The following is a 115,343-nucleotide window of genomic DNA, read 5'->3' as shown; positions in this document are numbered from 1 at the left end:
TTTTCCAATTTCCCATATTCCTGAAAAATACCACACGAATCGGTTTTTTTAACAAGGGATTGTTCTTTTTTTCTTTTGGCCAAAGCTTCAATCTGCGGTGATAAAAATGCCATAACTAACTTTTTTTGTGATATAAAATTACTTTTTTTTAAGAACGCAATTGGAATCAAATTGTTGTTTTATTGTTAATTTTTTATTTGATATATGCTGAAATAACACTTCCCCGTAGGTCCAAACATGGTTTACAGGCGATTTATAATTGGTATTAAATACTTGGCCCATGTGGTTTGTAAGCATAAACACGGGCCCGAACCCCTTCCGTATTTCCCACCTCAGTTCCGCGGAAAACACGGGACAGGCCTGCTAAGGGGAAGGAGTTTTTTTTGTTTGGTGCTGATAACGGGATTTTAAGCACAACAACAGTGGTCTATACAAAATACCTAGCGGCATTCCACTTGAACTGACTTTCTATTTTCAATATTAGGTTTAGCCAAATCTAGTTTCCCACTGCATTCAGACGGACTGAACGGTCACTTCCACATGAGCCTATTTCAGGCGATTGAGAAGTTGCACATACTTGGCCAAAGCGGCTTATGTTCATAAACACGGGCCCGCACCCCTTCCGTATTCCCCACCTTAAGGTGGAGAATCCACCTTCCCCTAAGCAGGGGAAGGAGCTCTTTTTGTTTGGTGTCGATAACGGGATTTTAATCACAACAACAGTGGTCTATACAAAATACCTAGCGGCATTCCACTTGAACTGACTTTCAACATTGAACCACAGTCGGGAGCTACTTGTGCGATTTCTCATATCCATTCGAAATGACTTTCTATTTTCAATATTTATGTAAATCTAGATTCGTTAGAACTTTCTACACTTTTAAACTTCTATCTTCTAGGCTCTTGGTTCTTTTAAAATCAATTTCCAACAATACCCATCTCTCCATAAAAGAATAAAAAGAATGTTTCACGATATTTTAACAGTAAAACCGCTATGATTTTATATTTTCGGCGAAAATGAAACCCATCGCATAAATATTCTGTAGCTAAGGCATAAAAAGGTATTGGTGACCTGGAAAAATGAAAAAGGCTTGAAGCCGTGGTTGTTTAAAAGTGTAGCAGTGCTTATTGGTATCTGCTATTTATTGGCGCCTTTACGGCAGGAGCTAACGGAACTGATGCACTTTTTATCGCATTCGTTTGATCAAGGAATAGGGCATCATACCATGGCCGCCCATTCCCATAATTTTAAGGACTACGATTGGCATGATGTAGCCCCGTCCGGGGCGTTGAGCCATACATCAGAAATCCAAAAACATATGGACTCCAACGAAATAGGTTTCCTCAGTCACTCTCATCCACCCAATTCCAAACCCCACACGCATGAGGTTATAGATTTCATGAGCATGGCATTCAGTGCTTCAACCCCAAGCCATCAAGACAACGACGGAATGAAGGTGCAAACCGATTTGGACAAACATCTAGTGGTGATCCATTTTGGAACGTACCAAGCTATTGCAACATTTAAAAAATCCCATTTTTCCCACATACAGGAAAACACTTCAAAAGGAATTCAATTACTTATAGTACCTCCTCCCGAGCCCCTTTGTTAATTTTTGGAACATAATAATTTTTAAAAGCAACCCATATCCATTTCTGGATGTAAGTGGTCAGCTTCTACATTGTTATTGTCCAATCCCGTGATACTTTAAAGAAAAGGCATGCAACTTTATCGCATTCAAAGCCATTGGTTTTATATGGATAGATATGCCCAAAATATATCAAAAATAGCTACTAGCTATATGAACAAAAATTAAAAATATGATTAAAAATACCTTTGGATTGTTGATTCTTTTACTTTGTGGAGCCTTAAATGCCCATACCATAAGTGGAACAATAACCAACCAGGATAATGTGCCCCTAAGTGGAGTAGGGGTGTACAATAAGAATACGGGCAATTATGCCTACAGTAATAATTCGGGAGCCTTTAGACTGGCAAACGTTAGCGTAAATGATCGTATCTATTTTTACAGTCTTGGATTTCAGAACAAAGAATTGCTCATTTCGGAAAGTCAGTTGGATTCCCCCCTTCGGATTGTCCTGGAGGAGGCCGCAGTGTCCTTGGACCAGGTGGTATTGGTATCCAATATCAATGCCATGAGCAATTTTGTAAACGTGGATGTTAAATCCGATCCCGTTAAATCCTCCCAGGAAATCCTCAGGAAGGTTCCTGGTCTCATCATTGGCCAGCATGCCGGTGGCGGTAAGGCCGAGCAAATTTTCCTAAGGGGATTTGATATTGACCACGGAACCGATATCGCTATAAATGTGGATGGCTTACCCGTAAACATGGTATCCCATGCCCATGGCCAAGGTTATGCCGATATGCACTTTATAATTCCGGAAACCATAGATAATATCGATTTTGGCAAGGGACCTTACTATGCCGATAAAGGCAATTTTAATACGGCCGGATATGTGGATCTGACCACCAAAAAGACCTTGGATAAAAACATGGTCAGTATGGAAGTCGGTAAATACAATACCTTAAGGGGCTTGGGGATGATAAAGCTACTGGAAAGCGATAATGACAATGCCTATATCGCTTCAGAATATTTAATTTCCGATGGCGTTTTTGAATCTCCCCAGAATTTCAATAGAATCAATATTATGGGACGCTACCACCATAAGGACGATGCCGGTAACGAAGTTAATTTGACCGCTTCACACTTTCAGAGCAAATGGGATGCCTCCGGACAAATTCCCCAACGGGCCGTAGACAATGGAAGCATTGGAAGGTTTGGCGCCATAGACGATACCGAAGGGGGCAATACCAGCCGTACCAATCTGTTGGTGAATCATAACAGGCAATTGGACCATCACAGTAGCCTTACATCCAAGTTCTTTATTTCCAAATATGATTTTGAACTGTATTCCAATTTCACATTCTTCTTGGAGGATCCCATTAACGGAGATCAAATAAAGCAAAAGGAAAATAGAACCCTTCTTGGGGGTGAGACCAGTTATGACAAAACCCTACACTTGGACAATAATTCACAGTTCAGTTTCAATACGGGCCTAGGGTTTAGGTATGACGATATCAACGAGGTGGAACTTTCCCATACCTTGAACAGAAAGACTAGCCTGGAGCAACTTGCTTTTGGCAATATTGATGAATTGAACGCCTATGGCTTTTTCAGTATGAATTATAGAATAAATAAGTGGAACATCAATCCCGCGGTCCGTCTGGACTATTTAAAATTTGATTATGAAAATTTATTGACTTCGGCCTATGACCAAAAGAGTGAAAACAAAACGGTTTTAAGTCCCAAGCTGAATGCCATTTACCAAGCCTCCCAGGAGATACAGGTGTATGCCAAGACCGGAATTGGCTTTCATTCCAATGATACCAGGGTGGTTACTGCCAATAATGGGGAAAGAATATTGCCTTTGGCCTTTGGAGCCGATATAGGGACCATCTACAAGCCAAAAAACCGATTGGTATTAAATATGGCCCTTTGGCATCTTTTTATGGAGCAGGAATTTGTGTATGTGGGAGATGCCGGCATTGTGGAACCTAGTGGCAAGACCAAACGTTTTGGGGTGGACCTAGGGGCGAGGTACCAGCTAACGGATTGGTTGTACGCCTATGGCGATCTTAATTATACCTATGCCAGAAGCGCGGAAGACCCTAGTGGGGAGGATTATATCCCCTTGGCTCCCGACCTGACCTCTTCGGGCGGACTTAGCTTTAAGGGGCTTAAAAACTTTTCGGGGGGAGTGAACTATCGTTTTATACAGGACCGACCTGCCAATGAAGACAATTCCATTGTTGCCAAGGGATATTTTGTAACCGATTTCAATCTAAATTATTCCTGGAAGAATTGGAATTTTGGACTTATCGTGGACAATCTTTTTGACACGGAATGGAACGAGACCCAATTTGCTACCAACAGTAGATTGTTCAACGAGGCGCAGGCGGTAGAGGAAATCCATTTTACCCCTGGAACACCTTTTTTTGCCAGGGGCAAGGTATCTGTTAGTTTTTAACGGAGGTTGTAACCAAATCATAGCTCCTTCCCTAAAGTTTTCTGGGGGGAAGGAGCTTTTTTGTGTCGTTCTTATCAAAAACTTTCTACCCTATAAAGAGTTTTCGATACAAAATGTCAAACGTCCCGTCACTTCGAGTGATTTTGCATAACTTTCCAAATCCTTAACCTACTTCGATTTCGACTACGCTCAATCTCCGATTTAGCCAAATCAACTTCTGCACACAGTACTCTACATTTGGCAATTTGGAACTTGAAACTAAGAAACCTTAAACTTTTAACATTCGACTTTACAACTTTGAACTGCATGCAGGAGTTACCAGTGGGATTTCTCCTCACTTCGGCTCGATCGAAATGACTTTTAGATTTAAACTTGAAACTTTGAAACCTTGAACTTTTAACATCCGAACATTCAACTTTTAACATTCAACTTTACAACTCATTACCCTACTTCGATTTCGACTACGCTCAATCTCCGATTTACCTTGAAACAATTTCTGCCCATTGTAATCTACCTTTTGGAATTTTGAACTTGAAACTAAGAAACTTTTAACATTCGACTTTACAACTTTAAACTGCATGCAGGAGCTACTTGTGCGATTTCTCATATCCATTCGAAATGACTTTCTATTTTTAATATTTATATAAATCTAAATTCGTTAGAACTTTCGGCTTTCAACTTTCAACTCAATTCATAAAATCTTCTCCCTTTCAATAATGCTGAGCGCCAAGCGAATGGAAGCGTATTCCATTTTTTCTTCAAAATGCTCAAAGTAGGGTTTTAAGCCTTCCGGCTGTTGTAGTTCTTTCCTGGCCTCTGCTACTTTTACTACATCCTCCTTGGATATGAGTTGGTATATATCAATATCCTTCCCTTCATGGTACAATTTTTCCAAATGTGCCAAGATGGTATTGGGCTTTAGGCCCCTGATCTCTGCAATTTCTTCTACGGTTACGCCCGTCTTGAACAGCTCATAGGTTTCCAAAGCCGTATCCGATTTCCTGGTCTTCTTTTTCTTCTTCTTGGTCTTTGCCTCTACAAAGGCTTTGATTTCATTGATGAACATCTCCCCATAAACCTCCAATTTACGTTGCCCAACTCCGTTGATCTCCTTGAACGCTTCATTGGTCATCGGCTTTTTGGATTCCATTTCCTTAAGGGTGGCATCGTTAAAGACCAGATAGGCTGGAATATTCTCTTCCAAAGAAATTTGAAACCGCAATTGCCGTAATTTTTCAAATAGTGAATTTGCACTAGCTGGTTTGGACTTGCTTTCCTTGCGAACTGCCATTTGTTCCTCTTTGGACAGGGGCTGACTCAATTGTACCTTGGTGTTGTTGAACAATACGGCCTTGGCCAAATCGGTCAGACGAAGAACGTTGTTCTTATGAAAGGCAATCTCACAGAGACCCTGGTTGATAAGCTGTATGGCATAATGCTGCCAATGGTTCCATGAAATATCCTTACCAATACCATAGGTCTTTATTTCCTGATAGTTTTTATCCAAGATGTTGGCATTTTGGGCTCCCCTCAACACATCTATAACGGTTCCCGTAGCCTCGGACTCCTTTAATCTGGCAATGGTGGACAATATCTTTTGTGCTATTACGGTGCCATCAAAAAACTGTGGTGGATTTTTACAAACGTCGCAATTGCCACAATCGGACTGTAAATACTCTCCAAAATAACTCAGTAAAATCTTTCTTCTACAGCTGGAGGCCTCCGAAAACTGCTTCATTCGCTCCAACTTGGCCAACTGTACCTCCTCATTGGCGGCACCAGAGGCAAATCTTTGCAACTGGATTACATCGGCATAACTGTGGAACAATAGGGCGTGTGCCGCTAATCCGTCCCTTCCGGACCTACCTATTTCCTGATAATAGCCCTCGATATTTTTGGGCATATTGTAGTGTATCACCCAACGTACGTTAGACTTGTCTATCCCCATCCCAAAGGCAATGGTGGCGCACACGATCTGGGTCTTGTCAAAAATAAAATCCTCCTGTACCTGGTTGCGACTTTCAAAATCCAACCCCGCATGGTAGGCGGCCGCCTTAACACCGCTATTTCGAATTTTTTCGACCAGGGTTTCGGTGGACTTCCGACTAAGACAATATATAATTCCCGATTCGTTGGGCCTTTGCTCTATAAATTGAAGTATTTGGGAGACTCGGTCATGGGCCGCCCGTACTTCCAGAAAGATATTCTTTCTATCAAAGGAAGCCAAAAACTGCTTGGCCTTGGGAATCTTCAATTGCGCCAATATATCCTGCCGGGTAGCCTTATCCGCGGTAGCCGTTAAAGCAATAATGGGGGTTTGGGGCAGGGAGGCCTTTAAAAATCCCAATTGTTGGTAAGACGGTCTAAAATCGTGCCCCCAGGAGGAGATACAATGGGCTTCGTCCACCGCTACACAACCAACAAACTCCTCTTTTAAGATAGGGGATAGGCCCTGTAGACTTTCCGGTGCCACATATAGCAACTTTAACTCCCCCTTATGGGTGCTGTCCAATATGGCCTGCTGTTCTTCGGCAGACTGACTACTATTAAAAAAAGCTGCGGGGATACCGTTGGCGTTAAGTCCATCTACCTGATCCTTCATCAAGGCAATTAAGGGCGAAATTACCAAGGTAGTGCCCTTGAACAAAAGGGCGGGTAATTGGAAACAAATGGATTTACCGCCTCCTGTGGGCATGATCACCAAACAATCCTCCTTGTTCAACACCGCCGTGATAATGGCCTCTTGTTGTTTTCTAAAGCGGTCAAAACCAAAGTACTTTTTTAAATAGGGGATCAATTCGTTCTGGAAATCGGGCATGGGTATCGGTAAAGCTTTTGTAAGGGACGAAAATAATCATATTTGGTATCCCAATACAACTATCCCGATCTTAAAATCCCAAGAAATAAATAGAAATTAGGGCAAGGGTCTTATTTGGGCTTACTCTAAAAAGGTTAAATTTATCCCATACAACCATCAAAATCTACCAAAATGAAGCTTAGACACTATTATTACCTTTTAATTTGCTCCCTTTTTATACATTCCTCTGCTCTAAGGGCACAAGAAGCCTATACGGCTCCCAAATTATCCAATCCGGATTCCTGGTCCATTATTCTGGTTCCGGATACCCAGAGCTATGTGAAATTTGAAAGAAATCAGGGCATCCTGGAAACCATGACAGCTTGGATCAGTGAAAATATCGATGCCCTAAATATAAAAATGGTGCTGTGTACTGGCGATTTGGTAGAGCAGAACGAACTTTTGGTGCCGGACAAGGTAAATGGAAATATGCCCAGTAGGGACCAGTGGAGGGCCGTTTCCCATGCTTTTGGGCGACTGGACGGAAAGGTTCCCTATATCCTGGCGGCAGGTAACCACGACTTTGGCTATAAAAGTGTTGAAAACCGAAAATCCAATTACAGCCAGTATTTTCCCGTGCACAAAAACCTATTGAATGCAAAGGCTTTGAGGGCAGCCGGTAAGAACATAGACGGCCTGCCATCGGTGGAAAATGCCACTTATGAACTGATATCCCCCCAAGAAAGAAAGTTCTTGTTCCTGAACCTTGAATTTGCACCGCGGGATACTATTTTACAATGGGCCAACAGTGAGATCTCCAAAGAAATCTATAAAGATCATACGGTGGTATTGCTTACCCATTCCTATCTAAATGCCCAAAACAAGCATATGGAAAAAGAAAACTATCCCATAGCGGATGCCAACTATGGTAAATCGATTTGGGAAAAGCTAGTGGCCCCTTCCAAGAACGTACAATTGGTATTTTCGGGTCATATTGGTTCCCCTGATAATTTTAGGGGACATACCGCCTTTAGGGTAGACAGGAACGCTGCCGGTAAAAAAGTGAACCAGATTACCTTTAATGCACAGGCCATGGGCGGTGGATGGCATGGCAATGGGGGAGACGGTTGGCTACGGATTATGGAGTTTTTACCAGATGGAAAGACCGTCATTACCACTACGTTTTCGCCCTATTTCGCCATATCGCCCACTACGCAAAAAATGGCTTATCAGCGGGACGACTACAACAATTTTAGGTTTCAATTGGATTGATACCACTATTAAAAGGGGGGGCAATTACAGTGATTTTTGGATTAAGGTGCTGATAACCAAGGGTATTATCGGCCTAAAGTGGTTATATACGTAGGATAATTCTTAATAATGTATACTTTGCGTCGAAAATTTGCGTTTTTTTTAACATAATATTATATAAGCGCTTATTTTAGCCCAAGTTAAATATGTTTTAAACCCTACAAACAATGAAAACATTTAATTATTTAGTTTTAAGTTTCGGACTTGTTTTGATCGCCGCTTGTAGCAATGATGCTATGAATGGCCTAAATGATGAAAGTCTGACCCCTGAACAAGTGAAAGCCCAAATGCAGGTCAATGCCGTTTCGGACGGACTGGACGAGTTGGTTTCTGAATTACTGATCAACGACAAGGCGGGAAAGTCTAACAAGACCAGCACAGAGTGTGCAACACTGGCTTTTACCGATGAAAGTATTACGGTTGCTTACGATCAATGTATCATTCATGGTAAGTCGATAAGCGGTACCATTGTATTAACAGGCAACAATGGAAACACCGATGGCAACAAGGGGAGTTATGAGATTAGTTTTACCGACTTCACCTACAACGATTATATATTGAACGGAACCAAGACTTTGTCTTTCGATTTCTCCGATGCCAATAGTCCAACCTTTACCATAGCAACCGATGCCACTTTTGAGGATGACAACGGAAACATTATAGCCTGGGAGGGCAACAAGGTATTGAGCTGGCATTTGGATCAGATCAATGCTGAAGGAGACGATGTTACCTGTACAGGAGAGTGGGACATTACCGTAGATGGTATAACCTATGAATTTACCGTGACCGAAGCTTTATCCGCCAACCTGGGATGTGCCTATATCACTTCCGGTGTTATGCAGTTGGAAGTGGATGGTTTAACGGCTTCCCTGGACTTTGGCGATGGGAGTTGTGACCAAAAGGGAACAGTTACCTATCCCAATGGGGAATCTGAGGAGATCAGCTGGTAGATAGAATAGTAAGTATATTACGAACTTTTGAAACCCCGATGCAATGCATCGGGGTTTCTTTTTTGTCATTCATTTTTCCCAGTAGGTTTTCATTAATTTTTATGTTTGCCTGTATCATCAATTTCTTTGATTGTGCAATATCTTCCGACTTAAATCTAAACCTGTAATCAAATAAAGTACCCATAACCAAATCTACTTTTCATTTTCTTTGCTTGTCCAAAGAAAACGAAACAAAAGAAAAGACACCTCCTCCAAGGAATTTTTAAGACTATGTCTAAAAATCGGATTCAAAACTCCGCGCTTTTTTCAAAACAAAAAGCTGAATCCCGGAGCTTTTGAATCCTATTCTGTGGATAAGGATTCCCATTCATAAACTAGATGAAATCATACAGGAGAGGCTTATGTTAGCAGCAAAGTTGATGGGGTTGGTGTTAAACTAATGATTTGGGGCAGGAGGGGAGTGGAGGGAGAGAAATTGTTAGGCGTAGGAGTAGGGGCCCAATAAAAAGCAGGGATTTCATGGAAAATGTGCCGTTGGTCGAAGAAATAGTCCGGTACGTCGATGCGGGGAGGGGTGTTAATATTGCTTTAAACTAATGTTAATGAGGGATTTGCTTATATAAAAATGGGATTTTTGTCGTATCTTTTAGCTACAAACCAATAAAATCAATTTATATAAGAGTGTACCAAAAAAAATCCGTTAACCCTAAAACAAGCTTACACTATGGAAACAACCATAAAGATTAGTAGAAATTTGATTAGCAGGCCTTCCAACAGTGGATGTATTTTAAAATTGGAGCGTACCAATAATGACTTATGCCAATTGGAAAAAAAATTGACCTCTTATGTATGTGAACCCAACACATACTCATTGTTTATTAAATCTGAAACTCTCCGACACACATTAAAGAGCTTGAAAAATACGAATGTGGAATTGATCAAGGCTTTAAAAAGGGAAAAGGATTTAAAGATTGAACTCTTTGAAAAAACGATGGCCCAGATCCGTTCGTATCTGGAAGTACAAAAGTCGGTGGAGGAATACAGCAACATGTTGCGGTAGTAAAGCGTTTCCTATACTTTTCCTGTGGGTGTTTTACTAGAGCATGTAGCCAAGGACAATAACACCAAAGGAAAAATAGGGAAAAAGGCTCCGGATATTGATATTCGGAGCTTTTTTTATGGAATATGGTTTACCATCGGATTCTATACTGTTATAAATTTAATCTTACATCCAGAATCCTACACAAATGATTTTAAAGGCTGTATGTTTAATAGGGCCGATGTAAATGATGTTTATAGTATTCTTGGCCAGCGCACCATCTCACATAAAATATAGGAGATACTCAATCTTACACCTAGAATCCTACATAAATGATTTTATAGGCTGTATGTTTAATAGGGCCGACGTAAATGATGTTTATAGTATTCTTGGCCAGCGCGCCATCTCGCATAAAATATAGGAGATACTTAATCTCCTATATTTTATCGTATTTTACATACGCGATGCTTTAAGATTATCCAGTGGATGATTTTAAAGATCGGCGGGACGATGTAGAGGGAATGAGTGGAAGAGGGTTTAACGTAATTCCCTGCCACGGCAACCCACTCGTTAAAATTGGAGTATACGAGGACTTCGCAGGAGTACTTCAAATATTCTATTTTACATAATGTAAATTATAGGGCAGAATATAACGTTTTAGTTTTATAGCATTTGTGCAGTTTCCGTATAGCTTGTGCTATTTTATATAATTGCAGATATGATTGCCTTTAGGCTCATATCGTCAACAATTATGTAAAAGGAAACCAACACGCCATACTTAAATAATTGTTCCTCATTGGTTAGCTATAATTGCATTAAGTAAAATATCCCAGAACATTTTATTATTTAAGCGAATTATGAGCAGGGTCATAAACTTCTTTTAAGCGGTATATGCGACTTTGCCAACGCTTCATCTCGCCGCCAAAATAAAAGCTAACATGACAGCATAGAAATTGCAATCAGGAATAAACTAAATATTTTCATATTATTTTATAACAATTTTGAAACAACACTTATTAGTGAAACTCAATATTGAGAAGTCAGTAAGACGCACTTAAAATTGCAAGTTGAACTAAACCCGCCTTTTTCGGCGGGATCTAGGTTCAATACCTCGACCCTAGGGTCGATTCCTATTATTAGGTTCAGGGCCTGCCTTTGTCGGCAGACAGGCCTGCCTTTGTCGGCAGACAGGCCTGCCCTGAGGTTTAATACCTTTTATTTAAAGACTTGATGACATTTTAATGGTCTTTCGATGTATAGGTATGAAACCTCTAAAATTAATCAAAATGAGAAAAATTATTTACCTTACTGTATGCATTTGCACATTATTTGTTGGCTGTTCAAAAAGCGATGATGCCGATGAGGAAACCGACAAGCCCAAGGAGACTGGAGATATTTCCATTCGGGTGAATGGCGAAGGCTTTTCCGATACAACATTTGAAATGTTTCGAGAAACCGTTGGAGCTTCCGATGGTAAAATTCGTTTCTCTGCCAAAGATGACGACAACAACACCATTGATTTTTATTTGCCTGATCCAGTTGAGAAATTGCAATATTCCATTGCTCCTTATGTATTTGGGAATGTACAAACCTCCAGTGTTATACTAAATAAAAAAGGCATCTATCTTTCTAAAGATGGGAATGCATATGTTACCGACATCACCGTGAATGGCCAATGTAAAACCTATAAAGGATCTATCAATATCAATTACCGTAGGCAAGACAATGCTCCTGGTGCGCTAAACATTCAGGGTAAATTTGATATTTCCATCGATGGGTGCGATTAAAAATTAAAGAAAAAAACGTCATAAACAGAAAAACCAGCAAGACGAAACTTTTGTCTTAACAAATATAAGTTTCTTCTTGCTGGTTTTTATTATTTTATAAAACGAATCAAAAAAAACATCTACCTAAAATTATTTTCGTAATCCATAATTTGATTTAGCACACGAACAATTAAAATATGAATATCTGTAGCCAAATAAAAAATAGTGTGAGATTTATAAGAAAACCTTTTTAATGAGAATACAAATTCTGAGGCATCATGTCCAAGATTGATGTTATCTGATAAAACCTGAAAAATATCGTGTATTCCAAATAAATGGACAATTTCCAGTCTAATACCTTAAACGGTTCGATGTGTAATCAAGTCTCCATTTTTAATTCTAAAAGCATCAGGAATAAATACGCAATCAGGCCACCGAGTAAAATGGAAAGAACGTCAAACCAATCAAAATAACCATAATTCAATAATTCGTCTATCCTCGAATTTTCGATTAAACTTGGGTTTTTAAGAATCGAATTAATCTGGCTTCCTTTTTGGCAAAATTCAAATATCAGATTGATAACCGTCCACATCACTGATATAGATAATGGTCTATTTAAGATGTCTGAACGTATGGAATAAGTAATAAGAATAAACCCGATACAATGAATCAAGGAAGGTAGACTAAAAAACACCTGTGAATTTAAATCCATGATATTCAATGGGCCATCATATAAAAATAATAGCACGTTATTTCCTCTAACAAAAAGATAAAAAACAAGGCCAAAAACTAATATCGAGCCGCCAACAATTCCGGAAAACCAAAACCTATCAACTGATTTCAAAATTTTTATTCGCTTGGAAAATTACCGCCCTCGCCACAACCTTCCCTTCCAGCATAGAAATTTATTGATTTTGGTGACTCCAATTGAACTTCACATTCACTAGACCAACCCGACCTGATAAAACGAAACTTCCAAGTACCTTTTTTGAGATTCACCTTTTGAAAATTTACCTGATAGATAGCTTGTTGAGCTCCTGACGCATCAGTATTAAAGCCAATCGGATTGCTTGATCCGTAATCCTCATTATCTTGGAATTCCTCAATACCAACCGTACCTGTATCACTAATAAGTTCACCTTCCCATCTTACTCTTCCCAATTCACTAAAAGTTTGGGAAGCCGGATATTCCATCCTCAAAACTAGCGTAGCACTTGTTGATTCGTCTGTAGGTGAAGTAGGATTAGAAGAATTGCCATCATTTCCACCACCGTTACCACCGGAAGAAATAATTGAAAGTATCCCAAAAATTATCACTCCAAATAATATTAAATTTTTAAGTTTTAAAAGCTTAGTTTTCATATGTAAAAAGTTTAATTTATAAATTAATATCAAAAGGTATAAGAATGATAGATAATTCCCAATTGCCATTTCCCTGTTCAGCTACATTTATGTACAAATGATCATTATTCCCAAAGACAATTCTGGATTGAAGATCACTGTCTGGTGTTTTTAATATTTTTGGAAGGGTGTGTATTATCCCTTCATAATTAGAATTCATGATTGTACGACCTATGCCTGTATTTTGTAAGATGAGATCGGGTGTCATTCGTCTAACACCTTGGAGTGCCTTGCGAGCATAATCTCGCTGTTTATGATAGACATAAATATTAGAATTAGTTAAAATCCACGGATTGGGAATAGGCACATCGTTGTTCCAATTAAATATGCCAAATGGCCCTATTACAAATTGTGTTTCGCTGTCATGTGTATATTCAATCTCCGTTCTTCCACCAGGAATTAAACCTATGTTTTGATTAGGACTGAAAGCTACACCCCATTTAAATGCGTCGTTCAGCCTTTTTGTATTATATGGAACATCAATTTTTAATTGATTAAATGCATTAATAAAAAGGAAATTCAATTCATGATTATATGATGATATTTCATCTATAAAAATGCTTGCTATGAAAAAATTATTATCCTCAATAGATTTAGAGATAATATCTTCAACCTCTTCTTTCATAGCTTTTTTAATTTTCGATTCAAACAAACCCATAATATTATCCGCTAAACTGAGACTAATAATATCACACCATAATGGGGCGTCGAAATCTACCGAAGTGTCGGTTTCAATTTCAAATCCTACGGGCAGGGGTAACAATTTCATATCCATGTTTATTAAAATAACTGGGTCACAGGTGGGCAAATCTACTTTCGCCTTTAACCGAAACTGAATAATCCCATTGTCAATATTGAAATAGATGTTTTTGTAATCGGGATTGTATACAGTCTTTCCGCTAGCAGTTGTCATTCTTCCATCATCTCCAAACATGCCGTAAATACCTGTAATTATCTTATTTTTAAGATACAATTCACTAAGACTAAGTATGGGTTTTGCAAAAGGAGAATTTTGAAGTACAACATCTTTAACGCATGAAATGGTAAATTCATAAATTTTCTTAAAGGATGATGTATTATTCGAAATCTCAATCTCAACATCAAATGAACGCCCATCTTTATAATTCGGCAAAATTATTTTAGCTGAGATTTCATGTTGTTCTTCGTTAATTGTAGTATAGGAATCTTCATAGCGAAAAGGATCGACAATCCACTGTTGTTCAATCTCATCATAAAACCCGGTATTATTGGAAAGCTCTTTTTTATTACCTTGAAAATAGGTGGAGATAAGAGTAACCGATTTAATTTTTAAACATTTCTCTGTTTGTAATTTGAGCTCTACTTGCCCCCCTGTGACATATAATATTGAAGACTGTTGGAGTAATTCACCGTTTGGGTTATCATATCCCAAATCTACAATCTCCAACTGGCTATCTTCAGTACAATTTGGCCAAGCGAAAGTGTTATCCCGGGATAAAATATCGTGTATCTCCGCAATTTCTGATAATGAAAAATCTATGTAGTGAGAAACATTACTTGCATTTAAAGGTTTGTCAGAAACGTATTTATTCAGCTGTTTGATACGACTTTGAATTATTTCTAGAGTTAAATCGTTTAGACTGTCTCTTCGTCTATAAATTTCACCTTCAACCTCTCCTAAATATTTTTTTTTAAGATTACTTCTTACTTTGGAATAGAAATCTTGCACTTCATTTTTTAACTCTGTCTTAACTCGCGTCGAGTCCTTTAATACTGCTTTTGGACTCACATGTTTATAGTTTATGCTAGTGGTATCGATTTTCAATTGCCTAATAAAACTATTAGTCTTACTTAAATACTTAATAGTATTAAACTCGGCCTTTAATTCGTTGTAATTGGACTCTTGACCCAAAAAAATTTGAAAACTGAAAAAAAATAATTTCACGAAACATTGTAATCTACCCATAAGACTTTTTTAAAGTAAGAACTGTATATATTTAAAATAATCCACAACTAAGCAGAAAAATATATGTTCTTAAATTTTTACTCTGTAACAAAACTTTCAATTAGTATACCAGGGAGTCATTTAATACAAAAGCTAACATGCCCTGTAATAATTCTGATGTTCAAGAATAATGGTTATCGTTTTAGGGGAAGAACTAGTGAAACACTAGTGATGAGCACACAATTTGAATATTCAATGTAGTATTAATCTTAATATACTAGCAGAAATGTTGTATAAATTGTAAAATATTCTGTGTAATTGGTAAATTTAATTAATTGTTATCAACTTGCTGGTATTAAATTCTCCACGCTGGCGCGAGCGCCAGCAGGGGAAGATTCTCGCTAGCTTGCCGCAACAGCACAAATTTTTGAAATCGAATTTTTAGGAGATTCACGAACACCTTTACATTCAACAATTAAATAGGATTGTGAATAAAATAAAACTTCTGTGCACTTGTTAACTTTAGAACTTCAATTAATCCTTTTTTTTAATGTTTCATTATTGGGTATTTTAAAAATTGATACTTAATCAATTCTTTAAAATAGTGTCTTGAAACACTATTTAGCGAAAGCTAAATACCTAAAACAAAAATTCAAGGCTGAATATAATTTTGGAACAGGGCCGAGCGTAAAGAAAATGTACCTAAAGTACATTTTTAGCGAAGGAGCCAGCAGGCGCGTTGGCGCTCAGTCGCTATATTCTAGAAAGCATTCTAACTATTAAGACCGCTTTGAACTGCTTGTAACATAATATTGTTCAACAAATTGTATAACTAAAAGTCTAGAATATGGCCGCTCATTTAGCCTATTGTTTTACCAAAGTTCTCTGAGGCCGTTTTGCCAGCACATCATCTGGGTAGAAATCCGGTTAATTCTATTTTATATAATATTATTGACGATGTTTGAACTCATCTATTACATGGTCAGATGAATACCTCGCTAATTTTGGAATTGTATAAGAGGAAACTTTAATTTCCCAATTTGATAACCTGGGCATTAAATTTACATTATTATCAATAAAAATATCTCCATTTGACTGTTCTAACTCTGTCGATGGAATTAAATAAAAACCCCTTGGTTCTTTATCGATTACCAATACTAAAACGACAAATAAATCACTTCTTAATTTTCCTAAATCTTCTTTTAATATTTTGATACTTCGCTGAGTTTCATCTAAATTCATAGGTTGAAGATATAATTGACAATCTCCAACTAAAAAATCAACCCCTGCCCTCCCATTTGGATTATTTAATAATTCTAGGTCAGATTTTTTAAATTTAGATTTCAGAAAATTTATTACATCCATTCATTTAGGAATTAAAAAATTAAAAAGAAACTAGTGGCTTAACGCACCTTGGTGTGTACCCAAAAAATGAGCTCAATTCACTACAGGATTAAAAAATGCATTAATTAATCAATTAAGCGAACCGTATTATACGATGCACCACTAGTTTCAAACAATCAACCTGAATAAGGCGGATTGTATTCTTTTTTTGCTAAAATGTACTCAAGATTTATGTCATCTGTTCTCCAGTCCATAAACCAAAAATTCTTTGAAATATAGTTTCTTATTGTTCCTCGCCTTGTAACACTGGGGTTTGTTTTATAAACTGATTTATAAACAATATCTAACATCTGATTTTTATCAGATACTTCTATATAAGGACAAGCAATAAAATCAAAAAATAAGTAAACAAATTCTGCTTTCGACATTGGTTCATTCATATTCGAAAACTTATTTATAGTTGATTTAATTAAAACATTTTTTTGACTAACACACTCATTTGAGTTTTCAAAAAAATAGAACAAAACAATGATTTGAAAATAATCTAAATTCACTAAATCCTCCTCATCTTTAAAAATTTCTTCAATGAACTTAACCTTATTTATTGGATGAACCTTATTTAGGTTTACAAGCGATACAAATAAGTTTAATGATTCTAAGTGTGTTTTAGAATCTCTACTTAATATATCCAAAGTATCTCTTAAACCATCAAAAATTTTCTTAGAGATTAATCTGCTCTGTTCAGCATCTATTTTACTATACTTTAGAAAGCGAGTAATTACTACGTTAATTTGAGTTAGTAAAACCGTTGCTCTGGGTCGACTATCCATCGAAATAAGAAAAAATAATACGTCAAGAATTATCAGAATTGGATTTCCAATATCTTTTAAATAATCTGCTTCTTGCTCAAGTAGATATTCGTTTTCAAGAATTTTAACCAGCTTATTTCGAATTATCGAAACTGTCATTCCCGTTACATCTTCATAATCTACATTGTTCTTCTTGATAATACTTTTTAAATCTCTTATTAGATTATTTGATATTCCGAATGGTCTATTTAAGGTTTTTAAAACTACTTCTTTTCTACTATTCCCATCTTCATCTTTGGTTTCTACTTCATCCATAAATGAATTTAAGAACTCATTTAAGCGTCTTTCTAATTCAATTCTTGCAATTGTTATTCCTGTAATAAACGGAACCTTTATCTTTTCCGTTTTAGAATCATTAATTGATAATTTATAATATTCTAACTCTTTGACAAAAGCTGCTTTAATTTTATTGGCTAACTTAAAATCATTCGAGAAAACAAAATAGTCATCGACATATCTACAAATAGCATAATCTCTATCTATTCTAATTTTGACATCATTTAATTTGGTTATTACATTTTGCTCGATTCTTTGCAGAATTATTTCGGCAAAAATTCTTGAGGTTTCTGGGCCAATAATAATTCCATTAGTCTCATTATAATTTGACCATTGCATAAGCTTATCAAATTTATTTTCAAATGAACTAGTTGCAACATTTTTTTTTGCAAATTCTTTACCTTTAACGGCCCAAGCTATCGAATGTGAATAAATGCTAGGAAAACACTTGGCTACATCAAATCGCAAAAGCTTTTTAAATTTTTTTTCAAAACGATGAAATTTATAAGAATCATAGAATTTGTAAAGAAAATCATAACTTTTATATGTAAAATATGAACTTGAGTGAGCCACATCTAATTCATAGGATTGCTTTTCTACCTCTACACCCGAATCTCTTAACTTTCTCTTTATTATTTGTGGGTTCTTTACATAAAAATGACTTGCCACTTTTGATGGATATCTAATGGATACTCTGCTTTTAGAGCATAGACTTATTATCAAAGAATCATACTTCGAATAAAAGTCAACAAATTTTAATTGAACTTGTGGGTGCATTATGGTCAGAGTTCTGTAACTATCCAATTTTTTGATTATTTGATAATTATAAGGCAATAAACTCATTGGACTTCTGTTGCCAAGTATTTCGGTTACTAAGCCTGGCACTCTTTCAGATTTTGGTCTTTTCGAGAATCTATACAGACCAACGTTTGTAAAAGGAATAGGTACTTCGTATGGAAGCACTTCGGTTAAAAGTATTCTGCTTTTATCAAATTTTTTAATGCGAATTCTAGTCATTATGCCAACATTGCTTTATTAATTTTACTCTTTCTGGGTTAAAATCAGCATTAATTTTCCTATTATTCCATCCTGACAAAAAACTATATTTTGACAGTAATCCTTTTTGACTATTACTCAAAGATGAATTTATCTTGGTTCCAAAGCTTTTATTTTTTGAATTGATAATTTTTCGCAGAAAAATGGTTAGCTCTTCTAATGTTTTTTTATCATTAATAAAGGGATAATTATAGTATAACCCTGCATATAAAATAGTTCCCTCACTTGTATTTCTTTTTATAGGGTAATTACCCGTTAAGAATTTCATTCTGTCTTCTAAAAGAGAAAAATCACCATTTTTTAAATAATCTAAGAATGAACGAACAATTCTAGTTTTATATTTATTAACCTTAGATTGAGCAATAGATACTTCTATTTTTTTATCCGTAAACTCATTTTTTGCTTTCTTGCAACAGTCAGTAAATAAAAATTTATAACCTAAATATTCAAAATTCAATTCCTTTTCAGAAGCCTTATCGTAATTATTTACTTCATATTTTTTTGTTTTCTTATCATTAAACAGCAATGGTTCTCGTAATAATTTCTTTTCCTTTATTTCTTTTAAAATTTCTTCCGGAGCTTTTGTTGTGAACAATATAATATCATCAACATACCTTGCATAATAATATACACTATCAAGTCGATTAACCTTTCTGTCAAAATCTCTTAGATAAAGCTCCGATAAAGTAGCACTTATTCCTATTCCTCTAGGTAAACCTGTAAAAGAAGTAAACTCACTTAATTCAAAAAAGTCTTCAAGAACATTAATTGCCCTGGCGGAAAGTAAAGCATCATCTCTAAGTTTATCAATAATCCATTTTCTATCAATACTTTCATAGAATTTTTTTAAGTCTAATTTTATAATAGACATTGGAACTGCCTCTTGCAATAAGATTATAATTTGATTTACTATCAGGTTTCTATCAGCTTGTTTAACCTTATAAAATCTTTTTAGTGAATCATTAATCTTTCTTAGGGCGAAATCGTCTTCCACTTTGGAAAGACTGAAAATCTCATTAGAATCATTCAGTATTTTAATTACAGATGAGACTATAAAATCGGCAGAGTTTATTTTATTAGAAATCTTGTTAAGAGTTTCTAATGTTTTTCTACGACTTTCTCCAAATCCCTCATACTTTTTATAATCATCAAAAGTGATTAATCTTATAAGTTCAGATTCATTAAATGATTGGTTTAGCATAAAATTTCACGATACAGAACTACTATAAAATCAACTTTATAGTATTCAAAAAGAGTATTTTCTTGGTTGTCAATTATGACAAGCAATATACAGAATTTTAACAAGAAACTATTTACGGATTTCCGTAACTAAATAGAAATTAGAAAGAATAATCCCATTCCATACACATTTACAAATTACTTGTCTATTGTTTTATTTCGGTATTTGTGAATCTAGATTAAGATTTGGCCTCCGCCTAATCTCTTTCGGCGATTTATTCATGGCTAGTTATTTTCTATTTATAGGAATTCATGCACCTCGTTCCTCGGTGTCACTTCCCTCCTATCGTTGGGTCACTTAATAAGTGTTTACTCAGGTTATTTCTATTTTATTAAATAGGACCTCGTGAACCTCCAATGAAGTTTGGCTGGGCCTAACCTCCTTTGAGGTTTCATTACATTTTGAGAAGAAAATTTTAAAAAGGAAAAAATCAATAAAGAAGAATACTATCCAATTGCTTTCTAACCTCTATAGGGTCTTTTAATCTCTCTTCCAAAGATCTTACAGCGTCTACACTTAGGTAACGACCCAATGGTATAAGTGGTCTAAACAAAGGGTCGCACATTTGAGTAATTATCTCTGGCCGTTTATTTTGGTCTATTGGGATTAAGGTACGTTTAGATTCAATTCGATAAGAATCCATGGTCGCATTTACAAATTCATCTGCATGTGCAAATAGGGCATTTAAGGCCATTTGTCCGGGCGTAACCAATTGCGTATAATAATTTACTTCATCTTTCTTCTTTTGATTGGATGTTGGACAATCTGCAAAATCAGCGGTAGTATTATTGGTTATAATTAGATGCTTTATCTTGTATTTGCCGTTTAATAAGCTATCCTTTTTTAACCCTTTTATCAAAGCTGCTTCAAGAAACCTTGTAACCGTGCCTCCGATATTGTCATAGTAGCCACCATCACCAAATTGTCCCACACCGGACACTCTTCCATTTGGACTTAAATAGGGAAATCTTGCCGTGAGCAGCATTGCACTGCTTCGTTTTATCATTTGAGAACTCTTATTTTTCTTGGCGTATTCCGATAAGAAATCATTAAATCCCGATTCGCGTTCATTATTATTGTTGAACTTAACTGGACTTATCACGTAGAGTTGCCCAGTTTGCACATGTGTTGTCGTTGTCACCATAATTGGAGGTGTAAAGGTGTCACCTTTTTTTGGCATAATATCTAGATAAGGCCTTTGTAACAAGCCCCTGTCAAATAATGAATCGAATTTCTTCTCCCACTCGCTCTCCGTAATCCCACCACGATCTCTATAAAAATTCAGATGAAATATACTTGCTATGATGTCCCTTCCTAAGAGTCCGGCTATCGACGAAGAGATATAATCGCTTTGATAAAATTCACTCGCTATGTATCTAAACCTTTTTTTAGCTTTTTCCTGTAATTCACTTGATGTTTCCTTACTGTTTTTAGTTAAAAACAATTCACGATCGTATTTGTCTTTATTAGCATAAGCTTGAACGTAGAACATATTACTACCAACGCTACCACCGGAGGCCCCGGTTATAGAAAACAGGTGTTTTTTAAAATAGTCTTCATTTGAGCCATATAAATAGCTATGTACCAAAAATGCCCAGTGCCCCGCTCTTGATCCACCTCCCTCGGCTGAAACCAATATTATCGGAAACTGTTGGTTTTTCTTGACTGCTAATATCGCTTCCCTTCGCTGCCCAATAAATTGATCTACATAGTCTTCCAAGGTTAAACGTTCGTCAGGATCAATATTTTCTGCATGCACATTACTTACCTCATAGTGCTTGAAACAGTCACTTTTAGCAACTAAAACAGTTGCTAAGATAGCTGCGCTAAATACTATTGTCAAAATAGGCCAATTTGTGTATTTGCCTAAATAATTCAGCCCAAGAAACATAGTGTAGAGGCCAATAATACAGATCATTATTATAACCATAGGAGTTAAGTACTTGAGATCATTGAGTTCTGGATCAAATAACATCACTATATAAATGACTACCAGTGCTATGGTATATATATAGGCAAATGGCATGGCTATTTTTTCCTTAAACCAAAGGACTCTCTTATTGTAGGAAATACTTAAGAAAAAGAATATAATACTTAAACACATCATAGACCAAAATAGACCGGCAATATCCGATTTAGTGCCTCCGGTGTTGAAAATCCCCAGAATTATTATTATTCCTACCGATACTACCAAAACTATTAAGGGTAACCATCCGTTACGTGATTTCCATTTTAAAATACCCTTTAAGAACGTTGCAAATCGAGGATGGGTAAGTGCGATAAGAAACACTGTTAACAAGAAAAAGAAATACTTGAAACTTATAAGAGTTCCGAACAATTGGAAATAGGTATTTTCAACAGTAAATGTAATTCCCAAAATCATAAATACCGCCAGCATTTTTGGATAAATCCTATTTACGTATTCTTCAGGATATTCAGTCTCCTCATAGTTTCGTTCAGTTCCATCAACAGCTAAAGATTCTGTCTGATTTTTTTGTTCCTCGAGCCTTTTTTCCTTTGAATCTTTAAGGTTAATGGCTTGGGTAACCTTATTTAGCAATTTGGTTTGTTTTTCTTTTTTCGAGTCTAAACTAGCATCCACTATGTGCTGTGAACGCTCTTCAACTGAATCTATTTTGACCAGGTTACCATAACCGATTAACAGGGCCATCACCAATATGGAGGCATAGAAAAAGAACATCACCACAAAATCATTACCATTTTCAAGCTGTATGATGACCACCGTTAGGTCACTAAGATGTGGCATTCTGAAAATAACAAGAAGTATGAGCACAAATACAAGTGCAAATCCATGTCTCAAAACGGCCTGCAACAATAGGCGAAGCCATGAGGAAAATTTTATCTTTTGATAGTGGTCTCCTCTATTTTTATTGTTTTTTGTCTCTTGTTGGTCCTGTTGTGTCATTTGGTGCACTAGATTTGAATTAAGTAAAAAGTCTTATATACAAGTATAATTTATTGTTGGGAATGTCTCCAGACACAATTTTACACAACTGTATTACCTATTTATTACCTATAGACAGGCATTTGCAAATTAGCCGTTAGTTTTACAAGTTGTTAATTGTAAAGCTAATGGTCTTTAGGTAAGGCTTGATTGCTTCAATATTCATACTGTTATTGACCTATAATCCTAGCAAAAAATTCAATAATTAATATTTCAATTTAGTTAGTCTTCAGATTCAAGGTTTGCTTTATCATTGTTTTCTGTTTTCTTATCTGGGTCTATCTTTAATGAGAAACCACCAACAAATCGAATTGTGAATAAAAATTGTGTATCCGTTAAGCCACTAATTGATTTTCTATCACTTCCATATAAAAATGGCATTTGAAATTCGGCCCTTATATTATCCAACCGAAACCCAAAATTCAACTCTATGCCAGAAAAATCAGTACGATCACTACCCAATATTGAGGTTCTAATTTCGTCATTAGCATCTGACGTTACATCACCAAAAATACCACGGTACCCCATGTTTAATCCCAGAAAAACACTGTACTTACTTTTTTTTTCGTCGGTTCGGATATAATCGTCTGGTAAAAATTCATGGAAAATTCCGAATCTATAAGCTATTACGCCTAGATTAACATTCCCTATTTCTGGGTCACTCCAAACCCCATTAGAAGCAGTAACCCGGAAATTAAGCCCACTTAAGTATTTCGCTATTTTGTTTAACCAGTAATCTCCGTCTGGGTTAAAATATACATTGGAATTAATGAATAATGACTGTTTTGAACTAAATGGATTTAAAACATAGGACCCAAAATCTCGTTGATTTGTAATTTGGCCATTTTCAAAATTCACGGAAAGTGTGTCAACTGTTGACGCTACATTGATTATTGCTTCCATTTCAAAACTCTTAATCCCTTTTATTGGCAATAATTCATTATTGTATTTTAAAGAATCTCCTCTAAAACGTTCATATATTACTCCAAGTCCAGCACTACCCTGAATTTCGTCACCCTGCGCCAAGGAACTTTGGAGATTACCTGTACCAACAAAGTCTATATGTACTTTTTCTTTACCCCCTAAACTGGTTTGTTTAGTGCTCTGTTGTTGTGAATAGATATTCTGTACGGAAAGTAGTAATAATACTAAACTTGTTGAAAGTTGCATAATAATAGTGTTTAAGGTTAATTAAAACTTGACTCTATAAAGTATTTAATTATGAGCAACTATTGAATGGGGGAAGTGAAATTTTAGCAGATAATTACCTGGATATAAATAAGATATGAATATCACCTGAATACCAACTACATAAAAACCATAGACTTTTTAAGGTTCTTATTTTAATTACTCACTAAGTGTGTTGTCTACCTTTTTGAAAAATACCTTTTCAAAAAAAAAGTAACTTCTCAAAATCTTGCCGGAAACGTATGTATGGTCCATCCTGCACCTTCTTCTTCCATAGTGGCACACATGATGGTTTCACCATCGGTACGTACATTGACCAGGCCATAATGGTTTTTGGTCAAAATACGGGAGCGTTCCAGTGGTTTTGTGGCATAGGAAATCGTGAACAGTTGGTGTACGGTTTTAAAATGAAAATCGCTCCTGGTTTCAAACTGTCTCGATTCCAATTCCATAGTTTCCAATAGCGTCTTTTCGCGCTCCTCCAACGCCTCTCTGTGTGCTTTTTTTTCGTTTAAATCCTGTATGGCATTAAGCGCTTCCTTTTCATCCGTACTGAGATAGGAGGCTTTGCTGATTTCTGCCTTATTTAGTGCCAACAGGGCCTTATCGTTAACATTACCATTTCCATCATGAAAGTTCCGCATCTTTATATGTGTGACCTTTCCTAGTGAAACTGAGCGCTCTATCTCTGTCATATATACCAAGGGGGTTACCAATCTGTCCTTTACCGGGTCAATATCCACATGTCCGGTGACTGCGCTGGCCGCCACGACCTCTGGTCTTGGATGGGCGTAACCTTCAGCGTCCCCACTGGAGATTATGGTAGCTCCAGCATTTATATGTTGTAGGAATTTATAGGAAATATCATGGCTGCCATGATGACAAGCTTTGGCGACATCGCAGTTGAAACTGGATATTCGATCTCCATACGCTTCCGATATAAAGTCCATACTCGCTTTGTTTAAATCACCTGTCAGCAATATCTGGGCATTGTGGTAATTGAGTCTCAGACAAATGCTATGGCCATTTTTATTGACCCCCGAGTTGCCAAGGTCCTTTAAAGCGGGCTGACCGTCTACATTTTTGGTCACCGGAGCCAATACTTTGATCTTACAATCGGACGTATTTGGCCATATTTCCGGTAAATCCTGTCCTGCCTTTAAACTTTCAGAGGTTACCCCTACCCTATTGAAGGTAGTTTCAGGAAGTTCCTCGATAATATCTTTTAAGAATGATTTCCAATGGCCACTCAAGGTATCCTGATTATCTGGATCCAGGCACGAAATGGCATCTTGCCTATCATTTAAGAGACGGGTGAAATGACTGCTTTTTTTGGGTCCAAGACCGTCTTTATGAGTATCACCCTTGTCTACCCAGGTAGATAATCCGGCATGGTGGAATTCACCAATTTTTAAATCGATGCAATCCAATTCCAAATCAGTTTCCGGGTCTTTTTTCACTAAATCCCATAGTCCGCCGTAATGGTCGGAATCACAATGGGAAGCCATCATACTGTCTAGTTGAATTTTATAATGACCATAATCAAAAAAGAATTTCCAGTCTACAAAATCCGCTCCATTTTTACCTGTTTGCTGATTCGCCCTGGGCAATCCTCCATCGAGGAGCATATGTCTTCCTTCCGGAAAACGAATAAGTACACCGTCACCCTGACCTACGTCAATAAAATTTATATTTAAAAGTGCTGTTTCGCCAATAAGATGTGAACTTAACTTTCCAAACCATCCTCTAGCCCTTACACTACATAGATCGTTTTCCCTTTTGGTGATCTGGATTAAATCTCCCCAAAGCAAATCTTTGCGGTATTCGTTATCCGATAACTGGAGTCTAGAAGTGTAGGGTGTTTTATTATCATCGACATCTTTGGCCAAATAGCCTATTTCCACTACATGCCATCGTTTGAGAAATCCTTCTTGTCCATCCACAATACCTCTCGTCCAATCGTCCGACCCTATTCCATCCGGGAGAATGAGTTCATCCCCCCAATGTAATGTTTTGAGAACTGCTGCGTTTTCATTTGCGGTTAAATGAAAGGAGGTAGTAAAATCTTTTCTAAAGAATGATTTGTCCTTGCGACTATATGTTTTATCCTTAAAAAAGCGATACTCATCACTATATGCCCGAATCCACCCCTGTGCCATAAATAACAATTTTTGAGATTAGCTCAATACCATAGTGCCAATAACAGCTATTTAATGGGGGAAAGTAAAAACGTAGGCAGTAATTATCTGGAGACTAAAAAGTTACAAATAAAATTTAACTAACAACTACATAAAAACCATAGACTTTTTAAGGTTTTCATTTTATTGGCACCGCCAAAGGGTATAATACCCCGAGGCTTGCCTCGAAAATTAAAGGTCGTTACCTACGAATGCCTCGCGGGCTTGCCCCGAGGTTGTTTACTTGCTTGCCAAGTGTGAGGTAGTCGACTTAAAAAGAGTTTTAAGGACGGCATACTGTTGAAAGACTTGGAATCTTTTAAAGTTTATGCGAGTTGGAGCATTGGCCTTTGTATTGGCAATCCTTAACCTATGGCAATGGATCATATGCCTGTCTTGATAAAACTGCTTCGGCTGGCAGGTGTAAGATATTATGTACATTTTGAATTATTGGTTTAGTCAGTGGCTGAATCAAAAATAAAGCAGGTTGACGCGTTGGCATAATGCCAACAAAACTTAATCCACGTAACTATAATTCTATTGTCTAAAATATACCTACATGTTAGTATTTCACAAGAATCCTTAGGACTTGGGTGTTGGATTGTAAAGTCCGTATGGTCTAACAAAAGCCAAATTTGCCAAGATTTAAGAAAGTAAGCTTGATATTATACCTTTTTAGATACTATATTGATGCATGGAATCCTTAAATGATACTAAGGCCAAATTACTTGATTGTGTTTGTCTGTCCATTTACCACTAGTATATGTTATTAGGCCATACTTTTGATGATAATAACTTTCTCCGGTTCGGTACTCTTTGTCAATACCATCTTCCTTAAATTCTTCTACACACCATTCAGAAGCATCTGGTCCAACTTGCCTTACATAACCTTCTTCACAGCCATCACCATTACTTTCACAACCAAGACTAAAAAATACTAAAAGCAATAGAAACCTAAATTTTTTTACCATAATTTTAAGTTTAATGTATTCTAAAAATATTTTGGGAGAGCGAGTAACTTTTAATTATTTATTGGTGCTTTATCCAAATAATGTATAGCATAAGCGTAACTTGCCTCTTGCCCCGCTTTAAGTTGTTTAACATTAGGCGTCATTTCCAAATTGATCTGTACTCGCTCTGGACTCCAGAAAAGATTTAAATTTTCAAAAGTACCCGGTTTAAAACGTTGCTCAACACCAAATCCGGACTTCTGATTAAAATAGGCAAAGGAACCCCCTTTAAGACCTTCTTTCATTATTGAATTTGTCCTTTCTGTTGGTTTTGCATTTTCCCAACCCTGGTTTACCTGCAACCAATGGTTAGCTTTAACATAAACACCAACTTCTTGAGGGTCTAAAGAGCCCGACCCAGCATTGTATTCCGGGTGTACGAAGAAATTAAAGGAACGGTCCACCTCTGACTTTATTGAGGTTTCAAAGTGGATGCCATCTCCTTCGAGACTGATGGTACGTTCAATTCGTGCGCCATCATTTGTTGTAAGTGCAATAATTACTTTTGTTGGGCTTTGCTCCACAATTTCATACCCTAAAATTCCATCAGGTTTTGGGCCATCTCCCTCTCTGACCCATTCCTCAAAACGAAAACGATCAAATGAACGCGTAGGCTGAACCACGTTTCTATCTTTAGGCTTATAGGTCATCTCCACCACTTTAGCATTGCTTTCAGGTATTACCACTAAACTCCAATAGTTATTTTCTAATTGAACTGCTTTCAACCCTGAAAAAATATTACGCATATTTTCTAGGTAGGTCTCATTTTTCACATATTCATTATCCATTATTACGTTATACTTTGCACATAGATCAGTATATGTATCCAATAAAGCCTCATCGCCTTCCTTTAAAGAAGGCTTACAATAGCCATTTTCATAGGTAAGATTCATCGTCGCTACACTCAATTTTGCCCGATAAACACATAACGATGCCTTTTCTACCCGCGTACGCACCTCTTCCGATTTTGCCAATGATAATGCTTCCTTAAAAAAAGAATCTATTTGATCTACTGTTTCTGCATTTAAGCATAAAGGTGCTTCAGTAGAAAAAAGACCGGGGTGCCTCTTTTCTTTTTCAATCAAATTGTGATAATAACTTAAGTAATCAATGATAGGTTGTGCGGCTTCCTTATAATGCATCCGACAGAAGTCGATTGTTTCTTGCCAACTATCGCGGCCAGGTTTCCATAGACAGCGCGAAATTACATAATTTCGTAAGTCGCTTAACTCCGTAGAAAAACCATTTCCGGCTGCCTGCATAAATACGCCACGACCACTATTGTCTGCAAAATATTCCACATTATTTCCAATGGTTTGTAAATTTGGAAAAGGGAGGAGAAACGCCCTGAAATTGACATTATAATTCCAAATAAAGATGTTTTTGGCTATTTTGTTCCAATCATCCATATCCTTACTAAATTCTTCGTTCAGAATACAGGTAGGATCGTCAATCGCATGAAAATTACAACATTCAATACTACATAACATGAGCATAACATTATCTCTAGGACGTATTGTTTTCGGTGGCTTACGCGTGTATTCGTAAGCATAGGTGCCAATTAAAACCTCTGGATGCGTTTTTTCAACACGCTCTGCAACTGCATTGACAAAAGAAATCATGGTACCCGCATGGGATTCCTCTTGAGCATCGAGAGCAGCACAAGATTCGCAGGTGCAGTAACTACCATTATCCATTTGTGCAACGTTAAAATTCTTTCTTGTAGGATCTTTCTCAATGGCCTCCAAAGTAGCCTCCGTTACAATGTCCAGAACGTCTTTATTGGTTAAACATAATTGTGGTCCACCGCCATGCATGCTAACTTCTCTCCTACCATTAACCAAAGCATAGTATTCTGGATGTTCTTTGCCATAAATGGAAGGGGGAACAAGATTAGATACATTATGACTTACACGTATATACCCCGTAATACCGCCAAATTTCTCTTCACCTTTGACCGAATTAGTGCGTAGTTTAGCTGCAAACGAAGGGTTTTGGAGTGTTTCACCATAATGGGAAGAACGAAAAGCAAAAGGAGGAACGTAAGTATAATTTCGCCCTTTGATCCTAAAATTCCCATTTTTCCCTTCCTGTGGATAGAAAGTATGATCATGGGTCAAGAACCGAACACCACAATATTTTTCAAAAAACTCATATACACCATAAAGAGTACCCCGGGCTTGCCCCCCATAAATAGCAATTTGATCCTTAGAGATATCGATATTAAAACCTTCTTCACCAAGCTTTTTCGTTGTTGTCTTAAAACCAACTTTAACAGCTGCTTTAGGGCCTATTAAAATGGTTTTTCCAATCTTTGATTCGGTACTATCTATAGGCAACTCTTTACCTGTAAATCCTCTAAAAAGCCTTTGAAATTCAGTTGCAGCATACAATTCTGATGCTGTTGCGTTAGAACTGCAAAAAATCCCGTTAAAAGTGGACAAATTTGGTCCATCTGCGGGTAGAGAATCCCATTCTTCTTCTGAAAATGAAGATGCTACCTTTGGTGAACATTGTATTAAAGAACCCATTAATAATATAAAAAACACCCTTTTTAAGAAAGTAGGTTGCATCTTTTCTTTCATTTTAATATGTATTTAGATTTATGAAAATAACAATTTATAAAACAAAAGACCATGAATATTAAAATATACGAATTCTGGGGCCCACGGAGATAATAACTCCTGGGTCGGTCGCAAAATTTTAGGATCAAGGGTCGAGGTATTGAACCTAGATCCCGCCGAAAATGGCGGGATTAGTTCAACTTGCAATTTTCAGTACGTCTTACTGACTTCTCAAAATTGAGTTTCACTAATAATAGGAATCGACCCAAGGATCGAGGTATTGAACCTAGATCCCGCCGAAAATGGCGGGATTAGTTCAACTTGCAATTTTCAGTACGTCTTACTGACTTCTCAAAATTGAGTTTCACTAATAGTACAATCTAAAATCGAGCAATTTGCAGACATGGTAATGTCTTTGGTGCAACTCTTCTACAATATCCAGCATATTATCATCTTCTTTAAATAAGTTGAAGAATGCCTTATCAAGATTTGCGCTACTTATTCCATTAAATTCATTACCATAGCCAGAAACACCTTTTGCGCCAGTGATATCCAAAAAATATTGTGCTTCTTCTTCGTCCAAATCCAGAATTTTAGTATTTGAGAAGTGCAAGATCTTTCCTTTTAACCTTCCTTCAAAAATTTCAGCAATTTCCTGCAAACTATAGTAATAGCCATTTAGGCAAATACTATTGGCCTCACCGGACATGACCAAATAGATGATTTCATAATCCCTAAAATGATGGTCGTCCAAAACCAATGCATTTAAGCTATCTTCCAATCCTTCAATGGTGTCGCATGTTTTATATATGCTAGCTACCCCATACTTTATGGCCAATTGCCCCAGGTTTTCCTGTGTTTCGGTAACCTTGTCCGTTTCTATTTCTTGAACCCCTTCCAAACAATAAATGAAATAATCTGCATCTATAAATTGCTCTTGGGGTAATTGTTGTCTTTTCTCTAGCAAGTTTCTGAAATTGTATAAAGTATGTTAAACACAAAATTACTGTAACTCTTCAAGTTTTTCAGCGTTTTCATATAAAATCCCATTCCACACACATTTACAAATTACTTGTCTATTGTTTTATTTAATATTTGTGAATCTAGATTAAGATTTGATTTGAGCAACTTATTTTTGTCTAGTTTACACCAGTCCCGCTCACAGGAATGATAATTTCAGAATTGTTGTAGTCATTGCTGATTACGATATTGCCATTGTAGGGTCTTTCTTCTGTGGGTCTAAAATTAATTTGAACATTTTTTGGGATGTTCATATAATCTGAATCCATTAAAAAGGGCGACCCTCCTACAACATCGAATCCATTAGGTAAGGAGATGGAAATATTTATAGGGTCAAAGGTTTCCTTAGATAAATAAAAAGCTGAACTTTTGGAACTTGCCGTATTAATCTCTCCAAAATTAATGGTATTGGTTGTGGTGGTTACAGGATCTCCCGTTGAGTCAGTCCTATAAACAACAGTATTGCCTTCTATATCCTCGGGCGGTAACCATCCAGTCCCCGTTCCGTTTTCATGAAAAAACTCTACAACGAATGTTCCGGAATATTCATGAACATATTCAGCTTCTGCCTTCATGGTTACTGTTCTTGTTCCATCCTTTGGAATAATAAAATCAACGGGAGGTTCAAGCCTTTTACTTATTGTGGGGCTACCCTCCTCAATTTCCTCCCTGATCCAAGCCAGCTTCAGGTCATCAGGAGAATTATTGGTTATAGCTACATCAAAGCTTACCTCATCCCCACTTTTTGGTAAAGTTTGAGGTAAATTATGGGTAACACTCACCCTATTCATAATAACGTTGGCTACCGCCTCCATTCTAAGACTGGAATCTTGACCATGTAAGCCATCATCAAAGTCGGGGTTGATATAAAAGGATACTTCCGTGGTATATTCCCGTATTTCCTTAGGAGCGCACGATAGTTCCATTTCAAAAGATCCTTGGGGCGGTATGGTCAATGGCCAATCACCAGCACTTGGATACTCCACTCTGAAAAATTCCGACTGCCCTGTTGAACCTTCTTCTGGTTGCGTATAGACACCATACAAGGTAATTTCCTTATCGGTTTCATTAAGGATTTCTACCTTATACCGCGATTTTCTATTTACACCAATATCTCCAAAATCCAAGTCGCCATTCACCGTTAGATAAACACAATCCCTTAATTCATCCCCATCCTTAATAAAACAGAATTCTATTTCCTTATCATAAAGCAACCAATCACCAAATAGAGCACCCGTATCAAAGGCACTTTTTATATTGGTCCAAAAACTTAAAATCTTACCAAGCCCTTTAAAGTTTACACCATACTTGTCGGTGTCGACCCCGCTGCAATCTTCGATAATCGAAAAAATACTGGCAATCCTATCAGCAACATAAAAAAATACGTCATAGGCCAAATAAGCCCCCGATATTTTCCCGTCCTTGAACAATTTGAGCCTATCGGATATTTGAGAGGATTCTGATTGTCCGTCAAATACATTACCGCCCAACGACAGAATACAATCGGCATTTTTAATCAATTTTTTTAACCTGTCAGAGAAAATGCCTATGACACCCAAGGTTAATTGGCCGGTATTATAAAAGGCGGCTTGCTGATTTTGAAGAGTACCATCAAATGATAGGCCGCTAGTAGCCTTCATGGTCCATTGCCCATCCGAAGGAATATTGAATGTTGCTTTAAGGTTATCGGTCTCCCCGCCCGTGGAGAAACCACTTTCCAAATACCTGCTCTTATTCAAACCAGCACTTAACTTATGTTCTATAAAAACATCGTTCCCGTCGTAGATTCCCACGCCATAGGAAGCACTGCTCCTGTAATTCAGCACCGTTACTTTTCCATCTTCCAAGGTGAATTTTAGCGGTTCCACATTAACTTCCTCTTTAGCGGCAAGGTTGGTCTGAAACTGGTTCAAAAGGTTGAACAAGGCTTCATTCTTTGCTACATCCAAGGTACCCGTGGCAATTTGTTCTTCAACACTAATCCTCAATTCTTCAAATCCTGGGGTTTGCCTTATTTTGTCTACAGCTTCCAGCTTTGTTTCTGCAGACATCTCAAACGTCCAAGGATGCATCATGACCAAGGCAACAGCAGTTGTTTCCGCAGTAATAACCAAAGGCTCCTTACTAATTGGGTTTACATAGGAAAGCATAAGTATTTCCCCTTCCTTATCCTTTGCAAACAATAGCTCAAATGAACTTTCATTAAACAATTCAATCTCGGATTTGTGGTTGTCATTTATCACATCATCGGAAAATAGGGATGATACGGTCAGATCCTCTGCCTTAAGCTTACTGTCATTAGGTAAGATTACATAGGTATCGCGTTTTACATTGCCGTCTTCGGTAATCGTAAAATTATCTGTAGGGTCTACGGGATCGGCTACACCCCCATCTTCCTCTGCAACGGGATCTTCAAGGGGTTCTTCTATAGGATCATCATCTGAACCTCCACAACTAAAAGCAAGGAATATAAATAGTGTGCAAAAAAATGCATTTTTCATTTGGTTGGTTTTTGGTCTGGGTAAAACTAGGCAAAATGTTAAAATTTAATAGGATAAAAAAGCAATTTTTGTGTTTATAAAAAAAAGGGATTAATTTGATCAGTCGTGTTTTTTTTGATAAATAGTTTTTATTAATAGGAGCAATTTAGTAAAACCAATGATTAAATTATTCTTTCATTTTACTCAATTGGTTGTTATTGTTTTTTATCGGATTTCGTGAATCTTCGATTTCTTTGCTTGTCCAATGAAACCGACCTAGGAGGTTCATGAATACCTTATTACATAATAAGCAAGCAATGAATAAAACGAAACAAAAGAAAAGACCCTTCTTCGCTAGGTGGTCCCTAAAATCTCTGGATTTTAAGGACCGATGCCATGGCCTAAATTATTTCCAAGGCTTCAATAATTCTTAACGGCCATGCCATCTCCACGACGGAAGAAGAACGACCAAACAATGGACCTTGAGGGCAATGCCCAAAGTTATTTAATAACGGAAAATGACTTATCCCCACATGAAGGTTGACGCAACGTAAGGACCGGCCTATTTTCAATTTACTTAAGTGGTTATTATTGCCTGCCTTCGGCAGACAGGTTTTTTATAGGTTTTCGTGAATCTTCGATTTCGTATTAAATCAAGTGGTTTTCACATTAGAAGGTGGAAGGCGTCCATAGAGCATTTCACCCAAGTGAAAGCGGCCTGGACGCCGGGGCTGTGGAAAGTGCGTAGATTTAAAGAAATTTAAAATCAGCTCGGCCCCGGCTACAGCTGGCTCCTCCTAATCAAGCTACCCCGTACCTTGGTTGTTCGGCCCTGGTCGTTTTTTATTCATCGGCTGGTCTATTGATTTTTAATGGTATTCATGAATGCTACGCATTTGGGCGATGCAAAAAATGAACAGGATACAAACTTTAGATAGTAAATTATATTTTTTTGTAATTCACACACAACTTTTGGGATTGATCCATTTAATAGCCCTTGGTGAAGGGTATCTACCGATAATTACTGTACTTTATCCATTATATGGCCATTTTGATACTGTTTGGAGGGGTACTTAGTGTTGCAATACCTCCTTACCCCATGCCGGCGGACCCAACGAAGAAGAGGTATATAGTCTGCAAAATGATTGTGAACCCGAAGGAGGACAAGCACTACACTATTTAAAGCGGTCCCATACATCCTTCATTAACACCTCCCGGTCTAGTGCTGATAAAGGGGATTGAGCCAACAAATAAATGGTTGAAATTAAAAGAAATATTGGGTATCGTGTTGTTCCAAAACATGGTTACCTATAAAAACAATGGCCCTAGTGTTTCTTTGAATCGAACCATAGGGCCATTTTATACCGGTTATATTTTAAAAAGATACTGCTTAAAAGAAGAAGTAGCCCACAGAGACTTGTAAGACGGCATTCCTGAATTTATCCGAATTCCCATCTACATTATTAATATTGGATAATCCCAAATCATAACGCGCACCAAAATGAAGTCCGTTTTTTAATTTATACCCCAGCCCTAGATTTATACCAAAATCAACGGTTTTAAAATCATCTTTTACATCCACATCTTCATATTTGCCGGAAAGCAAAAGCCCAATTTGTGGACCAGCTTCCACACTGAGGCCCTTTGTTAGATAATATTTCCCCATTAATGGAAGGTTCAGATAATTTAAGGCAACTACATCTTCGCCAATACTATAGCCCTGAATGGAATACATTATTTCTGGTTGAAAAGAAAATTTATCGCTAAATGGCATTTCGGCCACCACACCAAAATTAACCAGGCTGGTTATAGGATCGAGGCTTCCCGTATTGTCCCCATAAATTGAGGCAAAGTTAATACCGACCTTGGCACCAAGATGAATGTCCTGAGCATTTACATTTGCCCATCCAAAAACGGTCAATGCGGTAAGAAGTAATAATTTTTTCATGCTTTAAATTTTAATTGTTCAAAACAAAAGAAGATGTTTTTTAATGTCCAGCCTTGTTTTTATTATCGCTTTAACGTTTTTAACCAATTTTAACAAGTGCTTAAAAATACTGGGAGTGGAATGGTATAAAAATCAAAAGGTTCGGAAGGGGGCCATCCGGTTTTAAAATGGGGACCAAAGGGAATATACTGAATGGTATAGATGTATTTACCCAACAAAACTGTTAGTCCCCATAATTAAGGTTGGGATGGCAAATACCACGAAGTTGATAGGCCGTATAGCGACTATTGGCTAATGTATATTGAATTTAATATAACTTTCCGTATAAAGTACATGCCCCTATTTAGGCAATTTCCTAAATATACCTTGTCGCCTCTTTATTATAGGAAGCTAATTTGGCAAATGGGATATCATAAACTGAAGCACCTATGGCTTCTTCATCCATCTGGCCCAGAATTAAGCGATCTGCAAGTGTATCGTCATATTCCTCCCGTATTTGCTTGTCATTGTCCACTGCCATGATAAGGTCTTCTTTAATCCTTTCCTTAATACCAAAGAATTTTCTACCCTCCATTGTTGTTATAAACTTCGAGAGCATAAAGGTGTACTCTACCTCTATCCGGGCATTATCCAAGTTTTCAGGGGCAATCGTCCAAGGCAATACATTCCCTATACGGGGAATAAGGGGCTTACAGTGTTCTTTAAATCTAGGATTGTTCATAATGGGGTCGTTGAAGTCTGGGTGATAGCCATAACTTTCACAATACTCATGAAGTCTCCTCCCTAAATCTTGATACTTATCCTTCAATGTGGATTCGTTGGAAAAACGCATGGCCCATGCCCTATTATCTTCTTCAATATCCCGGGCCTGATCCTTAAAGGTCAGATCATTTCTCTTAAAGACTTTGGCCAAGGTTTCGATCTCTTCTGCAGTCCCATTGTATTTATGTAGCCAGTCCGTATAGGCACTTTTGGGCATATTAAAAAGGCGATCGCGTTCCATAGCTATCCTTATTAGCGACTTTAGTTCATGTTGCTTTTGTGTCATTGAAAAAACGTGCATTTCTATCCAACAGTCACAACCCTTATCACCCCGAATCCGGGTTTGTTTATGGAGTTATGCGCTACCAAACAAATTTTTGAGTTCCCTTTTCCCAAAGTTATTATTTAAACATTAGGTGTCCAAAACCATTTTGCGCCTTTAACCAAACTCCACTCCCTCCTACTGAAATAGAGATATGACACCCAGAATAAGTGTTTCCTCTTAACACACCTTGATATATTAAAAATGATTTAAAAAAAGGCTGTTTTTGTGTTATTTTATTGAATAAAATTTAAATAAAATGCAATTTTATTAGGATTTATTCAATAAAAAGCGTAGGTTATAGTAAATAATTATTAATTAAAACAACTATATGAGGCAACTTAAGATCACCAAACAAATTACGAACAGAGACACTAAATCCTTAGAAAAGTACTTTCAAGAAATATCAAAAATTGATTTGATTACCGCAGAGGAGGAGGTGGATCTGGCCAGAAGAATACGTGAAGGAGATCAGATTGCCCTTAATAAGTTAGTCAATGCCAATTTACGTTTTGTGGTCTCGGCCGCAAAACAATACCAAGGAAACGGTTTACGACTTTCCGATCTGATCAACGAAGGAAATATTGGATTGGTAAAAGCGGCCAAACGTTTCGACGAAACCCAAGGCTTTAAATTTATTTCCTATGCGGTATGGTGGGTACGCCAATCCATATTGCAGGCGATGTCCGAACAATCGCGTATGGTGCGTTTGCCATTGAACAAGATTGGGGAAATCAGCAAAATAAACAAGGTGTACTCTTCCTTGGAACAAACGTATCAGCGCCCCCCAAGTGCCGTCGAGATTGCCAGAGAACTTGACATGGGCCCAGATCAGGTTAAAATTGCCATGAAAAATGCCGGAAAGCATTTGTCCATGGACGCACCTTTCACAGAAGGGGAATCTTCCAATCTATACAACGTTATAAAATCCAAGGAAACAACCAGCCCAGATGCCAATATGATGAAAGACTCCTTGAGAATGGATATTGACCAAGTCTTAAAAACACTTCCAAGTAGGGAAAGTGAAATTATACGGCTTTATTACGGTATTGGACAGCGAACCCCAATGAGCCTGACCGAAATCGGTGAAATCTTTGACATCACCAGGGAACGTGTAAGACAGATTAGGGAAAAAGCCATACGGATTTTACAAAATAAATCCCGCAACAAAATTTTAAAGGAATATTTATAAGCGTCTATAAATCGTTTATGTTGGTCGGCAAGCTGGCCCCTACCCCCTTGGACGCCTTGGTCAAGTTGAGGTTATAATTACCTTACTCGGCCTGGGGCGCACTAATGGCATCAACATACCTGCCCGCCCAATAGGGCAACAAATAGATATAGGGGGCATATTCCCGTTTGCCGTCACTTCCGCCATTGTTTCTATATGCCCCATTGTGCAAATGCAGCGTCCTCTCGTCGCCCGGCAACACCTCGGTATAGGTCTGGCTTCGGAAATTAGGGGCTATTTTCGTCAGGTCCTTACGGTGGTCGTTGTTAATTTTCCAATCGATCAAATCCATAGGAAACTCCCGCAACCACCAGGCCGATTCTTCACTATCTATATTTTCTCCCCCAGCCAATGCGAATAGATAATTCCACAAAGGATTTTTTTCGGAGCGTTCCACTTCCCAATGACTTTTCACCGAATTGAAATGTGCCTCCCTTTGTTCTTCCGTAAAGGAATAATTAACAAATCCGGGCATCGTCAAGAAATACATTTCATCATCGGAATGGTTCCATTTATCACTTAAATCCTCCCCTTCCACATAACCAATAACCGTAGCCGGTCTGTTGGCATTATCATCATATCCGTATTTTTTTATCAGTTTTTCGGCTCCTTTTTTATATTTTTTGTCCTTTGTAAAATGATAGGCGGTTTGTAGGAAAGACAGTATTAGGGTGGAATTCAGCCTGCGATCGCCCACATTGATGGGAAAGCTGTTTACGTATTCTGGATTCCATCTTCCCCAAGCGGTGGGCTTTCCATTCCAATCCCTTAGGTACCAATCGTTATCCATAATATGGTCCATTTCAATTTTTATTTGATGTATGGCCCTATCCCGCCATTCCTTATCGGGTGCCAGCTCGGCAAAAAGTGCGTACACGAAAAAATGCCCACAGGATTCATCGCTGCTGGTGGTCGACTTCCATCGCCAAAGTTCATCCTCGGATAACTGCCATATCCTTCCGTTTTCTTTTACATATTGCTCCCTCCATTCTTCAGAAAATCCGTTGGCATGAAGTCCCACTTCATAGCCGTCCCTTTCAAACGACCTTGCCGGAAAGCCTTTTAAATTGGGAAGTGCCGTTAACCTCTCCATGGCCTCAAAGGCTTCATAGGCATTCTGTTTGGCATCTTCGGACCTGGTTACCGCATATCTAAACAACTCCCCTGCCAAATACATGGATGTCCAGAGTCCGTCATTATCGGTATCGTGGAAGTAGCCCGTAGAAAGGTCCCCAGGTGTTCTCATGGCCAAGTCCGAAGTAAAACCGTAGCGGATGTGCCGCAACCGCTGAATTTCCTGAAAATATTCCGCCTTTTGCGCCAGGGTCATGGGTACGAAGTTAATTTTGCCCATCCCTTCCTGGGTCAAGACCAGCACACTTCCATCGGGCCCTTCCGCCAAGTCTACCACCTCATCGTCTAACAGCCAACGCTTGGAAGCGTAATAATCGTACTTACCATCATCACGCAGTTTGAAGGCCCCTTTGGTAGATCCGAACCACAGGTTTTCACGTATATTTTTAACACTGGTTATTTCGGTCCAAGGCAGCTTTTCGTCCAAGGTATTTAAGGCATATGTTTTGCGATCCAAATACTGTATTCCATTGGCAGTCCCCAAAACAATTCGGTCTCCATGAAAAGCAAAGGCGGTTAAATTAGTGCCGTTAAACACTTTTTTTGATGTCTTTAAAACACTATCCAACTGGTATAGCCCTTCCGCTGTTAAAAGTAAAAAATGACCTGAATTGGGGTCATATTGAACGGATAGGGGTTGTAGCCTACTAATGGCAGCCCTCCAAACTTCCTGATTGTTCTTAAAAAGGGCAAAATCCCCTTCTCCTGCAATCAAGGTCAAAAAATCGGGGCCTATGCCCATAGCCTTGGGACTCTTTATATTATGGTCTATGTATAACTTCCCGGCCCAGGCATTGCTTAGGACCGCTTGATCCGTTAAATATACAAATTGACCTTGGTACTCGGCCAAAGCCACAATATCCATATCCAGCAAAGGTCTGTACTGTACGTCTTGCCGCAATCTTTTTTCATGTGGGAGCATGAGGCCTTGGCTGCCAAGAACTTTAATGGCCTTATTTCGATCACTGGCAATTTGAAGCAAATTTATATTCCCTTGCCCCTCCTCCAAAGAAAACTTTTCGGCACTATCCTGTAGAAACGGCTTATCGGTGACCGTTTGTGCCTTGGTTGCAAATCCTACTAGTAAACAAAAACCTAAGAATAATCTTTTCATAATTTATATCAATTGAAGAATCGATAAAAATAAATGTATGTAAACTAAGTTGCACCACTATTCTTGATGAATACCTATGGTATTTTAACCTTGTTGGATTTTAACATTAGAAAATTAAAAATAAAATTTCATCAAAATCCCAGCTGTTTCTTAAAATGACCGACAAAGTTGCTCCCTCAAAACACATAGGAATACCGTTAAACAGGTATACACATTCTAAAATCAACTATCCAAAAACGATGGTTTTCAGAGACTGAATAATTGCCTTGGCCATGAAAGACCCGACAATAAATGGGATAATATTCTATGCATTCAATAGGATGGGGTAGCACACCCTCCTTATAATCCCCTCCCTTTACAAACCCAAAAAAGCGTTTACCGATGTATTGATAAACGCTTTTTTTAATCGACCGCTATTTCTGCTATCTATTCCAAATCCACTATACCAACCACTTCATAGGCCCTAGTACCATCTACCTGTACCTTTTCATATAGGATATTGCCGAACTCATAATAGGTCTGCCCGTCTATGGTCACTTTTTCATAATCGTCAGGGAGTTCATAGACTATGGTCCCTATTTCGGGTTCAACCACTTCATATTCGTTCCCGATCTGGGTATAGAAAGTACCTCCCACGGTAAAGTAGACGTGGTTATTAAAACGAACCCTGCGATAATTGGCCGGTAAAGTACTTATTCTAAATCCTATTTTGGGAGCTATTACAATGTAGCGCCCCCTAGAATAGGTATAAAACCTATTGTTGGAATAGTAGTAATTTTGCCCTTTGTACTTCACTATCCTTCTATTGGGTACGGTTCTCACAGAAACGACCTTCTTTTTAGGGGTCCTATACACCACTCTTTTGCTGGACACCCTATTTGGGGTCTTTTTGGTTACCGTTCTGGTCGTTTTGGTGGTGGTAATTGTTCGAGTGCGGGTTTGGGCCATACCTACGTACATAAAGCCGATAAGTAATATGGACAGGACCAAATATGTTTTGCTATTTGTTTTCATAGGTCAAAATTTTAAAAGGTTAAACTTTATTCCACTTACACTCCTTTGACCTTAATTTTCAATTTTGGTTTAATCCTACAAATGGATTTTGGACAAAATGATGTTTTTCTAGACCCAACTAAGATTGCCCCCTGCCCTACCGTTAAATTTGAGTGCAACCCAAAAAAACCGTACCTTGTTGATTATTATGCATGCATAGTAAAAAATATAGGCTAATGACCGAGTATAAACATATTTTCGAGCCCTTGGACTTGGGATTTACAACCCTTAAAAATCGTATTCTAATGGGATCCATGCACACGGGCATGGAAGAGAAAAAAAATGGCCTTGAAAAAATCGCGGCCTATTATGCCGAGCGGGCAAAAGGTGGGGTTGGTCTGATTGTTTCGGGAGGGATTGCACCGAACGTGCAAGGCTGGACGGCACCCTTTTCGGCACGGATGAGCAGCAAAAAACACGCAAAACACCACAAGGTTATAACCTCCGCAGTACATAGGGAAGGTGGCAAGATATGTATGCAAATTTTACATTCCGGACGTTACGGATATCACCCGTTGGCGGTGGCACCTTCGGCGATCAAATCGCCCATCACACCCTTTAAGCCCTTTAAACTAAAACCGTCCGGTATTCATCGTACGATCCGCGATTTTGTAAATTCCGCCAAATTGGCCAAATTGGCAGGCTATGATGGTGTGGAAATTATGGGATCTGAAGGCTATTTGATCAACCAATTTATTGCTGAGAGAACAAATACCCGTACCGACGATTATGGGGGATCCTATAAAAACAGAATGCGCTTGCCCATAGCCCTGGTAAAACAGACCCGGGAAGCCGTAGGGGAGGAATTTATCATCATCTATCGATTATCCATGTTGGATCTAGTGGAAAAAGGAAGCAGTTGGGAAGAAATTGTAGCCTTGGGCAAGGAAATTGAAAAGGCCGGTGCCACAATTATCAATACAGGAATTGGCTGGCATGAAGCACGCATACCCACCATTGCCACATCGGTACCACGCGCTGCCTTTACTTGGGTGACCAAAAAGATGAAGGAAGAACTTTCCGTTCCGTTGATTACTTCCAACAGGATCAACATGCCCGAAACCGCCGAAAAGGTACTGGCCGAAGGTCACGCCGATATGGTTTCCATGGCACGGCCATTTTTGGCAGATCCCGAATGGGTAAACAAAGCGCAAGCCAATAGAGCGGACGAAATAAACACCTGTATTGGGTGTAACCAAGCCTGTTTGGACCATGTTTTTGTCCAAAAAGTCGCCAGTTGCTTGGTAAATCCGAGGGCATGTCATGAAACCGAACTAAATTATCTACCTGCCGAAAAAAAGAAGAAAATTGCGGTGGTAGGGGCAGGTCCAGCAGGCTTGGCTGCCTCTACCATTGCCGCACAGCGCGGACATGAGGTGACGCTTTTTGATGCCGACAAGGAAACAGGGGGGCAATTTAACATGGCAAAACAAATTCCCGGGAAGGAAGAATTCTATGAAACCATTCGGTATTTCAACAAACAATTGGAATTGCACCAGGTAACTGTAAAATTAAATACGCGGGTAGAAATCGAAGATTTAAAAAATGGAAATTTTGATGAGGTTATATTGGCTACCGGGATTGTACCAAGAACTCCAAAAATTGAAGGAATAGAGCACCCTAAAGTATTGAGCTATATAGACGTTTTAAAATTAAAAAAGACTGTGGGAAAACGCGTTGCCGTTATCGGTGCAGGAGGAATTGGTTTTGATGTGTCCGAGTATTTGGCACATGAGGGTGAAAGCACCGCTTTAAACATTGACGCATGGTTGAAGGAATGGGGAATAGACAAGACCATGAAGGCCCGTAGCGGTATTGAAGGGATAAGTGCCGAAGTCAGGCCCTCTCCAAGGGAAATTTTTATGTTGAAGCGCAGCAAGGGAAAATTTGGTGGTGGCCTAGGCAAAACCACTGGTTGGATACATAGAAGCAGCTTGAAGAATAAAAAAGTACAGTTTATCAATCAGGTACAGTACACCAAAATTGATGATGAAGGTTTGCATTATGTTCACAATGAAGTGCAGCAAGTGTTGGAGGTAGATAACGTGATCATTTGTGCCGGGCAATTGCCACTTAAGGAGTTATTGGAACCCTTGGAAGCCACAGGCATAAAAGTACATGTGGTTGGAGGGGCAGATGTGGCAGCCGAATTGGATGCCAAACGTGCTATAGATCAAGCCAGTAGGTTGGCTGCAATAATTTAACCCTTTAAATTGAGGTTATTGCCCGCGTATTACGGATTCCACACACCGAAACCAAAATGACAATTTAATCCCGTACTGCCGTACATCATGTATTAAGTGAATTTAATTTTTTAAAGGTAGTCATGACTGCTTGCCATTGCAACTTATGCCGTTTCTGGACATTTATCAAGACATTTTCACACGGCTTTAATCCCTTTTTTAACAGTAATCTGCAAATTTTAACTATTTAGACATTTATTTTCATCCATGGTCTAATCTCCATAAAGCCTTTTTAACAGATTCTGGAAGAATGGGCATTTTCTCTCTATGGACCCGTAAATCTATAGATAAAAAAAGCGTATCCGATAGGATACGCTCATTTACATAAAAATTATTTTCTACTTTAACAAGGCCAGAATACCTTGCAATTCAGTAAGGTTAAGGCTAGAGTTACTATCCGTGTCCAATACATCGAAATTTTCGGCCACAGAACCGATGGCTTCGGTTGAACTAACGGCATCATCACTATTGGTATCCAAAAGACTGAAGAGACTTGCTACTTGCTGAACCGTTGAGTTAGAACTTAAAGAACTTAACAATGTTGCTGCATCCGAAATATTAGAAGTGTTCAAGTTTTTTACGCTATTGCAACTAGATACTGCGGCTATTAGAATCAAAAAGGCTACTACTTTTTTCATAGTTTTGTGTTTATTATATTTCATTCAACCGCGAAAATACCCCCACCAAAATAGTCTAAAAAAAATCATATACGAATACGGTAAATACCCCTACATACAGCTCGTTTTGATAGATGAAATGGATTCTGAATTTTCAATTCAATGTCCCTGGGGGTTTGAATAAAAAAGCTATTCAGTCAAATTCGGATTAAACCAAAAGTCGATTGACACTGCTACTGGTCTTTGATCCTGCTGTGGTCTAGCTCCACCTTGACTGCCCCCTCTGGCGCCACCACTGCCTCGGCCTCCCACTCGTTGACCACCTCCTCGACGGCCACCTTGACGGCCACCACCAAAGCTGACACTTGAACCTTTATCTACAGTATCCCCTTCCACTTTTGTGGTTAGCACACCAATAGATAATTTTGAATAATCAATGTCACTATCAGCAATTTTTTGTTTAGGCATTTTAAGATCATAGCGTAATAAATTGGCTTCTTCATCATAGTTATAATTAATGGAGATCCCCAATTTATTAAGATCTAAATGAAATTCTTCTTCATAATCATTATTGATATAATTGGCTTTTTTGGGCATGCCATCCAACATTACCAAAATATCCGGTCCTTTTTGATCACCGTTTTCTTTTACCCTACTGTTGCCCCCATCTCTATCATTTCTGCCTTGTGCTCTTTGCAGAGGTTCCATTTCCAATGGATATTGAACGGAGACCTTCTTTTTTTTCTTTCCCTTTATATCAAAATAAACATAGAACCCACGGTGCAGCATTGAAAGCATTGTAGGTTGATTGGTAGTACTAAGCTCCAAATAGATATTTTGAGCATCCATAGAGCAATTGTATTCAATATGGTCTTCGATATTTTCCTTTGGGGATTGAGCATGACTCTTTGCAAAGACAAACAACCCTAGTACATAAAGCGATAGTCTTATCCTATTTAAAATAAAATTCATTGTATTGGACTTTAACTTATTGGTATTTGGAGCAAACTTAATGAAATATATTAGGCGATTTTAGAACTTTCTTTAAATAGCCATTAGTTTGGAACGAATGAAGGAATAATTCCTTTGAGTCTTATTACAATTAAATACGTCTGTAAACCTTACTTAATGTGAGTTTCATCCAAAATGAAGTTCAAATAAATGATTATCCATTAAAAACCGGTCGATCTCAAATTTCTTTGTAATTATCAATAATTAAGTATATTTCTTATGTTTTGATTAAAAATAAATCAAAATAACTGCAATTATATTAGGAATTATGCAAAAAATGTTAAATTATAAGACATAACTAATAATTAAAACAAATATATGAGGCAACTTAAGATCACTAAACAAATTACGACAAAGACACCAGATCCTTGGAAAAATATTTTCAAGAAATATCAAAAATTGAATTGATAACTCCAGATGAGGAGGCGGACCTGGCCAAAAGAATTCGTGACGGAGATCAGATTGCCCTTAATAAATTAGTAAATGCCAATTTACGTTTTGTGGTTTCTGCCGCAAAACAATATCAAGGTAAAGGATTACGCCTTTCCGATCTAATCAACGAAGGAAATATTGGCCTGGTGAAGGCGGCCAAACGTTTTGACGAAACCAGAGGTTTTAAATTTATCTCATATGTCGTTTGGTGGATCCGGCAATCTATCTTGCAAGCGATGTCCGAACATTCCCGTATGATACGATTGCCAGGGAATTGGATATGAGTCCCGCACAGGTGAAATTGGCGATTAAAAATTCCGGAAAGAAATTGTCCATGGACGCACTTTTTGAGGAAGGGGAATCCTCCAATTTATACAACGTAATAAAATCGAAAGAATCGAACAGTCCCGATACCAAAATGATAAAGGACTCACTAAGAACGGATATTGAAATGGTGTTAAAAACCCTTCCCAGTAGGGAAAGTGAAATTATTCGTCTGAACTATGGTATTGGGGAACAAAACCCAATGAGCCTCAGCCAAATTGGTAAACTCTTTGATATCACCAGGGAACGTATACGGCAAATTAGCGCAAAAGCACTGCGGATCCTTCAATACAAATCCCGTTCCGAAATTTTAAGGGCTTATTTATATTAGTACATAATCCACATTATTGGAATTGTGCACCTTGTTGGCCAAAATAAAATACCACATTCTAGGCAGAAGTCCTTTTTTTGGAATTATTTCTTTAGCGATTTCATATCTATAATGCAGACCATCCCATTCAAAGGACAAATTTACATAACCTTTCTTTTTTTTGTACTTACCATATCTTGATCCGCTCAGCTTCAGGTCTGTAATTCCGATCCCCGGGCCTAACATCAAAAGCCTCATAAAACGGTGTAAAGTTCATTAATGGGCCATTTACACGCCAGATAGGTGGCGAGTGCGGATCGTTCATTACATAATTGCGCAAGAATTCCTCGCGCATTTTTACCCGCCATATATTGGCTATGGAAAGAAAAAAACGTTGGTCTGGAGTGTAACCTCCTATTTTGGTGGAATCCTGTCCCTGTTGGGTTAGCTTAAACGCATCATAGGCAATGGCAATCCCTGCGTTATCGGCCGCGTTTTCACCCACCGTTAAGTCGCCCTTCAAATGGATACTGTCCAAAACCGTGAAGCCAGCATAAAGGTCACTGATCTTTTGAGTTTTGGCCTTGAACTTGGTATAATCGTCCTCGGTCCACCAATTGGCAACATTGCCATCCTTGTCATATTGTGCCCCTTGATCGTCAAAGGCATGCGTAAACTCGTGACCTATCACCATTCCAATACCACCGTAATTAACAGCATCGTCGGCATATAGATCAAAATAAGGGGCTTGGAGGATACCGGCGGGAAACACAATTTCGTTCAACGATGGGTTGTAATAGGCCGTTACCGTGGAGGGGGTGGTATGCCACTCGTCCCTGTTGGGAGCCTTATTAAGTTGTTTTAGCTCGTAATGATAGTCATCTTGTTGCAAGGCCACCACATTTTCAAAGAACTTATCACGCTCTATAACCACGTCATAAGTTCTCCATACATCAGGATAGCCTATTTTTTTGTTGATGGCATAAAGTTTTTCCTTGGCTTTTAGCTTGGTACTATCGCCCATCCAATCCAAGGCATCGATACGCTTCTCCAATACTTCCTGAAAATTATTTACCAGATCCAGGGCCCGTTTTTTAGCCTCTTCCTTAAAGTAACGCTTTACATATAATTGTCCTAGGGCAAAGCCTATTTGATCATCTACCCGGCGTACCATCTGCTTGGCCCTGGGTTGTTGTTGCGCCTGTCCCGACAATGCTTTGCTATATTCAAATGCGGCATCCCTAAAGGGTGTACTCAATATATTGGCGTGTGAATCCAAGGAATGTGCTTTTAGGTACGTTCTCCAATGGTCCATTGGCACCTTGGTAAGCAGTTTATTCAAAGTGTCATAATATTTTGGTTGGGAGATATTCAAAGAGTCGATCTCCGCACCCAAAATTGAGAATAGCGTCTTCCAACCCAAATTGGGCTGTTTTTGATCCAGTTCGTCAACGGCCATTTTGTGATAGTTCTCTTTAATGACCCTCCGCTCTGTACGCGTCTTGTGCGATTGGGCCAATTGTTTTTCCAAATCATAGACAATAGCTGCCCGGGCTTCGGCATCCTTCTCCCCTACCAACTTAAAAAGTGAGGTCAGATATGTTTTATAGGCCTCCTGAACAGCTTCTACCGAAGCATCTTCCAGAAAATAATAATCCCGGTCCGGCATGCCCAATCCGGTCTGGGCAACATGTAGAATATTAAGGGAACTATTCTCCTGATCAGGGGAAACATAGGGCGCCACCATGGAATAATCCCCGGACTTGATCTGGGTAGCTACAAAGTCCATCATACCCGGAATATCCTTTATGGCCTCTATTTTATCCATTATGGGTTGTATAGGCGAAATTCCTCTGGCGTCAATACTAAGGGTATCCATTCCAGAGGCATAAAAATCGCCCACCATTTGTTCTATACTCCCTTTGGTATGTTCTTGTTGGGATACTTCCTGCAGAATATTCCTGAGCAGTTCTTGTTGGGGAATATTCAAAAATCGATAGGACCCAACCCCAACCTGATCCTCCGCAATAACCGCTGTGTCCATCCATTTTTTATTGACATGATTAAAGAAGTCATCCCCTGGTCTTATGGAATCTGTAATTCCGTCAAAGACAACGGTCTTATTATCGGTTAAAAGATCGTTCTTATTGGAAGGTTCATTTTTACAGGAAATACACATCCAAAAAATCAAAGAGGCATAAAACAGTGTTTTCATGGCAGAATTGTTTTGTTAGCTCTAAGATATGTTTTTCCTGTTGTTTTATGGGTAGGAAACGGATATAGTGGGTAATATAATAATAAAAATAAAGTCTGGTTCCCTACCTCCCTTCTTCCCTTCCCTTATGAGCTTCGCTAGAAATTATCCAATCAAAAATGTATCTTCATCCCCTCATGGCTGTCCCTAAACCCAAGTTTTGAATAAAAGGCTATGGCCTGTAGCCGTTTCTTGTCCGTGGTCAATTGAAGTACATGGGCATTTCTTTCCTTGGCTCTCTTTATAGCCCATTCAAACATTGTAGTACCTAAGCCCCTTCCCCGTTGATCCCTTCTTATTCTTACCGCTTCAATCTGGGCTCTTACACCTCCGCGATAGGTGAGGTATTGGATAAAGGACAATTGCAAGGTACCTATCACCTCCCCCACTTCATTTACAACAACCATAAGCTCCTGGTTTTCATCGCCCATTATATTTTCAAAGGCCGTGTAATATTCTTTGGGCAAGGGTATTTGAAAATTCTCCCTTGTTTTTCCCAACTCATCATCGGCAATCATTTCTACAATGGCCAAAACGTCCTTTTTTGTTGCTTTTCTGAATATCATATCCTTAAAATCTCCCTTAATGTTTCTCCTTTTTTTTTGTAAATATCAAACTGAACAACAACCCAATAAACGCCATTCCAAATCCAATGACTCCTATATTGATTCCCAAAAGTGTTTTTTCACTTCCGTCCAAAAATATCATGGAACCACCATAGGATTCCTGTAAAACATAAGCCAATAAGAAGCCGCCAGTTACCAATAAACTTAATATGCCACTGATCATGGTTTCATTCTTTACCCAAACCAACCATATGCATAGCGCCCCTATACTCGAATTGGTAATTAACTGCCATACCTCATGAATTTTTGCATGGGGAGTCCAATCCGGATTAAAAACATGGGTTGCATTGATTTCCAAAAAAGGTACCACAATGGCATAAAGAAGGATGCTGAATGTGATTATTGATCTTTTCATGTGCTTATAAGTTTTCGTACAATTTTTCGGTTGCCTTTTTAAGATCGGCCTTAGGCAAAAACCGATCAGCTATAGTTAATATGGCATGAATATTATCGCCTAATCTATCCAATTTTATTTCGCCTGGGCCAACAGATGTTTGTAATAAATGAAGGGCCATATCGGCGAGTAGCAGCCGCTGTTTTTCCAACCACTCTTTATCATCCTTATTGGCTGGATTGTTCATATAACTAGTTTCAACCAGACTATGCAACTCCCAACTGGTATCCAATATTTTTATTTTCTCTTCTTTAGTCATCTTTTTTAATCATCGTTTTATTGAAATAGGTTGCCTCTTCAAAATCCCGGATGTTCATGGATAGAATTGGAACTCCCGGAAACATTTGATTTAATTTCATTACCACTGTTTTCGACAACTCAGCCTTTTGCTGTATCGATCTCCCTTCCATAATATTGGTAAAAATATGGACAAAATCACTCTTAGTGCTCCCAATTTGGTAATACTTAAATGGATTGATCCTTACCTTTATATCTCCAGGATCAAAAAGCTGTGTGGACTCGGCAGCATCATATACGTTTTGCATAATCTCCTGAGGCGATTTTAACGAAATGATGCTTTCCGAACAATCTATTATAAAATGTGGCATAAATTTAAATTTTGAATTGTTATTTTTAGTAGTTATCCCCCTCCGGCTTTTACACTCCCCTATTTTCTAAAGCGATTAGTGGGCAGTCCATCCTATTGGCATCGCTTGCAAGCCTGTGCCATTCTTGGCATCTACCCATAGGGAAACGCGAAAATTTAATTGGCCTGTGGGTGCCAAACTCCTGTAGCCACCGTTTCCTCGATATATTTTGAAATGTCCTTAGGCCTTCTCCCCAATACTTTTTCAATATCATTGGTCATCTCCGCAATGTTCGGATTACCTAGGACTTCAGAAAACAAGTACTCTATTAGCCAAACATAATCGGCTGGAACTCCCTGTTGTTTCATTACTTGCGCATAGGCCGAGAGCGTAATTGATGTAAAGGCAATGTTTCTTCCAGTGGCTTCCGAAATCTCATGGATCACTTCCTTAAAGGTGAGTTGCCTGGGCCCGGTAAGTTGATAAATATTTCCGTTGTGCTCCCCCTTTAACAAAGCCGCCACAACCACATCGGCAATGTCATCCGTGTCCACAAAGGGAACTTTAACATCTGCCCGGGGCAAGGCCACAAAGCCATCCAAGATGGGCTCCAATAAAAAACTTTCACTAAAATTTTGATTAAACCAACTGGCCCTAACAATAGTATAATCCAGACCCGAGTGGATCACTACTTGTTCACAGAGCTCTGCTTCCCGCTCCCCTTTACCCGATAATAGCACTACCTTTTTTACACCGGCCTGTTTGGCCTTCCCAATCAAGACCTCAATAGCTTTTAAGGCACCCGGAACCGCTAAATCTGGCTGAAAGGTGATATAGACCTTCTCCATCCCTTGCAAACTCCCGGACCATGTTTTTGGTTGATCCCAATCAAAGGCCGGACTTGCAGATCTGGAACCTATCCTAACCTTATGTCCTGCTTCCTTTAATCCTTGAACGACTTTTCGGCCTGTTTTCCCAGTTCCGCCGATAACTAAAATATTACTCTTGTTTTCCATTTTTATTTGTCTTAAAATTATTTTATACGATTTTGTGATGTCTATTGAATACTATTTTTGATGGTTTGTACGAATGCCATTAGCAGTATGAGAAATGAAATTATCGAACTGATGGTCCTAATAAGGTGCAAACGATTCCATTTTATCTCGAAGCTTTCCCGCAATTGTCCCAATTCTTCGGAGCTGGACGTGTTTAAATCAACTTTATCCAGCATCTCGTTTAAAGGGACGTTCCCGAAAATGGTAACCAGCACAACCCCTAAGAAGTAGGTAGCCATGGCCAAAATCAATAGCCACATAAGTGTAGCCGGACTTCCTTTCAACCAATACAAACTGATAAACCCAAGAAGGGAAGGACCAAAGAACACCAGAAAGAACAGGGGATTAATTATGGTTCTGTTCATTTGTTGGAAGGACATTAAATAGCCCTGATCGTCCAACCTTCCAATTCCGGGGGTAATGGCATTGGTCCAGGTGAAGCACAATCCTGCCGATAGGCCGGTAAGCACTATCAATACACCCATTACTATAGTTTCAAATGTGATATCCATGACCTTAATTTTTTTGTAGGTTAGTTTTGTGGTATACACGAGTATACCAGTACAGCACGGCTACCAATAAAAATTCGGCCGCTATGATCCAGAATCCCAAGGAGGTGAAAAAGCTGTAGTGGCTTCCCCCTTGTGGAATTATGAAGAAAGGGACCGTGAATAAGCCATCCAAAACAACAGCTGTCAACAACATGGTTTGCCCCACTAGATACCCATGGGTCTGAAGGTCATTTTTGTAGTAGAAAGCACAGCCCAACCAGACTAAGGGTATAACCACTACAAACAATACAAGGTTTGCCTGTGCCTCCCTATTTTCCATAATGGGCACATAGTAAGAAGCTGAATAAAAAAGAATTGCAATAATCCAAATGAGGATGCCGATAAGCAGTGCGCGTTTAATTTTCATGCCTTTTATTTTTAAAAGTTACATGCCAAAATTATTGGAGTGCGCTCTGGGAGGTTTGTCCCAAATGGAGTATGATTTGTTCGAAAGGGAATTTACTTGATTTGACTTGGTCTATAGCCAAACTTTTTTTCAAAGGCATTGGAGAAGGAACTTAAACTGTCATAGCCTACATGCCAGGCAGCCTCCTGGACAGTAGCATCCTGATTTCGGATCAACTTGTGAGCCAGGGTCAAACGCTCATTTTGAAGGTATTTGAACACGGGAACCCCAAAATATGCCTTAAAGTCCTTTTTCAATTTAAAGGTGTTCCACCCTATTTGCTTGGAAAGTTCGTTGAGGGTAGGAGGATTATCAATATTCTCCAATAGGATATCTCTGGCCCAATTGAGTCGTTTGCGTTCCTGAGTGTTTATTTTCTCTGTTTTTAAGCCGGCCAATTGACCAAAAAAGTGGGAAAGCAGTGCCGTTATCTGACTTCGGAAAAACATCATTTTGGTTTTTCCCTCATATTTAATATTGAACAAACTATCAACAATTTCTTGCATTTCCGGGGTCATAATGAAACTAGGGCCTTCCACAAAATGGTCGGAGGGGTCTACCAGCTCGCCCAACATATCTCCGAACAACTCGCCCTCTTGATTGGGAAGCTTATCCAATGCTTTTATGGAGGTGGCTATCACCAAGCATTCCAATGGCTTGGAGGAGGAGACCGTATGAATAAATTCTACTTTATCATCTGCGTAAAAAGAAAGGGCCAATCCCTTGGTGTGACTAAAGTCCTTTTGCTTGTCGCCATAATTCACCTTTAAATCAACATTACCGGAGCCATAAAAGGCAACGGCAATCAGTGGTTCCTCAAAAGAACACGAATCTATGGTTGCCTCATTTACTTTGGCTTCTTCCACCAAAACAATAAAGTCGTTTATGTTTATAAAATCCCTGGTCATAAATAGCAGCACCAATTTACGAAATTTATGGGTTTGAACATCCGGTTATACATCCATGCCAGCAATTAAGACAAAAAAAATCCGGCTAACTGTTAAATTGGCCGGATCTTACTCGGGGGAATCGACCCTAGGGTCCAGGTATTGAACCTAGATCCCGCCGAAAAAGGCGGGATTAGTTCAAATAATTATTTACCGCTGTGGCACGAGCGTTAACGTGACTATTCAATTGGCTTAGGGCAGCCTGAAAATCGGAACTTGAACTCAGAAAAGTATAACCGGACACCTCTAGGTTCGCAAAAGGTTCTATCAGGGCTCCATAGGTTGTATACTTTGCTTGCATGGTACTAACATTGAAAGCATTATCGACCACTTCCTGCACATACCCATCATACTTCGCCCTATAGGTGGCATCTTCATATAGGTAGCCGATCAAGGGCCAATCCCCTGCATTTAAGTCCGAGAAATCCAAGGCCAAGGAGCCCTCTCTATTCCCCTCCTGCAATGCCTCATTATTGTCCCATGGTATCCAAGATAATTTTTCCGTATCTGGATTATTGTACAGATAATAATTATGGGTCATTCTACCATAAGTATCCCAATTTTGTATAACCGTATTGACCGCCAAATACTTTAAAAAGGTATCGGTGTCAAAAACGCTCTCCAAATTGGTACGCCAAGTTACAGGATCCGTTGTTCTTTCCGCTGCATGTAAGGCCGTGAAAACACTTTGAACATCGCTAAAATCGGCCTCATCCTCATTGGTTTTCTTTACAAATACATCCTCGGAAAAGCTAGCTTCGGCAAAACTGGCCCCGTCACCATCGGGTTTGTACAGGTTACCATCATTATCCGAGAATTGGGTGTCGATTACCGTATCATCTACCTCTTCCACCATGGTGTACACTCCAAAATATACCGGCCCATCACCATGGTCCACATATACGGTATAAAATGCTGCGTGAGAACTCGCTACACCGGCATCCCTAAAAATATCCGTCGCAACCTTTTCCCTTAGCATGGATTTGTCATTGTAATTATTTTTTAAACTCAATTTCTTAAAACCGTAAAAGCGCTGGTTGTCTATTTGTGGGTATTGATCTTCAAATTCATCAAAATCCAACTTAAAGGATAATTTCAGAATACCACTGCTCCAGCTGGATTGTAAACTGGAATTCCCTTTAAAGCGCACTCCTACCCTATACCACTCCTTGCCGTTGTACATAACATCACCAGGAACAAAAATAGGATCCTCATCTACCTCCGTCAATCCACCACCACCGGGTCCTCCGCTACCTCCAAACACTCCATAAAGGGAGGTCATATCATCCAACATACTTTGCCAACGCTCTTCCGTGATTACAATATCCAATCGTTTTACTGCCTCATCCTCAAATACTTCATCAAAATTTGGGTCGGCCGATTTGCTATGGGTGTCCTCTGTCCAGTCCAAAGCTTCAAAATCCGTATCCCCGTAGGTTTCAACATATGCTTCACTGTCCGCTACTTCCTCTAGCCCTCCCGTTGCTTCAGTAACATCGTTGGAACAGGAAAATACGAACAATAATTGCAGTACTAAAAAAAACAGTATGCTTACTTTTCTCATTGTTGTTTTCATTTATAGGTTATTAATACCCTACAAAGATGTGGATTGGAACAATATGAATTTTATGGAATCAGTGAATGGCCTATTCTTTTAAGCGAATAGGGATATATAATTGGTGGGTAAATTATGGGATCTCCGAAAAAGTGATAAGCCTTGGGCAAGATTATTATATATTTTACCCATAGGTCTACATCATCGGTACAATATATGCCTTGGGCCCGGAACCTTATCAGGTAATAAATCTTAACGAACCCAAATAGCACCTTTCCCCTACCAAGGCGCAAAGATTGCCCCTTGTCCAATCTTAAAATAAAGTATCATGAAAAAAGTATCAAAAACAATCGTTTGGTGTATGGTCCTGCTATTTTTCATAGTCCACAAGACCCATGCGCACACAACTGTAAATGAAGAAATGACCCCCCATACGATCAAGAATTGGATAGATTTACAAGCGATAACAGGCCAAAAATATCAAGATGCAGTTAACAAATATCACCAAAAAGGGTTTAGGCTGACCGCCGTAGACGGCTATTATGTAAAGGGAAAGATATATTAATTATAAGGATGGTATATGTTACTTCTCTTATATATTTTGTTACATATGTGACATCCCTTCCTGAATGGCATCTTTAATTTAGGCCTTTAAAATAATTACCCTCTCGCACTGATTTCGAGATGTAATTTAAATGCTATTAGCCATAAAATAAAGGTATTATGAAAATGAATTCCACAACGCGATTATTTGCCATTCTTTTAATGGGCACTTTAACCATGGCCTGTTCGAAAGATGGTGATATTGGTCCACAAGGAGAACAAGGAATACAGGGCCAACAAGGGCCTGCCGGACCACAAGGCGAAGTAGGACCTGCTGGTACAGCCAATGTGATTTATTCCGAATGGATAACATCCCCTTTCACTTTTGATCCCAATACCTACTTAAATTGGAATTCTTTTATAATTGCTCCGGGACTGACTGAGGATATCAAAGAAAATGGCGCAGTTCTCGTGTATGGCAAATCAGCCGGCGATGTAGTATATCAACTCCCTGCAGTAATTTTCGGTCGTAACCAAAGTTATTCCGCACGGCCAGGTAGTTTATATAATTTAAGACTTATCGTTGAATCGATAGATTCTGATGTAATCGGTCAGCCTTTGCTGCTCATAGAATTCCGATACATTTTGATTCCTGGGGGCATTCCTGAAAGCGGAAAATCAGCTCCCGTAGATTATACCAAATTCAGTTATGAAGAAATAGCCGAGCGGTTCAATATTCCCGATTAGACCACAAAGCACCTTATCAGGTGATAAATCTTGACGAACCCCAATAGCACCTTTCCCGGATCAATCCCAAAAGTTGAGTGTGAATTACAAAAAAATATAATTTACTATCCAAAGTTTGTATCCTGTTCATTTTTTGCATCGCCCAAATGCGCAGCATTCATGAATACCATTAAAGATCAATAGACCAGCCGATGAATAAAAAACGACCAGGGCCGAATAACCAAGGTGCGGGGTACCTTGTGGTTAGGAGGAGCCAGCTGTAGCCAAGGCCAGGCTGATTTTAAATTTCTTTAAATCTACGCACTTTCCACAGCCCCGGCGTCCAATGTGAAAACTACTTGATTTAAGACGAAATCGAAGATTCATGAAAACCTATAAAAAACCTGTCTGCCGACAAAGGCAGGCCTGTCTGCCGAAGGCAGGCAATAATAACCACTTAAGTAAATTGAAAATAGGCCGGTCCTTTCGTTGCGTCAACCTTCATGTGGGGATAAGTCATTTTCCGTTATTAAAAACCTTTGGGCATTGCCCTCAAGGTCTATCGTTTGGTGTCCGCCTTCCTCTAACAACCTTTGCTTTGCTCGTTATATTTTTACTGACTTTTTATTCTTTTGAAATTCTGGCAATACTTTTTCTGCCAGTCGCTCCAAGGTGCGTTCCATATCATTGGAATTGAACCTTAGATTTATACTTACATGGTTTACACCAATAGTTTTTAAATGATGTAAATAGGTGATCAAATAATTAGCACCCGTCCTAAAGCCCAAATGAATGGGTTGTGGTATAAAATCATCGTCTTCTTGAAGATCTAGATACAGAGGTTGCATAAAAGGCTTGTCAAATATACTTGTTTCCGCAACCAGTGTCCGCCACTCCTCAATTCTATATTTCTGTTGTCCAAGATCCCTGCCGTAATACATCCAACCATTTGCGTGTTTGGCATTCCACTCCAAGGATTGCTGACTAAAACCAGTCATCAACAAGGGAATTTTATGGCTTTTAGCCTTTGGAAGTATATCAATATCCCCTTTTAAAATACCAAAATTTTTGGTTTCCAATTTAGGGTAACTCTGCTGTGACATACGAAGGTATCGAAAGGCCTCCCTAAACAATTCCCCACGGTTTTCATATTCGATTCCCATACCCGGATATTCGTCAGGTCTATCGCCCGAAGCCACTCCTAAAAGCAACCTCCCTCCTGATAATTGATCTATGGTGGCAGCGGATTTTGCTACATGTACCGGATGGTGCAATGGCAAAGCTATGCTGGAAACACCCAAGGCTATTTTTTTGGTTTTGCCTGCCAAAAATCCCAAATAAGTAAAGGGGTCGTACATCTGGCCCGAATCACCAAAAGAGGGTACATTGAAAGGTACATCACGAATCCAAAGGGCCTTGAAGCCCAATTCTTCCAATAATTCCACACGTTCCAAATGATGTTCCATGGTAGGCATTAAGCCCTGATCGTAGTTCTCAATAGGCATTGCAATTCCAATGCTCAGTTCATCGGGTTGAAATACATTGTTATATGCTTTGTTAATAGGCTCAAAATCCTTCATACACTTTTCTTCGGAGGGGTTAATTAATTCTATGAATCCGTCCAACAGATTCATTATACCACAGGTACCAGATACCTTACCACTTAATATTATTGATATGCCTCTATCCCTCTATTCACGTTGAAGCTGTTCAAAGTAGTTCATCCAAAAATACGTTCATGAACTATTACCGTGGCTTTAGGCGTTTTAAAGTTGTTTTAAAATATTCATACCGTTCAAGGGTATGGATAGTTTCCCCATCAAATACCTTGTACCAATACTATCCAAGAGAACCTGCAAATACCTAATTTACAGACTTCAATGGTATAATTGATTCATTAAAAATTACGATATAGTTCTTGCCCTTTATGGAAACACAGCAATAAAAGGTCTCAAAATAAATTGGAAATCACAGCGTATTGTGTAATAATAATCCTGTCGTACTTTTTATAAAGATAAGAAAAACCAATTTTACAGTATTTTTAAAGGAAGTAAGAATAAAAATTGGTCAATTTTATAAATCAGGGAAAAGTGGGGTAAATGGTTTATGGACGCTATATAAAACTACACCCTCCCACATTTTTCTATATTTGCAACAAAAAAACAATGAACAATATTAGTTATTTAATGTTGCGCCTGGCGATAGGGTTAAGCATGTTTGGGCACGGATTGGTACGTTTGCCCAAACTATCGGGTTTTAGTAAATGGATGGTCAAAAGTTTTGAGGGCTCCATGTTACCGGAAATCATTGTTGTACCCTTTAGTTACGCACTTCCCGTACTTGAACTTTGTGTAGGGCTTCTTTTGCTTATAGGCTTTTTTACCAGGCAAGCGATTCTTTTAGGGGCGCTGATCATGCTCATGTTGATCTTTGGAACCACTTTAATAGAGAACTGGGCAATATTACCTTCACAACTTTTCCATGTGGCCTTTTTTGCAGTATTGATGAATTATATTGACGATAATAGCTGGGCATTGGACCTAAAATTAAAATAAACGGACAATTGTTCAGGAGAATGGATTTCCCAAAACTTCATTGGTGAGCCTTATAAGTTGCCTTATTTTTTCTTGGTTATTAGCATCAGCGTGTGCTGGGGCATATGAACCTTTGTCGTTGTCAAAATACCGTCCTGTTTGGGCCAGATCGGTAATACTTAGATCGTACAAAATGTTAACTCCTTTTTCTGCAGGAGACCAATGCTGTCCGTAGGCTTCATTGGCCATTTTAGTATTTAATAAAGAACCAGGGTTTACCGCTACAACAGTAATTGACGGTTCTTGTTCTGCCAAATAAAAACTCCACATCGTTAATGCCAGTTTACTTTGTGCGTAAGCTTCGTTGGCACCCAAACCTGTTTTACCCTCCAGTCCCTGTACATTTATGGTTGATTGTGCTGCAGAGCTTAAATTTACAATTCGTGGTGCTTCCGATGTTTTTAGATTAGGCAACAGACCGTTGGTCAACACATAAGGCGCAAAATAATTCACTATAAATCTAATATCCGTATTAGCGGTTTTACTATTTGTTGTTAAGATGCCTGCATTGTTTACCAACACATCAATTTTTGGCATCTTTTCAGCAACTTCCATAACCATTTTTTTTACAGCATTTAAGTCTGAAAAATCTGCTAAAAAGCCTAGTATATTTTCATTGTTGGATTGCTCTTTAATGTTTTTTAAAGTAGCCGCCAATTTTGTTTCACTTCTACCATGAATGGCAACATAGTGCCCTTCTTTAGCTAAACGCAAGGCTAGCAATTTTCCTATTCCGTCCGTGCTTCCTGTTATTAGTATATGTTTCATTGTATTTTTTTTATGTTGATGAAAACTGGCAAAATCTGTATTGCCAGTTTTTCAATGTTTTTAACGCCCAAAGTAATAAGCCGTTCATTAATTATGACCTGTACTACACAATAAAGTGATTTCGTTTTTAAAAAGGTGCTACGGTATCTTTAGGGCCATCAGGCAAACTCCAACGTTGGCGAGCTGTAACGTTTTCAAATGCAACATCTTTGATTGTGTCACTGCTAATATTTCCGTAACTACTGGTGTTACCACGTGGTATTTGCATACGGTCACCATACAACCAAACTACTAAATTACTACGTTGTCCGCTTGTAATTGGGTGTGTAGCGTGTGGTACATTGCCTCTGTGAATTATGGCTTTACCTGGCTCAAAAATAGCTTGCACGGTTTTTCCTGAAGCTTTATCATAAAAATCAACTACAGATCCCGTAAACTTTTCTTCCGGTAAGTTAATGTTGATATTCAAGGTAGCCGCAGAAGCATCGGTATGTGCGTGTAAGTCCTTGTCCTTATCTGGATTGTATTGGATTGAGAAACCAAATGTTTGGTTATCATAACCATAAGTTCCTAATAACAAACGCGCAATCGGACGCATATAACGGTCCATAATATCGTTGTAAAATGCCTGAAAATTAGGTGCAGCCAAATGTCCTTCTGAACGCGAATCCAACATCATTCCATAACGATTTAATTGTATACCATATGGTGCACGCTTAGGAACTTGTGAATTCGCTACAGCTTCTAAATAATTACGAAATTCCGCTAAGCGATCAAGATCAAAAAACTGTGCCACATAAACTCCAGGTATAATTTCTTCCCATAAATCTGCCACAGTATTTTCTTTTTCTGGGTTTTCCCATGCTTCGCTAATAGCTTTTCGCAAGCGTGGGTCAAGAAGCGTTTCATCAGGAATTAGTAAATTGTCTTTATTTTCAATTTCCCATTCTGCCCAAGCTTTTTCTAACAATTTACGGTTTTCATTCCAAAATTTTGAAACTGATGGATCGCGTTTTAATGATAATTCTCGTGATGGTAATTCTAGAGCACGAGCTTCTGCAAGTGCATTTGTATGTTCTATTGTTTTCATAATATCTATTTTTAAGTATAGCTACCGCTATTGTATTTTTTATCTATAACAAAATTAAGCACAAACCCCTTTTTGACTTTGGTAGTAAAAATGGTGGTTTTAGTAAAAAACAAGGTTTTAATCTTTTCTGAATGAAAAATGCCTCTAAAAAGAGGCATTCAACACAACCAATCAACCATAAGGAAACATTGCAAATCCTTATTTGCTTTAGTTTTCAACCACTATTTTACCAATAGCTTTTCCGCTTTGTAAATGTGCATAAGCATTACCAACTTGCTCTAATGAAAAAGTGTTTTCATCTACTATTGGAGTTAAATGTCCTTCGTTAGAAATTTCTGCTAAATGCTCTAAAATAGTTCCGTGAATATCCCTTTTAAAATTGTGCAACATTGGTATTAACATAAACACTACATGTAATGATGCACCTTTAAAGTGTAGCGGAGTTAAATCTAACTCACATAAAGAAACTGTAGTGGAAATGTGACCGTTTAAAGCAACCGCTTCAATAGAATTGTTAAGATTTGCTCCACCCACCGTATCAAAAACTACATCAAAACCACCATCAGTATATTTAGCAGTATAATCGGCTACTCTTTCAGTTTTAAAATCAATGAAAGTTGCACCAAATTTTTCTACAATGGCCTTTTGGTTTTCGCCTGTACCTGTTGCAAAAACTTCTGCACCATAGTACTTAGCCAATTGTACGGCTAAGTGCCCAACACCGCCAGAACCACCATGTACCAATACTTTTTGACCTTCTTTTACACCTGCTCTTGTTAGACCTTCGTAAGCCGTAATTGCGACTAAGGGTAAGGCTGCGGTTTCGCGCATTGTCAACCCTTTTGGTTTGTGTGCCACCAAATTGCTGTCTGCAACAATATATTCTGATAATGTACCAGGCAAATCTGCTAATCCGCCTGCACAACCGTACACTTCATCGCCTACGTTAAAACCCTCTACACCATCCCCAACCGATTCTACAGTTCCTGAGAAATCCATTCCCAATAAGGCTGGTGCAGCTGGTGATAATGGTAAATCGGTTCCCATATTCTTAATCATCGTGTCTATAGTATTTACACTAGATGCCGCTATTTTTACCAATACGTGATTTGCCTTTACTGCTGGTTTTTCAATTTCGGTTGCCGTAAATATTGCATTTTCTCCGTAACTGTTCAATAACATTGCTTTCATATCTAATCTTCTTTTTAATTTATTTATAATTCCTGTTTTATTAATTTACCTCTTGAATTTCCATCACCATTTGCTCCCAATTCTTTTGGTTATTATGGTCAAACTGTGCCCCATTTTCATCTGCATAGGTGAATCTCTTTATTGCAGGAGTTCTGCTTGTAGCCTGAAACAACTGATAAGCTTCTTCCCTTAAAGCCTCTTTAATTGGCAAGTCTATAGATGCATATACCGCGCGTTTGCTAGCTGCAATAGAATCTGCCGGAAATTTTGAAATACGTTCTGCCAAGGCATCAACATAAGGTCCAATCTCATCTGCATCTAAAGCTTTGTTTATTGTTCCGAATTTTTCAGCTTCGTCTGCATCCCAATCCCTGGCACCTAAAATAATTTCCAATGCCTTTCCTAAACCGGTTTGTCTTGCCATACGTGAGGCTCCGCCACCACAAGGTAAAATGCCCATACCTACTTCCATTTGCATAAATTTGGCTTTTCCTCTTGCAGCAAAACGCATATCCAATGCCAAAGCCATTTCATGTCCGCCACCTCGTGCAAAACCTTCAATTTTTGCGATGGTTGCTTGTGGCACCTTGCTTAATCTTTCTAAAACAGATTGTAAGTCCAATAACTGTATTTCGTTTCTAGGTACTGCTTCTGTAGACATATCTCTAAGCAAGTTGGTATCATAATGACACACCCAATATCCTGAATTTGAAGATTCAAAAACGACTACTTTTACGCTTCTATCACGTTCTAATCGTAAACATAGACTAGTTAGGTCGGCTAGCATTTCTTGCCCTTGTACGTTTACAGGACCAAAGTTTATAGTCACTGTTAAAATTCCTCCTTTTTGTTCTGCTGTAAATGTTTGAAAATTCTTGTATTCCATAATGTTAGGTTTTAGGTTATTTATTGTGCTGTTATAATTACAGTACAAAGTTACCTAGGCACACAAGCTTTGGATAAGTAAAAAACGAAGTGGTTTTAGTAAAAAATAAGGTAAATGGTAATTTATTGGGAAATACTTGCCTTATACGCCCCAATTGTCATCCCTTTATAGCTTTGGAAGGTTTTATTAAGGTGACTGGAATCTGTGAAACCCAATTCCATCGCAATTTCAGAAAACTGCAAATCGGTGTATTTTAATCGGGTTTCTACCAGTTTTAATTTGTAGTTAAGTATGTACTTTTTTAAAGAAACATCTGTGTGTTTTTTAAAATATTCACTGATGTAATTGTCCGCCATATGAAACTCTTCTGCCAAGTTTTTTGTGGTCAACCGTTCTGAATTGTAAATATTGGCGTGAATAAAGTTGATGATTTGCTGAATTTTAGAAGACTCAACTAATTTTGTAGTCATATCAGCATTTAAAAATTGAATATTTCGCGCAATCAAATGAAGAATTACTGAAAGTGAATTTTGAATGATAAACAGGTCGTACGATTTCTTTTTATCGTTTTCTGCCGCCACCATTTTTATTAATGAAATAAGGTGAATTTTATCGGATTCGGTTTCAAAACGCATTTCACGCAATTGATGGCTTTCACTGTTTAGAATCCCTTCAATTTTACGAAACCAATCGTTCACCGGAAGATTCACATTTTGCGGTGCATCTCCCTTAAAAAAGCTTTTTAAGAATTTAATGGCAATGGTAGTAGTTGCTGATTCCGGATTTACAATGTAAATATCGTCTGGCACAAAAACAAAAAGGCTATCAGCAGAATAGTTAACAGTTTTGCCATTAATTTTTATGGTGCCGGTACCTTTTTCAAAATATACAATTTCAAAAAACCGAATGGTGGTATACTTACAAAACTCAAAAAATGTTTGGTCTTTGTATTCTTGAATTACAATATTTTCAATTATGGTACGTGGCATTTATTGTAGAATATATTGTTTGTTTACAAAAAAAGTCGGCTTAGAGCGACTTTTTATTTAGGGTATAGTCTTTTAGTAAAATACTAAAAAAACTCTAATCAATGTAACGGCATTAATTGTTTTCATCTTTTGCAACTTTAAATTTACCATTACTTCTAATGTAAATAATTGTTTCTTTATCTGTAGATAGTTTTGGCGTAGCATTTTCTTTAACACCAAAATAAGAACCAGGTTCTAGTATGTTTTTAGCATCTTTTATAGTAAACCTATGGGTTAGGCTACCAGAGATAACTACTGCTCTAAAATTTGGGCTCAAATTTTTGATGCTTCCGTTAAAACCAGCTGGTAGTTTTAAAAATGTTGCCCGTAGTTGATTTACGTTATAACTTCCCCATAAAAAAGCAGTCTGTACATTACTTTTTTCCGCTACCCATTCTATATCTTTATCATTTAACCAAACCAAGTTTGTCTTATCAACGTTAATTGGTCTTTCACCATTATCAAAAGCTTCAGATGTTGGTTTTACCAAATAAGGACCTTCTTGAATATCTAAAAAAGCTAAATTTTCTTCACCATCTGCTGCCGTAATATGCGCTTCGCCTGCTGGTTGTTGCCAATAAGATCCTGCCGGAAGCCATTGTTTCTCGGCATTTTCATCATCATTGTGTAACAAACCTTTAATTACAACACCTCTATATGTTATGTTGTGTATGTGTGGGGGCGATGAAAATCCTTTTTTAAATTTCACTAAAAATCCTGCTGGTTCGTTTTTGGTACGATCTCCCCAAAGTTTACCCGCAGCCGGACTTTTATCTCCACGTAACGGATTTAACCAACCCCATTCTATATGGCCTGCAGTTACCACTTCATTTTTAGACGCTGTAGCATCTGTTGTTGGTGTTTGTGCGTTTGCAAATACACTTACGACCAATATTAGGGCAATTATCGTATATTTTTTCATCATGTAGGTGTTTTATGTGTTGAGTATGACAGCTCGAGTGAAATTCTTTTTTAAAGTTTAGTATCGAAAACCCTACTAACCAATAAGCTTCTCGATACAAATTTTTCGTGACTCCAAATTCACTCGAAATGATATTTGTAGTATATGATAGATCTAAAATCCCTCTAAAACAATTTTACCTTTAGCTTTTCCAGTTTCCAAAAAAGCATGGGCTTTACGCATATTCTCTGCGTTAATGGTTCCAAAGTTTTCTCCCAAAGTGGTTTTTATCGTTCCATTGTCTATCAATTTAGAAACTTCATTTAGAATGTTGTGCTGCTCAATCATGTCTTCTGTCTGAAACATAGACCGTGTGAACATCAACTCAATGTGGGTAGACACTGCCTTACTTTTAAATGGCATAACATTAAACATCTTTGGGTCATCTATAAAACCGAATTTTCCTTGTGGTTTTATCACTTTTACAATCTCGTCTGCATGTTGGTCGGTAGCATTTAGGCTCACGATGTAATCAGGGGCAGGTAAATTATATTTCTTAAATTCCTCACTCAATTTATTTCTGTGGTTGATAACAGAGTCTGCACCTAAATCCTTTAACCAATCTGTAGTTTCTTCACGAGAAGCCGTTCCAACAATATTCAATTTTGTAAGTTTCTTGGCCAGTTGCACCAAAATAGATCCCACACCACCTGCCGCACCAATTACTAGAATAGATTTAGTGGCATCATTTTTAGCTACTTCCAACCTATCAAACAACATTTCCCAAGCTGTTAGTGATGTTAATGGCAAGGCTGCTGCTTCTGCATACGATAAGCTAGATGGTTTCTTACCAACAATGCGCTCATCTACAATTTGATACTGTGCATAACTTCCCTGTCTTGTAAAATCGCCCGCATACCAAACTTCGTCTCCAACCTTAAACAGCGTAACATCTTCTCCAACTTCTTTAACAGTCCCTGTTGCATCCCAACCAATTATTTTCCAATCATCACCATCAACCGGCATTCCTGCTCGTACTTTATAATCTGCCGGGTTTACAGAAATTGCTTTTATCTCCACTAAAATGTCATGACCAATTGCCTTTGGCATTGCTAATTCTACATCTTGTAGCGATTTTACATCCTCAATGGGGAGGTTTTCTTTGTAGCCTATTGCTTTCATTTTATTTTGTTTTTTAGGATGATAGGATTACTTCCAAGTAACGATATCATTGAAGTTCCTTCTCGATTTGCCAAATTCGGGATCTGCCTTTCTATATCCGAAAGCAGTCATAAACGACAGGCCGTATTTATCCGTATCAACACCAAATTTCCCTTTCAATAAAGCCTCTGCATTTTCTTGATGAAATCCTTCAATGGGGCAACTGTCTATTCCAATTAAAGCCGCTGAGGTCATCATATTCCCCAAGGCGATATAGGTTTGTTTCGCTGACCAGTCGAACAATTTTTTATCCGTATCCAAATCAAAATCCCGCTCCTGGAATTCCCTGTAAAATTTAGAATACATTTCAATAACTTCTGCAGGTAGTTGCTTTACCTCTTTCATCATATGCATGATATATTCAGCATCATGCTTTACCATTGGCGCTTTCATGCTCAAACCCAATACAAAATGGCTAGCCGTATCCAATTTTAAAGGTGCTCCCCAAGCTACAGGTTTTAAGGCCTCCCTCAACTCCTTGTCCTGGACCACCACAAAATGCCATGGTTCAAAACCAAAAGAACTGGGGGATAAATGTGCCGTTTCCAAAATAAAATCCATATCCGCATCGGATACTTTTTTAGTGGCATCGAATTCCTTGGTAGCATGTCTAAATTGAAATGCGTTGATAATGTCCTTTTTTGAAATGTTTGGTGTAATCATTTTATAATTTTTTGTTATGGATTAAATTCTAGGGCAAAGCTAAGGGGGTACAAGCACTAACTTATGGTATAAAAAATGGGTATTTATGTATTTTTAAAGGTTAAATACCCCAATAACCAATTCCATATGGGTATTTTACTTAGTTTTACTTAAAAATAGGCCTAAAATGCAAGTATTAGAGACTCATAAACCTTTTGAAATACAAGAATTGGAATTGTTGGAATGGAAACAGCGTCCGGTTAAAAACAATTTTTTTGAACTGGTTTTAATAAAAGAAGGAGCAGGCACTCAGTGTATTAACTATAATGAAGATCGCTACGCCAAAGGCAGCATCTTTCTATTGCCACCTCTAAAATGTCATTCCTTTACCATTGAACAACCCACAAGGTTTGTCTTTTTAAAGTTTACGGATTCATTCTTCAAAAATATAAATGGGCTGGCCATAGATAGGAACGAATGGTTTAAAGAAGCTTCCTATATCCTTTCCAACTACAATCAGCTACCGGGCGATATCATTAAAAGTGATTTGGACAGACGCCATATGGACAGTCTAATCGCCATGATTTTACTGGAATCCAGGAATTACGGCCAAGAGTCCGTAAACTTGATTACGAGTTTAATGACCAGTATTTTGGAAATACTGATAAGGAACATTAAAAAGACAAGTTATTTTGAATTTCCCAAAAATAATTCTGACGAAAGAATCACTAGGATGCTCATTTATATAAACGAGAATATTGATAAGACCGAGCTTTTAAAAGTGGAAAACCTGGCAGATGTATTTATGATGTCTACCACCTATGTGAGCGAATATTTTAAAAAGCAAGTGAATATGCCCTTGCGGGAATACATTATAAAGGCAAAATTAAAATTGGTGGAAATTCGCTTATTGAATTCCGATTTCACTCTTACGGAAATTGCCCACGAATTAGGTTTTACCGATGTTAGCCATCTTTCAAAAACCTTTAAAAAATATTCGGGCACCTCCATAAGGGAGTTTAAAAATAATGGCGAATACATACTCTTGACCCGAAATGCCTGTACTGCATAACTCCCACTATTCATTATTACACCTTCTGCAAACCAAGCTACCTGGACCCAATCAAATGGCATGGATGTGAATTTAGGTAACGTCCATTTAATCCAATAAGACCGTGGCCAAACTCCACTCACTTGCCAAACCAGCCTCTTCGGGTGCTCTTAACAGCGAATAAAAAGCAGTACCCTCATTATTAAAAAAGCCAAAATGCGCCTGTGAATCGTACATTGAGCCATCTCCATTGCCATCGGGCACCAAATATCCCGGCAACGAAATGGTCCCTGTCATTTCATGGTATTCTGCATCAAATATCTGGATGGTATTGGAAGGCACTTCCTGATAAATAGGACCCGTTTCCATGACAACATAAATTTTATTGGCCATTGTATGGATGTCCAAGGTAGCAATTTTCTGATTTCCCAATAATTGTCCATAGTAACGTATATCGGTAGCTTGGTCCTCTGTTAATTTAAATATATTTCTACTTCTCGAAACCAATTTATCACCAGAGTCGGATATCCAAATATCACCGTCAAAGGAATAATCCCCGTGATAGGGCGAATCATATAGATAATGGGCCGTTCCTGCACTAATGTCATATTTCTCTACATCGGAGGGGGAAACACCGTTATCCGATCCATAAATAAAATTGCCAGATGGGTGCAACTTGGCCTTGGTCCCTTCTCGTATCTGATTGCCCGTAGAGATGGTTTCTATCCCAGTGGTCAAATCCATACAGTGTATCCTTTCCCACTGTCCGGACCTAGGAAAAGCATAGGCCCAGTTGTTGGGTGCCAGAACAATGTCGAAAACATCGGTAGCTACATCAAAAATATTAAGCAATTGCATCGTATTTAGATCAATATAGGACACTCGGGCATCGTGGCCCACGACAGCAAAATTTCCATCCCTGCTTACCGAAAGACAAGTAGGGGTCATATTCAATTGAAGTGTTTCCATGCTCTTGGTCGCGGGGTCGATCTTGCGAATCTCGTTGGGCCCTATTGACACTACTATTAATCGATCATGTATTCTATCAAACTCCGCATCCACTATTTCTCCATCCAGCAACCATTTTCCTTCCTTATAATTTTTATAAGTAAGCGGTATTTTAATTATTTGACCCTTATTGCTATTAATAGATAATTCCAAATCTTGGACAGTGGTCGGTAATGAACTTCTGTCCAACTCGGCATTGACCTTAATGGAATCTCCTGGGGATAAATTGGAATTTTGTGGAATCAAAGAAATATAGGATTCAGCTATGGAGGCGCTCCAATCCAAAGCGACATTCCCCTCATTCTTTACATAAAAGCTTTTTTCATCTTCGAAGTATCCAAAACTGAGGCTACTTTCGGACGAACCCATAGAGGCCTTTTCCCCAATGTTCAAAGTTACATTTACTTCTGCTTCAAGGCCATTGGACGTTATTTTGATAACCCCCTCATAATCACCAGAGTATAACCCTTCAGTAATAGGGTATAAATTCAACACTATAGCTTCTCCCCTAAAGATACCAGAAAGCAAATTAACAGAAACCCAATCCGGTTTGGATGAAATTTCCCAGGCCGTTTCCTTAGATGGGACAATGGATAAAGTTAAAGTACCGCTAGCGTTTTCTGAAAGGGTCAGGGATTTCGGGGAGAGTACAATAGCTGGTTCAACATCAACACTCCCAGTATCATCCGAGCTACATCCGGAAATAACCACAATAAACAAGAATAAGGGTATTAAGGCGCCAAGACTACGTTTTACAAGATTCATACCTCGATCTAAATTTTAAATTGAATGTGAGTGTTTTGGCTCATCAATATCAAATTTAAATTATTCACTGTCACATTTTACAAACTGATGAAAATATTCTCCTACTATCTATTTGTCCAACCAATTGACCTCTAAAAACATACCGACCCATGTCTTCAATTCCTTGCTTAAAGCTATACTTTGGATGTCTATATTTTTTTTGACTTGCTATTGCGGTTTTTTGACTCCAATAGACCCAACGATCAAAAACAATAAAAAAGTCAGGGTAATGTAACTTATATATTTATAGGATCCGAAGGAGGTATAGCAATAACTAAATAGACTAGGCGCAACGGCGCTGGCAATAACCAAAAAGCTCATCACTTTTCCAGTGATGGAACCTAAATATTTTCTACCAAAAAAACTAGGCCATGTAACCGCGTTGATCACAGCAAATAAACCGCCCATGGTTCCCAGTCCCCCCACCAATAAATAAACCCCTATAGGACTGGCCAGAAACAACAACCCCAAGGAAGCCACTACCCCACTTAACAACATGATAAATAAGTAGATTTTATGCTGGATATAGTCGCTCAAAATGTTGCAGGTTGTTGATACGCAAATTGCTACTATGGACATGGGCAAAAATATAGCAATGGCTTCGACCTTTGTATAGTCCTGGCTGCCAAAAATGGATACGATATGAAATGTAAACCCCGTTACATAAAAACTATTGAAGGCCAATACCAGTGCAAACATCCAAAAGGCCCTGGTTTTTTTAGCCTCACTTAAGGTTAAATCAATTTCCAATTCCTCCGGTTTTTGATCCACTTCCTTCCTATCATGTCCATCCGGAAGCAAATTGAAATCTTCCGGTCTATTTCTATATAACAGTAAAATACAGATGCAAAAAATAAAGAGACTCATGGCCATTATTTGCCAACTACTGGCCCATCCGTAGTCGTCATTAAGCTTATTCAATAAAATAGGTGCACTGGAAAAACCCAGTGACACTGTAATACTGCTTATGGAATTGATTTTGCCCCTATTTTTTTTAAACCACATCATGATCATATTCCTAGAGGCCATAGTCAATACGCCCTGACCACTAAACCTGATTAGAAAAAACAAAAATGTGATCAATAAGAACGGAACCGACCAGGAATCAAAATTAAAAAATGCCTTAATGGCTCCACTTATTTCAACGGAAACGGAAAATACCAAAAGGGACACCCCTAAGAGCAGGGTAGCAAAAAAAGCCACATATCTGGCACCGTAGGCATCGAACCATCTCCCTGCCCGCGCCACCAAGGCAGAACTCAACAAGGTACCGACCATATATGCGTTGCTAAACTCATTTCTTGACAATCCCAAGGCATCTTTAACGGGATCCGTAAAAACAGATACCCCAATGGTCTGCCCTGGAATACTCGCCAAAATGCCAATACTACCAATAAAAAGCACCACATAACCATAGAAAAAAGGAAACTCTTGTGGCTTTATTAATGTAATTCTATTTTGATTTTGCATGTGCCGATAAAACCTGCAAAGGTAACCTTTTATAAGGATCTACTGTCCCAACTCCTTAAAAACAGGCCCTAGATTCCTTAGTTATCCCAATGGGCATTGATATATTACGACCCTGAATTTGGATTGGGATTGGTTAAAAAAAAGGACCGTACACCTATTTTTTAATTGTTTTGGGGTAAGGATTTTCGGATGCAATTAAATTACGACCAAACATTTCCTTGGCTATTGGAAGTATAACTTCATTTTCATTATTTTTAGGTCATACAAATAACATCATTATGGGTACTAGAAGAGATTTTTTGGGAAAATTAACTGTTTCCGCTATCAGTTTACCAATTTTATACAGTCCAACACAGCTGTTCGCAGCTAGCAGCGAGCCTTATGAAGGACCCATTTTAAGGGTTGCCATAATGGGGCTTGGAAGTTATGGCACCCGGGTTGCCAAAGCCATGGAATCTTGCAAGAGGGCAAAGTTAGTGGGGCTTATAAGCGGTACTCCCTCAAAAGTGGTCGATTGGCGAAGCAAGTACGATATACCGGAAAAAAATTGCTACAACTACGATAACTTTGATCAAATTAAAAACAACCCGGATATCGATGCCGTTTATGTAATTACCCCAAACGGATTGCATAAGGATCAAGTTATTAGGGTTGCCAAGGCGGGAAAACATGTAATCTGCGAAAAACCCATGGGCATCAATGCCAAAGAAGGTCAGGAAATGGTGAATACCTGTAAAGCGGCCGGAGTAAAACTGTTGGTGGGTTATCGCATGCATTACGAACCTAAAACGGTGGAAGTTATACGCATGCGGAAAGCGGGAGAATTCGGAAAGCTGAAGTTCTTTCAAGGGTTATCCGGATTCACCATTGGCGATCCTACCCAATGGCGATTGAATAAAGAGCTTGCCGGAGGTGGTGCAATGATGGATATTGGCATATATTCCATTAACGGAGCCCGGTATATGTTGGGCGAGGAACCCATTTGGGTTACGGCCCAAGAAACCAAGACAGATCACGTAAAATTTAAGGAAGGCGTGGACGAAACCATACAATTTCAGATGGGGTTCCCAAGTGGTGCAACCGCCTCTTGTTTATCTACCTATGCCATGGGCCATTTGGATCGCTTTTTTCTAAATGGAGAAAAGGGGTATGCAGAAATGCAACCCTCAACAGGCTACGGTCCAATTAAGGGGAGAACACACAAAGGGGAACTAACCCAACCACACATAACCCACCAGACGCTTCAAATGGATGGTATGGCACAACTTATTTTTGAAGGAGTACAACCTATTGTTCCCGTAGACGGGGAGGAAGGTCTTAAGGACCTTAAAATTATCGACGCAATTTATGCGGCGGCAAAATCAGGGAAAAGGATTGATTTATAATGTTTTAGACAATTCAATTGAGTCCTATCATTTAAAACCAAAGATCGAAATTATACTTACTCTATCTCGGCAATTACATATACTATTACCGGTACATCCAATGGCGATTGATAAATACCTATGGCCGATCGGGTGTGGATCCCTCTTGCCCCAAACACCTGGTTCATGACATCGGAAGCCCCATCCAGAACATCTGAATGATCTTTAAACCCCTCGGCGGCCTGTATATGGCAATCCAAGCGGATAATTTTTTTCACCCTTTCCAGGTCTTTTACAGCGTCCTTTAGTTGAGCTATGGCGTTAATGGCACAAATACGGGCACAGTTATACCCCTCCTCTATACTCAGATGGCTCCCCACCCTACCGGTATAGGCCAAAATTCCGAACTCCCCATCTTTCCAAGGTAACTGACCAGAGGTGTAAAGGGTATTATTACTAATGGTCCAAGAAACATAATTCCCCACCCCTCTAGGTGCTACTTTGGGCAATACAATGCCCAAGCTCTCCAATTTTTCCTCAATGGTCATTCTCTCATTTTTTTTTGATCGATCCATTACAAAAGTAATTTTTGAAAATAAAACTGTTGCCAGAGTGACTTAAAATAAAATTACCGTTTTACCGATAGTTTTACCTGATTCCTGCATTTCATGTGCGGTCTTTAAATTTTCCACCGTAAACCCGTAAAGTGTAGTGGTCAGAGTGGTTTTTAAAGTCCCTTCATCCAATAATTGGGCCATATGGTTCAAGATTTCGTGCTGGCGTTCTATATCCTCTGTAGTGAACATGGATCGGGTGTACATAAATTCCCAAGAAAAAGTTACACTCTTGTTTTTTAACAAGTTTAAATTCAACGGTTTACTGCTCCCCGTAATGGAGACAATGTGCCCCTGGGGCTTAATTATATCCACTGCCAATTCCCAATAACCCTCCAAATCCGCAAAATCCAATACATAATTAACCTGGCCGTGTCCAATTCTTTCCAATTCTTCCTTTAGATTGTGATGGTTCACCACATAGTCTGCACCTAAATCTTTACACCAGGTTACGGAATCTTCCCGTGAAGCAGTGGCGATAACTGTAAGCTTGCACAATTTTTTGGCCAATTGTATGGCAATGGAGCCAACCCCGCCAGCACCTGCTATGATCAAAACCGATTTACCGATGTCCTTTTCAGGGTCGATCCCAATCCGGTCCAACAACGCTTCATAGGCAGTTAAGCTTGTCAATGGCATGGCCGCTGCTTCCGGAACACTCAAATTTTTAGGTTTGTGCCCAACAATCCGTTCATCTATAAGCTGATATTCGGCATTACAACCACTTCTGGTAATGTCCCCTGCATAATACACCTGGTCCCCTACCTCAAATTTTGAAGCTTTATCGCCCTTGGCCTCCACGGTTCCCACCGCATCCCATCCAATAATTTTAGGAGTGTCCAATACTGTATCCTTAGCGGCATTTTGTCTAATTTTAAAATCCACCGGATTCACCGAAATGGCTTCAATTCTAACCAATAGGTCATATCCTGTAGGAGTTGGCCTTTCGGTTTCAAAGGCTATAAAACTATCTTTTTCAGAAATGGGCAATGATTTTTTAAATCCTATCGCTTTCATTATTACGTGTTTTTAGTTGTTATACCGGCGCCAAGTTTTGTAACAGTAAAGTGACAATACAGGCCGGTGACATTTTTATTATAAACTGGTAAATTTGCTTCTAGTCGTGTAAATATTCTTGATTCATAAATATAATTGAATTGTCCCGAATATCGGGGGTTCCAAAAAATTAACCCAATATGCGTGTAGCATAAGTCTTTTAAAACCCTTGGAATGAAAGAACGCAACTTCGGATAAACTGGAACCTTGGATTCCATGCCCTAATCCAAATCCGTATATACTATGCGGTGGTTTTGATTTCCTATTAATTTACCATGGAACAATTAAGATTTACATGACCATCGTCAGGATTTAAAACTAAAAACTTCATTATCTTTATAGTTGCAATCCATACTATTTTACAATGAATGATTTAAGAAAAGTATTAGGCGAGATTTCACAGCTCACTGCCGATATAGAGACCAATTATCCCGAGCTATATCGTTCCTTGGATGAAAATCCTTTGACCATTCCCGCAAAACGTCATCCGCACGTAAACAAGGAAGATTTAAAGGATTATTTAGAGAGTTTAAAGCAGTTGATAAAACATCATTTGGAGACCCATAAAAAAAATGGGTAGGACAAAGACAATTCTAAAAAAATGAATATGGGAGAAATAGCTACCTCGGAAAGACAGATAACCCTTTATTACAGTTCCAAGTCTACAAGGGCCAAACAAACCTTGGCCTATGCCAAAGCAGAAGGATTGCCAGTATTTGAAATTGACATTTTAAAGGTTCCCTTGACCGGGACCCAAATCGCGGAATTGGCCGATAAATTAAATATGGAGGTCAAAGACTTGGTAAACCAGGAACATCCGGCCTATAAAGCCCATTTTGAACCCCATGAATTATCTGCCGACGACTGGATAAAAATGATAAGGCACAACCCTGAAATCATGAAACAGCCCATTGCCATCCGTGGTAAAATGACCATCTTGGTAGAAACCCCTACGGATATAATTAAAATATAATAACGCCTATCCATACGCGTAATGGAGAGGTAAAAGTTTTTAAAAACAGTTATGGGCACAAGGTCTGGATTGTGCTGGACCGCTCCTATAAAGAAGGCTAATAATTTTAACTTATTTAGCCAGGTTGATTTTGCTGTTTGGCTTAAATATTCTCCTGTACCGAAACAAGTTAAGCTCAGACCTTAATATAAATCTTCTTTTTGTCCAACCAAAGACCTATCAGCCAACATACGAACATGAATACAAAGGCAAAGGCAAATGACCCATAATAGGGTCCGAACCAACTAAAACCTTTTTCGTAGATATAATTGTATAAACTTTGATTGTCATTTACCCGTACAAAAAGTAAGCTTATTGCCAAATATTCAGACAATAGATAAATGAAGAGGGGATTCTTTCCAAAGATTTCGAAAAAATTAAAGTTTATCGGCTTCTTAATAAAGTCGATAGCATAAATAAGAACGGACAACACAATAATGTCGAGACCAATAGTGAGAATCACAAACGAACTTGTCCATAGCTTTTTATTGACAGGAAAACTCAAGTTCCACAAGTACGCAACGGCCAATAATCCTGAAGCTATCATTAGCATTTTTGCCAATTTTTCGTAACTAATACCCCCTTGAATAACATACTTCCCAACAAGATACCCGGCTATCACATTACAGATGGCCGGCAACGTACTTAAGAGCCCTTCAGGATCGAACGGAAGTCCTTCACCACCATAAAGATGGCTATCGCCAAGAAGTAACCTATCAAAGGTTCGTACCAGGTTGCCCTCTAAGGTATAATCGCCAAAGGCACTCAACAACCCCCAATATCCCAGTAGAATAATTACAGATGTGATGATGAGCTGGCGGTTGGTAAGAAAATAAATCATGGTTGCGCCAATAAAATAACAAATCGCTATTCGCTGTAATACTCCCAATATCCTCGTTTCACTAAAAGGAACAAAAGCCAGTTCCCCGGAATCTGTCCATGATACAAAGGGGAACCAATACATTATAAAGCCCAATAAAAAAATAATTAAGGTCCTTTTTATAATCTTTTGAAAAACTTCCGAAAGGGGTTTATCGGCCCATCTGGTCTTAACAAATGCAAAAGCGTTTCCTACAGCAAATAAAAAGGACGGAAAGACCAAATCGGTCGGCGTAAACCCATTCCACTTGGCATGTAACAGCGGAGCGAAGGTAAGATCCCAATCTCCAGCGGTATTAACGATTATCATTAGGCAAATAGTCAATCCGCGGAACACGTCCAGTGCTTTGAACCTTTTCATACTAAATGGAATTTATTTGACAACTAAGTTAAACAGTACAATTGTTCTACCAAATAAATTACCCTTTTTCATTGATCCCAAAAAAACATTTAATACCCTACCTTTCTTTTGTGCACATATGGTGTGTATAAAAAAGTAACCCCGATGAAAACACCGGGGCCACTTAATTTTATAAATGTTGCAATATTGGTCAGGCCTCCACAGGCTCCAAGGGAACCGACTCAAGAAATTCCCATTCTCCCCTGACCAGTCTGGTAACATAACAATTATCCGCCTCCTGCACCAATAAGTCCCTTTGTTCCTCGGTGATATTTCCCTGAATTTGGATATTGGAGGCTACTGTGGTTTTAAAGGTGCCGTTGGGTTGGCGTACTGCCTTTTGTTCCAATTGGGCATCCACCTCCCCAATTTCCCAGCCTTTTCTTCTGGCAACATTTCGTATAGTAGCTACTTTACACATAGAGATTCCTGCCAATAACAATTCCACTGGGGAAAATCCTAAATCCGTGCCTTTGGAGGAAACGGGCTCATCCCCTAGTATTGCATGTTTTCCATTGCTTATTACTGATTGGTAGCCGAGGGGCAAGTTCTTAATATTTATTTTTGTACTCATTTTGATTCTTGTTTTTTTTGACCCTATGTCGTTATTATCTTCAATAAGGTGTTTATTGACTACTATTGATTTATAGAGCTGCTGTCCGTAGCTCTTCCGCTAATGGGAAATCAATTTTAAAATCCGCCAAATTGTGAATAAAATTACTAATGGTTTTATCACCGATTACTATAACCACATCTATCATATTGGCCTCCGTATAACCGGCAGCAAAGAATTCCTCTTTCACTTTTTCACTGGCTTTTCCCTTGTTCTCCACTGTAGATAGGACAAACTTTGCCAAAGCATGCAGTTTATCATCAAAACTGGCAGCACCCGTTCTTATCTCTAAAATCTGATCTTCGGTAAAGCCGTTCATTTTACCAATTTGGGTATGGGCGGATAAACAATAATTACATCCATTGAACTGACTCACTACTAGATTGATGACTTCCTTTTCCTTTGCTTTTAATGTAGTTTTCCTATTCTGTAATGTTAGGTAATCCCCTAAGGCAGTCTCGTTCTTTGCGTAATAGGCATATAAATTGGGAACGAATCCTACGGCCTTTTTCAGATTGTCGAAAATTGCCTGATTGTCTGTTGATACATCTTCCCTAGTTGGTACTTGAAATCTTTCCATTGTCTTATTTTTTTTAGTTATACTTTATTTTGACAATGCAAAGATGCAATCGGAAAGAAGGGTTTTGTTAGGTAGTAATTCCCGAAGAATTGGCAATTGTTCCCAAATTTCCTTTTTCTTTATATTCCGAAGGGGAAATCCCCTCTTGTTTCTTAAAAAATCGGCTAAAAGCCTGGATATCATCAAATCCAAGTTGGTAAGCTACTTCCTTGACGGGCTTATCCGTATAGTACAGCATGCGCCTGGCTTCCAGCGCTATCCGGTCATGGATATATTTCAAGGGAGATTTGGAACCCATTTTTGAAAAAATATTGGAGATCGTCTTAGGGGATTTAAATAGTAAATCCGCATAATCCGCAACGCTGTGCTTTGTTCTAAAATGCTGTTCAACCAGAAAATTGAATTCCCTGACAAGGTCGGTTTCATTGTGCCCCGAAGGATAGTTTTTCTGATTTTTATAGCGTCTGGCACACAATATCAGGTACCTCTTTAACATCATTTGCAGCATATCTATCTGCAAATTATCATTGGACGTCATTTCTATAGTAAACATTTGCCAAAGCGTATCAAACTTTTGATAATCTTCTTGGACAAGGGTAATCACGGGGAGTTGGGAAGCGCCAAAAAATAGGATTCCCTTACAACCTACTTCGCTATCATGGTCCAGTATGCAGTAAAAAGGCCTATTGAACCTCAAAAGTCGAATTTCTCCAATTTTCTTGGGGACTATTTGATGGAACTCCGTTAAAAAAACAATTTGATTTTTGGAAAATACTTCTTCCTTTCCATCAATAATAAGAATATTGGCATCAGATTGAAACCACAAAATAGTGAGGCTACTTTCAATATGTTCCTTTAAGATATCACAACTATGACTATCAATAGTTCCCAAAAAAAGATACTCTTTGGTATGCCCTATAAATTCCATAAACCGCTACTCGTTTTTCAAATACTTATTATACATCCATAAATTGCAGCACCTTAACCGCAATTGGCATTTTCTTCTTAGTGTTGGTCGCAGGAACATGCCATTGCTTTCAATTTAAAATCAATGCATACCACAATACAAAAACGAATACACAAACCTGTTGTTAAATGTCCGGGAGAACAAAGTGGGAATCTATTAATAAGCCAAAATGGGATTTGTTGGCTCAAACAATGCCGGGCAGCAAAGCCCCATATGGGGTTTATACCACTACATCAATAACCGCTCTAACGGGAAGGCAGGTAGCCAAGGCAACCCTATCTGCCATATCATTAAAGGATGGGACCAAAACACAAACATTAAGCATCGGAACATTGGCACAACTGGCGGGCAGGGGCATACCCTCAATAGTTAAATCTGCCTTTAACTTTTTCCTGAACAGATTTAAAAATTGTCCAACGCTCGGCTGCTGTCCCGCACTTATGGCAGGCTTTACAATAGAATCTCGGCTCAAAGCGATTTTTTCCACCATTCCGTAGTGCGAACTTCCAATTGGTCGATATTTATAAATTCTCCAATTCGCGGAGTAACCAAATCCAGATTAAGTTCTTTTGCTTTTTTGGCTAAGCGTTCTACAGGTTCTGTCCAGGGATGCATTGCCAATTTAAAGGCTCCCCAGTGAATGGGCATAATCCGGTTGGCCCTTACATCCAGTCCTGCCTGGGCCGTCTCCTCAGGGAACATATGAATATCCGGCCACATCTCATTGTACTGTCCGCATTCTATCATCGCAAAATCAAAAGGACCGTACTTGTCCCCTATTTCCTTAAAATGTGGGCCGTAACCACTGTCTCCGCTAAAGAAAATATTTTCGGTTTCCGATTGTACTATCCAAGAACTCCATAAGGTATTGGCCCTATCGGAAAAACCCCTTCCAGAAAAATGCTGTGCCGGGGTACATCTGAAAATTAATCCCTCGTGGGTAGCTTCCTCCCACCAATCCAGCTCTACAATTCGCTCTTTTTCCACTCCCCATTTTTGCAGGTGTGCCCCTACCCCTAAGGGGGTATAAAACATATTCACCTTCTCCTTTAGTTTCTGTATGGAACCATAGTCCAAATGATCGTAGTGGTCATGGGAAATAATGACGGCATCTATCCTAGGAAGTTTTTCCACGGCTATGGGCAGTTCCCTACTAAATCTATTGCTTCCCAACATAGGGTGTGGAGCAGGGACCTTTCCGAACATAGGGTCGATTAAAATAGTTTTGTTGTTCGTTTGTAATAAAAAAGCAGAATGTCCAAACCAAATAAGCCGGGTACTGTCTTGGTATTCCACAATATCCAATGAATCCAATTTCTCCACGGGAATATCCAAACCGGGTTTGGTGTGGGGTGAGGCACCAAAGTAGCCTGCCAAACTCTTCCCCATATCACGCATACTCATATCCAACTTAACATGGCCCTTATTGACGAACTTACCATCCTTATAGTTGGGCGATTTAAGAAAGATCGTTTTCTGCTCCAAAGTGGGAGTACCTCCAAACTCTGGGCTTACATACAAAAATAGGACCCCAATTACGATTAATATGAAAAGTCCGCTTCCAATAATTATACTCATTTTTTTCAGTATTTTTTTTAAGTGATCCATATATGTTTTTTGCCATCAAAGGACATAGATTGCTTTATTATCGAATATTTATTCTGTTATAAATTAAAAAAATACTAACTTTTAATGGCGTCCCAAACTGTGGAGAACATCAAGTCCATATCTTTTTGGTGCAATTCCAATTTTTTATCCATGATTAATTTTACAGTCTCTCCCATTATGGCCCCGATCACCGCGAAATGAATATTGTTATCAATATTCTTTAACAGCCCTTCCTTTTTCCCCAAATCAATCAATTCCATGGCCAACTTACTTTTGTTTTCCTTCACGGCCACTGGTACTTTGTCATAATAAGGCGATTTCTTTAGCTGTTCCAAGAAACTCATTTCCTTTCTATGATTAATACTGAAGTTGATCCAGAACAGCCATAATGTCTTGAGTTTCTTTTTGTAAGGTAAATCCCCTGATATTCCTTGTTCACTTCTTTGGGTTTCCCTGGCAATTAAATCGGTGGCAATAGATACTATTAAGTCCTCTTTATTCTTATAGTAGACATAAAGAGTGGAAACCGATAAACCCACCCGCTTGGCCAAATCTGCCATCTTTATACCTGCAAAGCCCCTTTCAAAAACTACCTCTATAGTGTTTTCAACAATGGCCAACTGTTTTGATTCATCCTTTACCCTCACGGTACAAATATAGCTATATTAATCGAATAAATATTCGATTATAATTAATTCTATATAAAATGATCGACTGCCCTAAGAGTAGCGTAATTAAATTCCAATAGAAAAGGATAATTCCAAATACCGAAGAAATACCATGGGATAATTCTTATATTGGGACTGGGGAACTTGGATCAATTTAAATTATACCGAAGCCTATGCTTATTTCTTACTTTTTAGTGGCGGCCAAGATCATTATTTTTATCACCATTATAAATGTATGGTTTCTTCGGTTCAACAAACCCACGCCTTGGCGGGGAGGTGACTCCAAATCCATGAAGGAAGAATTTGAGACTTATCGTCTGTCCCCTGTGATAATGTATATAGTAGGAACTTTAAAAGTTTCCCTTGCCGTATTGTTATTAACATCTATTTGGTTGGAGAATTTGACCACCCCTGCGGCCGGCGCTATGGGAATTTTCATGTTGGGTGCCATTGCCATGCATTTTAAGGCCGATGACCCCAATATAAAATCAATGCCCGCCTTGATCCTATTTCTGTTGTCGATCGGCATTGTTGTCGCCGAAGTTATACAGGATGGCATATAATTATTAAAATTCCTTGAGTTTCCAAGTTACAGCATATAATTCCACGTAAAGTAGCACCCATTGGGTCCTTACCTTTAACCTCCTTTGAAAAACTATGCAATTGGCGATACTGCCGTAAAGCTATTAGGCTTCCTGCAGCTGTCTTTTGGATTGCCTGTAATTGTATTTCGGATAGATCATACGCTTGGCAAATCGATTAATAGTATTGGAGTTGACCATCTTGATATAAACCTGTTTGGTAACGCCAAAGTACTCATAAGTAGATCCATCCAAAAAGGTAATTTCCAATAAAAGGCCCTTATGATGGTAATCGGCAATTCCGGAATTGGCTATGGTTTCCGTATAAGCCTTTAAGTTTGCTGCTTTGGTTTCAGGAGCTATGCTCACTAAAAAGTGATAACCATCTATTATCTTTCTACTGTTTACTTCCGCCTCTTCGCGCTTGATATCCCCTTCTTGAAATTTATCCGGATGCCATTCCTTTACCAGGTCGCGGTAACTTTTCTTAAGTACTTTTAGATCGATCTCCCTTTCTATTCCAAATAATTTCCTGTATTCGTTTATGCGCTTCATATTGATTTTTTACAGGCCGCGAAACTACGCTTAATTTCTTACAACCCTATGTATTTAACAAACAAAAAAAAAGCCCGTCAATGTTGACGGGCTTTTCATTAAACATGGAAGTATATATTATATAACTTGTACGTTTACTGCGTTTAATCCTTTGTTACCTTCTTTAAGGTCAAAAGATACTTCATCGCCTTCGCGAATTTCATCTATTAAACCTGAAATGTGTACAAAATGATCTTTTTCAACACCTTCTTCAGTGATAAAACCAAAACCTTTTGTGTCGTTGAAAAATTTTACTGTTCCTTTACTACTCATCGTAATGTAATTAAATTTATTATAATATTATCCTGCAAAGATGGTGCTAATAATTTAAAAAACAGCTATTTACTTCATTTATATTTACTAACAATATTTTTGGTAACATAAATATGGGTGTTTACACTTAAACAATTGCCCATTAAAAAACACTGTATCCTGCTATAAGCCTGACCGTTATACACTTTCATTGGATCAACCCCCAAGGCCATTTATAAGCTCGTAGTGGAATAAATAATTTTAATTTTTGAATATGGATGCCCTGTTTTTAAGATCAACAATTAATCAATAAATTCATGTATCCCCTTACGCTACGCCGATGTTTTTGCTATAAAACGTAGCTTTCGAATAGATTTTCCAATTCTTTTTTAGGGTCTTTACATAGGCCCGAATGTGTTTCAGAACTCTGGATCATAGTACTCCTGGAGGCAGTTAACCAACGAAATCTATCCGGTAAATCCAGTTTGCCGATGGCTCCTCCGGAGGGTGCTCCCTTACATACCGATGTCCAGGCCTTTAAATATTTATCTATGGCATTAATATCGACTTCCTTTGAGAAACATTGCAATTTTTGGGGGTCCACTAAATATTTTACTTCCAAAAATTTCTTCCTTCTTGAAAAAAGTATTACCCCAATATTAAAGAATTCTGCACGCTCCACCTTAGGAACAAGTCTAATAATTGCGTATTCGTATTTGTCTTTATCTTGCATCTTCAGACTCTTTAACCAGTGTATCGATCATAGCAAGTTTGGCATTTATATATTCAATATAGGCCGCTCTAATTTCATCAGGATTTAAATCATCGGCCTCGTCCAACAACCATTCCTCAGGAATTAATGCTATGATTTCGGCAATTTTATCAGTAGTAAGTAAACCTTTAATTTCCAATGCCGCCTCTTTTAACTCAGTGGCAAACTCTAAAAGCACATGGTCTTTTATAAGGGGAAAGGTTCTGGTAAGATGATTTTTCCATGTTTCCCAATTATGGTGAAAATAAAAGCTCGCACCATTGTCAATTACCCATAATTCATTATTCCATTGCAATAAGTTGGTGTTTTTTGCCGTCCTGTCAATATTACTCATAATGCTATCCAGCAGTACCAATTTTGATGCGATTAAAGCATCTACCTTGGAAACCAATGGATCATAAGTTATGGCACTGGACAAAAAATGCAAGCCTAGGTTGAGGCCTACACTAAATTTAAGTAAATCTTGAACTTCCTCATCCGGCTCTGTCTTGCTAAATGAATCATCTAGATTCATAAACACTAATTCAGGTACCTTAAGTCCGACAGCCCGGGCCAACTCGCCGCCAATAAGTTCCGCTATTAAGGCCTTTTTTCCTTGACCTGCCCCTCTGAATTTTAAAACATATAAAAATCCATCATCGGCTTTTACAATCGCCGGCATGGAACCACCTTCCCGCAATGGTTTTATATATTGAACAACATCAACTGTTCTTATATCAATTGAATTCATAAGCACGAAGATAAAAAAAGTTAGTTGTGTAAAATAGAATTTATATTCCCGTGAATTGGTCCAATTTTTATGGATTGAAGAAAATTCAAGCTATAATGGGACCCGATACAATTACCAACCAATTGGAAAGTAATCCTTCAGGAATTTACCAGACCAATGTTTCCCTGTATTAATTCCGTCAATTAACGGATCCATCACCCTGGCAGCACCATCCACAATATCCAAAGGCGGTTGAAAATCATAGACTTCCTGCTTCATTTTAGATAGTGCAGCAGGGTCTTCATCCGTAACCCATCCCGTATCCACGGCATTCATAAATATACCTGCTTTGGCCAATTCCCCTGAAGCGGTATGCGTAAGCATATTTAAAGCGGCCTTGGCCATATTGGTATGTGGGTGCCGTGATTCCTTAAAAGAACGATGAAACTTCCCTTCCATTGCCGAAACATTAATGATATGCTTTTGTCCTGTGTTCTCCTTCTTCATTAATTCTCCCAAACGGTTGCACAATACAAAAGGGGCCACGGCATTTACCAATTGTACTTCCAACATTTCAGTAGTTTCAATTTCTCCGAGTTTAAGGCGCCAACTGTTTGTATTTCGCAAATCTACCTGCTGTAAATCGGCATCCAATTCCCCTTTGGGAAATACCTCTTTTGCCACCAAGGCCTTATCAAAACTATAGGGGATCTGCGATAATTTGGCCGAAGCCCTTATTCCGATTCCTGCTTCCGGTCCATGCCATGTAACCGGTGTGTTCTGATTGGGAGAGGCTCCCGAGCTTAGTTCTTTTAATTCCTGCAAACAAGCTGTGTGATCGCTCAAAACCTTTTGGGCATTTGGAGGGAGTAACGATATAGGGCTTTCTTCATTGGACATCAAATGATGGTAAAAGCCAGCGGGTCGTCGTACGGTCTGGGCAGCATTATTTATAAGAATATCCAATCGGTCATACTGCCGCTCTATATAATTACAAAATATTTCCACACTTGGGATATGCCGTAAATCCAGACCGTGAATTTTTAATCTATGCCCCCATTCCATAAAATCATCTTCTTTGGAAAAGCGCAATGCCGAATCAACAGGGAACCGGGTAGTAGCGATCACAGTAGCCCCACCGCGTAATAACATTAAAGTAATATGATATCCAATTTTTAATCTGGAACCGGTTACAACGGCAACCTGCCCTTTTACATCAGCTGTTTGAAATCGCTTGGCATAGTTGAAATCACCACATTTCATACACATGGTATCATAAAAATGATGTAATTCGTTAAACTCCGTTTTACAAACATAACAGTTTCTTGCTACCTCTAATTCCTGTTTTTTATGATTGACCAATTTTGCAGAAGGCAAAAGTTTGGGGGCAACGAATATGTGGGCCTCACGTGCATTTCTTATTCCTGTTTCCTTACGGGCCTTTTTGTCCCTTGCCGCTTTTTTACGCAGGGCACTTTTCTTACCGTCTTTTTTTCTTCTGGAAAATTCTTCCCTATTGGGTCTGGAGAATTGGCCCGATACTTTTATTAAAGCAGTTCTTTTTCCCTTTGGAATATCAAATATCTGATCTGTGTGTTCCACTAATTGCTGCAAGAGCGCAATACAATTATCAATCTCCTCTGGAGTGATTGCAGCTTTACTCCCTTTTAGATCCTCTTTCATTTATACTATATTCCAATGGTTAAAAATTATTAAACCTCAGGGCAGGCCCGCCCGAACGGCACGGGCGAGCCCTGAACCCTATAATAGGAATCGACCCTAGGGCCGAGGAATTGCACCTAGATCCCGCCGAAAAAGGCGGGATTAGTTCAACTTGCAATTTTAAGTGCGTCTTACTCACTTCCCAAAATTGGGTTTCACTAATAAATATTTAGTTTTTACTCCGACAAATTAAAGAACCGAAATCCGAACTTTTTTCTTTTTTAAACGTGAATTGTTCAATTTTTCCACCAATTGATCGGCAATCGACAAAGGAACGGCAACAAAGGCGCAGTCCTGTTTTAATTCAATCTCCCCCAATTGATCGCTATTGATATTTCCCTGTTTAAAAAACAGCCCGGCAATATCACCCTTGGAAATTTTGTCCTTTCTTCCTCCCGAAATAAACAAGGTTTCCCAGAACTGTTTCATAGGTGCCGCTTTATTAGAGATATCCACAGCACCTGAATCCTTTATAAACTCAGGCAATCGCTCCTTTTCCCATTTTAACACGTAGGCGGTACCTTTGGCATTTACCCTTGCCGTTCTCCCATTTCTATGGATAAATTCCTCCTCAGAATGTGGAAGCTCGTAATGAATTATATATTTCAACTCCGGGATATCTATTCCCCTCGCCGCCAAATCCGTTGCGATTAAAATTTGACTGGTTCCGTTTCTGAATTTAATCAGGGAACGCTCCCTATCCTTTTGTTCCATTCCTCCAGAAAAGCAAGTGTGGCCTATCTTATTTTTTTCCAGCAAAGAACTTACCTCTTCTATACTATCCCTAAAATTACAGAAAATGATTCCGGGCCGATTTCCCAAGTGTTGCAATAGCTCCAAAAGCCTTGGCAACTTATCCTTGGCAGCCGATAGCACTATCTTAATTGCTAATTTTGAACCAACTTCTTCCTCTAAATAATCGATGAGAACCGGCTGATCCAATTTCACGAAACCAGGAATCTCAACCCCCTGCGTAGCGGAAGTCAAAATCCTTTTCTTAATATTGGGCAATTCACTGAGAATTCCTGCCATTTCTTCCTCAAAACCTATTTCCAAAGACTTGTCGAACTCATCCAGTACCAAAGATTTAATACTTTCCCTTGAGAACCGGTCACTGTCAAAATGATCCAAAATACGTCCCGGGGTTCCTATTAAAATAGTAGGATTATGTTTAATTTCAATCTTATCCTTGGACATAGGGCGTCCTCCATAAACGGCATTCACCTTATAGCCAGTGCCCATATTTCTAACCACTTGCTCAATTTGTATGGCCAATTCACGGGTAGGCACCAAAATCAGCGCCTGTACTTCCTCAATAGTAGGATCTAGAGTTTCTATCAATGGCAACAAAAAAGCCAAAGTTTTGCCCGTACCCGTTGGGGACAGAATAATAGTGTTGGTGGTTTTTCCAATTACGGCAATAGCTTCCTCCTGCATGGGATTCAACTGTTGGATATTTAGTTTTGCCAAAACATCCTCCTGGTCTTTAATATAATTTGCCATACCTACTATTTATTTTTTTTCTTTTTGGGCGCTTCTACTTTTGGACTGTGACTCGTAGACCGAGCCAGGTAATTTGCCAATATTTTATCTATAAGTTCCTCTTTTGTCAAATGATGGAAAACCGTTCTTATTTCTTCCCTAAATTCCTGTGAAATATTTCGGTTGGGTTTGGTCTTGAATATTTTGTTGGCCCATATCAAGGCATTGTTTTCTTCAATACTTTGGGCATCGGCCTTTTTAAATTCCTTAAATTCTATACCCAACTCCTTTTCAAAATCGGCAATATCCTCCACTTCCTCTTTTTGGATAACGCTTAATGAAAATCCCTCTGCCCCTGCCCTTGCGGTCCGTCCACTTCTGTGAACATAGGTATCATAGGTATCCGGTAAATGATAATTTACCACATAGGATATTTCCTTAACATCTATACCACGTGCAGCCAAATCGGTTGCTACCATAACATCTATAGTACCTTCCCTAAATTGTCCCATCACACGATCTCTAATTCCCTGGGTTAAACTTCCGTGGATGGCGCCTGATCGGAATTTATTGATGGCCAAATTTTTTCCCAATTTATTGACCGCCGCTTTCGTCTTGCAAAAAATAATTCCCCTTTCGCCTTCCCTGGACTTTAAAAAGTGTAGCAGAACTTCCAATTTCTCTATAGGTTCCACTACAACATACCTATGCTCTATACCCTGATGCCCTACTGTAGACATGTCCGCTTCTATCTGAACCACATGTTTGGACATATAATTCTGGATCAATTGCTTTAAGGCTCCCGGCATAGTGGCAGTAAACAATAAAGTTCTTCGGGATTTGGGAATTTCTGAAATAATATGGTCCAGGTCCACCTTTAAAGCAGTTACCATTTCATCGGCCTCATCCAAAACCAAATACTTGATATCTTTAATAATAATGGCCTTCCTGTTCACCAAATCCACTAGGCGACCTGGTGTGGCCACTACGATATGGGTAGTACTCTTTAAACGTTCAATTTGAGGTTTAATAGGTATTCCTCCACATATGGAGGCAATGGAAATAGACGGACAATGGGTGGAAAAGGAAACAAGATTCGCGTAAATCTGTTGCCCTAGTTCCCGCGTAGGCGCCAATATTACCAATTGTATTTTGCTATTATCTGTGTCTATCAATTGTAATAAAGGCAACCCAAAAGCAGCTGTTTTACCGGTTCCTGTTTTTGCCAGAGCCACTACGTCCTTGTCTTGCTCCAAAATAACCGGAATTACCTTTTTCTGAATATCAGTGGGTACCGATATTTGCTGGTCTATTAAACTTTGAAGTAGGTGTTCGTTGACTCCTAAATCAGAAAACTGCTTCGACATATAATAATTTTCTGCAAAGATAGCCACAGTTTTCAAGCTAATGCCGGTAATTGATACATATTCCCATTTCAGAACCATTCGGATCCCTAGGCATGGGTTTTATTTGGTTCCCTTGCCTAGAACCTATAGGAGGATATGTACTTAACCGTCCATAATTCCCTTTTCAACATAAATCCATCTATTTCCTTCAGCAAGACCTACTTTTTGCATAACTTTAGTAAAGCCTAAACTTCACTGGAAATGGATAGAAACAATTTTCTAAAAAAAGGATTGTTCGGCCTTATTGCTGTTCCAACCGTATTACAGGCATGTTCCAAGGACAGTAATCCCAAGGATGATGAAGAGGATATGGTTGATTGTGAAATATCGCCTAGTGAAACGGCCGGACCTTTTCCCATAAAGACTCCTACGGGTTTAAAGAAGGCCAATATTGTTTCCGATAGAAGCGGGGTGGCATTGCTAATAATCTTTAAGGTGCTGGACCAAAGCGATGATTGCAAACCTCTTTCCGGTGCTTATGTAGATGTTTGGCATTGTGATGCCGAAGGTTATTATTCTGAATATGGTGGAATTGCATTGCAACCAACCGATTTTACCAGCGACCATTTTTTAAGGGGTCGCCAGGCTACGGATACCAACGGTAACGTTTCCTTTATCAGCATTTTCCCAGGATGGTACAAAGGTAGGGCCCCCCATATACATTTGGAAGTGTTGGATTCCAGTGAAAAATCCATAAGGATAACCCAAGTTGCCTTTCCAAAATCGGTATGTGATACAGTTTATGCCACTACCCCTTATCACGGTAAAGCGGACACCTTGAACGAAAGTGACAATGTATTTTCCAACAGTATTGATGGCAATATGGCCGATTCGCTAACAGGAAATATAACGGACGGTTACACCCTGACAAAGACCATTGTTGTTTAATATTGGTGATCTGGTAGGATTTCAAGGTCGCATTGCAGAACGATACCATAGTTAATGGAACAAAAAAAGGTCTGGCAATTATTATAGTCCAGACCTTTTTTGTGTTGGGTGAATACGCCTTTCTATTTAGAATTCTTTTTTGCCAAACTCGCTTTCTATGAACTTTGCCTTATTTTTTATGGCGTTAAAGGTATAGGACAGATTAATCGATATCATATCCACCTCATACCTGTAATTGGTGGTAGTATAAAATTCATTGGCCTTAAACGTAGTGATTCGCTGTTCATTGGTCTCCAACAATCCCATATCCATATTCTGCCATTGAAGGGTGGCCGTTAATTTATCGTCAAAAAACGATTTTCGGAAACTTAGATTAGGGGAGTAAAACCTAGAATCCTCTCCCTGGGCGGTATTTGTATCGGACAAATAATTAAAGGTAAATTGCAATGAAGCATTTTCCCAGAAAGAATAGGTAGAATTTACATTGAATGAATAAATGGTTGCATTGCTATTTACATCGTAATTTCTCGTAATACCATCCCTGTGCCTAAATACAAAGGCCCCTTCAATATCATAGGAATAAATATTGGCCCCAATATAATTACTCCAATTTTGGCTTGGTTTTAATTGTGCCCCTATTTCCAAACCAATGGTATTGCTTTTGCCCACATTGGAGTAAACCCTATTGATAATACTGTCCAATACAGCACCATTGGCTTCATAGGCCAAGGTGTTTACACGGTTTATTACATTGTCCACATGCCTGTAATAGGCGGTGGCGCTGACCGAATTACCCCCTTTAAAACTTTTGATGACCCCCAACTCTACCAGATCAATGAATTCCGGTCTCAATTGGTTGTCCCCTTGTTCAAAAACCTCGGAATGTTCCCTTTCTGCAAAGCTATTCATTTTTAGGGTAGTTGTCCTTTCTACCCTTTTGCTATAGGCCAACTTTAATTTGGCCGCATCGCTTAAAGTATATTGCATGGAGGCGGATGGAAATAACTTAACAAAGTCATATTTATAGGTTTGCTCCGGATCGGCAGTCCTTAAATCCTCGGAATAGGTACGACCCATGGATTCCAATCGCAGACCAGCGGCATAGTCCCATTTTTTGCTTGCGCCCGTAAGTTGTGTATATCCAGAGTGGATGGTACGTTGTAGACTTATATTACTGGAGAATTCAGGTACCAGTGCGCCATCCCGCTCATACACAAACTCACCTGTGTGATCTATGTCCCTAAATTGATAACCTGTTTCCAAGGTACCAAACGAAAATGGTCTAAACCGGTAATCTACATTCAGACGATACCCATTTAGAGGGTTGTCATTGGTATTATACTCCTGCTGATACACAATATTGCGATCGGTAAGGCCTAAATTATCATTATAGGTGGGGCCACCTAAAAAGGTATATTCGTATAACAAAGAAGTGGAAATCCGGGAATTGTTCTTAAATTTATGGGCATAATCAAAACTGCCCAAGGCAAAATCGCCCTTTCTGGTTCTCAGATTATGATTGTAATACTGAAAGGTATATTCCCTATTACCACTGCCAATAGGTGAAATGGCGTGATTGTCATAATAATCAATATCGGCCAAACGATCTACGGTATGCTTTCCCGCATAGAAACCCAAAGAATAGGTATCGGCCTCATTGGGGGTAAAATCTACACCAAACCTGGCATTGTAGCTAATATCATCAAAACTCCGCTCCCCATCCGAAGGCAAAAAAGTTTGCTTATCCTCTACTTGATTGATAACAAAAACCTCACCTTCCCTCCTACCTGTTTTATCATTACGTTGGTAGCTTGTTCCAAAGGACAGGTTCCATTTGTCCGTTCGTTTATTTAAAGTAGCGTCCACCCCGTATCTTTGGGCCGTTTCTTTGGTGTCATAGGGTTCTATTGAGGGTAATCCCCCTCGCAGGTTTACTTGGCTATAAACCCCGTTGGTTGCCCCCTTTTTGGTTATTATATTCAAGATACCCCCTTTGCCTTCTGGATCGTATTTGGCCGAAGGAGCTGTAATCAACTCCACGGATTCCAAAGCGTTCGCAGGTAATTGGGATAATATGGCAGTAGCGTCACCTTGGGTAGGTTTGCCATTGATCAGGACGGCAAATCCCGTACTGCCCCTTACACTGATACCACCTTGTACATCAACTGTGACCGAAGGCAAGTTTCTTACCACATCAATGGCATTGCCTCCCTGACTACTTTGGAATTTTTTGGTATCGAATACCTGGCGGTCTATTTTATGAAGAACAGTGGCCCGTTCCCCCTTTATGACCACTTCGTCCAGTTGGTTCCCCAAGGATAGGCCAATAATGCCCAGGTTTTTGGCGGGTTGCTTTTTATCTATTGTAATGTTGGATATGGTTTTGGTATCGTACCCCATAAAGGAAGCTTCCATATAATAGGCTCCAGGTTTTACCCCATCTATAATAAAAGAACCATCTTGAGCAGTAACCACCCCCGTAATCAGGGCACCATCCAACTGATTGTACAGGGCCGCTGTGGCATATTCCAAAGGAACGTTATCAGTGGCATCTATAATTTTTCCCGAAATTTGGGCTGTTGAGACTTGTATAGCCCCCAAAAGGACAACAAACATAAAAAAGTTCTTACCATTCATATATAACAATCCCTATTTAAAATTTGGACAAAAATAGAGGAGCCATCCAACTTAAAATGGTGTATTTGAAAAAGGAATGGTACCAATACTTAAAGTAGGCTTTTTCTATATTGCAATGGGGTAAGCTGGGTATATCGTTTAAAATATTTGGTAAAATGCGAGGTGTCCTTAAATTCCAGGTCAAAGGCAATGTCACTGATGGATTTATTGGTATATGCCAATTGTCTTTTAACCTCCATAACAATGTGTTCGGCAATAACATCCGATGCCGTCTTGTTGAACACTTTATGACAAATGGCATTTAGGTTCTGGGAAGTGGTATTTAAGGTCTCCGCATAGAACGAGACGTTGTTTTTTAAATTTTCGGACAACAAATTTACAAATTGCATGGTCTTATCCGTATGCTCTCCACCTTGCAAAGCAGCATATTTAACCATTTTTGACAATATGGCCTTTAATCCTCCCTCCACGGCGTCCTGGTTTAAACCAACCTGTTTCATCTCCCAACAAAGTGATTTGAACAAAGCCCCTAAAGATCTATCCCCTTCTTCAACCTTAATTTTCTGACAATTGTTCAGTTTTATCAGCTGGGTGTTGATGTACTTGTCCTGCGTTTTTTCCAAAAACGATTCCTTAATAATGATAACATACCCCTTGGGCTTGGTGGTAATTTCCCAATGATGGACCTCATCCCTTTTTACCAAAAATAACAAGGGGGCTTCTATTGGGTGACTTTCCATGTCCAAATGATGGTAACCACTGCCTTTAACAAAATAGATTATTTCAAGATACTTATTGTGTTTGTGCGGCTTGGTATACCTTTTAGTAACATCAAAAGGCTCTATTTTTATACCAACTTCAGAGTTAATTTTATTATAAGTGTTAATGGAATCGTTCAAAATAGCCTGGTTTTAACAAAGTAAAATCGCCGTAAATGTAAATATTACGTTTCAAAACCAATTTTGGTAATCTTAACTTTGTGATAATTTTATAATAATGTTTTTTTAACAAGCTCCATTCTAAGTGTTCATGGTACAGCCTATGCAGAGTTCAAAGGTAGGTAAATAAGGCAATGGAATACACTAAGTGTCCTTACCATTTCCCTGCGAATCGACTTCCCCCCAAATTGCACCCTATTCTTTAACACTATCAAATAACGGGCTTATAGCAACCATTTTTCCCTTCTAGTGAATTCCTACTTGTAAACTTATGTTAAACCCCTCAAAAAAAGAATGAACGTTCATTTTTAACACTACCTTTGTACCTGATTATTATCAACATTGAACAATACATTTACAAATTCGCATTTGATATTATGGCCAAACTTCAAAAAAGTATTGAAAAGCGCGATGCCTTGGTAAAGGCTACCATTAACTTGGTTAACAACAATGGGTTCCATGCTACCCCCATGTCCAAGATTGCAAAAATGGCGAAGGTGTCACCCGCTACTATCTACCTGTATTTTGACAATAAACAGGATTTGGTAAACAAGGTTTACCTAGAAGTCAAGGCAGCCTATACCGCTTATGTTTTTAAAAACTATAGTAGTGACATTTCGGTAGTTAAAGGTTTTGAAATAATTTGGAAGCGCATTGCCGATTTTAAACTTAAGGAAGTGGAAGAAGCCATGTTTCTGGCCCAGTGCGACAATACACCTATGATAGATGAAGCCAGTAGACAAGAAGGCCTAAAACACCTTCAGCCATTGCTCGACTTATGGGAAAGGGGAATAAAGGAAGGCATTATAAAGCCATTGTCGCCCTACCTTTTATACGCGTATACCATTAATCCCCTCTCATTTTTAATGGTTATGCAACAGCGGGGTGTTTTTCAATTAAATCAGGATCACCTGGAGGACGCCTATCGGGCGGCCTGGAACAGTATTAAAAAATAAAGCTCAAACATTTAAAGACAACATTATGATTCAGACAATTTTATTAAAAAAACGACCTAAAGGGAAACCTACTTTATCGGATTTCGAATTCCTAAAGGAGGAGAAGGATCTAAACATCAAAGAGGGAGAACTTCTTTTGGAGACTACTTATATTTCCGTTGACCCCTATTTAAGGGGGAGAATGAGCGATGCCAAATCGTACGTTCCACCGTTTGAGGTTGGAAAACCAATAACTTCGGGAATAGTTGCCAAGGTGATAGCTTCCAAGAACAGTAAATTTAAAGAGGGCGATTTCGTCTCCGGTATGATGGACTGGAAAACCCTGCAAATATCAAAAGGTGAAGGACTATTAAAGGTTGATAAGGATCTGGCCCCATTAAGTGCCTATTTAGGCATCTTGGGTATGACCGGACTAACCGCTTATTGTGGGCTTACCCAAATTGGCCAACCCAAGGCCAAGGAAACTTTAGTAGTCTCAGGTGCGGCAGGTGCCGTGGGCAGTGTAGTAGGGCAAATTGGAAAAATACTGGGGCTCTATGTTGTAGGTATTGCCGGTACGGATGAAAAAGTTGAAATGCTTACCTCCCAATTTGGCTTTGATCACGCCATTAACTATAACACCACCAAGGATATGGGAACTGCCCTTAAAACTGCTTGTCCAAAGGGTATTGATATTTATTTTGACAATGTAGGCGGCCCTATTTCCGATGCTGTGCTATTTAATATCAACAAATATGCAAGAATGATCATTTGTGGTGCCATTTCTGTGTACAATAACACGGAAATCCCAAAAAGCATCAGTGTTCAACCCTTTTTGGTAAAAAATAGCGCTCTAATGCAAGGGTTTATAGTTTCCAATTATTCTGAAAAGTTTCCGGAAGCAATGAAAAATTTATCCACCTGGCTGGCCGAAGGCAAATTAAATTATACCGAAACCGTGGTAAACGGTTTTGAAAATACCCCACAGGCATTCTTGGATTTGTTTGAGGGAAAAAACAAAGGGAAAATGATCGTGAAAGTCTAAGCTTTCTTGGTTTTCCAAATTTCTATAAACTATAAATAAAAATTAAATGAAAATACTATTTGTACTAACATCACACGATAAATTAGGGGATACTGGAAAGAAAACAGGATTTTGGATCGAAGAATTTGCAAACCCATATTATACTTTACTGGACAAAGGGGCCGACATTACCTTGGCTACCCCAAAAGGTGGGATGGCACCCATAGATCCGAGTAGTGACACCCCCGATGCCAGCACCAAGGATACGGAGCGTTTTAAGAATGATGCGGTGGCAAAGGAAAAAATAAAGCGTACACTGGTTTTAGGGGAAATTGACCCCAATGATTATGACGCGGTGTTTTATCCAGGAGGTCACGGACCCCTCTGGGACTTAGCCAATGACAACACCTCTATAAACCTTATTGAGGCCTTTAACAGGCAGAAGAAACCGATTGGCTTTGTTTGTCACGCCCCGGCCGCACTAAAAGGCGTTAAGAACGAGGATGGGTCCCCGCTGGTAAAAGGTAAAAAAGTAACCGGATTTACCAATTCGGAAGAGGAGGCCGTTCAACTTACCAATGTTGTGCCTTTTTTAGTGGAGGACATGCTAAAAGAAAATGGAGCTACTTACTCGCATAGTAACGACTGGGCTCCTTACGCAGTACAGGATGGTAATTTGATTACAGGGCAAAATCCTGCCTCATCAGAATTGGTTGCCGAAAAACTATTGGCCTCCCTTAATTAGGGCATCGACCTTAGGTTTTGGAAGCCGAACGCCTTTTAGGGGTAGTTCGGCTTTCTTTTTATCAACCTCTTAAGCTCTGCATTTATTACAGATGGGACATATTGCTCCTGATATAGGCCAAAGACTAGGGTCCTTGGATCATAAAATTCTGGCCTATCTCAAAATAGGTAGGAAGTGCCTACCCTTTTCACCTCTTTCCATTCACAAAAAGTACGCATTTAAATCCCAAATCTATTGTAGGCCCCTAGCTTTTAACATGGGTTCAATTTTTGGATCGCCACCGCGCCACTCCTTGTACATTTCTTCCAATGGCAAGGTATTGCCACGCGAAAGAATCATATCGCGTAAACGCTTACCGTTTTCCCTGGTAAGGCCCCCATTGGTTTCAAACCAATTGTAAGCATCATGGTGAAGCATTTCTGTCCAAAGGTAGGAATAATAACCTGCGGCATATCCACTTCCAAAGATATGGGCAAAATACGTAGATCTATAACGTGGTGGGACGGCAGATACCACATCCAATTTAGTTTTATGCAAGGCCTCTTTTTCAAAAGCATTTGCATCCTCTATTTTTGTATTGGAGCTTATGGTATGCCATTGCATGTCCAGATTGGAGGCCGCCAAATTTTCGGTTAGGCTATATCCCTGGTTAAAAGTGCCCGATTTTTTGATCTTATCAATAAGCTTTTGTGGAATTTGTTCCCCGGTTTCGTAATGTAGGGCATAATTTTTTAGTACTTCTGGGTACAAGGCCCAGTTTTCATTAAATTGGGAAGGAAACTCTACAAAGTCGCGCGCCACTGAAGTACCTGATAACGACGGGTATTGCTGGTCGGCAAAAAAGCCGTGCAGCGCATGTCCAAATTCATGGAACATGGTCTCTACCTCATCATAGGTAAGTAATGCCGGTTCCCCTGCTACGGGTTTTGGATAATTACATACATTGTAGATTACGGGTTTTTTGTTGTACAATTTGGATTGGTTCACAAAATTGCTCATCCAGGCCCCTCCCCGCTTAGTGGGACGGGAAAAGAAATCGCCATAGAACAATCCCAATGGATCCCCGTTCTCCTCAAAAAGTTCATATACCAGTACATCTTCGTGATAGATGGGGATATCCGTTCTGGCCTTAAAGGTTATACCATACAATTTTTCTGCGGCATGGAACACCCCTTTTTCCAATACTGTTTTTAATTTAAAATAAGGTTTTAACTGATTTTCGTCCAGATCATATTTTTCCTTGCGCACCATTTCGGCATAATAGTTCCAATCCCATGGTGCCAAAGTAAAATCCCCTCCTTCTTTCTGTATCATTAGCTGGATTTCATGTGCCTCTTGCTTGGCCTTTGCCGTGGCGGCCGGAATTAATCCCCTGAACAATTTATTCACATTCTCCGGCTTTTTGGCCATGGTATTTTGCAGGTTCCATTCCGCATAATTGGCAAAACCCAACAAGGCTGCTTTTTTAGCTCTTAGTTCCGCTATTTCCGCAATTATAGCCTTCGTATCATGGGCCGAGCCATCTGCCCTGTTCCATGCAGCTTTAAATATCCGCTCACGTGTTGCCCTGCTTTCCAAAGATTGCAACAAAGGTTGCTGGGTAGTATTCTGAAGTGGTAACTTCCAACCCCCATCTACATCATTTTTTAAAGATTTCAACTCAGATTCGGGGATTCCAGCCAATACGGACTTATCCTTGATCAATAATGCTCCGGCATTATTGGCTTCCAATAGGGTTTTATTAAAGGTATTGCTAAGGGTTGCCAAACGGGAATTATAAGTTTTTAGCGTCTCCTTGTCTTCTTCCGATAAGTTGGCACCGGCAATTTCGAAATCTTCAAAATAAGTCTCCAACAGTTTTAAGGATTCCACATCCAAATCCAAACTTTCTTTTTTACCGTATAAAGTTTTTACACGTTGAAACAATTTATCATTGAGATAAATCGCATCCCGTAGCTCAGAAAATTTAGGGGCCATTTCTTCTTGTACGGCCTGCAGGGTATCATTGGTATGTGCTCCGGTAAGTGCCGAAAAAACGTTTTGTACACGCTCCAAAAGACTACCGCTCTTTTCTAGGGCCAATATGGTATTTTCAAAGGTTGCCAACTCCTGGTTACTTGCAATTTTTTCAATAATTGCTCTTTTTTCATCCATTCCCTGCAATAGTGCCTCTTTGAAATGCTTATTTTTAATTTGGGTGAAATCGGGTGCGCCATAAGGTAAAGTACTTTCGGCAAGCAATGGATTATTATTGGTATTCATGGGGTTTAGGGAGCTTGTATTATTCTTGGTATTGGAGTCTTTACATGCGAAAAACAAAATTGTTAATAGTAACACAGGATAAACTTTTCTCATATATTGATCAAATTAGAATCTAAGCGCTAAAATAATGAAATCGGGGGAAAGGAGTATAGGGCCCGCCAACAATTAAGCAAAATTCCGAACCCCAAAAATTTACTATCTTATATCACTACTGGCCATTGCTCCTTATGGATGAATTATTTTTATACATTGCCAACACGTTTTTCTATGTTTTTCATACGGTTCTCATTATTTTTAATTTGTTCGGATGGTTATTAAAACGAACCAGAAAACTTAATCTTATCTCCTTACTTATAACCTTTGGGTCCTGGATTGTGTTGGGGAGCTGGAAAGGTTGGGGATATTGCTTTTTAACCGATTGGCATTATGGGATTCTTGAACAATTGGGAGAAAATAGTCTGCCCAATAGCTATATAGCTTTTTTGGTGGAAAGAACCACAGGCTGGTTGCCTAGGGCAGAAATGATAGATTTGTACACCTTGACCTTGGCTGTTCTGGCACTGTTGTGTTCGCTTTGGACGAACCTAATGCCCATCAGTCTACGGAGAAAATCCGGTTAAATAATACAAGAACTATATTTATGACCAATATGTAGTTTATTTTAGTGTAAATTATTTTTTAATATATCTAAACATGCTCACCAAGGAGGAAATTGAAATTTTGGAAAATCACGGTTATTTATCCCTGGGCAAATTATTGACCGATGCAGAGGTAAAGGCCATTAACGAGAGAATTGATGCCTTAATGCTCAATGAAGGTGATACAGCCGGATCGGAATTGGCCGACTCCAAATATATAAGGCACCCAAAGGAGGAAGGCGCCGATCGCCTTGCCGATCTTGTCAACAAAGGGGAAGTTTTTGATATTTTTTACACCCATCCCAGGGTGCTGGCTGGTATAAATGCTGTTCTGGGCCCATCCTTTAAACTGTCCTCGCTGAACTACAGAGCGGCAAAACCCGGACTTGGTCATCAGAATTTACATGTAGATTGGGGCAATAAAATGATAGAAGGTGTCTACAAAGTCTGTAATTCCATTTGGTTATTGGATGACTTCACTAAAGATAATGGAGCGACGCGTATAGTGCCCGGTACCCACAAACTGGGAATATCCCCTCAAGAAAAAATGAAGGACCCTGGACTTCCCCATCCCGATGAAATAATCATCACCGCACCGGCCGGATCGGTTTTTATTTTTAACTCCCATGCCTGGCATGGAGGAACAACAAACCGTACCTCTAAACCTAGAAGAAGTATCCACAGTTATTTTTGTACCTCGGACCAACCACAACAGATAGACCAAAAAAAATATATTACTGAGGAAACCAGACAACGAATAGGCATCGGGGCTCAAAAAATACTGGATGTAATATAAGTGCTTGATAGGCATCAACCCTATTTGGGAGTATACAACAGAATGTAATGACAGAGTTTCCTCCTATCCCACCTCCTTAGGCGGCACTAAATTCTAATTTGTCCTGAGCAAGTAATTGGGGTTTTTATACGGGCCAAGTGCTGGTAGTTATGTCTTTTACCTGCCTTTACCCTTTCCCTGGCCACTATAATCAATTAGTATTGATATGTTTTATACCAAAAAAAACTTGGAGGATCCCCATCCATTATGTAGCTGGATTGTCTAAGACCACAATCTCCAAATCTGTGCCACCAAAAAAGTCACCACAAATCCCATAATAACAGGTAATATTGAAGCCACAAGGGTCCATTTAAGACTTTTGGTCTCCTTATAAATAGTATAAATAGTGGTGCTGCACGGATTGTGCAATAAGCTGAACAACATTAGGTTAATAGCGGTCAACAACGTCCATCCCCCTGCTCTTAGAATATCCCCCGTGGCCGATACCGAATCCAATTCGAACATAACCCCGGCACCTTCACCCGCGGAAATTCCCGTAACTAGGACCGTCAACATCAGAATAGTGGGAATCACAATTTCGTTGGCAGGGATAGCCACAATATAAGCCACCAATATAACACCGTTAAGACCTAAAAGGAAGCCAAAGCCATCCAAGGAATCTATTAACCATGCGGCCAGACTGGCATCTCCCAAATAAATATTGGAAATAAGCCAAATTACGGCTCCGGCAGGGGCTGCAAAGACAATTGCGCGCCATAGTACGATCAGGGTCCTATCTATGATGGAAGTATAGATGGTTTTCCAAAACCGCGGAGGTCGATAGGGTGGCAATTCCAAATTAAAGGTAGACACTTCTCCTTTCAACACCGTTTTGGAAAGTCCCCATGAAACCAAAAACATAAAGACCATACCCAATACCGCAATCGCTATAACGGCGGCCAATGATAATACTCCCGAATAGGAAGCGGGTACCAAGGCCCCTACAAATATGGTGGCGATCAGAATCTGCGTAGGCCAACGCCCGTTACACAGGGAAAAGTTATTGGTAATAATAGCAATCAATCTTTCCCTTGGGCTATCAATGATCCGGGTAGCAACAATGCCTGCGGCGTTGCATCCAAACCCCATACTCATGGTCAGTGCCTGTTTGCCATGGGCCCCGCTTAGTTTAAATAAATGATCTAAATTAAAGGCCACCCTTGGCAAATACCCGAAATCTTCCAATAAGGTAAATAAGGGAAAGAATATGGCCATTGGAGGCAACATCACGGCGATGACCCAAGCCACCGCCAAATAGACCCCGTCTATCAAAAACCCGTCCAACCACCATGGCATTCCAATGGCAGCTGCAAATCCCTTCAAGGCCGGATGCACAGTATCCAAGAGCAATCCGGACAACATGGCAGAAGGATAATTGGCCCCTACGATCGTCAGCCATAGCACAAAGGCAAGAATTAAGAACATAAGCGGAAACCCCCAAATCCTGCTTGTAATGATCTTATCTATTTTGGCATCTATCCTAAAGGTGCCCTTTTCGTCCTTTTTATGTACTGAGTCCTTTACAATTTCCGCAGCGTCAGCGTAAATTCCCTCCGCCAGATTATCATGAAATTCATCGCCGATCTGCCAACGAAGGTCATTGGAAAGTGAAATAATATGATCTATCTTTTTAGTGTCCATCAAAGTATGATTAAACAAATTCACCCGTTTTAAGGGTCTCAATTATATTTTTATCGCCTTCCAGCAAGCGCAAAGCGATCCATCTACTATTGGGAATGTCCGGATATACCTGTTTTATTTCTGCACTCAACTTTTCCAAAGCCTGTTCTATGTTTTTTGGTATATTCTTTATGCGGTGTGGCTTACACACAATTTTACCATTGGCCAGTTCACTAACGGTCTGGATCAATTCCGGAATTCCTCTATTGTACCTTGCGCTGGTGGGCACCACAGGAATGCCAAGGTCCCGGGCCAAAGTCCGGGTATCTATCTCCAAATTATTTCTTTCCGCCTCATCCATTAAGTTTAAACATAGGACCGCGTTATTTGTAATTTCCAAAATCTGTAATACCAGATTAAGATTTCTTTCAAGTCTGCTGGCATCCACCACGATGACCGTTACCGAGGGCTTTCCAAAAAGAATGAAATTCCTGGCGACTTCCTCATCTTCCGAGGTGGACAACAGGGAATAAGTCCCAGGCAAGTCTACCAGCTTAAATTTCTGCCGATTGTATTCAAAAGCGCCTTCTGCCCTGGTTACCGTTTTGCCCGGCCAATTTCCCGTATGTTGGCGCAATCCGGTCATAGCGTTAAAAACAGTGCTTTTTCCAGTATTTGGATTACCCGCTAAGGCGACTACATAATCAAAATCAGTGGTATTTACCCCTAATTTTTTCAATCCGTCCGCATTGAACTGGGCACAGGTCTCACACGCACTTTTGGGTTTAACTTCCATGATCTAATCTTTTTGTATTAAAATTTTTGACGCTTGATTTTTGCGTAGGGCAATGCTAGTGCCCTTGATTAAAAAAGCTTTGGGATCGCCCAAAGGATTCATAAGATCAATTTGAACCTCGGCTCCTTTCACAAAACCCAAATCGAGCAACCTTCTTCGACTATCTCCCCTGATTTCCTTTGATATTCCAATAATCTTGGCGGTTTCATTTTCCTTTAAAATGGACAACCTCGCTAAATTTTCTTCAAACACCACATCCTTTTCCAAAACGGATACCGTAATATTACCGGCCATTATGGGAGCCAATACAAAGGCCTCCCCCTCAGAATGAAATTCGATGCGGGCAGACGTCTTTTCCATAATCCTTATCACAGATCCAATATGTATATTCTCCGCTAGGATCTGCTTGTAAATTATTTCGGGTTTATCCTTGATATGGACAATTCTTCCAATGGTTCCTATGGGAAGTTCTGATACGGGAATTCCCTTAATTTTGGCAATCTTCCCCGTATTGGTCGGTATAGGGTCTCCATGGGGGTCAAATTGAGGATTGCCTAACTGGGACGACAAATTATCCGCATCCACCTTGGAAAGTTCATGTTCCATTCTTTCTGCCCTCTCGTGCCATTCCGCTTCCTTGAACCCCGTTTTTTCGGCTAAAAATTTTTCCCATAACCTATGGGCCCTAACAATACGCAAGGCATAATCACTACCAGATTGTGTAAGCTTCACATTATCTCCCTGAATACTTATCAACTCGTGGTCGGACATCTTATTGATGCATTCCAGTATGGTCCTGTCATTGTATTTTAAGGTTCTTATAATATCGTTGATATTGAGATGCTTGTCCGCATTTTCATTGTGATATAACAACTTTAAAACATCCTCCACTACTATTTTATCATTCGAAACCGAACTGTTTCTTATCAGCCAAAACCATCCCCTATAGGGTCTGAAAAATAGAAATGCCAAAATTGAAAGTGCAAAAAACACCGCTAGGGCCGTTATGGGATTGTAGGTATTCATTAGCCTGTTGTAGATATATTTTTAAATTCGTTGTTAGCCACTTTACATGTACCCTGCAGGACATGTCCTTTATTAAAATTGATTTTAATAATTTATATAAAGATAATTATTAATTTTTAGATTACCCTAAAAATTTATTTCACATACCCTATATTGATAAAAATAAGGAAGGCTACTTCCCTAATGTACACCCACCAATATGGTAGTGGAAGCACCGCGGCAAAAAGGCTACGAAATTTTAAAAGTCCCAAAATTATTTTACACCCTGCAACATGGGATTATTCCTTTTCTTCTTGAAAAATAAATATGCCTTGGTTCATGAATAAGTTTTTATCGTTATAATTGTGGCTTGGTTACAAAAACATTGTGTTACTTTTAAAAAAATATTATTCCAGAGTTTTATGAAAAAATTATTGTTCACCCCGTTATTAAAAAAATTAATTCTGCCAGTTCTGATTTTTGGCATGTTCTCAACCAACGCTCAACAAAAAGTTGGCGGACTGGCACTTTATACGGTCCGGGATAATATGGGTGAAGATGCCAAGGCCACCCTTAAGGCAGTCGCCGACGCTGGGTATAAAAATATTGAAGCGGCCGGATACAAGGATGGAAAGTTTTACAATATGGCGCCCATGGAATTTAGCGAATTGCTTAAAGAAGTGGGACTAAAACCTATCAGTACACATCAGGGAGGGGTAACCTTAGAGAACGCGGACACCATGATTGCCGATGTTAAGGCAGCAGGCTTCAAGTACTTTGTTATTCCTGTACCCCCCATGGGATTGAAGGGCGACTATAAACAACTCGCTTCTGCATTAAACACCTTGGGGGAAAAATGTCACAAGGCAGGGTTGAAACTACTCTACCATAATCACGCTTTTGAATTCGAAAGAGGATATGATGGTATTATTACCTATGATTACCTTCTTGAAAACACCAATCCAAAATTTGTAAATTTCCAGATGGATCTTTATTGGGTAACCAAGGCGGACAAAGACCCTATAGCCTATTTCAACAAATATCCCGGTAGGTTTAAAATGTGGCATGTAAAGGATATGGATGATAAAGGTAGGTTTGCACCAGTAGGCAACGGCCAAATTGATTTCTCAAATATTCTAGCCAAAAAAAAGCTATCGGGGATGAAGTATTATATGGTAGAACAGGACAGAACTTTTGATATGACGCCTTTGGAGGCGATAAAAATTAGTCATGAAGGCATTATCCAAATAGGATTCAAATAAGAATCCAACAAATTTCATTTGTCTTTAAATGAAGTGTTGATTAAAAATTGCCATAGGCAAACGGCTGCTGGGGTTTGACCCTGACAGCCGTTTGTTTTCTCCCCTCCACATATAGTAACACTCCCTGGTTTAATCGAGATTAAACCTTAACAGTCGCAGGGCATTGATTACCACCATTAGGGAAGAACCTTCATGAATGGCCACAGCAATACCTATATTGGCAAATCCAAAAAGGGTTGCTGGAATTAAAAATGCCACAACGCCCATACTGATCCAAAGGTTTTGCTTGATAATTGATTTGGATTTTCTACTCAACCCAATTACAAAGGGAAGGCTCTCTATCTTGTCCGACATTAGGGCTACATCTGCGGTTTCCAAGGCTACATCGCTCCCCGCAGCCCCCATTGCAATACCTACCGTACTGCTGGCCATGGCAGGGGCGTCATTAACGCCATCACCTACCATGGCAATTTTTACTCCTTTTTTCTGAAACTCCTGTATAGCCTTCACCTTTTCTTCCGGGAGCAAATTCCCTTTGACCTCTGTGAGTCCAATTTGTCTGGCAATGGATTCGCCCACGTTCTGATGGTCGCCTGTCAGCATTATCATTTGTTCAATGCCGATTTCCTTAAGTCTCTCCAAAGTTGGAGCGGCACTTTTTCTTGGAACATCCATGACACTCAACAGTCCTATTATGGTTTGTTTATACCCCACCAGCATAACAGTCTGCCCGTTTTGCTGCCATTGGTTAATTTCGTCTTGGGCTTCCGGTGATATTTGGATTCCCTCCTCCTCCATCAGTTGTTTATTCCCAATAAAAACATAATTCCCATTATATTGTGCCTTTACCCCTTTTCCCTGAACGGCCTGCATATTGGAGGACCGGTGTTTCTTTTCTATGTTATATTTTCCAAGGAGATCCTGTGTAATTGCCTTTGCCAAGGGGTGATTGCTTAAACTCTCCACGTCTACCACCAACTCCAGAAACTCATTTTTATCAAATCCATTCAAGGAAATGGCATTTGTCAATCTAGGTTTGCCTTCTGTAAGGGTCCCTGTTTTATCAAAAGCTATGGTAGAAAGGCTGCCCAAATCTTCTAGGGCGCGACCTCCTTTTATGAGCACTCCCTTTTTGGCCGCCCTGGCGATGGCACTCAATACGGCACTTGGTGTTGAAATAGCCAAGGCACAAGGACTGGAAGCTACCAATACACTAATGGCCCTATAAAGACTTTCTTTCACCGTTTCGTCTATGACCAAATGGGCAAAACACAAAACAACGACCAAAACAATAACTGTCGGCACAAACCATTTCTCAAATTTTTTGGTCAGTAATTGGGTAGGGGATTTTTTGGTTTCCACCTCACTTACCATTTTCACCAATCGGGAAATGGTAGTATCCACATTCAATTTTAAAACTTGGATCTCCAGCATGGCATCACCGTTAATGGTACCTGTAAAGACAATGTGCGACTGCGGTATTTCACTAAACTCTGGAAGCACTTTGGCATTTGTGACAGCCGTTTTGTCTACGGGAATACTCTCTCCTGTTATGGGTGATTGATCTATACTGCTACTCCCCTTTACAATAACTCCATCTGCCGATATTTTGGTATTAGGTTTTACCACTATTATATCGTTCAACTTCAAATCCTCTACGGGTACTTCCCTTATATCCTCTCCATTTTTCAAGAATGCCGTCTTGGGGGTAAGCTCCCCTAGGGCCTTAATGGATTTAGTGGCCTTGTTCATGGCATAATGCTCCAACGCATGTCCCAAACTAAACAAAAACAATAATAGGGCCCCTTCTCCCCAACTATCTATATAGGCCGCTCCCAGGGCGGCAACGAGCATTAGAAAATCAATTTCAAATTCCCCTTCCCGAATTTTTCCAATAGCCTCTAGCAGGGTAAAATATCCCCCAAAAAAATAGGCTGCCATATAGCTTACCAATGGAGCCCATGCCACGGCATCAAATATGGTAGAAAACATCAAACCAGTTAAAAAAAACACCCCGCTTAAAATAGCGAAATAGAGTTCTGTCTTTTCACCAAAAATTTCACCGTGATCGTGTTCATGATGGTGATCCCCACCCTTGTGAGCATGCCGATGCTTCATAAATTAGTCATTTGAAAGCTAAATTAACCCTTATGCCAGTGCAATGTATGTGCATTTATTGGTTGCAGTGCTCACAAACACCCTTTATTAGCATATTTACATCTTCCGGGATAAATTTTTCCGGTAAATTTATTTGAGGAATCCGATGCTCCGTTAAACAAGTAGTCTTATTGCATTGTGTACAATGAAAATGCAAATGAAGGTCCGAATGCTTCACCAAACCTTCATCATGATCGCATAGCGCGTATTTGGGAATTCCTGTGCCGTCAACTATTTGATGTACAATGCACTTCTCCTCAAAAGTCTTTAGAGTCCTATATAAGGTAGTCCTATCCGATTTTTCAAAATTCCCTTCAACGGTGGTAAGGCTTACAGCCGACTTCTGCAAGGCCATAAATTGATGTACCAAAATGCGCATAGCTGTTGGTCTAATACCAAACTTCTTCAGTTGTTTCTCGGTTTCCTTCATAATATCCTGATGTCCGTACTTGCTTATTATTCAATCCTTAATTATCCATCTACCTTCTCCAAACACCAAGGTATTATTTTCTACTGTATCCTTAAAATTCAAATCTTTGAAGTTTTCTCTATTGTATTGAAAACCTATGCCAACTAAGCGTCATGGTGCAAAGTGGTATGGTATATATAGCCAAATTCATTTTGAAAAAGCAATTTCGGATTTATGATCGAGGTTATATTTCGTATTTTTAAGCTAAACAAAAACCCATGGTCAAACCAACTTTTTCCCGTTTTATCCAGCTTCAAATACTGCTTTGTTTTCTCGTTTCCAGCACTGTGTTAAACGCTCAAAACGAATCGTTTATATATGGGGATGCCCTGCCCGATGCTCCTGAATTGGCTTCACGTGGCGCTTATAAAATTGGCGTACGCACATTGGATTTGGTCAATAAGGGACAGGTGGATGTTTTAAATTCGAAAAACGGGATGGACCCCATTTATGATCGGCCCCTAAAGGTAGAAGTCTGGTATCCGGCCTTATTGGCCCCGGGAGCCACAGAATTGGCCATTTATAAGGACGTTATGGGAACCGCCCATGATTCCCTTCGCCCATTGACTCCCATTACTTTTAAAGGTAGGGCGTCCCGTGATGCCGCACCACTTGCCACAGAGGGTCCTTTTCCCCTTTTAGTGGTTGCACATGGTTATGTTGGCTCCAGATACCTTATGACCTATCTAACGGAGAATTTGGCTTCCAAAGGATATATAGTAGTAGCCATAGACCACACGGATTCCACTTTTAGGGATGCTTCCCCTTTTTCAAGTACCTTGGTGAACCGCGCCAAGGATATTTCCTTTGTTATGAACCAAATTGGGGACTTGGGAAAAGCCAATAACAAACACTTTTTATCGGGATTGGTAGATTCCGAAAACATCGGTATTATAGGCTATTCCATGGGTGGATACGGAGTACTGAACGTGGCAGGTGCTGGATATAGCGATGGCCTCGTAGATTTCTTTTCCAGCATGACCGGAGGTAGCAAAGCAATAGCAGAATTGGCCATGAGCAACCCTAACTTTCCAAAGGTTGACCCTAGAATAAAGGCGGTTGTAGCCTTTGCTCCCTGGGGAATGGAGCGTGGTGTTTGGGATACCGAAGGTTTAAAGGGACTAGAGATCCCTACCTTTTTTATAGCAGGGAGCCAAGATGATATTTCAGGATACGAAAAGGGAATTAAAGCTATCTTCGAGGGAGCCATAAATACGGATCGATATTTACTTACTTATGAAAATGCAAGGCACAATGTAGCCCCAAATCCCCCGCCAGTGGAATCTTTAAAGCCTGGACTCCATATGGATGAATACTATAGATATGCCGAACCTAGTTGGGACGAGAGAAAGATCAATAATGTAAACCAACATTTTTTAACTGCCTTTTTAGGTATACATCTAAAACAAAAGGATTATTCAAAATTTTTGGAGTTAGAGGAAGATTCCAATGAAAAGGATTGGACCGGATTTAAGCCTCGTTCCTCAACAGGCATGGAACTGCTTCATGCCAAACCTGCACCTTAGGAGGTAGGTATGGAGCCTTGTCCTTACTTTCGCGTTCCTCAGCTATATATTATATCTTTTTAAAAATAACTAGGCTATGAAGCTTTTTTGGACGATTCTTAAAATACTATTGGCCCTTTTTATGATATATGCAGGGATGCAACATTTTTTTAAACCAACCTTCTACCTGCCTTTCGTACCCCAGTTTTTACCCTTTAAAATATTCGTCATCTATTTATCGGGAATATTGGAGATGGTTTTAGGGGTATTGCTCCTCCTTCCCAAATACACAAAATACGGAGCTACAGGGATATTATGGCTTATGATTGTTTTTCTTCCTGTCCATGTTTGGGATGTTTTTTCCGATCGACCCGCCATAGGAAGTCCGCAGGCAGCCATGATTCGATTGCCAATACAAATTGCCTTTATAGGCCTTGCCTGGGGTGTTGGAAAATATGCCACTGGTAAAAGTTAATATCTATATTTTAAATAATAAAAGGTATTAAACCTCAGGGCAAGCCTGCCTGCCGACAAAGGTAGGCCTGCCTGCCGACAAAGGTAGGCCTGCCTGCCGACAAAGGTAGGCATGTCTGCCGACAAAGGCAGGCCCTGAACCCCATAATAGGAATCGACCCTAGGGTCGAGGCATTGAACCTAGGTCCCGCCGAAAAAGGCGGGATTAGTTCAACTTGCAATTTTAAGTGCGTCTTACTGACTTCTCAAAATTGAGGTTCACTAATAAAAATCGAAAAAAAAATGACACCTTTGGGGGGTCCAACCCTGTACAAAACCTAATAACTTCGGCCCATGCTGGAACCTGCACATATTCACTTTAAAATTTACAAGCCTTTTGAAATGTTAAGTCAGTTACACTCCAATGACGCCAAGGAGATACGTAACAAACGTTTCCTAAGCGAGCTTTATAACTTTCCTGAGGGCATTATGCCCATAGGTCGACTGGATGAAAAATCGGAGGGATTGCTTCTGCTCACAACGGATGGAAAATTGAGCGATCAGATCAACCGCTCGGGCGTGGAAAAGGAATATTTTGTACAGTTGGATGGAGAAATAACCAATGAAGCTATCCAATTATTGCAGCGCGGAGTGGAAATTGGATTCCATGGCAAGAAATATATAACCAAAAATACTACTGTCCATAGATTGTCCACCCCCCCTGTCCTACCCGACCCGGATAAAAAATTAAGAATAGGACGACATAGGCCCACTTCCTGGATAAGCATCACCATCACCGAAGGGAAGTTCCGTCAGGTGCGTAAAATGACGGCTGCGGTAGGTTTTCCTACCTTACGGTTGATTCGCATCCGTATTGGGAATATTGATATGAAGGGATTAACTCCGGGGAAGGTTGCCCCGATCCAAGAACTATCTTTTTAAGTACCGAGGCAAAAGTACATCAGTGCAGAACGACCTATAATTCCTTGCTTTTGCTTTTTGAACATAACTCATTGAATATAAATAAAGTATTACGCAAAGGACTAGGCCTTCTACTCCCTTATCATGAATGAAGCTGCCCAATGTGAATGGATCGAACCAAATTTAAAAATATATTAACGGGGACGGGCAGGACCTTGTTGATCAGGGCGCTGTTTCACTGAGTTCGACGATAGGTGTGAGCATTACTTTTCGGAATTCCACCTCCGCCCCTTCGGCTTGTAAAGCAATATTTCCACTACTTACTGTGGCATTGTAACCATGGTTTACCAAATCGCCATTAACCCATACCTTTATTGAGTTTTTGAGGCACTCAATAGTCATGGAATTCCATTCACCCAATGGATTTTCGGAACCATCGGTTAAATTTTTTATTCTTCGCAATTTGCCTTCGGTAATACCCCATTCTTCTTTAGGACCTCGCCTTTCCAACATATTATCGGTCGTGATGTCCTGAACAATACACCAGAAATCACCGGCATTTTCATGCATCATTTGCACTTCTATAGACTTGGGAAACATGTCATAAAGGGATCTAGGGGTGGAAGCAAACACCAATACACCACAATTACCTGGTTTCCCAGCAAAACGATATTCCACTTCCAGTCTAAAATCCTTATAAATGGCATCCGTAATAATGTGGCCCTGGGGTTCCCCCAAACTTACCAACATACCTTCCCTTATTATAAATGGATTAATGGCCTCGGGATCATGGTCCATTTCAGGTACATCTACATGCCAACCCTCCAAATCCTTCCCATTAAATAGACTTTTGGACGACTGGAAAGTACAACCAACTAATGTAAAAAAAGCCATGATGGCTGCCACTATACTTTTCATCTGTATATTTTTATCGATAAGTGTATTCAACATTATTAAATTTCATATCCAAGATCCCTTAAATGTATCATTTTCCTATGACATATGAGGTAATGAAATTTTCTCAAAACATTTTTCCCGGTAATCACCAATATCCTAGGGCTCGTTATTTCCAGTGCAAATATTGAAGAAAATACCTTGCACTACGAATATGGGGGTTCAGTATAAATTAAGTAATTTGCACCCATTCAAAATAAAAATAAAGTGAAAGTCTGTATTGCAGAAAAACCTAGTGTTGCTCGAGAAATTGCTCAAGTATTGGGAGCAAATACCAAACACGATGGGTATTTTGAGGGAAATGGATACGCCGTTACATTTACCTTTGGGCATCTCTGCACTTTATATGAACCTAGCGATTACAAGCCACATTGGAAAAGTTGGGACCTGAACAACTTGCCCATGCTCCCTGAAAAATTTAAAACCAAAGTAGTGGACAATGCAGGCATCCAAAAACAGTTCAATATTGTTAAGGCCTTATTCGACAAAGCAGAATTGGTCATCAACTGTGGGGATGCCGGACAGGAAGGGGAACTAATACAGCGTTGGGTGCTACACCAGGCCAATTATAAGGGAAAAGTACAGCGATTATGGATTTCATCATTAACCACCGAGGCAATAAAGGAGGGCTTTACCAAATTAAAATCCTCAGATGACTACGACAATCTTTATTATGCCGGATTTTGCCGTGCCATTGGAGATTGGCTTTTGGGTATGAATGCCACACGCCTCTATACTGTAAAGCACGGGGGCTATAAACAAATGTTATCGGTGGGAAGGGTACAAACCCCTACACTGGCTATGGTGGTGAACAGGTATTTGGAAATAGAAAACTTTAAACCCCAACCCTATTGGGAATTGCAAACCCTTTATAGGGATACGGTATTTAATTATGAAGAGGGCCGTTTCTTAAAGATGGAGGACGGGGAAGTTCTTGCCAAAGAAGTAAAGGAACACGAATTCGAAATTGCAGGTATCACCAAAAAGAAAGGAAAGGAATACGCTCCCAAGTTGTTCGATCTAACAGGTCTTCAGGTATATTGCAATACAAAGTTTGGATTAACGGCCGATGAAACACTGAAAATTGTCCAAAAATTATATGAACAAAAAGTGGTAACCTATCCTAGGGTAGATACCACATTCTTACCCAACGACGTTTACCCCAAAATAGCGGGAATACTTCGTAATTTAACCCAATATGAACAGTTGGCCTCTAGCCTTTTGTCCAAAAAAATCAGAAAGTCCACCAAGGTTTTCAATGACAAAAAAGTAACGGACCATCACGCCATAATTCCCACCGGGGTCGAGATAAGGTTGGCACCTGCCCAGCAACAGGTGTACGATAGTATAGTGAAACGATTTATTGCCGTATTTTATGATGATTGTGAAGTTTCCAATACCACGGTAATCGGTAAGGCGGCAAACATCTCCTTTAAAACAACGGGTAAGGAAATCCTAAAAAAAGGATGGAGAGTGGTTTTTGAGACCAACGCTTCCAAGGAAAAAAAAGAAACCGGTATATTGCCTTTGTTCATTAAGGGTGAAAAAGGTCCGCATGAGCCTTCTTTTCTAGAAAAACAGACCAAACCCCCCAAACAATTTACGGAAGCTACTTTGCTGCGAGCTATGGAGACGGCCGGGAAACAAGTTGACGACGAAGAAATGCGCGAACTCATGAAAGAGAACGGAATTGGAAGACCTTCTACCCGTGCCAATATTATTGAAACCTTATTTAGACGCAAGTACATAGAAAGAAAAAAGAAGCAGGTATTGCCTACTCCAACCGGTATTCAACTAATTGATACGATACAAAACGAATTGCTGAAATCGGCAGAATTAACAGGTTTATGGGAAAAGCAACTGAAGGACATCGAAAAGGGAAGTTTTAGTGCAGCCCTGTTCATCAATAATATGAAAAAAATGGTGGACGAATTGGTTTACGAGGTAAGGAGCGAAACCAATCGGGCCAATATCTCCAATGTCATTGCCAATGAAAGAAAGGAAGCCCAAAAGCCAAAGAAAAGGTCAAAAGGTATAACAGAAGAAACCTGCCCAAAATGCCAGAGAGGGAATCTTATAAAAGGGAAGTCGGCCTATGGATGTAGTAATTACAAGAATGGTTGCGATTTCTTACTCCCCTTTGTCTTTCATCACAAAAAGATCTCGGAAAATCAGTTCACAAGATTACTTCAAAAAGGTTGTACGGTAAATTTAAAGGGGTTTAACCACAATGGTGTTGAGGATGTTGAAGGCCTCGTACGTTTTGATGAGCACTATAAGTTGATTCTAGAGCCAAAGAAAAAACCAAAAACCGATTCTCCCAATTGTCCCAAATGTAAAAATGGAATGATTATCAAGGGCAAAACCTCCTATGGTTGTAGTAATTATGCCAATGGTTGCGATTTCAGGTTTACTTTTAAGGAGGTAATAGCCAAGGCTAAGGATAGGCCATTGACAAAAGCACTGGTTCTTTCCATTTTAAACAGTGCTTAACGTTAAAGCGGGTATGTTATTGATGATAGAATATATTGAATCTCCTAGAGATGATTAGGGTATTATAAGCAAAAGGCCGTCCAAAAACAGACGGCCTTTTAATATCCATGGCATTGATCCCTAAAGGGAAGTGCAATTGCCATTATGTTGAAATCATTATAAAATAGCTACCAATTCCAGCTCAAAAGTAAGATCTTGTCCTGCCAACACGTGATTGGCATCAATAATAATACTCTCTTCCTTAACATCTGTAATTCGCAATTGATTTTCTGTACCGTCCGGATTTTGCGCAACCAACATCATTCCAATTTCAGGTTTAATATCTTCAGGAAGTTCCGACTTCTTGATTTCATGAAACAATTCTTCCATAATATCGCCGTAGGCTTCTTCCTTGGGAACGGTAATAGTTTTCTTTTCATTTACCTCCATATTCACCAATTCCTTCTCAAAACCTGGAATAAGCTGCCCTTGTCCCAAGGTAACTTCGATGGGTTCCCTTTCCAAGGAACTGTCAAAAATTTGTCCCGTCGTTAATTTTCCGGTGTAATGTACTTTTACTTTGTCATTCTCCTTAACTCTACTCATAAAATTTAGTATCTCTAGTTTTAAATCCGACTATTAAAGTGCAAACCTATGCGATATAGATTTTTTAGAAGAATAGATTGTACAAAAACCGCCAAAATTCACAATATCTTAACACTTTCCCTTTTACATCAACCTATATCATCCTTAAATCGGGCCTATTTCATTCCAAAATAGCCTGATAGACCAAACTTCTCAGCTTAGGGTGATCGTCAACTCCATTGGTAGGAATGAGTTGTTTAAAATATACTACGACCAGTTCCTCCACGGGATCTGCCCAATAAGTGGAACCATAAGCACCTCCCCATTCAAAAGTACCTATAGAACCGGGCTCTCCCCTTTCACCAACATTTTTTGTAATGGAGAAGCCCAGACCAAAGCCCGAACCTTTTCGACTGCCGTAGGGAATCCCCCTTACATCAACATGGTCTACAATCATTAACTCGACGGTTTTTGGGGACAATATTCTGTTTCCGTTAAATTCTCCTCCATTCAGCATCATTTGCAAGAATTTGGCATAGTCCATGGCCGTAGATAGTAATCCGGCGCCACCTGAAAAACTCTTCCTAGGGCCCTTGACATAATGACCTTGCCCCATTCCCAAGCCAGGATCGGGGGATCTTTCCAATGGCTTTCCTTCATAAGCCATATACGAAGTAGCCAGTCTTTCAGTTTTGTTCTTAGGCAAGTAGAAATGTGTATCCACCATCCCTATGGGATCCAAGATCCTTTCCTTAATAAATACATCCAAAGATTTACCGGAAGCCTTTTCCACAATTACCCCAAGGATATCCGTATTGTAACCGTATACAAACTTTTCTCCTGGCTGGGCATCCATTGGCAATTTTGCCATACGTGCAACTGTTTCGGCAATTGGCTCGTTTCGGTCTGCAAAATACCAATTCTGTATCCCGGCCTCTTCCCATTCTTTTTTTGCAGGACCATGTCCGTACCCAATTCCGGCAGTATGGGTCAATAAGTCCCTAATGGTAATGGACCGGTTAGCCCTGACCACATCGTATCCCCCATCTTCACGTACCCTCGCTACGGTTGTCTCTTTCCATTCCGGCAAATATTTTCCTATGGGATCTGCAATCAATAATTTTCCTTCTTCCTGCAAAATCATTGCAGCAACACTTACAATGGCCTTTGTTTGTGATGCAATCCTAAATATGGCGTCTGTGCCCATCTTCTTCCCTGCCTCCATATCACTCTGGCCAAACGCCCGATGATAGATCACTTTGCCCTTTCTGGCTACTAGGGCAACATTTCCGGACATCTTTCCGTCCTTCACATACTGCTCCAAGGTAGCCGATAGTCGTTCCAACCTCTCTGAGGACATCCCCACCTCCTCGGGCAGTGCCGAATCTAAATTTTGAGCTTGGGAATAGGATAAGAAAAATAAACATCCCAACAATAGGATGTGTCCTTTGATGAATTTTACCATGGTTTTAATAATTTGATTAGTTATTTTTTTAAAGAAGATTGAAAGTTATTGTTTTTTTTGGTTTTAAAAAACAGGAAGTAATTTTACAGTACGATTATATGTTCAGGATAGACTTTCAATACCGGAGGATGGCCTTTGGAGTATGGTATCCGATAAATCCATGTGCTTTGCTGTGGTGTTGGGAAGAACAAGGGACAACGCTCAATTTAAATCCAAAATTATTTACGATTACAGTAAACGGACTTATTCAGGATCAATCCCAAAAGTTGTGTGTGAATTAGAAAAAGAAATAATCTACTATCTCATTTTTGTGTCCTGTTCATTTTTTGCATCGCCCAAAAAACGAACCAAAAAACGCTAGGCTGATTTTAAATTTCTTTAAATCTACGCAATTTCCACGGCCCCGGCGTCCAGGCCGCTTTCACTTGGGTGAAATGCTCTATGGACGCCTACCTGAACCCAATGTGAAAACTACTTGATTTAAGACGAAATTGAAAATAGGCCGGTCCTTTCGTTCCGTCAACCCTCATGTGGGAAAAATCATTTTCCGTTATTAAAAACCTTTGAGCATTGTCCTCAAGATCTATGGTTAGGTCGTTCTTCTTCCGTCGTGGAGATGGCATGGCCGTTAAGAATTATTGAAGCCTTGGAAATAATTTAGGCCATGGCATCGGTCCTTAAAATCCAGAGATTTTAGGGACCACCTAGCGAAGAAGGGTCTTTTCTCCTGCCTGCCGGAAGGCAGGTTTGTTTAGCTCATGGCTGGTTATTTTCCTAATTATGTATTCGTGAACCTGCGGTTTCGTTTTATTCATTGCTTGCTTATTATGTAATAAGGTATTCTTGAACCTCCTAGGTCGGTTTCATTGGACAAGCAAAGAAATCGAAGATTCACGAAATCCGATAAAAAACAATAACAACCAATTGAGTAAAATGAAAGAATAATTTAATCATTGGTTTTAATAAATTGCTCCTATTAATTAAAACTATTGATCAAAAAACGGATCAATCTCAAAAGTTGGGTCTAAAGAGAAAAATAATTTTCTTTGTGCTTTAAATTACATTGATGAATAAAGGCACTGAGTTATCCTTGTTAAGTTTAATATTACCAGAAGGAATATTAGAGTATTTTGATATTGTTGGATTCGATAAGAAGCCTATAAAGCATGTTTTATATGAGAACCGTCTAACGATATATTTGGAGGAGAAAAAACAAATACCATCCAAGTACAAGGATTGCAAGTATAAAGCCAGTGGCTTCATGGAGCCTCG

General features: G+C 39.2%; 94 protein-coding genes and 3 pseudogenes (1 of these 97 running past the window's edge). 30 read left to right on the top strand and 67 right to left on the bottom strand.

The window, feature by feature from the left end:
* Window positions 1–113: the 5' portion of a hypothetical protein gene (locus C7972_RS23755; RefSeq protein WP_181422832.1), read on the bottom strand. 28 nt of this gene lie to the left of the window's left edge; the window shows 113 of its 141 coding nt (coding positions 1–113); it begins with the start codon at window positions 111–113; the stop codon falls past the left edge of the window.
* Between the two features lie 954 nt (window positions 114–1,067).
* On the opposite strand from C7972_RS23755, the gene C7972_RS05630 reads away from it, so the two are divergent.
* Window positions 1,068–1,613, top strand: coding sequence for a hypothetical protein (locus tag C7972_RS05630; RefSeq protein ID WP_110355249.1), 546 nt, complete (start codon window positions 1,068–1,070; stop codon window positions 1,611–1,613).
* 208 nt (window positions 1,614–1,821) lie between these two features.
* Window positions 1,822–4,050 (top strand): TonB-dependent receptor plug domain-containing protein, encoded by a 2,229-nt coding sequence (locus C7972_RS05625; protein WP_110355248.1) that lies wholly within the window; start codon window positions 1,822–1,824, stop codon window positions 4,048–4,050.
* A gap of 691 nt (window positions 4,051–4,741) precedes the next feature.
* Here C7972_RS05625 and recQ read toward each other — a convergent pair.
* The gene (recQ, locus tag C7972_RS05620; protein WP_110355247.1) at window positions 4,742–6,868 is read right to left on the bottom strand and encodes a DNA helicase RecQ; all 2,127 of its coding nucleotides are present in this window, start codon (window positions 6,866–6,868) and stop codon (window positions 4,742–4,744) included.
* Window positions 6,869–7,039: 171 nt separating this feature from the next.
* Here recQ and C7972_RS05615 point away from each other — a divergent pair, with 171 nt between their 5' ends.
* The 5 genes from C7972_RS05615 to C7972_RS05590 all read left to right on the top strand — a co-directional run bounded on the left by C7972_RS05615 (window position 7,040) and on the right by C7972_RS05590 (window position 11,934).
* Complete coding sequence (locus tag C7972_RS05615) at window positions 7,040–8,119, top strand: metallophosphoesterase (protein ID WP_110355246.1); 1,080 nt, start codon at window positions 7,040–7,042, stop codon at window positions 8,117–8,119.
* A 206-nt stretch (window positions 8,120–8,325) separates the two neighbouring features.
* Window positions 8,326–9,108, top strand: coding sequence for a hypothetical protein (locus C7972_RS05610; RefSeq protein ID WP_110355245.1), 783 nt, complete (start codon window positions 8,326–8,328; stop codon window positions 9,106–9,108).
* A 724-nt stretch (window positions 9,109–9,832) separates the two neighbouring features.
* Window positions 9,833–10,168, top strand: a complete 336-nt coding sequence (locus C7972_RS05600) for a hypothetical protein (protein ID WP_110355243.1) — start codon at window positions 9,833–9,835, stop codon at window positions 10,166–10,168.
* Between the two features lie 24 nt (window positions 10,169–10,192).
* Window positions 10,193–10,444 carry a hypothetical protein gene (locus C7972_RS05595; RefSeq protein WP_110355242.1) on the top strand — a complete coding sequence of 84 codons (252 nt, stop codon included), beginning with the start codon at window positions 10,193–10,195 and terminating at the stop codon, window positions 10,442–10,444.
* 989 nt (window positions 10,445–11,433) lie between these two features.
* The gene (locus tag C7972_RS05590; RefSeq protein ID WP_146216275.1) at window positions 11,434–11,934 is read left to right on the top strand and encodes a hypothetical protein; all 501 of its coding nucleotides are present in this window, start codon (window positions 11,434–11,436) and stop codon (window positions 11,932–11,934) included.
* A gap of 828 nt (window positions 11,935–12,762) precedes the next feature.
* On the opposite strand, the gene C7972_RS05580 is transcribed toward C7972_RS05590, so the two are convergent.
* From C7972_RS05580 to C7972_RS05510, 14 genes are all read right to left on the bottom strand, one after another.
* Window positions 12,763–13,275 carry a hypothetical protein gene (locus C7972_RS05580; protein WP_146216274.1) on the bottom strand — a complete coding sequence of 171 codons (513 nt, stop codon included), beginning with the start codon at window positions 13,273–13,275 and terminating at the stop codon, window positions 12,763–12,765.
* A 16-nt stretch (window positions 13,276–13,291) separates the two neighbouring features.
* Window positions 13,292–15,082, bottom strand: a complete 1,791-nt coding sequence (locus C7972_RS05575; protein ID WP_146216273.1) for a hypothetical protein — start codon at window positions 15,080–15,082, stop codon at window positions 13,292–13,294.
* A 1,104-nt stretch (window positions 15,083–16,186) separates the two neighbouring features.
* Window positions 16,187–16,603, bottom strand: coding sequence for a hypothetical protein (locus tag C7972_RS05570; RefSeq protein ID WP_110355237.1), 417 nt, complete (start codon window positions 16,601–16,603; stop codon window positions 16,187–16,189).
* A 155-nt stretch (window positions 16,604–16,758) separates the two neighbouring features.
* Complete coding sequence (gene drt3b, locus C7972_RS05565; protein WP_110355236.1) at window positions 16,759–18,744, bottom strand: antiviral reverse transcriptase Drt3b; 1,986 nt, start codon at window positions 18,742–18,744, stop codon at window positions 16,759–16,761.
* The gene (drt3a, locus tag C7972_RS05560) at window positions 18,737–19,984 is read right to left on the bottom strand and encodes an antiviral reverse transcriptase Drt3a (RefSeq protein ID WP_110355235.1); all 1,248 of its coding nucleotides are present in this window, start codon (window positions 19,982–19,984) and stop codon (window positions 18,737–18,739) included. The genes drt3b and drt3a overlap by 8 nt, the downstream gene beginning before the upstream one ends.
* A 469-nt stretch (window positions 19,985–20,453) precedes the next feature.
* Window positions 20,454–22,949 carry a DMT family transporter gene (locus tag C7972_RS05555; RefSeq protein WP_110355234.1) on the bottom strand — a complete coding sequence of 832 codons (2,496 nt, stop codon included), beginning with the start codon at window positions 22,947–22,949 and terminating at the stop codon, window positions 20,454–20,456.
* 261 nt (window positions 22,950–23,210) lie between these two features.
* On the bottom strand, window positions 23,211–24,158 hold the full coding sequence (locus C7972_RS05550; RefSeq protein WP_110355233.1) for a hypothetical protein: 948 nt from the start codon (window positions 24,156–24,158) through the stop codon (window positions 23,211–23,213).
* Between the two features lie 239 nt (window positions 24,159–24,397).
* On the bottom strand, window positions 24,398–26,335 hold the full coding sequence (locus C7972_RS05545) for a ComEC/Rec2 family competence protein (protein ID WP_110355232.1): 1,938 nt from the start codon (window positions 26,333–26,335) through the stop codon (window positions 24,398–24,400).
* 731 nt (window positions 26,336–27,066) lie between these two features.
* Window positions 27,067–27,324: a hypothetical protein gene (locus tag C7972_RS05540; RefSeq protein ID WP_110355231.1), complete on the bottom strand. Its 258-nt coding sequence runs from the start codon at window positions 27,322–27,324 to the stop codon at window positions 27,067–27,069.
* A 50-nt stretch (window positions 27,325–27,374) separates the two neighbouring features.
* Window positions 27,375–29,948 carry a DUF4838 domain-containing protein gene (locus C7972_RS05535; protein ID WP_110355230.1) on the bottom strand — a complete coding sequence of 858 codons (2,574 nt, stop codon included), beginning with the start codon at window positions 29,946–29,948 and terminating at the stop codon, window positions 27,375–27,377.
* Window positions 29,949–30,294: 346 nt separating this feature from the next.
* Window positions 30,295–30,894: a DUF6642 family protein gene (locus C7972_RS05530; RefSeq protein WP_110355229.1), complete on the bottom strand. Its 600-nt coding sequence runs from the start codon at window positions 30,892–30,894 to the stop codon at window positions 30,295–30,297.
* A gap of 172 nt (window positions 30,895–31,066) precedes the next feature.
* Window positions 31,067–33,448 carry a hypothetical protein gene (locus tag C7972_RS05525; protein WP_110355228.1) on the bottom strand — a complete coding sequence of 794 codons (2,382 nt, stop codon included), beginning with the start codon at window positions 33,446–33,448 and terminating at the stop codon, window positions 31,067–31,069.
* A gap of 1,369 nt (window positions 33,449–34,817) precedes the next feature.
* On the bottom strand, window positions 34,818–35,375 hold the full coding sequence (locus C7972_RS05515) for a porin family protein (RefSeq protein WP_110355226.1): 558 nt from the start codon (window positions 35,373–35,375) through the stop codon (window positions 34,818–34,820).
* A gap of 355 nt (window positions 35,376–35,730) precedes the next feature.
* A complete protein-coding gene (locus tag C7972_RS05510; protein ID WP_146216272.1) occupies window positions 35,731–36,378 on the bottom strand; it encodes a hypothetical protein in 648 nt (215 codons plus the stop codon).
* Window positions 36,379–36,790: 412 nt separating this feature from the next.
* On the opposite strand from C7972_RS05510, the gene C7972_RS05505 reads away from it, so the two are divergent.
* Window positions 36,791–37,651: an RNA polymerase sigma factor RpoD/SigA gene (locus C7972_RS05505; RefSeq protein ID WP_110355224.1), complete on the top strand. Its 861-nt coding sequence runs from the start codon at window positions 36,791–36,793 to the stop codon at window positions 37,649–37,651.
* Window positions 37,652–37,733: 82 nt separating this feature from the next.
* Here C7972_RS05505 and C7972_RS05500 read toward each other — a convergent pair whose 3' ends face one another.
* Together C7972_RS05500 and C7972_RS05495 are read right to left on the bottom strand one after the other, a co-directional pair.
* Entirely contained in the window at window positions 37,734–39,938 is a 2,205-nt protein-coding gene (locus C7972_RS05500) for a hypothetical protein (protein ID WP_110355223.1), read from the bottom strand.
* A 426-nt stretch (window positions 39,939–40,364) separates the two neighbouring features.
* On the bottom strand, window positions 40,365–40,952 hold the full coding sequence (locus tag C7972_RS05495) for a DUF6515 family protein (RefSeq protein WP_110355222.1): 588 nt from the start codon (window positions 40,950–40,952) through the stop codon (window positions 40,365–40,367).
* A 215-nt stretch (window positions 40,953–41,167) separates the two neighbouring features.
* On the opposite strand from C7972_RS05495, the gene C7972_RS05490 reads away from it, so the two are divergent.
* The gene (locus C7972_RS05490) at window positions 41,168–43,195 is read left to right on the top strand and encodes an NADPH-dependent 2,4-dienoyl-CoA reductase (RefSeq protein ID WP_110355221.1); all 2,028 of its coding nucleotides are present in this window, start codon (window positions 41,168–41,170) and stop codon (window positions 43,193–43,195) included.
* A 377-nt stretch (window positions 43,196–43,572) separates the two neighbouring features.
* Here C7972_RS05490 and C7972_RS05485 read toward each other — a convergent pair whose 3' ends face one another.
* Together C7972_RS05485 and C7972_RS23650 are read right to left on the bottom strand one after the other, a co-directional pair.
* A complete protein-coding gene (locus tag C7972_RS05485; protein ID WP_146216271.1) occupies window positions 43,573–43,872 on the bottom strand; it encodes a hypothetical protein in 300 nt (99 codons plus the stop codon).
* 168 nt (window positions 43,873–44,040) lie between these two features.
* Window positions 44,041–44,823, bottom strand: coding sequence for a hypothetical protein (locus C7972_RS23650; protein ID WP_146216270.1), 783 nt, complete (start codon window positions 44,821–44,823; stop codon window positions 44,041–44,043).
* Window positions 44,824–45,180: 357 nt separating this feature from the next.
* Between C7972_RS23650 and C7972_RS05475 the strand changes: the two are divergent.
* Window positions 45,181–45,949: pseudogene (locus tag C7972_RS05475) on the top strand (RNA polymerase sigma factor RpoD/SigA).
* A gap of 166 nt (window positions 45,950–46,115) precedes the next feature.
* Here the strand turns inward: C7972_RS05475 and C7972_RS05465 are convergent.
* The 10 genes from C7972_RS05465 to C7972_RS05420 all read right to left on the bottom strand — a co-directional run bounded on the left by C7972_RS05465 (window position 46,116) and on the right by C7972_RS05420 (window position 54,324).
* Complete coding sequence (locus tag C7972_RS05465) at window positions 46,116–48,143, bottom strand: M13 family metallopeptidase (protein WP_110355218.1); 2,028 nt, start codon at window positions 48,141–48,143, stop codon at window positions 46,116–46,118.
* 152 nt (window positions 48,144–48,295) lie between these two features.
* Complete coding sequence (locus C7972_RS05460) at window positions 48,296–48,748, bottom strand: GNAT family N-acetyltransferase (protein WP_110355217.1); 453 nt, start codon at window positions 48,746–48,748, stop codon at window positions 48,296–48,298.
* Window positions 48,749–48,764: 16 nt separating this feature from the next.
* Window positions 48,765–49,163: a hypothetical protein gene (locus C7972_RS05455; RefSeq protein WP_110355216.1), complete on the bottom strand. Its 399-nt coding sequence runs from the start codon at window positions 49,161–49,163 to the stop codon at window positions 48,765–48,767.
* Between the two features lie 4 nt (window positions 49,164–49,167).
* Entirely contained in the window at window positions 49,168–49,461 is a 294-nt protein-coding gene (locus C7972_RS05450) for a hypothetical protein (protein WP_110355215.1), read from the bottom strand.
* A complete protein-coding gene (locus C7972_RS05445; protein ID WP_110355214.1) occupies window positions 49,454–49,810 on the bottom strand; it encodes a 5-carboxymethyl-2-hydroxymuconate Delta-isomerase in 357 nt (118 codons plus the stop codon). Before C7972_RS05445 ends, C7972_RS05450 begins: the two co-directional genes overlap by 8 nt.
* A gap of 155 nt (window positions 49,811–49,965) precedes the next feature.
* Window positions 49,966–50,805 carry an NmrA family NAD(P)-binding protein gene (locus C7972_RS05440; protein ID WP_110355213.1) on the bottom strand — a complete coding sequence of 280 codons (840 nt, stop codon included), beginning with the start codon at window positions 50,803–50,805 and terminating at the stop codon, window positions 49,966–49,968.
* 41 nt (window positions 50,806–50,846) lie between these two features.
* On the bottom strand, window positions 50,847–51,356 hold the full coding sequence (locus C7972_RS05435) for a DUF1772 domain-containing protein (RefSeq protein WP_110355496.1): 510 nt from the start codon (window positions 51,354–51,356) through the stop codon (window positions 50,847–50,849).
* Between the two features lie 4 nt (window positions 51,357–51,360).
* Window positions 51,361–51,762 carry a DUF5367 family protein gene (locus C7972_RS05430; RefSeq protein ID WP_110355212.1) on the bottom strand — a complete coding sequence of 134 codons (402 nt, stop codon included), beginning with the start codon at window positions 51,760–51,762 and terminating at the stop codon, window positions 51,361–51,363.
* 92 nt (window positions 51,763–51,854) lie between these two features.
* Complete coding sequence (locus C7972_RS05425) at window positions 51,855–52,709, bottom strand: AraC family transcriptional regulator (RefSeq protein WP_110355211.1); 855 nt, start codon at window positions 52,707–52,709, stop codon at window positions 51,855–51,857.
* Window positions 52,710–52,881: 172 nt separating this feature from the next.
* Window positions 52,882–54,324 (bottom strand): CotH kinase family protein, encoded by a 1,443-nt coding sequence (locus C7972_RS05420; RefSeq protein WP_258364781.1) that lies wholly within the window; start codon window positions 54,322–54,324, stop codon window positions 52,882–52,884.
* 307 nt (window positions 54,325–54,631) lie between these two features.
* On the opposite strand from C7972_RS05420, the gene C7972_RS05410 reads away from it, so the two are divergent.
* Entirely contained in the window at window positions 54,632–54,868 is a 237-nt protein-coding gene (locus C7972_RS05410; RefSeq protein WP_110355208.1) for a hypothetical protein, read from the top strand.
* A 158-nt stretch (window positions 54,869–55,026) separates the two neighbouring features.
* Complete coding sequence (locus C7972_RS23750) at window positions 55,027–55,593, top strand: hypothetical protein (RefSeq protein ID WP_181422831.1); 567 nt, start codon at window positions 55,027–55,029, stop codon at window positions 55,591–55,593.
* Between the two features lie 584 nt (window positions 55,594–56,177).
* Here C7972_RS23750 and C7972_RS05400 read toward each other — a convergent pair.
* On the bottom strand, window positions 56,178–57,152 hold the full coding sequence (locus C7972_RS05400; RefSeq protein ID WP_110355495.1) for an LLM class oxidoreductase: 975 nt from the start codon (window positions 57,150–57,152) through the stop codon (window positions 56,178–56,180).
* 585 nt (window positions 57,153–57,737) lie between these two features.
* Between C7972_RS05400 and C7972_RS05390 the strand changes: the two genes are divergently transcribed.
* Complete coding sequence (locus tag C7972_RS05390; RefSeq protein WP_110355206.1) at window positions 57,738–58,127, top strand: DoxX family membrane protein; 390 nt, start codon at window positions 57,738–57,740, stop codon at window positions 58,125–58,127.
* 12 nt (window positions 58,128–58,139) lie between these two features.
* Here the strand turns inward: C7972_RS05390 and C7972_RS05385 are convergent, their stop codons facing one another.
* The 8 genes from C7972_RS05385 to C7972_RS05350 all read right to left on the bottom strand — a co-directional run bounded on the left by C7972_RS05385 (window position 58,140) and on the right by C7972_RS05350 (window position 65,914).
* On the bottom strand, window positions 58,140–58,934 hold the full coding sequence (locus tag C7972_RS05385; RefSeq protein ID WP_110355205.1) for an SDR family NAD(P)-dependent oxidoreductase: 795 nt from the start codon (window positions 58,932–58,934) through the stop codon (window positions 58,140–58,142).
* 127 nt (window positions 58,935–59,061) lie between these two features.
* A complete protein-coding gene (locus C7972_RS05380) occupies window positions 59,062–60,024 on the bottom strand; it encodes a 2OG-Fe(II) oxygenase (RefSeq protein WP_110355204.1) in 963 nt (320 codons plus the stop codon).
* A 207-nt stretch (window positions 60,025–60,231) separates the two neighbouring features.
* On the bottom strand, window positions 60,232–61,215 hold the full coding sequence (locus tag C7972_RS05375) for a zinc-dependent alcohol dehydrogenase family protein (protein WP_110355203.1): 984 nt from the start codon (window positions 61,213–61,215) through the stop codon (window positions 60,232–60,234).
* Between the two features lie 40 nt (window positions 61,216–61,255).
* On the bottom strand, window positions 61,256–62,101 hold the full coding sequence (locus C7972_RS05370; protein WP_110355202.1) for an enoyl-CoA hydratase/isomerase family protein: 846 nt from the start codon (window positions 62,099–62,101) through the stop codon (window positions 61,256–61,258).
* A gap of 122 nt (window positions 62,102–62,223) precedes the next feature.
* Window positions 62,224–63,090: an AraC family transcriptional regulator gene (locus C7972_RS05365; RefSeq protein ID WP_110355201.1), complete on the bottom strand. Its 867-nt coding sequence runs from the start codon at window positions 63,088–63,090 to the stop codon at window positions 62,224–62,226.
* Window positions 63,091–63,202: 112 nt separating this feature from the next.
* Window positions 63,203–64,054, bottom strand: coding sequence for a DUF4437 domain-containing protein (locus C7972_RS05360; RefSeq protein WP_258364780.1), 852 nt, complete (start codon window positions 64,052–64,054; stop codon window positions 63,203–63,205).
* 150 nt (window positions 64,055–64,204) lie between these two features.
* Window positions 64,205–65,212 carry a zinc-binding alcohol dehydrogenase family protein gene (locus C7972_RS05355; RefSeq protein WP_110355199.1) on the bottom strand — a complete coding sequence of 336 codons (1,008 nt, stop codon included), beginning with the start codon at window positions 65,210–65,212 and terminating at the stop codon, window positions 64,205–64,207.
* 27 nt (window positions 65,213–65,239) lie between these two features.
* Window positions 65,240–65,914, bottom strand: a complete 675-nt coding sequence (locus C7972_RS05350; protein WP_110355198.1) for an NAD(P)H-dependent oxidoreductase — start codon at window positions 65,912–65,914, stop codon at window positions 65,240–65,242.
* Between the two features lie 166 nt (window positions 65,915–66,080).
* Between C7972_RS05350 and C7972_RS05345 the strand changes: the two genes are divergently transcribed.
* The gene (locus tag C7972_RS05345) at window positions 66,081–66,965 is read left to right on the top strand and encodes an AraC family transcriptional regulator (RefSeq protein WP_110355197.1); all 885 of its coding nucleotides are present in this window, start codon (window positions 66,081–66,083) and stop codon (window positions 66,963–66,965) included.
* Window positions 66,966–67,052: 87 nt separating this feature from the next.
* On the opposite strand, the gene C7972_RS05340 is transcribed toward C7972_RS05345, so the two are convergent.
* Window positions 67,053–68,717 (bottom strand): BACON domain-containing protein, encoded by a 1,665-nt coding sequence (locus C7972_RS05340; RefSeq protein WP_110355196.1) that lies wholly within the window; start codon window positions 68,715–68,717, stop codon window positions 67,053–67,055.
* A 207-nt stretch (window positions 68,718–68,924) separates the two neighbouring features.
* Complete coding sequence (locus C7972_RS05335; RefSeq protein WP_110355195.1) at window positions 68,925–70,226, bottom strand: nitrate/nitrite transporter; 1,302 nt, start codon at window positions 70,224–70,226, stop codon at window positions 68,925–68,927.
* 278 nt (window positions 70,227–70,504) lie between these two features.
* Between C7972_RS05335 and C7972_RS05330 the strand changes: the two genes are divergently transcribed.
* A complete protein-coding gene (locus C7972_RS05330; protein WP_110355194.1) occupies window positions 70,505–71,611 on the top strand; it encodes a Gfo/Idh/MocA family protein in 1,107 nt (368 codons plus the stop codon).
* A 56-nt stretch (window positions 71,612–71,667) separates the two neighbouring features.
* Here the strand turns inward: C7972_RS05330 and C7972_RS05325 are convergent, their stop codons facing one another.
* Entirely contained in the window at window positions 71,668–72,165 is a 498-nt protein-coding gene (locus tag C7972_RS05325; RefSeq protein ID WP_110355193.1) for a RidA family protein, read from the bottom strand.
* 42 nt (window positions 72,166–72,207) lie between these two features.
* Window positions 72,208–73,221, bottom strand: coding sequence for a zinc-binding alcohol dehydrogenase family protein (locus tag C7972_RS05320; protein WP_110355192.1), 1,014 nt, complete (start codon window positions 73,219–73,221; stop codon window positions 72,208–72,210).
* 403 nt (window positions 73,222–73,624) lie between these two features.
* Between C7972_RS05320 and C7972_RS05315 the strand changes: the two genes are divergently transcribed.
* Together C7972_RS05315 and C7972_RS05310 are read left to right on the top strand one after the other, a co-directional pair.
* On the top strand, window positions 73,625–73,840 hold the full coding sequence (locus C7972_RS05315) for a hypothetical protein (protein ID WP_110355191.1): 216 nt from the start codon (window positions 73,625–73,627) through the stop codon (window positions 73,838–73,840).
* A 21-nt stretch (window positions 73,841–73,861) separates the two neighbouring features.
* Window positions 73,862–74,233, top strand: coding sequence for an arsenate reductase family protein (locus C7972_RS05310; protein WP_258364779.1), 372 nt, complete (start codon window positions 73,862–73,864; stop codon window positions 74,231–74,233).
* A gap of 175 nt (window positions 74,234–74,408) precedes the next feature.
* On the opposite strand, the gene C7972_RS05305 is transcribed toward C7972_RS05310, so the two are convergent.
* The 7 genes from C7972_RS05305 to C7972_RS05275 form a co-directional block, all read right to left on the bottom strand.
* Window positions 74,409–75,512: an acyltransferase family protein gene (locus C7972_RS05305; RefSeq protein ID WP_110355190.1), complete on the bottom strand. Its 1,104-nt coding sequence runs from the start codon at window positions 75,510–75,512 to the stop codon at window positions 74,409–74,411.
* A gap of 190 nt (window positions 75,513–75,702) precedes the next feature.
* Entirely contained in the window at window positions 75,703–76,125 is a 423-nt protein-coding gene (locus C7972_RS05300) for an OsmC family protein (protein WP_110355189.1), read from the bottom strand.
* Window positions 76,126–76,195: 70 nt separating this feature from the next.
* The gene (locus C7972_RS05295) at window positions 76,196–76,744 is read right to left on the bottom strand and encodes a carboxymuconolactone decarboxylase family protein (RefSeq protein ID WP_110355188.1); all 549 of its coding nucleotides are present in this window, start codon (window positions 76,742–76,744) and stop codon (window positions 76,196–76,198) included.
* 67 nt (window positions 76,745–76,811) lie between these two features.
* Window positions 76,812–77,672: a helix-turn-helix domain-containing protein gene (locus tag C7972_RS05290; RefSeq protein ID WP_110355187.1), complete on the bottom strand. Its 861-nt coding sequence runs from the start codon at window positions 77,670–77,672 to the stop codon at window positions 76,812–76,814.
* 259 nt (window positions 77,673–77,931) lie between these two features.
* Window positions 77,932–78,183 (bottom strand): hypothetical protein, encoded by a 252-nt coding sequence (locus C7972_RS05285; protein WP_146216269.1) that lies wholly within the window; start codon window positions 78,181–78,183, stop codon window positions 77,932–77,934.
* Entirely contained in the window at window positions 78,180–79,289 is a 1,110-nt protein-coding gene (locus tag C7972_RS05280; protein WP_110355493.1) for an MBL fold metallo-hydrolase, read from the bottom strand. The genes C7972_RS05285 and C7972_RS05280 overlap by 4 nt, the downstream gene beginning before the upstream one ends.
* A gap of 104 nt (window positions 79,290–79,393) precedes the next feature.
* Window positions 79,394–79,966, bottom strand: coding sequence for a TetR/AcrR family transcriptional regulator (locus tag C7972_RS05275; protein WP_110355185.1), 573 nt, complete (start codon window positions 79,964–79,966; stop codon window positions 79,394–79,396).
* A 194-nt stretch (window positions 79,967–80,160) separates the two neighbouring features.
* On the opposite strand from C7972_RS05275, the gene C7972_RS05270 reads away from it, so the two are divergent.
* A complete protein-coding gene (locus C7972_RS05270; protein WP_110355184.1) occupies window positions 80,161–80,550 on the top strand; it encodes a DoxX family protein in 390 nt (129 codons plus the stop codon).
* 123 nt (window positions 80,551–80,673) lie between these two features.
* Here the strand turns inward: C7972_RS05270 and C7972_RS05265 are convergent, their stop codons facing one another.
* The 7 genes from C7972_RS05265 to C7972_RS05235 form a co-directional block, all read right to left on the bottom strand.
* The gene (locus C7972_RS05265) at window positions 80,674–81,123 is read right to left on the bottom strand and encodes a KTSC domain-containing protein (protein ID WP_110355183.1); all 450 of its coding nucleotides are present in this window, start codon (window positions 81,121–81,123) and stop codon (window positions 80,674–80,676) included.
* 117 nt (window positions 81,124–81,240) lie between these two features.
* Window positions 81,241–81,435, bottom strand: a complete 195-nt coding sequence (locus tag C7972_RS05260; RefSeq protein ID WP_031444295.1) for a cold-shock protein — start codon at window positions 81,433–81,435, stop codon at window positions 81,241–81,243.
* Between the two features lie 328 nt (window positions 81,436–81,763).
* Window positions 81,764–82,147, bottom strand: coding sequence for a DUF3037 domain-containing protein (locus C7972_RS05255; protein ID WP_110355182.1), 384 nt, complete (start codon window positions 82,145–82,147; stop codon window positions 81,764–81,766).
* Window positions 82,137–82,916 carry a HipA family kinase gene (locus C7972_RS05250; protein WP_110355181.1) on the bottom strand — a complete coding sequence of 260 codons (780 nt, stop codon included), beginning with the start codon at window positions 82,914–82,916 and terminating at the stop codon, window positions 82,137–82,139. Before C7972_RS05250 ends, C7972_RS05255 begins: the two co-directional genes overlap by 11 nt.
* Window positions 82,917–83,027: 111 nt before the next feature.
* Window positions 83,028–84,578, bottom strand: coding sequence for an SDR family NAD(P)-dependent oxidoreductase (locus C7972_RS05245; RefSeq protein WP_110355180.1), 1,551 nt, complete (start codon window positions 84,576–84,578; stop codon window positions 83,028–83,030).
* 228 nt (window positions 84,579–84,806) lie between these two features.
* The gene (locus C7972_RS05240) at window positions 84,807–86,120 is read right to left on the bottom strand and encodes a DEAD/DEAH box helicase (RefSeq protein WP_110355179.1); all 1,314 of its coding nucleotides are present in this window, start codon (window positions 86,118–86,120) and stop codon (window positions 84,807–84,809) included.
* A gap of 5 nt (window positions 86,121–86,125) precedes the next feature.
* Window positions 86,126–87,466 (bottom strand): DEAD/DEAH box helicase, encoded by a 1,341-nt coding sequence (locus tag C7972_RS05235; RefSeq protein WP_110355492.1) that lies wholly within the window; start codon window positions 87,464–87,466, stop codon window positions 86,126–86,128.
* A gap of 240 nt (window positions 87,467–87,706) precedes the next feature.
* Here C7972_RS05235 and C7972_RS05230 point away from each other — a divergent pair, with 240 nt between their 5' ends.
* The gene (locus C7972_RS05230; protein ID WP_110355178.1) at window positions 87,707–88,393 is read left to right on the top strand and encodes an intradiol ring-cleavage dioxygenase; all 687 of its coding nucleotides are present in this window, start codon (window positions 87,707–87,709) and stop codon (window positions 88,391–88,393) included.
* A 126-nt stretch (window positions 88,394–88,519) separates the two neighbouring features.
* Here the strand turns inward: C7972_RS05230 and C7972_RS05225 are convergent, their stop codons facing one another.
* Complete coding sequence (locus tag C7972_RS05225; protein ID WP_110355177.1) at window positions 88,520–91,030, bottom strand: outer membrane beta-barrel family protein; 2,511 nt, start codon at window positions 91,028–91,030, stop codon at window positions 88,520–88,522.
* A gap of 89 nt (window positions 91,031–91,119) precedes the next feature.
* A complete protein-coding gene (locus tag C7972_RS05220) occupies window positions 91,120–91,929 on the bottom strand; it encodes an AraC family transcriptional regulator (protein ID WP_110355176.1) in 810 nt (269 codons plus the stop codon).
* 416 nt (window positions 91,930–92,345) lie between these two features.
* On the opposite strand from C7972_RS05220, the gene C7972_RS05215 reads away from it, so the two are divergent.
* The 3 genes from C7972_RS05215 to C7972_RS05205 are packed head-to-tail and all read left to right on the top strand — an operon-like array spanning window position 92,346 to window position 94,672.
* A complete protein-coding gene (locus tag C7972_RS05215) occupies window positions 92,346–92,924 on the top strand; it encodes a TetR/AcrR family transcriptional regulator (RefSeq protein ID WP_110355175.1) in 579 nt (192 codons plus the stop codon).
* 25 nt (window positions 92,925–92,949) lie between these two features.
* Complete coding sequence (locus C7972_RS05210; protein WP_110355174.1) at window positions 92,950–93,948, top strand: NADP-dependent oxidoreductase; 999 nt, start codon at window positions 92,950–92,952, stop codon at window positions 93,946–93,948.
* Between the two features lie 46 nt (window positions 93,949–93,994).
* Window positions 93,995–94,672 (top strand): type 1 glutamine amidotransferase domain-containing protein, encoded by a 678-nt coding sequence (locus tag C7972_RS05205; protein WP_110355173.1) that lies wholly within the window; start codon window positions 93,995–93,997, stop codon window positions 94,670–94,672.
* Between the two features lie 231 nt (window positions 94,673–94,903).
* On the opposite strand, the gene C7972_RS05200 is transcribed toward C7972_RS05205, so the two are convergent.
* Entirely contained in the window at window positions 94,904–97,027 is a 2,124-nt protein-coding gene (locus C7972_RS05200) for a M3 family metallopeptidase (protein ID WP_110355172.1), read from the bottom strand.
* A gap of 134 nt (window positions 97,028–97,161) precedes the next feature.
* Here C7972_RS05200 and C7972_RS05195 point away from each other — a divergent pair, with 134 nt between their 5' ends.
* Window positions 97,162–97,554 (top strand): DUF2784 family protein, encoded by a 393-nt coding sequence (locus tag C7972_RS05195; RefSeq protein ID WP_110355171.1) that lies wholly within the window; start codon window positions 97,162–97,164, stop codon window positions 97,552–97,554.
* A 73-nt stretch (window positions 97,555–97,627) separates the two neighbouring features.
* Complete coding sequence (locus tag C7972_RS05190) at window positions 97,628–98,368, top strand: phytanoyl-CoA dioxygenase family protein (protein ID WP_110355170.1); 741 nt, start codon at window positions 97,628–97,630, stop codon at window positions 98,366–98,368.
* A 261-nt stretch (window positions 98,369–98,629) separates the two neighbouring features.
* Here the strand turns inward: C7972_RS05190 and feoB are convergent.
* Both feoB and C7972_RS05180 read right to left on the bottom strand, forming a co-directional pair.
* Window positions 98,630–100,823, bottom strand: a pseudogene (feoB, locus tag C7972_RS05185) (ferrous iron transport protein B).
* Window positions 100,824–100,826: 3 nt separating this feature from the next.
* Window positions 100,827–101,849: a DtxR family transcriptional regulator gene (locus C7972_RS05180; protein ID WP_110355169.1), complete on the bottom strand. Its 1,023-nt coding sequence runs from the start codon at window positions 101,847–101,849 to the stop codon at window positions 100,827–100,829.
* Between the two features lie 401 nt (window positions 101,850–102,250).
* Here C7972_RS05180 and C7972_RS05175 point away from each other — a divergent pair, with 401 nt between their 5' ends.
* Window positions 102,251–103,090 (top strand): sugar phosphate isomerase/epimerase, encoded by an 840-nt coding sequence (locus C7972_RS05175; protein ID WP_110355168.1) that lies wholly within the window; start codon window positions 102,251–102,253, stop codon window positions 103,088–103,090.
* Between the two features lie 129 nt (window positions 103,091–103,219).
* On the opposite strand, the gene C7972_RS05170 is transcribed toward C7972_RS05175, so the two are convergent.
* Window positions 103,220–105,208 carry a heavy metal translocating P-type ATPase gene (locus C7972_RS05170; protein ID WP_110355167.1) on the bottom strand — a complete coding sequence of 663 codons (1,989 nt, stop codon included), beginning with the start codon at window positions 105,206–105,208 and terminating at the stop codon, window positions 103,220–103,222.
* 55 nt (window positions 105,209–105,263) lie between these two features.
* Window positions 105,264–105,677 (bottom strand): Fur family transcriptional regulator, encoded by a 414-nt coding sequence (locus C7972_RS05165; protein ID WP_110355166.1) that lies wholly within the window; start codon window positions 105,675–105,677, stop codon window positions 105,264–105,266.
* Window positions 105,678–105,934: 257 nt separating this feature from the next.
* Between C7972_RS05165 and C7972_RS05160 the strand changes: the two genes are divergently transcribed.
* From C7972_RS05160 to C7972_RS05150, 3 genes are all read left to right on the top strand, one after another.
* Window positions 105,935–107,242 carry a dienelactone hydrolase family protein gene (locus C7972_RS05160; protein WP_110355165.1) on the top strand — a complete coding sequence of 436 codons (1,308 nt, stop codon included), beginning with the start codon at window positions 105,935–105,937 and terminating at the stop codon, window positions 107,240–107,242.
* A gap of 76 nt (window positions 107,243–107,318) precedes the next feature.
* A complete protein-coding gene (locus tag C7972_RS05155; protein WP_110355164.1) occupies window positions 107,319–107,696 on the top strand; it encodes a MauE/DoxX family redox-associated membrane protein in 378 nt (125 codons plus the stop codon).
* Between the two features lie 332 nt (window positions 107,697–108,028).
* Window positions 108,029–108,616: a pseudouridine synthase gene (locus C7972_RS05150; protein WP_110355163.1), complete on the top strand. Its 588-nt coding sequence runs from the start codon at window positions 108,029–108,031 to the stop codon at window positions 108,614–108,616.
* Between the two features lie 201 nt (window positions 108,617–108,817).
* Here the strand turns inward: C7972_RS05150 and C7972_RS05145 are convergent, their stop codons facing one another.
* Window positions 108,818–109,513, bottom strand: coding sequence for a DUF1080 domain-containing protein (locus tag C7972_RS05145; RefSeq protein ID WP_110355491.1), 696 nt, complete (start codon window positions 109,511–109,513; stop codon window positions 108,818–108,820).
* 243 nt (window positions 109,514–109,756) lie between these two features.
* Here C7972_RS05145 and C7972_RS05140 point away from each other — a divergent pair, with 243 nt between their 5' ends.
* Window positions 109,757–112,042, top strand: coding sequence for a DNA topoisomerase 3 (locus C7972_RS05140; protein WP_110355162.1), 2,286 nt, complete (start codon window positions 109,757–109,759; stop codon window positions 112,040–112,042).
* Between the two features lie 156 nt (window positions 112,043–112,198).
* Here C7972_RS05140 and C7972_RS05135 read toward each other — a convergent pair whose 3' ends face one another.
* Complete coding sequence (locus tag C7972_RS05135) at window positions 112,199–112,627, bottom strand: peptidylprolyl isomerase (RefSeq protein WP_110355161.1); 429 nt, start codon at window positions 112,625–112,627, stop codon at window positions 112,199–112,201.
* A gap of 160 nt (window positions 112,628–112,787) precedes the next feature.
* A complete protein-coding gene (locus tag C7972_RS05130; RefSeq protein ID WP_110355160.1) occupies window positions 112,788–114,071 on the bottom strand; it encodes a serine hydrolase in 1,284 nt (427 codons plus the stop codon).
* A gap of 1,066 nt (window positions 114,072–115,137) precedes the next feature.
* On the opposite strand from C7972_RS05130, the pseudogene C7972_RS24070 reads away from it, so the two are divergent.
* A pseudogene (locus C7972_RS24070) lies at window positions 115,138–115,343 on the top strand (hypothetical protein); the annotation flags it as partial.

The sequence above is a fragment of the Arenibacter sp. ARW7G5Y1 genome (assembly GCF_003201775.1).
GTDB lineage: Bacteria > Bacteroidota > Bacteroidia > Flavobacteriales > Flavobacteriaceae > Arenibacter.
Note: the sequence above shows the minus strand (reverse complement) of the source record. Positions and strands in the feature narration are given on the sequence as shown.

Bases quoted from the DNA above. Each gene is read 5' to 3' on its own strand.
- C7972_RS05435 (WP_110355496.1), bottom strand. From the start codon at position 51,356: ATGGATATCACATTTGAAACTATAGTAATGGGTGTATTGATAGTGCTT.
- C7972_RS05160 (WP_110355165.1), top strand. From the start codon at position 105,935: ATGGTCAAACCAACTTTTTCCCGTTTTATCCAGCTTCAAATACTGCTT.
- C7972_RS05495 (WP_110355222.1), bottom strand. From the start codon at position 40,952: ATGAAAACAAATAGCAAAACATATTTGGTCCTGTCCATATTACTTATC.
- C7972_RS05570 (WP_110355237.1), bottom strand. From the start codon at position 16,603: ATGGATGTAATAAATTTTCTGAAATCTAAATTTAAAAAATCTGACCTA.
- C7972_RS05490 (WP_110355221.1), top strand. From the start codon at position 41,168: ATGACCGAGTATAAACATATTTTCGAGCCCTTGGACTTGGGATTTACA.
- recQ (WP_110355247.1), bottom strand. From the start codon at position 6,868: ATGCCCGATTTCCAGAACGAATTGATCCCCTATTTAAAAAAGTACTTT.
- C7972_RS05610 (WP_110355245.1), top strand. From the start codon at position 8,326: ATGAAAACATTTAATTATTTAGTTTTAAGTTTCGGACTTGTTTTGATC.
- C7972_RS05625 (WP_110355248.1), top strand. From the start codon at position 1,822: ATGATTAAAAATACCTTTGGATTGTTGATTCTTTTACTTTGTGGAGCC.
- C7972_RS05245 (WP_110355180.1), bottom strand. From the start codon at position 84,578: ATGAAAGAGGATCTAAAAGGGAGTAAAGCTGCAATCACTCCAGAGGAG.
- C7972_RS05255 (WP_110355182.1), bottom strand. From the start codon at position 82,147: ATGCAAGATAAAGACAAATACGAATACGCAATTATTAGACTTGTTCCT.
- C7972_RS05510 (WP_146216272.1), bottom strand. From the start codon at position 36,378: ATGGAACGCGATCGCCTTTTTAATATGCCCAAAAGTGCCTATACGGAC.
- C7972_RS05265 (WP_110355183.1), bottom strand. From the start codon at position 81,123: ATGAAGCGCATAAACGAATACAGGAAATTATTTGGAATAGAAAGGGAG.
- C7972_RS05310 (WP_258364779.1), top strand. From the start codon at position 73,862: ATGAATATGGGAGAAATAGCTACCTCGGAAAGACAGATAACCCTTTAT.
- C7972_RS05365 (WP_110355201.1), bottom strand. From the start codon at position 63,090: ATGCCACGTACCATAATTGAAAATATTGTAATTCAAGAATACAAAGAC.
- C7972_RS05540 (WP_110355231.1), bottom strand. From the start codon at position 27,324: ATGGTAAAAAAATTTAGGTTTCTATTGCTTTTAGTATTTTTTAGTCTT.
- C7972_RS05430 (WP_110355212.1), bottom strand. From the start codon at position 51,762: ATGAAAATTAAACGCGCACTGCTTATCGGCATCCTCATTTGGATTATT.
- C7972_RS05225 (WP_110355177.1), bottom strand. From the start codon at position 91,030: ATGAATGGTAAGAACTTTTTTATGTTTGTTGTCCTTTTGGGGGCTATA.
- C7972_RS05580 (WP_146216274.1), bottom strand. From the start codon at position 13,275: ATGAAAACTAAGCTTTTAAAACTTAAAAATTTAATATTATTTGGAGTG.
- C7972_RS05390 (WP_110355206.1), top strand. From the start codon at position 57,738: ATGAACAATATTAGTTATTTAATGTTGCGCCTGGCGATAGGGTTAAGC.
- C7972_RS05525 (WP_110355228.1), bottom strand. From the start codon at position 33,448: ATGAAAAATGCATTTTTTTGCACACTATTTATATTCCTTGCTTTTAGT.
- C7972_RS05155 (WP_110355164.1), top strand. From the start codon at position 107,319: ATGAAGCTTTTTTGGACGATTCTTAAAATACTATTGGCCCTTTTTATG.
- C7972_RS05205 (WP_110355173.1), top strand. From the start codon at position 93,995: ATGAAAATACTATTTGTACTAACATCACACGATAAATTAGGGGATACT.
- C7972_RS05250 (WP_110355181.1), bottom strand. From the start codon at position 82,916: ATGAATTCAATTGATATAAGAACAGTTGATGTTGTTCAATATATAAAA.
- C7972_RS05350 (WP_110355198.1), bottom strand. From the start codon at position 65,914: ATGATTACACCAAACATTTCAAAAAAGGACATTATCAACGCATTTCAA.
- C7972_RS05130 (WP_110355160.1), bottom strand. From the start codon at position 114,071: ATGGTAAAATTCATCAAAGGACACATCCTATTGTTGGGATGTTTATTT.
- C7972_RS05555 (WP_110355234.1), bottom strand. From the start codon at position 22,949: ATGACACAACAGGACCAACAAGAGACAAAAAACAATAAAAATAGAGGA.
- drt3a (WP_110355235.1), bottom strand. From the start codon at position 19,984: ATGCTAAACCAATCATTTAATGAATCTGAACTTATAAGATTAATCACT.
- C7972_RS05500 (WP_110355223.1), bottom strand. From the start codon at position 39,938: ATGAAAAGATTATTCTTAGGTTTTTGTTTACTAGTAGGATTTGCAACC.
- C7972_RS05450 (WP_110355215.1), bottom strand. From the start codon at position 49,461: ATGACTAAAGAAGAGAAAATAAAAATATTGGATACCAGTTGGGAGTTG.
- C7972_RS05385 (WP_110355205.1), bottom strand. From the start codon at position 58,934: ATGAAACATATACTAATAACAGGAAGCACGGACGGAATAGGAAAATTG.
- C7972_RS05335 (WP_110355195.1), bottom strand. From the start codon at position 70,226: ATGCAAAATCAAAATAGAATTACATTAATAAAGCCACAAGAGTTTCCT.
- C7972_RS05460 (WP_110355217.1), bottom strand. From the start codon at position 48,748: ATGATATTCAGAAAAGCAACAAAAAAGGACGTTTTGGCCATTGTAGAA.
- C7972_RS05180 (WP_110355169.1), bottom strand. From the start codon at position 101,849: ATGAATACCTACAATCCCATAACGGCCCTAGCGGTGTTTTTTGCACTT.
- C7972_RS05230 (WP_110355178.1), top strand. From the start codon at position 87,707: ATGGATAGAAACAATTTTCTAAAAAAAGGATTGTTCGGCCTTATTGCT.
- C7972_RS05425 (WP_110355211.1), bottom strand. From the start codon at position 52,709: ATGACCAGGGATTTTATAAACATAAACGACTTTATTGTTTTGGTGGAA.
- C7972_RS05355 (WP_110355199.1), bottom strand. From the start codon at position 65,212: ATGAAAGCAATAGGCTACAAAGAAAACCTCCCCATTGAGGATGTAAAA.
- C7972_RS05300 (WP_110355189.1), bottom strand. From the start codon at position 76,125: ATGAGTACAAAAATAAATATTAAGAACTTGCCCCTCGGCTACCAATCA.
- C7972_RS05410 (WP_110355208.1), top strand. From the start codon at position 54,632: ATGAAAAAAGTATCAAAAACAATCGTTTGGTGTATGGTCCTGCTATTT.
- C7972_RS05170 (WP_110355167.1), bottom strand. From the start codon at position 105,208: ATGAAGCATCGGCATGCTCACAAGGGTGGGGATCACCATCATGAACAC.
- C7972_RS05295 (WP_110355188.1), bottom strand. From the start codon at position 76,744: ATGGAAAGATTTCAAGTACCAACTAGGGAAGATGTATCAACAGACAAT.
- C7972_RS05195 (WP_110355171.1), top strand. From the start codon at position 97,162: ATGGATGAATTATTTTTATACATTGCCAACACGTTTTTCTATGTTTTT.
- C7972_RS05440 (WP_110355213.1), bottom strand. From the start codon at position 50,805: ATGGAAAACAAGAGTAATATTTTAGTTATCGGCGGAACTGGGAAAACA.
- C7972_RS05515 (WP_110355226.1), bottom strand. From the start codon at position 35,375: ATGAAAAAATTATTACTTCTTACCGCATTGACCGTTTTTGGATGGGCA.
- C7972_RS05485 (WP_146216271.1), bottom strand. From the start codon at position 43,872: ATGAAAAAAGTAGTAGCCTTTTTGATTCTAATAGCCGCAGTATCTAGT.
- C7972_RS05600 (WP_110355243.1), top strand. From the start codon at position 9,833: ATGGAAACAACCATAAAGATTAGTAGAAATTTGATTAGCAGGCCTTCC.
- C7972_RS05445 (WP_110355214.1), bottom strand. From the start codon at position 49,810: ATGCCACATTTTATAATAGATTGTTCGGAAAGCATCATTTCGTTAAAA.
- C7972_RS05315 (WP_110355191.1), top strand. From the start codon at position 73,625: ATGAATGATTTAAGAAAAGTATTAGGCGAGATTTCACAGCTCACTGCC.
- C7972_RS05320 (WP_110355192.1), bottom strand. From the start codon at position 73,221: ATGAAAGCGATAGGATTTAAAAAATCATTGCCCATTTCTGAAAAAGAT.
- C7972_RS05370 (WP_110355202.1), bottom strand. From the start codon at position 62,101: ATGGAATACAAGAATTTTCAAACATTTACAGCAGAACAAAAAGGAGGA.
- C7972_RS05535 (WP_110355230.1), bottom strand. From the start codon at position 29,948: ATGAAAGAAAAGATGCAACCTACTTTCTTAAAAAGGGTGTTTTTTATA.
- C7972_RS05505 (WP_110355224.1), top strand. From the start codon at position 36,791: ATGAGGCAACTTAAGATCACCAAACAAATTACGAACAGAGACACTAAA.
- C7972_RS05270 (WP_110355184.1), top strand. From the start codon at position 80,161: ATGCTTATTTCTTACTTTTTAGTGGCGGCCAAGATCATTATTTTTATC.
- C7972_RS23750 (WP_181422831.1), top strand. From the start codon at position 55,027: ATGAAAATGAATTCCACAACGCGATTATTTGCCATTCTTTTAATGGGC.
- C7972_RS05550 (WP_110355233.1), bottom strand. From the start codon at position 24,158: ATGCAACTTTCAACAAGTTTAGTATTATTACTACTTTCCGTACAGAAT.
- C7972_RS05135 (WP_110355161.1), bottom strand. From the start codon at position 112,627: ATGAGTAGAGTTAAGGAGAATGACAAAGTAAAAGTACATTACACCGGA.
- C7972_RS05590 (WP_146216275.1), top strand. From the start codon at position 11,434: ATGAGAAAAATTATTTACCTTACTGTATGCATTTGCACATTATTTGTT.
- C7972_RS05615 (WP_110355246.1), top strand. From the start codon at position 7,040: ATGAAGCTTAGACACTATTATTACCTTTTAATTTGCTCCCTTTTTATA.
- C7972_RS05210 (WP_110355174.1), top strand. From the start codon at position 92,950: ATGATTCAGACAATTTTATTAAAAAAACGACCTAAAGGGAAACCTACT.
- C7972_RS05545 (WP_110355232.1), bottom strand. From the start codon at position 26,335: ATGGCACAGGGGTGGATTCGGGCATATAGTGATGAGTATCGCTTTTTT.
- C7972_RS05165 (WP_110355166.1), bottom strand. From the start codon at position 105,677: ATGAAGGAAACCGAGAAACAACTGAAGAAGTTTGGTATTAGACCAACA.
- C7972_RS05175 (WP_110355168.1), top strand. From the start codon at position 102,251: ATGAAAAAATTATTGTTCACCCCGTTATTAAAAAAATTAATTCTGCCA.
- C7972_RS05215 (WP_110355175.1), top strand. From the start codon at position 92,346: ATGGCCAAACTTCAAAAAAGTATTGAAAAGCGCGATGCCTTGGTAAAG.
- C7972_RS05240 (WP_110355179.1), bottom strand. From the start codon at position 86,120: ATGGCAAATTATATTAAAGACCAGGAGGATGTTTTGGCAAAACTAAAT.
- C7972_RS05305 (WP_110355190.1), bottom strand. From the start codon at position 75,512: ATGAAAAGGTTCAAAGCACTGGACGTGTTCCGCGGATTGACTATTTGC.
- C7972_RS05380 (WP_110355204.1), bottom strand. From the start codon at position 60,024: ATGAAAACAATAGAACATACAAATGCACTTGCAGAAGCTCGTGCTCTA.
- C7972_RS05235 (WP_110355492.1), bottom strand. From the start codon at position 87,466: ATGTCGAAGCAGTTTTCTGATTTAGGAGTCAACGAACACCTACTTCAA.
- C7972_RS23650 (WP_146216270.1), bottom strand. From the start codon at position 44,823: ATGAATTTTATTTTAAATAGGATAAGACTATCGCTTTATGTACTAGGG.
- C7972_RS05375 (WP_110355203.1), bottom strand. From the start codon at position 61,215: ATGAAAGCAATGTTATTGAACAGTTACGGAGAAAATGCAATATTTACG.
- C7972_RS05290 (WP_110355187.1), bottom strand. From the start codon at position 77,672: ATGGAATTTATAGGGCATACCAAAGAGTATCTTTTTTTGGGAACTATT.
- C7972_RS05200 (WP_110355172.1), bottom strand. From the start codon at position 97,027: ATGAGAAAAGTTTATCCTGTGTTACTATTAACAATTTTGTTTTTCGCA.
- C7972_RS05325 (WP_110355193.1), bottom strand. From the start codon at position 72,165: ATGGATCGATCAAAAAAAAATGAGAGAATGACCATTGAGGAAAAATTG.
- C7972_RS05150 (WP_110355163.1), top strand. From the start codon at position 108,029: ATGCTGGAACCTGCACATATTCACTTTAAAATTTACAAGCCTTTTGAA.
- C7972_RS05340 (WP_110355196.1), bottom strand. From the start codon at position 68,717: ATGAATCTTGTAAAACGTAGTCTTGGCGCCTTAATACCCTTATTCTTG.
- C7972_RS05260 (WP_031444295.1), bottom strand. From the start codon at position 81,435: ATGAGTAGTAAAGGAACAGTAAAATTTTTCAACGACACAAAAGGTTTT.
- C7972_RS05145 (WP_110355491.1), bottom strand. From the start codon at position 109,513: ATGAAAAGTATAGTGGCAGCCATCATGGCTTTTTTTACATTAGTTGGT.
- C7972_RS05345 (WP_110355197.1), top strand. From the start codon at position 66,081: ATGCAAGTATTAGAGACTCATAAACCTTTTGAAATACAAGAATTGGAA.
- C7972_RS05420 (WP_258364781.1), bottom strand. From the start codon at position 54,324: ATGAAAACAACAATGAGAAAAGTAAGCATACTGTTTTTTTTAGTACTG.
- C7972_RS05280 (WP_110355493.1), bottom strand. From the start codon at position 79,289: ATGAGTATAATTATTGGAAGCGGACTTTTCATATTAATCGTAATTGGG.
- C7972_RS05360 (WP_258364780.1), bottom strand. From the start codon at position 64,054: ATGATGAAAAAATATACGATAATTGCCCTAATATTGGTCGTAAGTGTA.
- C7972_RS05190 (WP_110355170.1), top strand. From the start codon at position 97,628: ATGCTCACCAAGGAGGAAATTGAAATTTTGGAAAATCACGGTTATTTA.
- C7972_RS05455 (WP_110355216.1), bottom strand. From the start codon at position 49,163: ATGAAAAGATCAATAATCACATTCAGCATCCTTCTTTATGCCATTGTG.
- C7972_RS05330 (WP_110355194.1), top strand. From the start codon at position 70,505: ATGGGTACTAGAAGAGATTTTTTGGGAAAATTAACTGTTTCCGCTATC.
- C7972_RS05465 (WP_110355218.1), bottom strand. From the start codon at position 48,143: ATGAAAACACTGTTTTATGCCTCTTTGATTTTTTGGATGTGTATTTCC.
- drt3b (WP_110355236.1), bottom strand. From the start codon at position 18,744: ATGACTAGAATTCGCATTAAAAAATTTGATAAAAGCAGAATACTTTTA.
- C7972_RS05400 (WP_110355495.1), bottom strand. From the start codon at position 57,152: ATGAAGGATTTTGAGCCTATTAACAAAGCATATAACAATGTATTTCAA.